The 99,580-nt window shown below is 59.3% G+C and carries 92 protein-coding genes, 2 tRNA genes, 2 rRNA genes and 1 pseudogene (2 of these 97 cut by a window edge); 55 read left to right on the top strand and 42 right to left on the bottom strand.

What is annotated here, in order from left to right; genetic code table 11:
* The 8 genes from FFH90_RS26125 to FFH90_RS26090 form a co-directional block, all read left to right on the top strand.
* Positions 1–18: transfer RNA gene (locus FFH90_RS26125), tRNA-Ile, on the top strand; it begins 59 nt to the left of the window's first position.
* A gap of 29 nt (positions 19–47) precedes the next feature.
* A tRNA-Ala gene (locus FFH90_RS26120) sits at positions 48–123 on the top strand.
* A 246-nt stretch (positions 124–369) separates the two neighbouring features.
* Positions 370–3,261, top strand: a 23S ribosomal RNA gene (locus FFH90_RS26115).
* 155 nt (positions 3,262–3,416) lie between these two features.
* A 5S ribosomal RNA gene (gene rrf, locus FFH90_RS26110) occupies positions 3,417–3,532 on the top strand.
* A gap of 149 nt (positions 3,533–3,681) precedes the next feature.
* Positions 3,682–4,341 (top strand): paraquat-inducible protein A, encoded by a 660-nt coding sequence (locus FFH90_RS26105; RefSeq protein ID WP_019581179.1) that lies wholly within the window; start codon positions 3,682–3,684, stop codon positions 4,339–4,341.
* Complete coding sequence (locus FFH90_RS26100; protein ID WP_007941211.1) at positions 4,328–4,951, top strand: paraquat-inducible protein A; 624 nt, start codon at positions 4,328–4,330, stop codon at positions 4,949–4,951. Before FFH90_RS26105 ends, FFH90_RS26100 begins: the two co-directional genes overlap by 14 nt.
* Positions 4,944–7,247, top strand: a complete 2,304-nt coding sequence (locus FFH90_RS26095) for an intermembrane transport protein PqiB (protein WP_064620337.1) — start codon at positions 4,944–4,946, stop codon at positions 7,245–7,247. Before FFH90_RS26100 ends, FFH90_RS26095 begins: the two co-directional genes overlap by 8 nt.
* A 129-nt stretch (positions 7,248–7,376) precedes the next feature.
* Positions 7,377–8,318: an AEC family transporter gene (locus tag FFH90_RS26090; protein ID WP_018927222.1), complete on the top strand. Its 942-nt coding sequence runs from the start codon at positions 7,377–7,379 to the stop codon at positions 8,316–8,318.
* A 30-nt stretch (positions 8,319–8,348) separates the two neighbouring features.
* Here the strand turns inward: FFH90_RS26090 and FFH90_RS26085 are convergent, their stop codons facing one another.
* From FFH90_RS26085 to gatC, 6 genes are all read right to left on the bottom strand, one after another.
* Positions 8,349–8,729 (bottom strand): carboxymuconolactone decarboxylase family protein, encoded by a 381-nt coding sequence (locus tag FFH90_RS26085; protein WP_007941215.1) that lies wholly within the window; start codon positions 8,727–8,729, stop codon positions 8,349–8,351.
* Complete coding sequence (locus FFH90_RS26080) at positions 8,726–9,787, bottom strand: calcium/sodium antiporter (protein ID WP_138866310.1); 1,062 nt, start codon at positions 9,785–9,787, stop codon at positions 8,726–8,728. The genes FFH90_RS26085 and FFH90_RS26080 overlap by 4 nt, the downstream gene beginning before the upstream one ends.
* A 50-nt stretch (positions 9,788–9,837) precedes the next feature.
* Complete coding sequence (locus tag FFH90_RS26075; RefSeq protein WP_064620325.1) at positions 9,838–10,212, bottom strand: septal ring lytic transglycosylase RlpA family protein; 375 nt, start codon at positions 10,210–10,212, stop codon at positions 9,838–9,840.
* A 191-nt stretch (positions 10,213–10,403) separates the two neighbouring features.
* The gene (gene gatB, locus FFH90_RS26070) at positions 10,404–11,849 is read right to left on the bottom strand and encodes an Asp-tRNA(Asn)/Glu-tRNA(Gln) amidotransferase subunit GatB (protein ID WP_018927219.1); all 1,446 of its coding nucleotides are present in this window, start codon (positions 11,847–11,849) and stop codon (positions 10,404–10,406) included.
* Between the two features lie 10 nt (positions 11,850–11,859).
* Positions 11,860–13,311, bottom strand: coding sequence for an Asp-tRNA(Asn)/Glu-tRNA(Gln) amidotransferase subunit GatA (gatA, locus tag FFH90_RS26065; RefSeq protein WP_018927218.1), 1,452 nt, complete (start codon positions 13,309–13,311; stop codon positions 11,860–11,862).
* Positions 13,312–13,327: 16 nt separating this feature from the next.
* Positions 13,328–13,615 (bottom strand): Asp-tRNA(Asn)/Glu-tRNA(Gln) amidotransferase subunit GatC, encoded by a 288-nt coding sequence (gatC, locus tag FFH90_RS26060; protein WP_007901429.1) that lies wholly within the window; start codon positions 13,613–13,615, stop codon positions 13,328–13,330.
* Positions 13,616–13,825: 210 nt separating this feature from the next.
* On the opposite strand from gatC, the gene mreB reads away from it, so the two are divergent.
* The 8 genes from mreB (at position 13,826) to tldD (ending at position 25,123) form a co-directional block, all read left to right on the top strand.
* Positions 13,826–14,863: a rod shape-determining protein MreB gene (gene mreB / locus FFH90_RS26055; protein ID WP_002555108.1), complete on the top strand. Its 1,038-nt coding sequence runs from the start codon at positions 13,826–13,828 to the stop codon at positions 14,861–14,863.
* A gap of 143 nt (positions 14,864–15,006) precedes the next feature.
* The gene (mreC, locus tag FFH90_RS26050) at positions 15,007–16,134 is read left to right on the top strand and encodes a rod shape-determining protein MreC (RefSeq protein WP_081626525.1); all 1,128 of its coding nucleotides are present in this window, start codon (positions 15,007–15,009) and stop codon (positions 16,132–16,134) included.
* Entirely contained in the window at positions 16,134–16,625 is a 492-nt protein-coding gene (gene mreD, locus FFH90_RS26045) for a rod shape-determining protein MreD (protein ID WP_086944700.1), read from the top strand. The genes mreC and mreD overlap by 1 nt, the downstream gene beginning before the upstream one ends.
* Positions 16,626–16,716: 91 nt before the next feature.
* Complete coding sequence (locus tag FFH90_RS26040) at positions 16,717–17,313, top strand: nucleoside triphosphate pyrophosphatase (protein WP_138866309.1); 597 nt, start codon at positions 16,717–16,719, stop codon at positions 17,311–17,313.
* A gap of 57 nt (positions 17,314–17,370) precedes the next feature.
* Positions 17,371–18,828, top strand: a complete 1,458-nt coding sequence (rng, locus tag FFH90_RS26035; RefSeq protein ID WP_007941226.1) for a ribonuclease G — start codon at positions 17,371–17,373, stop codon at positions 18,826–18,828.
* Between the two features lie 75 nt (positions 18,829–18,903).
* Positions 18,904–22,707 carry a YhdP family protein gene (locus tag FFH90_RS26030; RefSeq protein ID WP_138866308.1) on the top strand — a complete coding sequence of 1,268 codons (3,804 nt, stop codon included), beginning with the start codon at positions 18,904–18,906 and terminating at the stop codon, positions 22,705–22,707.
* Between the two features lie 106 nt (positions 22,708–22,813).
* Entirely contained in the window at positions 22,814–23,668 is an 855-nt protein-coding gene (locus FFH90_RS26025) for a carbon-nitrogen hydrolase family protein (RefSeq protein ID WP_086944703.1), read from the top strand.
* A 12-nt stretch (positions 23,669–23,680) separates the two neighbouring features.
* Positions 23,681–25,123, top strand: a complete 1,443-nt coding sequence (gene tldD / locus FFH90_RS26020) for a metalloprotease TldD (protein WP_018927212.1) — start codon at positions 23,681–23,683, stop codon at positions 25,121–25,123.
* Between the two features lie 60 nt (positions 25,124–25,183).
* On the opposite strand, the gene yjgA is transcribed toward tldD, so the two are convergent.
* On the bottom strand, positions 25,184–25,708 hold the full coding sequence (yjgA, locus tag FFH90_RS26015; RefSeq protein WP_007941230.1) for a ribosome biogenesis factor YjgA: 525 nt from the start codon (positions 25,706–25,708) through the stop codon (positions 25,184–25,186).
* Positions 25,709–25,816: 108 nt separating this feature from the next.
* On the opposite strand from yjgA, the gene pmbA reads away from it, so the two are divergent.
* The gene (gene pmbA / locus FFH90_RS26010; RefSeq protein ID WP_018927211.1) at positions 25,817–27,163 is read left to right on the top strand and encodes a metalloprotease PmbA; all 1,347 of its coding nucleotides are present in this window, start codon (positions 25,817–25,819) and stop codon (positions 27,161–27,163) included.
* A 128-nt stretch (positions 27,164–27,291) separates the two neighbouring features.
* Here the strand turns inward: pmbA and FFH90_RS26005 are convergent, their stop codons facing one another.
* The 10 genes from FFH90_RS26005 to FFH90_RS25960 form a co-directional block, all read right to left on the bottom strand.
* The gene (locus FFH90_RS26005) at positions 27,292–27,564 is read right to left on the bottom strand and encodes an HPr family phosphocarrier protein (protein WP_138866307.1); all 273 of its coding nucleotides are present in this window, start codon (positions 27,562–27,564) and stop codon (positions 27,292–27,294) included.
* A gap of 15 nt (positions 27,565–27,579) precedes the next feature.
* Positions 27,580–28,437, bottom strand: a complete 858-nt coding sequence (gene rapZ, locus FFH90_RS26000; protein WP_018927209.1) for an RNase adapter RapZ — start codon at positions 28,435–28,437, stop codon at positions 27,580–27,582.
* A 2-nt stretch (positions 28,438–28,439) separates the two neighbouring features.
* Positions 28,440–28,904, bottom strand: a complete 465-nt coding sequence (ptsN, locus tag FFH90_RS25995) for a PTS IIA-like nitrogen regulatory protein PtsN (RefSeq protein ID WP_018927208.1) — start codon at positions 28,902–28,904, stop codon at positions 28,440–28,442.
* 12 nt (positions 28,905–28,916) lie between these two features.
* Complete coding sequence (gene hpf / locus FFH90_RS25990; protein WP_007941242.1) at positions 28,917–29,225, bottom strand: ribosome hibernation-promoting factor, HPF/YfiA family; 309 nt, start codon at positions 29,223–29,225, stop codon at positions 28,917–28,919.
* A gap of 74 nt (positions 29,226–29,299) precedes the next feature.
* Positions 29,300–30,793 (bottom strand): RNA polymerase factor sigma-54, encoded by a 1,494-nt coding sequence (locus FFH90_RS25985; protein ID WP_064620307.1) that lies wholly within the window; start codon positions 30,791–30,793, stop codon positions 29,300–29,302.
* Between the two features lie 184 nt (positions 30,794–30,977).
* Positions 30,978–31,703: an LPS export ABC transporter ATP-binding protein gene (lptB, locus tag FFH90_RS25980; protein WP_018927206.1), complete on the bottom strand. Its 726-nt coding sequence runs from the start codon at positions 31,701–31,703 to the stop codon at positions 30,978–30,980.
* The gene (gene lptA, locus FFH90_RS25975; protein WP_111454341.1) at positions 31,703–32,248 is read right to left on the bottom strand and encodes a lipopolysaccharide transport periplasmic protein LptA; all 546 of its coding nucleotides are present in this window, start codon (positions 32,246–32,248) and stop codon (positions 31,703–31,705) included. Before lptA ends, lptB begins: the two co-directional genes overlap by 1 nt.
* Positions 32,235–32,807 (bottom strand): LPS export ABC transporter periplasmic protein LptC, encoded by a 573-nt coding sequence (gene lptC / locus FFH90_RS25970; protein ID WP_019581167.1) that lies wholly within the window; start codon positions 32,805–32,807, stop codon positions 32,235–32,237. Before lptC ends, lptA begins: the two co-directional genes overlap by 14 nt.
* 7 nt (positions 32,808–32,814) lie before the next feature.
* A complete protein-coding gene (locus tag FFH90_RS25965; protein ID WP_064620298.1) occupies positions 32,815–33,339 on the bottom strand; it encodes an HAD family hydrolase in 525 nt (174 codons plus the stop codon).
* Positions 33,339–34,313 (bottom strand): KpsF/GutQ family sugar-phosphate isomerase, encoded by a 975-nt coding sequence (locus tag FFH90_RS25960; RefSeq protein WP_086944705.1) that lies wholly within the window; start codon positions 34,311–34,313, stop codon positions 33,339–33,341. Before FFH90_RS25960 ends, FFH90_RS25965 begins: the two co-directional genes overlap by 1 nt.
* Before the next feature lie 276 nt (positions 34,314–34,589).
* Between FFH90_RS25960 and FFH90_RS25955 the strand changes: the two genes are divergently transcribed.
* The 10 genes from FFH90_RS25955 to hisC all read left to right on the top strand — a co-directional run bounded on the left by FFH90_RS25955 (position 34,590) and on the right by hisC (position 42,540).
* Positions 34,590–35,399, top strand: coding sequence for an ATP-binding cassette domain-containing protein (locus FFH90_RS25955; protein ID WP_018927201.1), 810 nt, complete (start codon positions 34,590–34,592; stop codon positions 35,397–35,399).
* Entirely contained in the window at positions 35,399–36,196 is a 798-nt protein-coding gene (mlaE, locus tag FFH90_RS25950; protein WP_026286502.1) for a lipid asymmetry maintenance ABC transporter permease subunit MlaE, read from the top strand. Before FFH90_RS25955 ends, mlaE begins: the two co-directional genes overlap by 1 nt.
* On the top strand, positions 36,196–36,663 hold the full coding sequence (gene mlaD / locus FFH90_RS25945; protein ID WP_007941252.1) for an outer membrane lipid asymmetry maintenance protein MlaD: 468 nt from the start codon (positions 36,196–36,198) through the stop codon (positions 36,661–36,663). Before mlaE ends, mlaD begins: the two co-directional genes overlap by 1 nt.
* A gap of 11 nt (positions 36,664–36,674) precedes the next feature.
* Positions 36,675–37,328 (top strand): phospholipid-binding protein MlaC, encoded by a 654-nt coding sequence (locus FFH90_RS25940; RefSeq protein WP_018927198.1) that lies wholly within the window; start codon positions 36,675–36,677, stop codon positions 37,326–37,328.
* Positions 37,325–37,630, top strand: a complete 306-nt coding sequence (locus tag FFH90_RS25935) for a lipid asymmetry maintenance protein MlaB (RefSeq protein ID WP_018927197.1) — start codon at positions 37,325–37,327, stop codon at positions 37,628–37,630. Before FFH90_RS25940 ends, FFH90_RS25935 begins: the two co-directional genes overlap by 4 nt.
* 114 nt (positions 37,631–37,744) lie before the next feature.
* Positions 37,745–37,984: a BolA family protein gene (locus FFH90_RS25930; RefSeq protein ID WP_018927196.1), complete on the top strand. Its 240-nt coding sequence runs from the start codon at positions 37,745–37,747 to the stop codon at positions 37,982–37,984.
* Between the two features lie 22 nt (positions 37,985–38,006).
* Positions 38,007–39,272 carry a UDP-N-acetylglucosamine 1-carboxyvinyltransferase gene (murA, locus tag FFH90_RS25925; RefSeq protein WP_018927195.1) on the top strand — a complete coding sequence of 422 codons (1,266 nt, stop codon included), beginning with the start codon at positions 38,007–38,009 and terminating at the stop codon, positions 39,270–39,272.
* A 126-nt stretch (positions 39,273–39,398) separates the two neighbouring features.
* A complete protein-coding gene (gene hisG / locus FFH90_RS25920; protein ID WP_007941260.1) occupies positions 39,399–40,034 on the top strand; it encodes an ATP phosphoribosyltransferase in 636 nt (211 codons plus the stop codon).
* Positions 40,035–40,159: 125 nt separating this feature from the next.
* Positions 40,160–41,485 carry a histidinol dehydrogenase gene (hisD, locus tag FFH90_RS25915; RefSeq protein WP_018927194.1) on the top strand — a complete coding sequence of 442 codons (1,326 nt, stop codon included), beginning with the start codon at positions 40,160–40,162 and terminating at the stop codon, positions 41,483–41,485.
* A 2-nt stretch (positions 41,486–41,487) separates the two neighbouring features.
* Positions 41,488–42,540 carry a histidinol-phosphate transaminase gene (hisC, locus tag FFH90_RS25910; protein WP_138866306.1) on the top strand — a complete coding sequence of 351 codons (1,053 nt, stop codon included), beginning with the start codon at positions 41,488–41,490 and terminating at the stop codon, positions 42,538–42,540.
* 55 nt (positions 42,541–42,595) lie between these two features.
* Here the strand turns inward: hisC and algW are convergent, their stop codons facing one another.
* A complete protein-coding gene (gene algW / locus FFH90_RS25905) occupies positions 42,596–43,756 on the bottom strand; it encodes a Do family serine endopeptidase AlgW (RefSeq protein ID WP_018927192.1) in 1,161 nt (386 codons plus the stop codon).
* A 102-nt stretch (positions 43,757–43,858) separates the two neighbouring features.
* On the opposite strand from algW, the gene FFH90_RS25900 reads away from it, so the two are divergent.
* The 3 genes from FFH90_RS25900 (at position 43,859) to cysN (ending at position 47,589) form a co-directional block, all read left to right on the top strand.
* Positions 43,859–44,617 (top strand): Nif3-like dinuclear metal center hexameric protein, encoded by a 759-nt coding sequence (locus FFH90_RS25900; protein ID WP_018927191.1) that lies wholly within the window; start codon positions 43,859–43,861, stop codon positions 44,615–44,617.
* Positions 44,618–44,763: 146 nt separating this feature from the next.
* On the top strand, positions 44,764–45,681 hold the full coding sequence (gene cysD / locus FFH90_RS25895) for a sulfate adenylyltransferase subunit CysD (RefSeq protein ID WP_007941268.1): 918 nt from the start codon (positions 44,764–44,766) through the stop codon (positions 45,679–45,681).
* Positions 45,682–45,690: 9 nt separating this feature from the next.
* Positions 45,691–47,589, top strand: a complete 1,899-nt coding sequence (gene cysN, locus FFH90_RS25890; RefSeq protein WP_018927190.1) for a sulfate adenylyltransferase subunit CysN — start codon at positions 45,691–45,693, stop codon at positions 47,587–47,589.
* An 83-nt stretch (positions 47,590–47,672) separates the two neighbouring features.
* Here the strand turns inward: cysN and FFH90_RS25885 are convergent, their stop codons facing one another.
* Genes FFH90_RS25885 through FFH90_RS25875 form a run of 3 tightly spaced genes read right to left on the bottom strand, consistent with a single transcriptional unit; the run spans position 47,673 to position 51,077 of the window.
* On the bottom strand, positions 47,673–48,578 hold the full coding sequence (locus FFH90_RS25885; RefSeq protein ID WP_064620287.1) for an acyltransferase: 906 nt from the start codon (positions 48,576–48,578) through the stop codon (positions 47,673–47,675).
* Positions 48,579–50,678, bottom strand: a complete 2,100-nt coding sequence (gene pta / locus FFH90_RS25880; RefSeq protein WP_064620284.1) for a phosphate acetyltransferase — start codon at positions 50,676–50,678, stop codon at positions 48,579–48,581.
* Positions 50,679–50,738: 60 nt separating this feature from the next.
* On the bottom strand, positions 50,739–51,077 hold the full coding sequence (locus tag FFH90_RS25875) for a DUF3565 domain-containing protein (RefSeq protein ID WP_111454353.1): 339 nt from the start codon (positions 51,075–51,077) through the stop codon (positions 50,739–50,741).
* Here FFH90_RS25875 and FFH90_RS25870 point away from each other — a divergent pair.
* The 3 genes from FFH90_RS25870 to FFH90_RS25860 all read left to right on the top strand — a co-directional run bounded on the left by FFH90_RS25870 (position 51,046) and on the right by FFH90_RS25860 (position 53,431).
* A complete protein-coding gene (locus FFH90_RS25870; protein WP_007942189.1) occupies positions 51,046–51,531 on the top strand; it encodes a peptidylprolyl isomerase in 486 nt (161 codons plus the stop codon). The genes FFH90_RS25875 and FFH90_RS25870 overlap by 32 nt on opposite strands.
* 124 nt (positions 51,532–51,655) lie before the next feature.
* Positions 51,656–52,138, top strand: a complete 483-nt coding sequence (locus tag FFH90_RS25865; protein ID WP_064620279.1) for a glutathione peroxidase — start codon at positions 51,656–51,658, stop codon at positions 52,136–52,138.
* Between the two features lie 189 nt (positions 52,139–52,327).
* Entirely contained in the window at positions 52,328–53,431 is a 1,104-nt protein-coding gene (locus FFH90_RS25860) for an NADH:flavin oxidoreductase (protein WP_138866305.1), read from the top strand.
* Between the two features lie 68 nt (positions 53,432–53,499).
* On the opposite strand, the gene FFH90_RS25855 is transcribed toward FFH90_RS25860, so the two are convergent.
* Both FFH90_RS25855 and cysZ read right to left on the bottom strand, forming a co-directional pair.
* On the bottom strand, positions 53,500–54,699 hold the full coding sequence (locus FFH90_RS25855) for a glycosyltransferase family 1 protein (protein ID WP_111454338.1): 1,200 nt from the start codon (positions 54,697–54,699) through the stop codon (positions 53,500–53,502).
* 40 nt (positions 54,700–54,739) lie between these two features.
* On the bottom strand, positions 54,740–55,495 hold the full coding sequence (gene cysZ, locus FFH90_RS25850) for a sulfate transporter CysZ (protein WP_138866304.1): 756 nt from the start codon (positions 55,493–55,495) through the stop codon (positions 54,740–54,742).
* A 314-nt stretch (positions 55,496–55,809) separates the two neighbouring features.
* Between cysZ and trxB the strand changes: the two genes are divergently transcribed.
* Positions 55,810–56,772 carry a thioredoxin-disulfide reductase gene (trxB, locus tag FFH90_RS25840; RefSeq protein WP_018927182.1) on the top strand — a complete coding sequence of 321 codons (963 nt, stop codon included), beginning with the start codon at positions 55,810–55,812 and terminating at the stop codon, positions 56,770–56,772.
* Between the two features lie 60 nt (positions 56,773–56,832).
* On the opposite strand, the gene FFH90_RS25835 is transcribed toward trxB, so the two are convergent.
* The 7 genes from FFH90_RS25835 to FFH90_RS25805 all read right to left on the bottom strand — a co-directional run bounded on the left by FFH90_RS25835 (position 56,833) and on the right by FFH90_RS25805 (position 61,276).
* A complete protein-coding gene (locus FFH90_RS25835) occupies positions 56,833–58,083 on the bottom strand; it encodes an aspartate aminotransferase family protein (RefSeq protein ID WP_018927181.1) in 1,251 nt (416 codons plus the stop codon).
* Between the two features lie 171 nt (positions 58,084–58,254).
* Entirely contained in the window at positions 58,255–58,593 is a 339-nt protein-coding gene (locus FFH90_RS25830) for a HopJ type III effector protein (RefSeq protein ID WP_138866303.1), read from the bottom strand.
* A complete protein-coding gene (locus FFH90_RS25825) occupies positions 58,586–58,882 on the bottom strand; it encodes a DUF1244 domain-containing protein (protein WP_018927179.1) in 297 nt (98 codons plus the stop codon). Before FFH90_RS25825 ends, FFH90_RS25830 begins: the two co-directional genes overlap by 8 nt.
* 68 nt (positions 58,883–58,950) lie before the next feature.
* Complete coding sequence (gene folX, locus FFH90_RS25820; RefSeq protein WP_007942179.1) at positions 58,951–59,322, bottom strand: dihydroneopterin triphosphate 2'-epimerase; 372 nt, start codon at positions 59,320–59,322, stop codon at positions 58,951–58,953.
* 2 nt (positions 59,323–59,324) lie between these two features.
* On the bottom strand, positions 59,325–59,900 hold the full coding sequence (gene folE / locus FFH90_RS25815; protein WP_018927177.1) for a GTP cyclohydrolase I FolE: 576 nt from the start codon (positions 59,898–59,900) through the stop codon (positions 59,325–59,327).
* Positions 59,901–59,923: 23 nt separating this feature from the next.
* The gene (gene folM / locus FFH90_RS25810) at positions 59,924–60,634 is read right to left on the bottom strand and encodes a dihydromonapterin reductase (RefSeq protein WP_018927176.1); all 711 of its coding nucleotides are present in this window, start codon (positions 60,632–60,634) and stop codon (positions 59,924–59,926) included.
* Between the two features lie 72 nt (positions 60,635–60,706).
* Positions 60,707–61,276, bottom strand: a complete 570-nt coding sequence (locus FFH90_RS25805) for an antibiotic biosynthesis monooxygenase (protein ID WP_019647675.1) — start codon at positions 61,274–61,276, stop codon at positions 60,707–60,709.
* Positions 61,277–61,478: 202 nt separating this feature from the next.
* Between FFH90_RS25805 and FFH90_RS25800 the strand changes: the two genes are divergently transcribed.
* Positions 61,479–62,438, top strand: coding sequence for a MerR family transcriptional regulator (locus FFH90_RS25800; RefSeq protein WP_178114265.1), 960 nt, complete (start codon positions 61,479–61,481; stop codon positions 62,436–62,438).
* 3 nt (positions 62,439–62,441) lie between these two features.
* Here FFH90_RS25800 and FFH90_RS25795 read toward each other — a convergent pair whose 3' ends face one another.
* Together FFH90_RS25795 and FFH90_RS25790 are read right to left on the bottom strand one after the other, a co-directional pair.
* Positions 62,442–63,047, bottom strand: coding sequence for a hypothetical protein (locus tag FFH90_RS25795; RefSeq protein WP_007942172.1), 606 nt, complete (start codon positions 63,045–63,047; stop codon positions 62,442–62,444).
* Positions 63,048–63,101: 54 nt separating this feature from the next.
* Positions 63,102–63,578 carry a PAS domain-containing protein gene (locus FFH90_RS25790; protein WP_096479557.1) on the bottom strand — a complete coding sequence of 159 codons (477 nt, stop codon included), beginning with the start codon at positions 63,576–63,578 and terminating at the stop codon, positions 63,102–63,104.
* Positions 63,579–63,681: 103 nt separating this feature from the next.
* On the opposite strand from FFH90_RS25790, the gene FFH90_RS25785 reads away from it, so the two are divergent.
* The 8 genes from FFH90_RS25785 (at position 63,682) to FFH90_RS25750 (ending at position 77,086) form a co-directional block, all read left to right on the top strand.
* Entirely contained in the window at positions 63,682–64,137 is a 456-nt protein-coding gene (locus FFH90_RS25785) for a flavodoxin (protein ID WP_064620259.1), read from the top strand.
* Positions 64,138–64,309: 172 nt separating this feature from the next.
* The gene (locus FFH90_RS25780; protein ID WP_018927170.1) at positions 64,310–65,092 is read left to right on the top strand and encodes a class II aldolase/adducin family protein; all 783 of its coding nucleotides are present in this window, start codon (positions 64,310–64,312) and stop codon (positions 65,090–65,092) included.
* Positions 65,093–65,995, top strand: coding sequence for an alpha/beta fold hydrolase (locus tag FFH90_RS25775; protein WP_018927169.1), 903 nt, complete (start codon positions 65,093–65,095; stop codon positions 65,993–65,995).
* A gap of 109 nt (positions 65,996–66,104) precedes the next feature.
* Entirely contained in the window at positions 66,105–67,016 is a 912-nt protein-coding gene (locus FFH90_RS25770; RefSeq protein ID WP_138866301.1) for an SDR family oxidoreductase, read from the top strand.
* Positions 67,017–67,602: 586 nt separating this feature from the next.
* The gene (locus FFH90_RS25765) at positions 67,603–69,396 is read left to right on the top strand and encodes a DUF1302 domain-containing protein (protein ID WP_111454332.1); all 1,794 of its coding nucleotides are present in this window, start codon (positions 67,603–67,605) and stop codon (positions 69,394–69,396) included.
* Between the two features lie 23 nt (positions 69,397–69,419).
* A complete protein-coding gene (locus tag FFH90_RS25760; protein WP_018927165.1) occupies positions 69,420–70,787 on the top strand; it encodes a DUF1329 domain-containing protein in 1,368 nt (455 codons plus the stop codon).
* A gap of 140 nt (positions 70,788–70,927) precedes the next feature.
* Entirely contained in the window at positions 70,928–73,480 is a 2,553-nt protein-coding gene (locus FFH90_RS25755) for a LuxR C-terminal-related transcriptional regulator (RefSeq protein ID WP_138866300.1), read from the top strand.
* A gap of 162 nt (positions 73,481–73,642) precedes the next feature.
* Positions 73,643–77,086, top strand: coding sequence for a dermonecrotic toxin domain-containing protein (locus FFH90_RS25750; RefSeq protein WP_138866299.1), 3,444 nt, complete (start codon positions 73,643–73,645; stop codon positions 77,084–77,086).
* 52 nt (positions 77,087–77,138) lie between these two features.
* Here FFH90_RS25750 and FFH90_RS25745 read toward each other — a convergent pair whose 3' ends face one another.
* Positions 77,139–77,921, bottom strand: coding sequence for an IclR family transcriptional regulator (locus FFH90_RS25745; protein ID WP_111454329.1), 783 nt, complete (start codon positions 77,919–77,921; stop codon positions 77,139–77,141).
* A gap of 118 nt (positions 77,922–78,039) precedes the next feature.
* Here FFH90_RS25745 and hmgA point away from each other — a divergent pair, with 118 nt between their 5' ends.
* From hmgA to maiA, 3 genes are read left to right on the top strand one after another with little or no spacing between them, the layout of a single operon-like run.
* Positions 78,040–79,344 (top strand): homogentisate 1,2-dioxygenase, encoded by a 1,305-nt coding sequence (gene hmgA / locus FFH90_RS25740; RefSeq protein ID WP_138866298.1) that lies wholly within the window; start codon positions 78,040–78,042, stop codon positions 79,342–79,344.
* A gap of 3 nt (positions 79,345–79,347) precedes the next feature.
* Positions 79,348–80,655 (top strand): fumarylacetoacetase, encoded by a 1,308-nt coding sequence (gene fahA, locus FFH90_RS25735; RefSeq protein WP_018927160.1) that lies wholly within the window; start codon positions 79,348–79,350, stop codon positions 80,653–80,655.
* Between the two features lie 12 nt (positions 80,656–80,667).
* Positions 80,668–81,303 carry a maleylacetoacetate isomerase gene (gene maiA, locus FFH90_RS25730; RefSeq protein ID WP_138866297.1) on the top strand — a complete coding sequence of 212 codons (636 nt, stop codon included), beginning with the start codon at positions 80,668–80,670 and terminating at the stop codon, positions 81,301–81,303.
* A 25-nt stretch (positions 81,304–81,328) separates the two neighbouring features.
* Here maiA and FFH90_RS25725 read toward each other — a convergent pair whose 3' ends face one another.
* The gene (locus FFH90_RS25725) at positions 81,329–82,132 is read right to left on the bottom strand and encodes a SirB1 family protein (protein WP_138866296.1); all 804 of its coding nucleotides are present in this window, start codon (positions 82,130–82,132) and stop codon (positions 81,329–81,331) included.
* A 183-nt stretch (positions 82,133–82,315) separates the two neighbouring features.
* Here FFH90_RS25725 and FFH90_RS25720 point away from each other — a divergent pair, with 183 nt between their 5' ends.
* The 4 genes from FFH90_RS25720 to FFH90_RS25705 all read left to right on the top strand — a co-directional run bounded on the left by FFH90_RS25720 (position 82,316) and on the right by FFH90_RS25705 (position 86,675).
* Positions 82,316–83,335 carry a Glu/Leu/Phe/Val dehydrogenase dimerization domain-containing protein gene (locus FFH90_RS25720; RefSeq protein ID WP_018927157.1) on the top strand — a complete coding sequence of 340 codons (1,020 nt, stop codon included), beginning with the start codon at positions 82,316–82,318 and terminating at the stop codon, positions 83,333–83,335.
* Between the two features lie 116 nt (positions 83,336–83,451).
* Complete coding sequence (gene pdhA, locus FFH90_RS25715) at positions 83,452–84,546, top strand: pyruvate dehydrogenase (acetyl-transferring) E1 component subunit alpha (protein ID WP_111454325.1); 1,095 nt, start codon at positions 83,452–83,454, stop codon at positions 84,544–84,546.
* Positions 84,539–85,525 carry an alpha-ketoacid dehydrogenase subunit beta gene (locus FFH90_RS25710; RefSeq protein WP_086944719.1) on the top strand — a complete coding sequence of 329 codons (987 nt, stop codon included), beginning with the start codon at positions 84,539–84,541 and terminating at the stop codon, positions 85,523–85,525. Before pdhA ends, FFH90_RS25710 begins: the two co-directional genes overlap by 8 nt.
* 40 nt (positions 85,526–85,565) lie before the next feature.
* Entirely contained in the window at positions 85,566–86,675 is a 1,110-nt protein-coding gene (locus FFH90_RS25705; RefSeq protein WP_018927154.1) for a dihydrolipoamide acetyltransferase family protein, read from the top strand.
* Between the two features lie 173 nt (positions 86,676–86,848).
* Here FFH90_RS25705 and FFH90_RS25700 read toward each other — a convergent pair.
* Positions 86,849–87,088 (bottom strand): annotated as a pseudogene (locus tag FFH90_RS25700) (YebG family protein); the annotation flags it as partial.
* 316 nt (positions 87,089–87,404) lie between these two features.
* Between FFH90_RS25700 and FFH90_RS25695 the strand changes: the two are divergent.
* Complete coding sequence (locus FFH90_RS25695; RefSeq protein WP_018927152.1) at positions 87,405–87,905, top strand: phosphate-starvation-inducible protein PsiE; 501 nt, start codon at positions 87,405–87,407, stop codon at positions 87,903–87,905.
* On the opposite strand, the gene FFH90_RS25690 is transcribed toward FFH90_RS25695, so the two are convergent.
* The 3 genes from FFH90_RS25690 to FFH90_RS25680 form a co-directional block, all read right to left on the bottom strand.
* A complete protein-coding gene (locus tag FFH90_RS25690; protein WP_018927151.1) occupies positions 87,902–88,219 on the bottom strand; it encodes a DUF3509 domain-containing protein in 318 nt (105 codons plus the stop codon). The genes FFH90_RS25695 and FFH90_RS25690 overlap by 4 nt on opposite strands.
* A gap of 210 nt (positions 88,220–88,429) precedes the next feature.
* On the bottom strand, positions 88,430–89,731 hold the full coding sequence (locus FFH90_RS25685) for a serine/threonine transporter (protein WP_138866295.1): 1,302 nt from the start codon (positions 89,729–89,731) through the stop codon (positions 88,430–88,432).
* 63 nt (positions 89,732–89,794) lie between these two features.
* On the bottom strand, positions 89,795–91,171 hold the full coding sequence (locus FFH90_RS25680; RefSeq protein WP_138866294.1) for an L-serine ammonia-lyase: 1,377 nt from the start codon (positions 91,169–91,171) through the stop codon (positions 89,795–89,797).
* 135 nt (positions 91,172–91,306) lie between these two features.
* Here FFH90_RS25680 and FFH90_RS25675 point away from each other — a divergent pair, with 135 nt between their 5' ends.
* Together FFH90_RS25675 and FFH90_RS25670 are read left to right on the top strand one after the other, a co-directional pair.
* Complete coding sequence (locus FFH90_RS25675; RefSeq protein WP_018927148.1) at positions 91,307–92,269, top strand: LysR substrate-binding domain-containing protein; 963 nt, start codon at positions 91,307–91,309, stop codon at positions 92,267–92,269.
* Positions 92,270–92,468: 199 nt separating this feature from the next.
* Entirely contained in the window at positions 92,469–92,879 is a 411-nt protein-coding gene (locus FFH90_RS25670; protein ID WP_064620217.1) for an HPF/RaiA family ribosome-associated protein, read from the top strand.
* 107 nt (positions 92,880–92,986) lie between these two features.
* On the opposite strand, the gene FFH90_RS25665 is transcribed toward FFH90_RS25670, so the two are convergent.
* On the bottom strand, positions 92,987–93,862 hold the full coding sequence (locus tag FFH90_RS25665; protein WP_138866293.1) for an AraC family transcriptional regulator: 876 nt from the start codon (positions 93,860–93,862) through the stop codon (positions 92,987–92,989).
* 138 nt (positions 93,863–94,000) lie between these two features.
* Here FFH90_RS25665 and FFH90_RS25660 point away from each other — a divergent pair, with 138 nt between their 5' ends.
* On the top strand, positions 94,001–94,903 hold the full coding sequence (locus FFH90_RS25660; protein ID WP_018927145.1) for a DMT family transporter: 903 nt from the start codon (positions 94,001–94,003) through the stop codon (positions 94,901–94,903).
* A gap of 124 nt (positions 94,904–95,027) precedes the next feature.
* On the opposite strand, the gene FFH90_RS25655 is transcribed toward FFH90_RS25660, so the two are convergent.
* The 3 genes from FFH90_RS25655 to FFH90_RS25645 form a co-directional block, all read right to left on the bottom strand.
* Positions 95,028–96,002 (bottom strand): D-glycerate dehydrogenase, encoded by a 975-nt coding sequence (locus tag FFH90_RS25655; protein WP_018927144.1) that lies wholly within the window; start codon positions 96,000–96,002, stop codon positions 95,028–95,030.
* 229 nt (positions 96,003–96,231) lie between these two features.
* The gene (locus FFH90_RS25650; RefSeq protein WP_138866292.1) at positions 96,232–96,606 is read right to left on the bottom strand and encodes a DUF6124 family protein; all 375 of its coding nucleotides are present in this window, start codon (positions 96,604–96,606) and stop codon (positions 96,232–96,234) included.
* Between the two features lie 319 nt (positions 96,607–96,925).
* The gene (locus FFH90_RS25645; protein ID WP_018927142.1) at positions 96,926–97,894 is read right to left on the bottom strand and encodes a LysR family transcriptional regulator; all 969 of its coding nucleotides are present in this window, start codon (positions 97,892–97,894) and stop codon (positions 96,926–96,928) included.
* A 272-nt stretch (positions 97,895–98,166) separates the two neighbouring features.
* On the opposite strand from FFH90_RS25645, the gene FFH90_RS25640 reads away from it, so the two are divergent.
* Positions 98,167–99,580, top strand: the 5' portion of a protein-coding gene (locus tag FFH90_RS25640; RefSeq protein ID WP_138866291.1) for an efflux transporter outer membrane subunit. The gene runs 86 nt beyond the window's last position; the window shows 1,414 of its 1,500 coding nt (coding positions 1–1,414); its start codon is at positions 98,167–98,169; the stop codon falls past the right edge of the window.

Below are 99,580 nucleotides of genomic sequence, written 5' to 3'. Positions count from 1 at the left end.
ATCTGCCCAGACCCACCAATTTTGTGTGGGAATACCTGTAGAAATACGGGGCCATAGCTCAGCTGGGAGAGCGCCTGCCTTGCACGCAGGAGGTCAACGGTTCGATCCCGTTTGGCTCCACCACTACTGCTTCTGTTGTTGAAAGCTTAGAAATGAGCATTCCATCGTGATGATGGTGAATGTTGATTTCTAGTCTTTGGCTAGATCGTTCTTTAAAAATTTGGGTATGTGATAGAAAGATAGACTGAACGTTACTTTCACTGGTAACGGATCAGGCTAAGGTAAAATTTGTGAGTTGCTCTTAATTGAGCATGCGAATTTTCGGCGAATGTCGTCTTCACAGTATAACCAGATTGCTTGGGGTTATATGGTCAAGTGAAGAAGCGCATACGGTGGATGCCTTGGCAGTCAGAGGCGATGAAAGACGTGGTAGCCTGCGAAAAGCTTCGGGGAGTCGGCAAACAGACTTTGATCCGGAGATGTCTGAATGGGGGAACCCAGCCATCATAAGATGGTTATCTTGTACTGAATACATAGGTGCAAGAGGCGAACCAGGGGAACTGAAACATCTAAGTACCCTGAGGAAAAGAAATCAACCGAGATTCCCTTAGTAGTGGCGAGCGAACGGGGACTAGCCCTTAAGTTGATTTGAGATTAGCGGAACGCTCTGGAAAGTGCGGCCATAGTGGGTGATAGCCCTGTACGCGAAAATCTCTTGTCAATGAAATCGAGTAGGACGGAGCACGAGAAACTTTGTCTGAATATGGGGGGACCATCCTCCAAGGCTAAATACTACTGACTGACCGATAGTGAACTAGTACCGTGAGGGAAAGGCGAAAAGAACCCCGGAGAGGGGAGTGAAATAGATCCTGAAACCGTATGCGTACAAGCAGTGGGAGCCCACTTTGTTGGGTGACTGCGTACCTTTTGTATAATGGGTCAGCGACTTATTTTCAGTGGCGAGCTTAACCGAATAGGGGAGGCGTAGCGAAAGCGAGTCTTAATAGGGCGTCTAGTCGCTGGGAATAGACCCGAAACCGGGCGATCTATCCATGGGCAGGTTGAAGGTTAGGTAACACTGACTGGAGGACCGAACCGACTACCGTTGAAAAGTTAGCGGATGACCTGTGGATCGGAGTGAAAGGCTAATCAAGCTCGGAGATAGCTGGTTCTCCTCGAAAGCTATTTAGGTAGCGCCTCATGTATCACTGTAGGGGGTAGAGCACTGTTTCGGCTAGGGGGTCATCCCGACTTACCAAACCGATGCAAACTCCGAATACCTACAAGTGCCGAGCATGGGAGACACACGGCGGGTGCTAACGTCCGTCGTGAAAAGGGAAACAACCCAGACCGTCAGCTAAGGTCCCAAAGTTATGGTTAAGTGGGAAACGATGTGGGAAGGCTTAGACAGCTAGGAGGTTGGCTTAGAAGCAGCCACCCTTTAAAGAAAGCGTAATAGCTCACTAGTCGAGTCGGCCTGCGCGGAAGATGTAACGGGGCTCAAACCATACACCGAAGCTACGGGTATCACTTAGGTGATGCGGTAGAGGAGCGTTCTGTAAGCCTGTGAAGGTGAGTTGAGAAGCTTGCTGGAGGTATCAGAAGTGCGAATGCTGACATGAGTAACGACAATGGGTGTGAAAAACACCCACGCCGAAAGACCAAGGTTTCCTGCGCAACGTTAATCGACGCAGGGTTAGTCGGTCCCTAAGGCGAGGCTGAAAAGCGTAGTCGATGGAAAACAGGTTAATATTCCTGTACTTCTGGTTATTGCGATGGAGGGACGGAGAAGGCTAGGCCAGCTTGGCGTTGGTTGTCCAAGTTTAAGGTGGTAGGCTGGAATCTTAGGTAAATCCGGGATTCTAAGGCCGAGAGCTGATGACGAGTGTTCTTTTAGAACACGAAGTGGTTGATGCCATGCTTCCAAGAAAAGCTTCTAAGCTTCAGGTAACCAGGAACCGTACCCCAAACCGACACAGGTGGTTGGGTAGAGAATACCAAGGCGCTTGAGAGAACTCGGGTGAAGGAACTAGGCAAAATGGCACCGTAACTTCGGGAGAAGGTGCGCCGGTGAGGGTGAAGCACTTGCTGCGTAAGCCCACGCCGGTCGAAGATACCAGGCCGCTGCGACTGTTTATTAAAAACACAGCACTCTGCAAACACGAAAGTGGACGTATAGGGTGTGACGCCTGCCCGGTGCCGGAAGGTTAATTGATGGGGTTAGCTAACGCGAAGCTCTTGATCGAAGCCCCGGTAAACGGCGGCCGTAACTATAACGGTCCTAAGGTAGCGAAATTCCTTGTCGGGTAAGTTCCGACCTGCACGAATGGCGTAACGATGGCGGCGCTGTCTCCACCCGAGACTCAGTGAAATTGAAATCGCTGTGAAGATGCAGTGTATCCGCGGCTAGACGGAAAGACCCCGTGAACCTTTACTATAGCTTTGCACTGGACTTTGAATTTGCTTGTGTAGGATAGGTGGGAGGCTTTGAAGCGTGGACGCCAGTTCGCGTGGAGCCATCCTTGAAATACCACCCTGGCAACTTTGAGGTTCTAACTCAGGTCCGTTATCCGGATCGAGGACAGTGTATGGTGGGTAGTTTGACTGGGGCGGTCTCCTCCTAAAGAGTAACGGAGGAGTACGAAGGTGCGCTCAGACCGGTCGGAAATCGGTCGTAGAGTATAAAGGCAAAAGCGCGCTTGACTGCGAGACAGACACGTCGAGCAGGTACGAAAGTAGGTCTTAGTGATCCGGTGGTTCTGTATGGAAGGGCCATCGCTCAACGGATAAAAGGTACTCCGGGGATAACAGGCTGATACCGCCCAAGAGTTCATATCGACGGCGGTGTTTGGCACCTCGATGTCGGCTCATCACATCCTGGGGCTGAAGCCGGTCCCAAGGGTATGGCTGTTCGCCATTTAAAGTGGTACGCGAGCTGGGTTTAGAACGTCGTGAGACAGTTCGGTCCCTATCTGCCGTGGACGTTTGAGATTTGAGAGGGGCTGCTCCTAGTACGAGAGGACCGGAGTGGACGAACCTCTGGTGTTCCGGTTGTCACGCCAGTGGCATTGCCGGGTAGCTATGTTCGGAATAGATAACCGCTGAAAGCATCTAAGCGGGAAACTAGCCTCAAGATGAGATCTCACTGGGACCTTGAGTCCCCTGAAGGGCCGTCGAAGACTACGACGTTGATAGGTTGGGTGTGTAAGCGCTGTGAGGCGTTGAGCTAACCAATACTAATTGCCCGTGAGGCTTGACCATATAACACCCAAGCAATTTGCTGATCCGAAAGGACACCAGATTGCGGTGTGTGAAGACGCAATGAACCGAAAGTTCGCAAGCATTCACAAAAACCGTACAAACTATCGCATACCCAATTTGCTGAAGCGTCGAAAGACGGTTCGGTACCCGAATTTCTTGACGACCATAGAGCATTGGAACCACCTGATCCCATCCCGAACTCAGAAGTGAAACGATGCATCGCCGATGGTAGTGTGGGGTTTCCCCATGTGAGAGTAGGTCATCGTCAAGATTAAATTCCGAAACCCCTATCTGCGTATGCAGGTAGGGGTTTTGTTTTGCCCGCAGAAAAAGTCTACTTCTCTGGCAACACAAAAATGCACAGTTATTTTCGAGTCAGGACACTAGAATAGGTCCAACATTTTTGGAGCCAGAGCCTTTATGCCAGATCCGGTTGACGCCCCTGGGCTGTCAGATTTACCACTGGACGGTTTGGTGGCGTGTCATGAGTGCGACTTGCTGATGCGCAAGCCTGAACTCGCCCATGGTGAGAAGGCCATTTGTCCACGCTGCGGTTATGAGCTGTATGCCCATCGGCACAATGTCGTGCAGCGCAGTCTCGCCTTGGTCATTGCCGCACTGTTGTTGTATATCCCCGCGAACTTTTTACCCATCATGCAGCTCCATCTACTCGGGCAGTCATCGAATGACACTGTCTGGAGCGGTGTTCTCGGTTTGTTCGATACCGGTATGCAGGGCGTAGCAGCAGTCGTATTTCTCTGCAGCATGGGGATTCCGCTGCTCAAGCTGCTCTGCCAATTGGTGGTGCTGCTGAGTATCCGATTCAATATCGGACGCAGCTACGGTTTGCTGCTCTACCGCATTTATCACCATCTTCGGGATTGGGGGATGCTTGAGGTTTACCTCATGGGCGTGCTGGTCGCGATCGTCAAATTGGCCGATATGGCGGCGATTACCGTAGGTCTTGGTTTGGCGTGCTTCATCAGTTTGTTGTTGGTCCAGGTCTGGCTGGAAGTGGTGATGTCGCCGCACCAGATCTGGCAGGCATTATCAGGAGAAGATGCCCATGCGGGCGATTGATGCGGGCATTCTGATTTGTGCCGAATGCCACGAGTTGAACAAGCAGGAAGCTGGCACCGACGAGCAGGTCTGCACCCGCTGTGGTGCGTTGGTTCATGCGCGCCGACCGAACAGCCTGATGCGTACCTGGGCGCTGCTGGTCACCGCTGCGATTATTTACATCCCGGCCAATGTGCTGCCGATCATGACCGTCAGTTCCCTGGGGCAGGGTGATCCGAGCACCATCATGTCCGGCGTGATCCAGCTGGTTCAGCACGGCATGATTCCAATCGCTGCTGTGGTTTTTATCGCCAGTATTCTGGTTCCTACGTTCAAACTGGTGGGCATCGGGTTGCTGCTGTTTTCGGTGCAGCGCCGCCAGCCACTCTCCGCACGCCAACGTATATGGATGTACCGCTTTATCGAGTTCATCGGCCGCTGGTCGATGCTCGATATTTTTGTGATCGCTATCCTAGTGGCGGTTGTGAATTTCGGACGGCTAGCCAGCGTCGAAGCCAACCTTGGCGCCATCGCCTTCGCCAGTGTGGTGATTCTGACGATGCTTGCCGCGGTAACTTTCGATCCCCGACTGATTTGGGATAACACGGAGTCGGACGACGACCATGACTGATTTGCCTACAGCGAAAACCCGACCGGCCTCTAACTGGTCTGCCATTTGGGTATTGCCCCTGATCGCCTTGCTCATTGGCGGTTGGCTCGCCTGGCGTGCCTATAGCGAGACAGGCATTGAGATCCATGTGCGCTTCGAAAGCGGCGAAGGTATTCAGGCCAACAAGACCGAAGTCGTTTACAAAGGTATGTCGGTCGGTAAGGTGAAAGCCCTCACACTCGATGACGAAGGCAGCTCCAAAGGCGTGATCGCCACCATCGAGATGAATAAGGACGTGGAGCAATACCTCAGAACCAGCACGCGTTTCTGGCTGGTCAAGCCGAGCGTAACCCTGGCCGGTATCACGGGCCTGGAGACGCTGGTCTCGGGTAACTATGTGGCTGTCAGTCCGGGAGAGGGCGAACCGACCCGCAAGTTCAAGGCCCTGGCCGAAGAGCCGCCGCTGTCGGACGCCAAGCCTGGTCTGCACCTGACCATCAAGGCTGATCGTCTCGGTTCGCTGAATCGCGGCAGCCCGGTGTTCTACAAGCAGATCCAGGTCGGTCAGATCAAAAGCTATTTGCTGTCCGCGGACCAGAACACCGTTGAACTCAAAGTCTTCATCGAACCGACCTACGCCAGCCTGGTACGCAAACACACGCGTTTCTGGAATGCCAGCGGTATCAGCATCGATGCCAACCTGTCCGGTGTGAAAGTGCGTAGCGAGTCCCTCGCCAGCATCGTCGCTGGTGGTATTGCGTTTGCTACACCGGAAAACCGCAAGGACAGCCCGCCCACCGATCCAAGCCTGCCGTTCCGTCTCTACGAAGACTTCGATGCAGCCGCCGCCGGTATTCGGGTCAAGGTCAAACTCAGCGATTTCGAAGGCCTGCAGGCCGGTCGTACACCGGTGATGTACAAAGGCATTCAGGTCGGCAATCTGAAAGCGCTCAAGATTGACCCGGACCTCTCCAGCGCAACCGCCGAGCTGACGCTCGACCCATTGGCTGAGGATTACCTGGTCACCGGCACACAGTTCTGGGTGGTCAAACCATCAATTTCGCTTGCCGGTATCACCGGTCTGGAAGCATTGGTCAAAGGTAACTACATCGCCGTGCGCCCTGGCGACAAGGGTGGCGCACCGCAGCGCGAGTTCGAAGCACGGGCCAAGGCTCCGCCGCTGGATCTGCGTTCGCCGGGCCTGCATCTGGTGCTGTTCACCGAAAACCTCGGCTCACTGGAAGTCGGCAGTCCGATTCTCTACAAGCAGGTCAAGGTGGGTTCGGTGCAGAGCTACCAGTTCTCTCGCACTAAAAAACAGCTGATGATCGGTGTGCACATCGAGAAGGAATACGAGGGGCTGGTCAACGCCTCGACGCGCTTCTGGAATGCCAGCGGTATTACGCTGACGGGTGGACTGACCGGCGGCATCCAGGTCAAAAGTGAGTCTTTGCAAAGCCTGATGGCCGGCGGCATTGCTTTCGAAACCCCGGAAGCCAAAGCGCCGTTGCAGAAGCGCATTCCACGTTTCCGTCTGTTCGCCAGTCATGAAGAGGCAAACCAGAAAGGCGCCGTGGTGACCATCAAGGTCGATCGCGCCGATGGTCTGCGCACGGGCACGCCGATCCGGTTCAAAGGCCTCGACGTCGGCAAGGTCGAAGACGTCGACCTCAGCGACGACCTGCAATCGGTGCTGCTGACTGCGCGAATCACGGAAGTGCCGGAGCGTATCGCTCGAGTGGGCAGTCAGTTCTGGGTGGTCAAACCTGAATTAGGTCTGATCAAGACGTCCAACCTTGAGACTCTGGTGACCGGGCAGTACATCGAAGTGCAACCGGCGCCGAAGAATCTCGGTCCGCAAAAGGACTTCGTAGCGCTGACCAATCCTCCGGAAACCGCCAAGGAAGAGGCCGGTTTGAGCCTGGTATTGAGTGCTGCTCGTCGAGGCTCGCTGAAGACCGGTGTGCCCGTCACCTATCGCGAAATCACGGTGGGCAAGGTGACTGGCTATGAGCTGGGCCAGACGGCGGATCGAGTATTGGTACACATCCTGATCGAGCCGAAGTACGCGCCATTGGTGCGCAGTGGCACGCGGTTCTGGAACACCAGTGGTTTTGGTTTTGACTACGGCTTGTTCAAAGGCGCAACCATACGCACCGAATCGCTGGAGACGCTGATCCAGGGCGGTATCGCCTTTGCCACACCGGATGGCGACCGCATGGGTGTCCCGGCGCGGCCCGAGCAAACGTTTCCGCTGTTCGACAAGTTTGAAGATGAATGGCTGACTTGGGCGCCGAAGATTTCTATCGGTAAGTAACCTGAGGTTAATTTGGCGTTTATCAGGACGTCTTCGCGGGCAAGCCTGCGAAGACGGTCTACCAGACGCCGACGTCTCCGGTGGCTTATCATTAGCCCCCTAACGACGCCCACCCAAGGTTCCCCCGGCATGCTGGCTATTTTCCTCGAAACCCTGAACATCACTGCGCCGGTGTTTGCCATGCTGTTTCTGGGTGTGCTGCTCAAGCGCATCGACTGGATCAACGACAACTTCATCCATACTGCGTCGGCCCTGGTGTTCAATGTCACCATGCCGGCGTTGCTGTTTCTGGGCATCTTGCATGCCGACCTGCACGCTGCGTTGCAACCGGCGCTGCTGATCTACTTCTCGGTCGCGACCCTGATGTGCTTTGCAATTGCCTGGGGTTGGGCGATCTGGAAATGCCCGCGGGAAGATCGGGGCATTTACACCCAAGGCGCGTTTCGCGGCAATAACGGGGTAATCGGCCTGGCCCTGGCGGCGAGCATGTACGGCGACTATGGCATTTCCCTTGGGGCGATTCTCGCGGCGCTGGTGATCCTGTTTTACAACACGCTCTCAACCATTGTGCTGGCGGTCTATAGCCCGGTGATCAAGTCTGATCCGTGGAGTATCTGCAAAAGTGTGATGGCCAATCCGCTGGTCATCAGTGTGATTGCGGCCGCACCATTTGCCTGGTTCCAGATCGGCTTGCCGGGATGGCTGGAGAGGTCCGGTCAATATTTGGCGCAAACCACCTTGCCATTGGCATTGATCTGCATCGGTGGCACGTTGTCGCTGGCGGCAATGCGTAAAAGCGGCACGATGGCGCTGAGTTCAAGTCTGGTGAAGATGATCGGCCTGCCGGTGCTGGCGACACTCGGCGCCTGGCTCTGGGGCTTTCGTGGGGCGGAGTTGGGGATTCTGTTTCTGTACTTCGGCAGCCCGACCGCCGCGGCCAGTTTCGTCATGGCCCGGCAGGCCAATGGCAATCATGAACTGGCGGCGGCGATCATCGTGATTACTACACTGATGGCGGCGGTCACCACCAACATCGGGATCTTTCTGTTGCAGTGGGGTGGGTGGATCTAACCTCGGGATTTGCGGTGTTCTTCAGGTCGCCTACTCCGGCTTCTGATAGGTGTCGATCACTTCCTGCGCCGCCCGAAATGCATCGATCGCCGCCGGCACACCGGCATACACCGCGCAATGCAGCAGCGCTTCGCGAATCTCTTCCACCGTGCAACCGTTGTTCAACGCACCGCGCACATGGCCTTTCAGTTCTTGCGGGCACTTCAACGCGGTCAGCGCAGCGAGAGTGATCAGGCTGCGGGTTTTCAGCGGCAAACCTTCACGGTTCCACACGCCGCCCCAGGCGTGCTCATTGACGAAGTCCTGCAGCGGCTGGGTGAATTCGGTGGCGTTGCCCAGGGCGCGGTCGACGAACGCGTCGCCCATCACTTGGCGGCGGATTTCAACCCCAGGCTTCTTATCAGTGCTCATGGCATTTCCCTCTTGTGGTGTTGGCGACGCCAGGCGCGAAGCGAGGTGAACAGCAAAAACGCCACCAGCACTGGCAGGACGAAAAACAGCATCAGGTGTTCAAGCTTGCCGGCCAGTGGCATGCCCGTGGTGAACGACACCACGTGCAGCCCATAGGCGAGGTACAAGCCCAAAAACAGCAGGCCTTCGGCGCGGGTCACCCGGTAGCCGGAATAGAACACCGGCAGGCACAGCACCGCGACTCCAAGCATCACCGGCAAATCGAAATCCAGCGCGTTGGGCGAGACCGACAGTGGTGATGGCGCGATCAATGCGGTTAGCCCGAGCACGCCCAAGAGGTTGAACAGGTTGCTGCCGATCACGTTGCCCACCGCGATGTCCCGCTGACCGCGCAGCGCGGCGATCAACGAAGTGGCCAGTTCCGGCAGGGAGGTGCTGACGGCGACGATGGTCAGGCCGATGATCCGCTCCGACAACCCCAGGTCGGTCGCGACCGCCACCGCGGCGCCGAGCAACAAGTGCCCGGCGAACACCAGCATCGCCAGCCCGGCGACAATCATCAGCAGGCTGCTGAACCACGGTGCCTGCGACGCTTCATGAGCCCCTGATGGCGGACGGGTCGAGTGCCGCGACTGGCGCAGCAGCAAGCCCAGGTACAGCGCCAGCGCGGCCAGCAGCATCATGCCGTCGACCCGATTCAGTTCTTTGTTCCACGCCAGTACGAACACCAGCAGGCTGGCGCCGATCATCAGTGGAATATCCAGACGCACCAATTGTCGCGAAACCCGCAATGGAGTAATCAGCGCCGAGAGCCCGAGGGTGACGAGGATGTTGAAGATGCTGCTGCCGATCACGCTACCGACGGCGATGTCGGCGTTTTGCGCCAGGGTGGCTTGCAAGCTGACTGCCATCTGCGGTGCGCTGCTGCCGAGGGCCACGATGGTCAGGCCGATGATCAGCGGCCGCACATGCAGGCGCGCGGCCAGGCGTACCGCGGCGCGCACCATCAGTTCGGCGCCGGCGATCAATAAAAACAGACCGCAGAGCAATTCAATCACGCTGATCAGGGGTAAATCGGCCAGTCCGAAAATAGTCAGCGCTCCATCTATCAGTCGTCGAGGGCTTGCACCCGAACCTTCGCGGTGCCACTGCGCAGCATGCCCAACTGTTCGGCCGCTTCACGGGACACGTCGATCAGGCGCCCGCGAGAATACGGTCCACGGTCGTTGATGCGTACCACGCAGGATCTGTCGTTATTCAGGTTGGTAATCTTCACCCGGGTGCCGAATGGCAACTGGCGATGGGCAGCGGTCAGGCCATGCTGGTTGAAACGCTCACCGCTGGCGGTGTTTTTGCCATGGTGCTTGGCACCGTAATACGAAGCCGTGCCGGTCTTGTCGTAGCCGTGTGGATCGATGGTGTCGGTACTGGCACAACCGGCCAGCAGAGAGAGTAAGGCGCACGCGCTGAGCAGACGTTTCATTTGGACGGCTCCCAAAATAAATGTGGCGAGGGCGCTTGCTCCCGCTCGACCAAGAAACGGTCGCAAAATCGGCTGATGCATTCTCGCTGAAAGAGTGCGGTTGCCGATTTGGGCCTGCTTCGCAGACCAGCGGGGGCAAGCTCCCTCGCCACAAGGAATGGAGCCAATATTGAAAGTTGGCTCCATTCTCATCAGCCTTCGAGCTTGCTTTTAAGCAGTTCGTTGACCTGTTGCGGGTTGGCCTTGCCTTTGGAGGCTTTCATGGCCTGGCCGACGAAGAAGCCGAACATCTTGCCGCGTTTGGCTTCGTCTGCCGCGCGGTATTGTTCGACCTGTTCAGCGTTGGCCGCGAGCATTTCGTCCAGTACCGCCGAGATCGCGCCGGTGTCGGTCACTTGCTTGAGGCCGCGTTTGTCGATGATTTCGTCCGCGCTGCCTTCGCCGTTGGCCATGGCTTCAAACACCACTTTGGCGATCTTGCCGGAGATAGTGTTGTCCTTGATGCGCAACAGCATGCCGCCCAGTTGCTCGGCCGAAACCGGCGACTGGTCGATGTCCAGGCCTTGCTTGTTCAGCAGGCTGCCCAGTTCAACCATGACCCAGTTGGCCGCCAGTTTGGCGTCGCCACTGATGCTCACGACTTTCTCGAAGTAATCGGCTTGTTCACGGCTGGTAGCCAGGACGCTGGCGTCATACACCGACAAACCGAACTGCTGCTGGAAACGCTCGCGTTTCTGCGGCGGCAGTTCCGGCAGGGTGGCGCGCACCTCGTTGAGGAACGAGTCCTCGATGACTACCGGCAGCAGGTCAGGGTCGGGGAAGTAACGGTAGTCGTTGGCTTCCTCTTTGCTGCGCATTGGACGGGTTTCGTCCTTGTTCGGATCGTACAGGCGAGTCTGCTGGATCACCTTGCCGCCGTCTTCGATCAGCTCGATCTGGCGCTGTACTTCGCTGTTGATTGCCTTCTCGATGAAACGGAACGAGTTAACGTTCTTGATCTCGCAGCGAGTACCGAACTCGGCCTGGCCTTTCGGACGGATCGACACGTTGCAGTCGCAACGCAGCGAGCCTTCGGCCATGTTGCCGTCGCAGATGCCCAGGTAGCGTACCAGCGCGTGGATCGCCTTGACGTAAGCTACGGCTTCCTTGGCGCTGCGCATGTCTGGTTCGGAAACGATTTCCAGCAGCGGCGTGCCAGCACGGTTCAGGTCGATGCCAGTGGCGCCGCTGAATTCTTCGTGCAGGCTTTTACCGGCGTCTTCTTCCAGGTGCGCGCGAGTGATGCCGACGCGTTTGACCGTGCCGTCTTCGAGGGCGATGTCCAGGTGGCCCTTGCCGACGATCGGCAATTCCATCTGGCTGATCTGGTAGCCCTTGGGCAGGTCCGGGTAGAAGTAGTTTTTGCGGGCGAACACGTTGTGCTGACCGATCTCGGCATCGATGGCCAGGCCGAACATCACCGCCATGCGCACTGCTTCCTGGTTCAGCACCGGCAATACGCCGGGCATGCCGAGGTCAACCAGGCTGGCCTGGGTGTTCGGCTCGGAACCGAAGGTGGTGGAACTACCGGAAAAGATTTTCGACCGGGTGGTGAGCTGGGTATGAATCTCCAGCCCGATCACGACTTCCCATTGCATGTGTTTCTCCTCAGAAGCCGGTTGGGGTGCGGGTGTGCCAGTCAGTGTTTTGCTGATACTGATGGGCAACGTTCAACAGGCGACCTTCCTGGAAATACGGGGCGAGCAGTTGCACGCCGACCGGCAGGCCATCGACAAAACCTGCAGGCATGGACAAGCCCGGCAGACCGGCGAGGTTGGCGGTGATGGTGTAGACGTCTTCCAGATACGCGGCGACCGGGTCGTTGTTCTTGGCGCCGAGCTTCCAGGCCGGGTTCGGCGTGGTTGGGCCGAGGATGATGTCGACCTCATTGAAGGCGGCCATGAAGTCGTTCTTGATCAAGCGACGGATCTTCTGCGCCTTGAGGTAGTAGGCGTCGTAGTAACCGGCCGACAGTGCATAGGCACCGACCATGATCCGGCGCTGCACTTCCGGGCCGAAACCTTCGCCACGGGAGCGCTTGTACAGGTCTTCCAGGTTTTTCGGGTCTTCGCAGCGATAGCCGAAACGTACGCCATCGAAGCGCGACAGGTTGGAGGACGCTTCCGCCGGGGCGATCACGTAGTACGCAGGAATCGCGTGCTGCATGTTCGGCAGGCTGATTTCCTTGATCACGGCGCCGAGCTTTTTCAGCTCTTCAACGCTGGCCATGATCAGGTCGGCGATGCGCGGGTCCAGGCCTGCGCTGAAGTATTCCTTCGGCACGCCGATGCGCAGGCCTTGCAGCGAACCGTTGAGGCCGGCGCTGTAATCAGGCACGGGCTCGTCGATGCTGGTGGAGTCCTGCGGGTCGAAGCCGGCCATGCCTTGCAGCAGGATCGCGCAGTCTTCGGCGGTACGGGCCAGCGGGCCGCCCTGATCGAGGCTGGATGCGTAGGCGATCATGCCCCAGCGCGAAACACGACCGTACGTCGGTTTCAGGCCGGTTAGGTTGGTCAGCGCAGCGGGCTGACGAATGGAGCCGCCGGTGTCGGTGCCCGTTGCCGCCGGCAACAGACGAGCGGCCACCGCCGCCGCGGAACCGCCGGACGAACCGCCCGGAACATATTCCAGGTTCCACGGGTTTTTCACCGCGCCGTAGTAGCTCGACTCGTTGGCCGACCCCATGGCGAATTCGTCCATGTTGGTCTTGCCCAGAGTCACGGCCCCGGCAGCGGCCAGTTTGGCGACCACGGTGGCGTCGTACGGCGCCTTGAAGTTGTCGAGCATCTTCGAGCCGCAGCTGGTGCGGATGCCCTGGGTGCAGAACAGATCTTTGTGGGCGATCGGCGCACCGAGCAGGGCGCCGCTCTCACCGTTGGCCCGACGTGCGTCAGCGGCTTTCGCCTGCTGCAGTGCCAGGTCTTCGGTGAGGCTGATGAAACTGTTGAGCTGCGGGTCGAGCTGGGCGATGCGCGCCAGCAGGACTTTGGTCAGCTCTTCGGAGGAAAACTTTTTATCGGCGAGTCCGCGGGCGATCTCGGCCAGAGTCAATTGATGCATTGCAGGCTCTTTCCCTTTAGTCGATGACTTTCGGAACCAGGTACAGGCCGTTTTCGACCGCTGGTGCGATGGACTGATAGGCCTCGCGATGATTGGTCTCGGTCACGACGTCTGCACGCAGGCGCTGGCTGGCTTCCAGTGGGTGGGCCAGCGGCTCGATACCGTCGGTATTGACCGCTTGCATTTCGTCGACCAGCCCGAGAATGCTGTTCAGGGCCGAAGTGATGTGTGGAAGATCGGCATCATTGAGGCCAAGGCAGGCCAGATGAGCGATTTTTTCCACGTCGGAGCGTTCAAGCGCCATGGGAATCTCCAGTGGAAAACAAAACGGACCGCGTCCGTGTGTTAGATTGTCGGAACACTACCGCATATCTACGGTCTCAAGGCCGCGATTGTGGTGCTTGGTGCACAGAAAAGCAGCCAATTTAACATATTGGCGCCTTGCCCAAAATCCCTGTCGTTGTTAGAGTTTGCCGCACTTTTTTACCCACGCGTTGCCTAGGGTCCCTTTCCCATGTTCAAGAAACTGCGTGGCATGTTTTCCAGCGATCTTTCCATTGACCTGGGCACTGCCAACACCCTTATTTACGTGCGCGAGCGCGGTATCGTCCTGAATGAGCCATCGGTTGTGGCTATTCGGACACACGGTAACCAGAAAAGTGTCGTTGCTGTCGGCACCGAGGCCAAGCGCATGCTCGGTCGTACGCCGGGCAATATTGCAGCCATTCGTCCGATGAAGGACGGCGTGATCGCCGACTTCAGCGTTTGCGAAAAAATGCTGCAGTACTTTATCAACAAGGTTCACGAAAACAGCTTTTTGCAGCCTAGCCCTCGTGTGCTGATCTGCGTTCCATGCAAATCCACCCAGGTTGAGCGTCGTGCCATCCGTGAGTCGGCCCTCGGTGCCGGCGCCCGTGAAGTGTTCCTGATTGAAGAGCCAATGGCTGCTGCGATCGGTGCCGGCCTGCCGGTTGAAGAAGCTCGCGGTTCGATGGTTGTCGATATCGGTGGCGGTACCACTGAAATCGCGCTGATCTCCCTCAACGGTGTGGTCTATGCCGAATCCGTACGGGTTGGCGGCGACCGCTTCGACGAAGCGATCATCACCTACGTGCGTCGCAACTACGGCAGCCTGATCGGCGAATCCACCGCCGAGCGCATCAAACAGGAAATCGGTACGGCCTACCCGGGCGGCGAAGTTCGTGAAGTCGACGTTCGTGGCCGTAACCTGGCCGAAGGCGTTCCACGCGCATTCACCCTGAACTCCAACGAAGTGCTGGAAGCTCTGCAAGAGTCGCTGGCCACTATCGTTCAGGCAGTGAAAAGTGCGCTGGAGCAATCGCCTCCGGAACTGGCTTCCGATATCGCCGAGCGTGGTCTGGTACTGACCGGTGGTGGCGCTTTGCTGCGCGACCTCGACAAGTTGCTGGCCCAGGAAACCGGTCTGCCGGTGATCGTCGCCGAAGACCCGCTGACCTGCGTTGCTCGCGGCGGTGGCCGTGCATTGGAAATGATGGATAAACACACCATGGACCTGCTGTCGAGCGAGTGATCTCGCCCGATGCATCTATGCTGGTGAGCCCGCAGGCAGCACTTTGCAGTGCTGCCTGTTGGCGTTTATCTTCTGTCAGTCTGCATCCAGGCCGGTTTGATGCCGTATGAATAAAGAGAACATTTGCCTGGGAGGAGCGGCTTATTAAACCGCTTTTCACCAAAGGCCCCTCACTGGGCGTGCGCTTGTTGGTGCTGGTCGTGCTATCGGTCGCGCTGATGGTGGTCGATGCCCGCTTCACACTGCTCAAGCCAGTGCGTAGCCAAATGTCGCTGGTGCTGATGCAGTCTTACTGGATCACCGACCTGCCACAGCGGCTATGGCAAGGTGTGGCCAGCCAATTCGGCAGCCGGACCGAGCTGGTCGCCGAAAACGAAAAACTCAAAACCGAAAACCTGCTGTTGCAGGGCCGCATGCAAAAGCTTGCCGCCCTCACCGAGCAGAACGTTCGGCTGCGCGAGTTGCTCAACTCTTCCGCGCTGGTCAACGAGAAGGTCGAAGTGGCCGAGTTGATCGGCATGGACCCCAACCCCTTTACCCATCGCATCATCATCAATAAAGGTGAGCGCGACGGTGTGATCCTCGGCCAGCCGGTGCTCGATGCCCGCGGCCTGATGGGGCAGGTGGTCGAGTTGATGCCGTACACCTCTCGGGTACTGTTGCTGACCGACACCACCCACAGCATTCCGGTGCAGGTGAACCGTAACGGTCTGCGGGCGATTGCCAGCGGCACCGGCAACCCGGAACGCCTTGAGCTGCGTCATGTGGCCGATACTGCCGATATTAAGGAAGGCGATCTGCTGGTCAGCTCCGGCCTCGGTCAGCGTTTCCCGGCGGGTTACCCGGTAGCGACGGTCAAGGAAGTGATCCACGATTCCGGTCAACCGTTTGCCATTGTGCGTGCGGTGCCGACTGCCGCGCTGAACCGCAGTCGTTATTTGCTGTTGGTGTTCAGTGATGGTCGCACAGCCGAGGAGCGCGCCAACGAAGCCGCCCAGGCTCAAGAGGCTCTGGACCGGCAAGGTGGCGGGCCGATCATTCCTGCAACCGTGCCGAAACCGGCCGCGTCGGTGGTACCGGCTGCCGCTGCAACTCCGGCTGCCGCACCTGCCGCACCTGCCGCCGCGACCCCAGTCAAACCTGCCGCGTCCCATCCTGCTGCCGCCAAGCCACCCGCGACGGCGACGGCCGCCAAACCCAAACCCGCGGCCGTGAAGCCTGCTGCCAAACCGCCTGTCGCCGCGCCGGCCACTACTGGGGGAACAGAATAATGGGCGGTGCAACTTCCTCCCGAAACGGCTGGATGGTCTGGCTGACGTTCGCCATCGGCATGTTGCTCAGCGTTTCACCGCTGCCGCAATTCATGGAAATTCTGCGTCCTTTGTGGCTGGCCTTGTTGTTGGCCTTCTGGGCGTTGGCCATGCCGCAGAAAGTCGGCATGGTGACGGCCTGGTGCCTGGGGTTGGCCGAAGACGTGCTGTATGGCACGTTGCTGGGCCAGAACGCATTGATCCTCACGCTCATTACATTCCTGGTGCTGTCGCTGCAACAGCGCCTGCGCATGTTCCCGATGTGGCAGCAGAGCCTGGTGATCCTGGTGATCTTCGGCCTCGCCCAACTGGTTCAGTTGTGGCTGAGCGCCCTGACCGGTAATCGTCAGCCGACCCTGGCGCTGGTGTTGCCAGCGCTGGTCAGTGCGTTGCTCTGGCCTTGGATCAGCTTCGGTTTGCGCGGTTTGCGTCGACGCTACAAAATCAATTAATTCGGTCAGGCATGTGCTCGCACCCGGTGCCCTGTCTCGCCAAAAAGGAACAGTATTCGTGAGACAGGGCACTAGACAGGGAGATGTCTTGATGAAACAGCTGTACCTCGCCTCAGGCTCGCCGCGTCGGCGTGAACTGCTCGCTCAGATCGGCGTGCCGTTCACCACCATCAGCGCGGACATCGACGAAACCCCTTTCCCTGAAGAATCCCCATCGGCCTATGTCGAGCGTCTGGCGCGCGGCAAGGCCGAGGTCGGGCGCGGGGCGATCGTGTCCGACGCGGATTTCTGCGTGCTGGGCGCCGACACTGCCGTGGTGCTGGACGGGAAAATTCTCGGCAAGCCGGTGGATGAAGCCGAAGCGTGCGCCATGCTTATGCTGTTGTCCGGGTGTGAGCATGAAGTGCTGACGGCGATTGCGGTGCACGATGGTGAACGTTGCGAGTCTCTGGTGGTGCGCAGTCTGGTGTGTTTTCGCACCATCGGCCGCGATGAAGCGGCGGCCTATTGGGCCAGCGGCGAACCCCGGGACAAGGCGGGCGGCTACGGGATTCAAGGGCTGGGCGCGGTGTTCGTTACCGGGCTCAATGGCAGCTACTCGGCGGTGGTCGGTTTGCCGCTGTGCGAAACCGCAGAACTGCTCGGCCATTTCGGCATACCCTGTTGGCAAACCCTTAACGCGCACTGAGCGTCGTACTGACAAGATGCGGCCATTATCGTGAACATGCCTGAACGAGACCCTGCCATGAGTGAAGAGATCCTGATCAACATCACGCCGATGGAATCACGCGTGGCGGTGGTCGAAAACGGTGTTCTGCAAGAGGTCCATGTCGAACGCACGCAAAAACGCGGGATCGTCGGCAACATCTACAAAGGCAAGGTCGTTCGGGTATTGCCGGGCATGCAGGCCGCCTTCGTCGATATCGGGCTAGACCGCGCCGCATTCATTCACGCCTCGGAAATTTCCCTGCGCGAAGGCCCGGCGGTGGAGAGCATCAGCTCGCTGGTTCACGAAGGCCAAAGCCTGGTGGTGCAAGTCACCAAGGACCCGATCGGCTCCAAAGGCGCACGCCTGACCACGCAACTGTCGATCCCGTCGCGCTATCTGGTGTACATGCCGCGCACTGCCCACGTCGGTATTTCCCTGAAGATCGAAGACGAAGCCGAGCGCGAACGCCTCAAGCAAGTGGTCACCGACTGCGTGGAGAAAGAAGGTATCAAGGAAGCCGGCGGTTTCATTCTGCGTACCGCTGCCGAAGGGGCCGGAGCCGATGAAATCCTCATGGATATCCGCTACCTGCGCAGGCTTTGGGACCAGATCAACGCCCAGATCAAAACCATCAGCGCGCCGAGTGTGATCTACGAAGACCTCGGCCTGGCGTTGCGCACCTTGCGCGACCTGGTGAGCCCGAAGATCGAAAAGATCCGCATCGACTCCCGGGAAACCTTCCAGAAAACCACACAGTTCGTCGCCGAACTGATGCCGGAAATCGCTGACCGTCTGGAGCATTATCCGGGCGAGCGGCCGATTTTCGACCTGTATGGCGTCGAAGACGAAATCCAGAAAGCCCTGGAGCGCAAAGTGCCGCTCAAGTCCGGCGGCTATCTGGTGGTCGACCCGGCGGAAGCCATGAGCACCATCGACGTCAACACCGGAGCCTTCGTCGGTCATCGTAATCTCGAAGAAACCATCTTCAAGACCAACCTCGAAGCCGCCACCGCCATTGCACGTCAACTGCGTCTGCGCAACCTGGGTGGGATCATCATCATCGACTTCATCGACATGGAAGATGAAGAGCATCAGCGTCAGGTGTTGCGCACCCTCGAGAAGCAACTGGAGCGCGATCACGCCAAGACCAACATCATCGGCATCACCGAGCTGGGCCTGGTGCAGATGACCCGCAAGCGCACCCGCGAAAGTCTCGAGCAAGTGCTGTGCGAACCGTGCAGCAGCTGCCAGGGGCGCGGCAAGCTCAAGACCCCGGAAACCGTCTGCTACGAGATCTTCCGCGAAATCCTGCGTGAGGCCCGTGCCTATCAGGCCGAAGGCTATCGCGTGCTGGCGAACCAGAAAGTGGTCGACCGCTTGCTCGATGAAGAGTCGGGCAATGTCGCTGAGCTCGAAGGGTTTATCGGGCGCACCATTCGGTTTCAGGTAGAAACCATGTATTCCCAGGAACAATACGACGTGGTGCTGCTCTGAAGCGTTGTATTTCAATTCCACTAGAACGGCTGGCCTCAGCTTTTTGCAGTATTTTTGCCATGGGAGCCAACTGACATGGACCGTCTGACACGCATTTTGGCCGCACTGACCCGCTGGGGTCTGGGCCTGTGTGCGTTGGTTTTGGTGTTGATGGCGCTGTTTGTCAGCCTCGGCCGGGAGCTGACACCGCTGGTAGCCGAATACCGTGCCGATGTCGAAACCAAAGCCAGCACCGCCGTGGGCATGCCGCTGCACATCGGCGAACTGGAGGGCAACTGGAGCGGCTTCGCCCCGGTTCTGCTGGCTCATGACGTGATGGTTGGCGAAGGCTCCAATGCCTTGCGCCTGGACCAGGTGCGCGCGGTGCCGGATCTGTGGGCCAGCCTGCTGGCGCGCGAAATACGCATTGCACATCTGGAGCTCAACGGCTTGAAGATCAGCCTCAAGGAAGGCGAGGACGGTCATTGGGCGCTGGAAGGATTGCCGGTGCGGCAGGATCAGCCGCTGGACCCGGAGCAGTTGTTCAATAGTATGCAGATGGTCCAGCAATTGTCGGTGCTCGACAGTCAGGTGACCTTGCAGCCACTGGATCAGCCGCCGCTGACCCTGACCTACGTTGGCCTCAATCTGAGAACCGGTGTGTCGCGTCAGCGTCTCGACGCCCGTTTGACCCTGCCCGACGGCCAGCCGGTTGCGATGAGCCTGCGTACCCGTATCCGCGCCAGCCAGTGGCAGGACGGCGAGGTTGAGGCTTACTTGAGCCTGCCGCAAAGCGATTGGTCGAAATGGTTGCCCGAGCGCCTGACCCAACAATGGAATTTCTCCGAGATAAAGGCCGGTGGCGAGCTCTGGGTGAACTGGAGCGAGGGCGCCCTGCAAAGCGCCGCGATCCGTTTGAACGCACCGCAACTCAAGGGCGCCTACGCCGAGCGCAAGCCAATCCAGATCAACAATCTGGCGCTTAACGGCTATTTCCAGCGCAGCTCCACGGGTGTGCTGGTGACCCTGGATTCCCTGGCGATGAGCCTGGGTGAAACTCGCTGGGAATCGAAACTGCAATTTCAACAAACCGCGGCGACCGACGAGACGCCAGAGCTTTTGCATCTGCAAGCCGACCGCATCGACCTCACGCCGCTCACCCCGTTACTGAACGCTTTGGGGCCGCTTCCGGAAGGTGTCGCTACGGCCGTCGAGCGGCTCAAGGTCACCGGGGTATTGCGCAACGTGCTGATCGACTTGCGCCCCGCGGCTACCGATGACAGCAAGTTCAGCTTTGCCGCCAATCTGGAGCGGGTCGGCTTCGACGCCTATCACGGCGCACCGGCGGCGCGAAACGTCAGTGGCAGCATCAGCGGCGATCTCGGGCAGGGTGAGTTGCGCATGGACAGCAAGGATTTCTCCCTGCACCTGGACCCGATTTTCGCCAAGCCATGGCAGTACATTCAGGCCAATGCGCGGTTGAACTGGAAGCTCGATAAAGAAGGTTTCACCCTGATCGCGCCGTACCTGAAGGTGCTGGGCGAAGAGGGCAAGATTGCCGGCGACTTCCTGATTCGTCTGCATTTCGATCACACCCAGGAAGACTACATGGACCTGCGGGTCGGCCTGGTCGACGGCGACGGTCGCTACACCGCCAAGTACCTGCCGGCCGTGTTGAGCCCGGCGCTGGACGAGTGGCTGCGTACGGCGATTCTCAAAGGTGCGGTGGATGAAGGTTTCTTCCAGTACCAGGGATCGCTGAACCATGGCGCCCCGGAAACGGCTCGCAGCATCAGCCTGTTTTTCAAGGTTCACGATGCCGAGCTGGCGTTTCAGCCGGGTTGGCCGCATGTCAGCAAGGTCAGCGGCGATGTATTCATTGAAGACAGCGGTGTGCGGATTCTCGCGAACAAGGGGCGATTGCTCGACACCCAGGTCAACGACGTCTACGTCAATATTCCCCATGTGCCTGCCGGACAGAATCCTCACCTGTTCCTCGATGGCGCGTTCGCCGGCGGGTTGGGCGATGGCCTGAAGATTCTGCAGGAAGCACCGATCGGCACCGCCGATACGTTCGCCGGCTGGGAGGGCGAGGGCGATCTGCAAGGCAAACTCAACCTGGATATACCGCTGGTCAAAGGTGAGCAACCGAAAATCCTCGTCGACTTCAAGACCGACAAGGCCCGCTTGAAACTTCGCGAGCCCATCCTGGAACTGACACAACTCAAGGGCGACTTCCGCTTCGACAGCGCCAAGGGGTTGAGCGGACAGAAGATCACCGCGCGAGCGTTCGACAAGCCCGTGACCGCGCAGATTTTTGCCGATGGCAGTGCGGGCAAGCTCAACACTCGGGTCACCGCAGCGGGTCAGGTCGAGGTCAAGAAACTCACCGAGTGGCTAAACGTCACTCAGCCGCTACCGGTGTCTGGTGTGGTCCCTTATCAGCTGCAACTGAACCTTGATGGCGCCGACAGCCAATTGATAGTCAGCTCCGATCTCAAAGGCGTGGCGGTGGATTTGCCGGCGCCGTTCGGCGTGGCGGCGGATGTCGGCCGCGACACCGTGTTCCGCATGACCCTGCAAGGACCGGAGCGGCGTTACTGGGTCAACTACGGTGAGCTGGCGAACTTCACGTTTGCGGCCCCGGCTGGCAACTTCGTCGACGGTCGCGGTGAGTTGTTTCTCGGCGGTGGTGATGCTGTGCTGCCCGGCAACAAAGGCCTGCGCATACGCGGTGTACTGTCCGAGCTGGATGTGTCTCCCTGGCAGGATCTTGTCAGCAAGTATGCTGGCCAGGATCCAGGCGGCAGCGCCAAGCAATTGCTCAGCGGCGCGGATTTCAAGGTTGGCAAGCTCAGCGGTTTCGGCACCACCCTTGATGAGGCGTCGGTGCAGTTGACGCGCAAGCCGGCCGCCTGGGCGCTGCAACTCGACAGTCAGCAGGCCAAGGGTACCGTCGGTATTCCCGATGCCAAAGCCACACCGATTGCGGTCAATCTGCAGTACGTACGTTTGCCGGCCCCAGACCCGACGGTGCTGGCCGACGAGAATTCGCCGGATCCGCTGGCCACCGTGGACCCGACGAAAATCCCGGCGCTGGATATCACCATCAATCAACTGTTCCAGGGCCAGGACCTGGTGGGCGCCTGGCTATTGAAAGTTCGCCCGACCGGCAAGGGCATCGCCCTCAACTCCCTGGATATGGGCCTCAAGGGCATCTTCCTGCAGGGCAGCGGCGGTTGGGAAGGCGCGCCCGGCAATTCCAGCAGTTGGTACAAGGGCCGGGTCAGTGGCAAGAACCTCGCCGACGTGCTCAAGGGCTGGGGCTTTGCGCCGAGCGTCACCAGTGAAGAGTTTCACATGGATGTCGACGGTCGCTGGCCTGGCTCACCGGCGTGGCTGGCCACCAAGCGCTTCTCCGGCAGCCTCGATGCGTCGCTCAATAAAGGTCAGTTTGTTGAAGTCGAGGGCAGCGCCCAGGCTCTACGGGTATTTGGCCTGCTCAACTTCAACTCCATTGGCCGCCGCTTGCGCCTGGACTTTTCCGACCTGTTCGGCAAAGGATTGAGCTATGACCGGGTCAAAGGGCTGTTGGTCGCGAGCAACGGGGTCTACGTGACCCGTGAGCCGATCCGGCTGACCGGCCCGTCGAGCAACCTGGAACTCAACGGCACCCTGGACCTGGTGGCTGATCAGGTCGATGCCAAGTTGCTGGTGACCTTGCCGGTGACCAACAATCTGCCGATTGCCGCGCTGATCGTCGGTGCGCCAGCCGTCGGTGGGGCGCTGTTCCTGATCGATAAGCTGATCGGTGACCGCGTGGCGCGCTTTGCCAGCGTCAGATACACGGTCAAAGGTCCGTGGAAAGAGCCGAAAATCACCTTCGACAAGCCTTTTTGAAAAGCCACTTTCCAAGCCTATGGAGTAGCATGGCCGTAAGTCCCCTGCAGGAGCTGCCGCAGGCGGCTCCTACAGGTATGTGTTGATTCCAGATAAGGAAATGGCCATGTCTGTAGCAGTCATTCAAATGGTCAGCCAGAGCGACGTGCTGGCCAACCTGTCCCAGGCCCGTCGTCTGCTTGAGCAGGCGGCGTCCGGTGGCGCGCGGCTTGCCGTGCTGCCGGAAAACTTCGCTGCCATGGGCCGTCGCGACATTGCCGACATTGGCCGCGCCGAAGCGCTGGGCGAAGGCCCGATCCTGCCGTGGTTGAAACAGACCGCCCGCGACCTCAAGTTATGGATAGTGGCCGGCACGTTGCCGTTGCCGCCGGCGGATGAACCGATGGCCAAAGCGCATGCGTGCTCGTTGCTGGTGGATGACCAGGGCGAGACCGTGGCGCGGTACGACAAGCTGCACCTGTTCGACGTGGACGTGGCGGACAATCGCGGGCGTTATCGCGAATCCGATGACTATGCTTATGGCAGTGGCGTGGTGGTTGCCGATACGCCAGTCGGTCGAGTCGGCCTGACGGTGTGTTACGACTTGCGCTTCCCGGAGCTGTACAGCGAATTGCGTGCTGCCGGCGCGGAATTGATTACCGCCCCGTCGGCCTTTACCGCGGTGACCGGCGCGGCCCATTGGGACGTGCTGATTCGCGCGCGGGCCATCGAGACTCAATGTTACGTGCTCGCGGCCGCCCAGGGTGGCACTCATCCGGGACCGCGAGAAACCTTTGGTCATGCCGCGATAATCGATCCATGGGGGCGCGTGCTGGCACAACAGGATCAGGGCGAGGCCGTGCTGCTGGCCGAACGCGACAGCAGCGAACAGGCGGCCATCAGGGCGCGGATGCCGGTGTCCACTCACCGGCGCTTTTTCTCGCAGGGCGCTCAGCGACCTGCATCAGAACGACGAATTTAAGGCGTAAAGCATATGAGCGAGTTGTTGTCCTCTGTCAGTGAACACCTCCTGGCGCCCGGCGGCGTAACGATCGAGAGCCTGCAAGGTGTGCTCGGCGATCTGGCCGGCCCGGGCATCGATGCCGCCGACCTGTATTTCCAGGGGCAGATTTCCGAGTCCTGGGCGCTGGAAGACGGGATCGTCAAGGAAGGCAGCTTCAACCTCGACCAGGGTGTCGGCGTGCGTGCGCAATCGGGTGAAAAAACCGGTTTCGCCTACAGCAATGCGATCACCCTCGAAGCGCTGGGCGCGGCGGCCCGCGCGGCCCGTTCGATCTCCCGGGCCGGGCAGAATGGCACCGTGCAGGCGTTCACCACCCAGGATGTCGCTCAGTTGTACGGGCCGGACAACCCGCTGGAAGTAATGACCCGCGCCGAGAAAGTCGAGCTGCTCAAGCGCATCGACGTGGCGACCCGCGCCCTCGACCCGCGTATCCAGCAAGTCACCGTGAGCATGGCCGGGGTCTGGGAGCGGATTCTGATCGCCTCCACCGATGGCGGCCTGGCGGCAGATGTGCGGCCGCTGGTGCGTTTCAACGTCAGCGTGATCGTCGAGCAGAACGGTCGTCGTGAGCGCGGCGGCCATGGCGGTGGCGGTCGTACCGACTACCGCTATTTCCTCAGTGAAGACCGCGCCATGGGTTATGCCCGTGAAGCGTTGCGTCAGGCACTGGTGAATCTGGAAGCCATCCCGGCGCCGGCCGGTACGTTGCCGGTGGTGTTGGGTTCGGGTTGGTCCGGCGTGTTGTTGCACGAAGCCGTCGGGCACGGTCTGGAAGGGGATTTCAACCGCAAGGGCAGTTCGGCCTACAGCGGGCGCATGGGCGAGATGGTTGCATCGAAGCTTTGCACCATCGTCGATGACGGCACCCTCGCCGGCCGCCGAGGTTCACTGAGCGTCGACGACGAAGGCACGCCGACCGAGTGCACCACGCTGATCGAAAACGGCGTGCTCAAGGGTTATATGCAGGACAAGCTCAACGCGCGCCTGATGGGCGTGGCCCGCACCGGCAACGGTCGTCGCGAATCCTACGCGCACCTGCCGATGCCGCGCATGACCAACACTTACATGCTCGGTGGCGAAAGCGACCCGGCGGAAATCATCGCCTCGGTGAAAAAAGGCATCTACTGCGCCAACCTCGGCGGCGGTCAGGTGGACATCACCAGTGGCAAGTTCGTGTTCTCCACCAGCGAGGCGTACCTGATCGAAGACGGCAAGATTACTGCACCGGTCAAAGGCGCGACGTTGATCGGCAACGGGCCGGAAGCCATGAGCCGGGTGTCGATGGTTGGTAATGATCTGGCGCTGGACAGCGGTGTGGGAACGTGTGGCAAGGATGGGCAGTCGGTGCCGGTGGGTGTCGGCCAGCCAACGCTGAAAATCGATGCGATCACCGTGGGTGGCACAGGATCGTAAGGGGCTCTTGAAAACGTGAAGCTTCGGGTGAGTTGCGAGGCAACTCACCCGATTCGGGACTTAACGCAAACCGCGTTGAGTCTCGTCCAGCTCACGGATGTACTTGAAGATTTTACGGCTCGAAGCCGGTGGCTTGTTGGTCGCCAGTTCGTGCTGGGCCTGACGGATCAGGGAGCGCAATTGTTGACGATCGGCCTCCGGGTAATCGACGACGAACTTCTCCAGGACGGCGTCGTCGCCTGCGATCAAGCGATCGCGCCAGCGTTCCAGGCCGTGGAAACGTTCGTTGTACTGCCGGGTGGAGGCATCGAGTTGATCGAGCAGGGTGAGAATGGCGCCAGTGTCCTGATCGCGCATCAGCTTGCCGATAAACTGAAGGTGCCGTTTACGCGCGATGTTCGCGGTGTGCTTGGGCGCATCGGCCAGAGCCCGGCGCAAAGCGTCGGTCAACGGCAGTTTTGCCAGCAGGTCAGGCTTGAGTGTTGTAAGGCGCTCGCCGAGGTCAACCAGAGCATGCAGCTCGCGTTTGACCTGGGATTTGCTTTTTTCTCCCGTATCGAGGGAGTCGTCGTAAGAATCAACCATGGTGGCCGTCCGCAAAGAAACGCCGCCATGATAACCAGTCGGGGGCCGCTTGTCCGGCCCGGTCGCTCGATGACCGTTACCGAAAGCAGAATTTGAGTGGAGAACAGCATGAGTGCAGTTGAAAGCGTCGGCCCACAAGCGTTGCCGGCACTGCAAGAGCAAGTCGAGCAGATCATTGCTGAAGCCAAGCGCCAAGGCGCCAGTGCCTGTGAAGTGGCGGTGTCGCTGGAGCAGGGCCTGTCGACCACGGTGCGTCAGCGGGAAGTCGAAACCGTTGAGTTCAACCGCGACCAGGGCTTTGGCATCACCTTGTATGTAGGGCAGCGCAAAGGCTCGGCCAGCACCTCGGCCAGCGGTTCGGAAGCGATTCGCGAAACCGTCGCTGCTGCGCTGGCGATTGCCAAGCACACGTCCGAAGACGAAGCCGCAGGCTTGGCGGATGCCGCGCTGATGGCCAAGGAACTGCAGGATTTCGACCTGTTCCACCAATGGAGTATCACACCGGAGCGAGCCATCGAGCAGGCCCTGGCCTGTGAAGCGGCGGCGTTTGCCGCCGACAGTCGGATCAAGAACGCTGACGGCACCACCCTCAGCACTCATCAGGGTTGCCGTGTGTACGGCAACAGCCACGGTTTTATCGGCGGTTACGCCTCGACCCGTCACAGCCTCAGCTGCGTGATGATCGCCGAAGCCGATGGCCAGATGCAGCGTGATTACTGGTACGACGTGAACCGGCAGGGCAATTTGTTGGCCAGCCCGGAGAGCATCGGCCAGCGTGCCGCGCAACGGGCGGCGAGCCGCTTGGGCGCACGCCCGGTACCGACCTGCGAAGTGCCGGTGCTGTTTTCTGCGGAACTGGCTGGCGGTTTGTTCGGCAGTTTCCTCTCGGCGATTTCTGGCGGCAGTCTGTATCGCAAATCTTCGTTCCTCGAAGGCACGCTGGGGCAGAAACTGTTCCCGCAATGGCTGACCATCGATGAACGTCCGCACTTGATGCGCGCTTTGGGCAGCTCTGCCTTCGACGGCGATGGCCTGGCGACCTACGCCAAGCCGTTCGTGGAAAACGGCGAGCTGGTGTCCTACGTGCTTGGCACCTATTCCGGCCGCAAGCTGGGCATGCCGAGCACCGCGAATGCGGGCGGCGTGCACAACCTGTTCGTCACCCATGGCGACGAAGATCAGGCGGCCCTGTTGCGCCGCATGGGTCGTGGCCTGCTGGTCACTGAATTGATGGGGCAGGGCCTGAACATGGTCACCGGCGATTACTCCCGTGGCGCAGCGGGTTTCTGGGTCGAGAACGGCGAAATCCAGTTCGCGGTCCAGGAAGTGACTATTGCCGGCAACATGCGCGACATGTTCAAGCAGATCATTGCGGTCGGTAATGACCTGGAATTGCGCAGCAACATTCGCACAGGTTCGGTGTTGATCGAGCGGATGACGGTGGCAGGTAGTTAAGCTGCGGTTGCTGCACAAAAAAATGCGCCACCCGATTGGGTGGCGCTTTTTTTTTGGATCAAAATATCGCAGCTTCGTCAGCGCCTACGCATCTGTGGGCGCAACCGAAAGCCGAAATCCATTGATCTTTATTCGCCTTCGTCGAAGAAGTTGTTGATCAGCGCCACCAGTGCATCCATAGCTTCCTGCTCTTGTTCACCTTCGGTTTTCAGGTGGATTTTGGTGCCCTTGCCGGCTGCGAGCATCATCATGGCCATGATGCTTTTGCCATCGACCATCGTTTCCGGTGTACGGCCAGCCCTGATCTGACAAGGGTACTGCCCGGCGACGCCAACGAATTTTGCAGACGCGCGGGCATGCAGGCCCAGCTTGTTGATGATTTCGATTTCCAGAGCAGGCATCGCGATGTGAATCCTTTAGCTGAGGTCGCGGTGGCGAACCTGGACGTTCTTCAGGGATTGTTGCAGGACCTGGCCCAGACGTTCGGTCAGGTAGACAGAGCGGTGATGCCCGCCGGTGCAGCCAATGGCAATGGTGACATAGGCGCGGTTGCTGGCGGCAAAGCGGGGCAGCCACTTGAGCAGGTAGGAGGAAATGTCCTGGAACATCTCTTCGACATCCGGCTGCGCCGCCAGGTAGTCGGCCACCGGTTGATCGAGCCCGGACTGTGCCCGCAGCTCCGGTTTCCAGTAAGGGTTAGGCAGGCAGCGCACGTCGAACACCAGATCGGCGTCCACCGGCATGCCACGCTTGAACCCGAAAGACTCCACCAGAAACGCAGTACCGGGCTCCGGCTGATTCAGCAGGCGCAGCTTGATGGTATCGCGCAGCTGATACAGGTTCAGATTGGTGGTGTTGACCTTGAGGTCGGCCAGATCGGCGATCGGCCCCAGCAGATTGGTTTCGTCCTCTATCGCCTCCGCCAGCGAGCGATTGGCACTGCTCAGCGGGTGACGGCGGCGGGTTTCCGAAAATCGTTTGAGCAGGGTCTCTTCATCGGCGTCCAGATACAGCACATCGCACTGGATATGCCGGCTGCGGACTTCTTCCAGCAATTCGGGAAACCGTGACAGGTGGCTCGGCAAGTTGCGTGCATCGATGGACACGGCCACCAGAGGTTGTGCCAGTTCGGTGTGAATCAGTGCGCGTTCGGCCAGTTCCGGCAACAGACCGGCCGGCAGGTTGTCGATGCAGTAGTAGCCGTTGTCCTCGAGAACATCGAGGGCAGTGCTTTTACCTGAGCCGGAGCGGCCGCTGACGATGATCAGGCGCATGATTAGTGACCGTTTTGCTCGTCCAGGACAACCTGATACAAGGCTTCGTTGCTCGGGGCGCTGCGCAGTTTTTCACGCACTTCCTTGCGATCAAGCATGCTGGCGATCTGGCGCAGCAACTCCAGGTGCGCATCGGTGGCGGCTTCGGGGACCAGCAGTACAAACAGCAGGTCAACCGGGGCACCGTCGATGGCGTCGAAATCGATGGGTGCATCCAGGTGCATCAAGGCACTGATGGGCGATCCGCAGCCCTTGAGACGGCAGTGGGGGATGGCGATACCGTTGCCAAAGCCGGTGGAACCGAGTTTTTCACGGGCGACCAGACTCTCGAAGACATCCTGCATGGCCAGATCCGGCACTTCGCGATGGATGAGGTTGGCAATTTGCTCGAGGGCTTTCTTTTTACTGCCGCCCGGCACGTTCACCAGGGAACGGCCGGGGGTCAGGATGCTTTCAAGTCGGATCATGGGTTGGGAGTGTTAACGACCGGTCGCGCCCTGGAGGAGGCTCTGGGTCTTTTCCTTATGCTTTTTGAGTTGTTTATCCAGCTTGTCGGTCAGTGCGTCGATCGCTGCGTACATATCGGTATGTTCCGCGTTAGCGACCACCTCATTGCCGGGAATATGCAGCGTGGCTTCGATTTTCTGCTTGAGCTTCTCGACCGTCATCGTGACCTGCACGTTGGTGATCTTGTCGAAATGCCTCTCTAATCGTTCGAGTTTTTCGCCGATGTAGGTGCGAAGAGGTTCGGTCACTTCCAGTTGGTGTCCACTGATGTTGACTTGCATACAGCTTCTCCTTCGTTGCCAGTGCATAAAGCGGTAGATCCGATGATCTACCACTGGAACGCTGTGGCGTGGCTCTACATCAACCGCTTGCGTTCGCTCGAAGGCGCGATTCCCAGGGATTCGCGGTACTTGGCGACGGTGCGGCGAGCCACCTGAATGCCTTGTGCCTCCAGTAAACCAGCGATCTTGCTGTCACTCAACGGCTTTTTCTGATTTTCCGCGGCAACCAGTTTTTTGATGATCGCGCGGATCGCCGTAGACGAGCATTCACCGCCTTCGGAGGTGCTGACGTGGCTGGAAAAAAAGTATTTCAGTTCATAGATGCCCCGTGGGGTATGCATGAATTTTTGCGTGGTCACCCGTGAAATCGTCGATTCGTGCATGCCCACCGCTTCGGCGATGTCATGCAGCACCAACGGTTTCATGGCCTCGTCGCCGTACTCCAGGAAGCCGCGTTGATGCTCGACGATCTGGGTGGCCACTTTCATCAGGGTTTCGTTGCGGCTTTGCAGGCTCTTGATGAACCAGCGAGCCTCCTGCAGTTGATTACGCATGAAGGTGTTGTCAGCGCTGGTATCGGCGCGGCGTACGAAGCCGGCGTATTGGGCGTTGACCCGCAGGCGCGGCACCGACTCCTGGTTCAGTTCCACCAGCCAGCGCTCGTTGTCCTTGCGCACGATCACGTCGGGAACGACGTATTCGGCTTCGGTGGACTCGATTTGCGAACCCGGGCGCGGGTTGAGGCTCTGGACCAGTTCGATCACCTGGCGCAGTTCATCTTCCTTGAGCTTCATGCGGCGCATCAGCTGGCTGTAGTCGCGGCTGCCGAGCAAGTCGATGTAATCGGTGACCAGGCGCTTGGCCTCGGTCAGCCAAGGGGTCTTGGCGGGCAGTTGGCGCAGTTGCAGCAGCAGGCATTCACCGAGGTTGCGGGCGCCGATACCGGCGGGCTCGAATTGCTGGATGCGGTGCAGGACGGCTTCGATTTCGTCCAGTTCGATGTCCAGTTCCGGATCGAAGGCCTCGAGGATTTCCTCGAGGGTTTCGTCCAGATAGCCCTGATTGTTGATGCAGTCGATCAGGGTCACGGCGATCAGGCGATCGGTGTCGGACATCGGTGCCAGGTTCAGTTGCCAGAGCAAATGGCTTTGCAGGCTTTCACCGGCCGAAGTACGGGTGGTGAAATCCCACTCGTCGTCATCGTTGCTCGGCAGGCTGCTGGCGCTGGTCTGGTAGACGTCTTCCCAGGCGGTATCGACAGGTAATTCGTTGGGAATGCGCTCGTTCCAGTCGCCTTCCTCAAGGTTATCCACCGTCGGGGCGGTTTCCTGGTAGGAGGGTTCCTGAATGTCGGTGTTGGGTTGCTGTTCGGCTTTGTCGGCCAAGGGGTCTGCGTTATCGAAGTCGTCGCCTTCTTCCTGGCGTTCGAGCATCGGATTGGACTCCAGGGCCTCCTGGATTTCCTGTTGCAGGTCCAGGGTCGACAATTGGAGCAGGCGGATGGCCTGTTGCAGCTGCGGTGTCATCGTCAGCTGCTGGCCCATTCTCAAGACTAGCGATGGTTTCATGGCAGGGGCTTAACACCTTATTCGCCGGCGCACATGCGCCATCCACTACAGGGCGCCGAAGCGCCAAACATAAGCAAATTATATGCCTGAAACTGAAGTGTTTGCCTAGAGCGCTGTAACAATAAAAAACTATTGATTTTTTATTGATATGAGCACCAAGGCGACTGGCCAGGCACCTCAGCGCTTACAGGCGGAACTCATGGCCCAGATACACTTCCTTGACCAGTTCGTTGGCCAGGATGGTGGCGGAGTCGCCTTCAGCGATCAGCTGGCCATCGTTGACGATGTAGGCGGTTTCGCAGATGTCCAGGGTTTCACGGACGTTGTGGTCAGTGATCAGCACGCCAATGCCTTTGGCCTTGAGGTGGTGGATGATCTGCTTGATGTCGCCCACCGAGATCGGGTCCACGCCGGCGAAGGGTTCGTCGAGGAGGATGAATTTCGGGTTGGTGGCCAGTGCCCGGGCGATTTCCACCCGACGGCGTTCACCACCGGACAGGCTCATGCCAAGGCTGTCACGAATGTGGTGGATGTGAAATTCCTGCAGCAGGCTTTCCAGCTCTTTGCGGCGACCGGCCTTGTCGAGCTCCTTGCGGGTCTCGAGGATGGCCATGATATTGTCGGTCACCGACAGCTTGCGGAAGATCGACGCTTCTTGCGGAAGATAGCCGATACCGGCCTTCGCGCGACCGTGCATCGGCTGGTGGCTGACGTCCAGGTCATCGATCAGTACGCGACCCTGATCGGCCTGTACCAGACCCACGATCATGTAAAAACAGGTGGTTTTGCCGGCGCCGTTGGGGCCAAGCAGGCCGACGATCTGGCCGCTGTCGATGGACAGGCTGACGTCACGCACGACCTGACGGCTCTTGTAGCTCTTGGCCAGATGCTGAGCTTTCAGAGTTGCCATTACTGGGTTTTCTCGTCGGTTTTCTTCTTCGGCTGGATCACCATGTCGATACGCGGACGTGTCTCGGTGACCTTGCTGCCCGTGGCGCGACCGGCGCTGGCGAGTTTCTTGACCGTGTCATAGACGATTTTTTCGCCCTGGGTGACGTTGTTGTCCTTGTCGACAACTTTGGCCTTGTCGATCAGTACGACGCGGTTTTGCGCTGCGTGGTACTGGATGGTTACGCCCCAGCCCTGAACAGGCTTGGTGTCGCCAGCGGTCTGCAGTTGCTCGAAGTAGGCGAGGTTGCCCACCGAGGTCACCACATCGATCTCGCCTGTTGGCGTGCGGGTGATGGTCACGGTGTTGCCCTTAACGATCATCGAGCCCTGAGTGATGATCACATCACCTTTATAGGTGGCAACACCGTTCTTGTCGTCCAGTTGGGCGTCGTCGGCCTGGATGCGGATAGGCTGCGCTTGATCGGTCGGCAGAGCCCAGGCGCTCACGCTTCCCAGTGCTGCGCTCAGACTGAGCAAAATAGGGAGGGTTTTAACGAGCCTCATACTGTCCTCTTACGTTCGATAGCAGGTGTATCCTGCTTTCTTTCAAGTACGCTTTCATTCCGTTGCCTGTCGATACACCGCCGGCGCCGTCGATTCTAACGGGTTGATCGGTCTGCGCATATTGCTGCTGCGGGAACACTGTCATACGGGTGGTGGTAATCAGGGTTTTACGGTTTTTTTCGTCGAAACGCGTGATACGTACCGAGTCGATCAGCTCGACCTGGGTGCCGTCCGGGTTGACTTCGCCGCGTTCGCTCTGGACGTGCCAAGGGAATTCGGTGCCACGAAACATGTTCAGGTCAGGGTTGGACAGCAACGTCACTTCTGTCGCCTTCAGGTGTTCGACCTTGTCGGACGTCATTTCATACTGCAGTTTGCCGTCCGGCAGGTACTGCACGCTGTGGGCGTTGGTTGCGTAATAGTCGATCATGGCTTCATCGACATGCGCCACTGGCTTGTCGAGGAAGCGTTCCGGGCTGATGTTCCAATAGCCGACCGCAGCGAATAGCGCCGCGATGCAACCGAATATCAGGATGTTGCGAATCTTTTTGCTCAGCATGATGGGCTCACAGGTACGCGGCGTTGGCCGCATCGAGGCGGCCCTGGGCGCGCAGGATCAATTCGCAGAATTCGCGCGCGGCACCCTCGCCGCCACGGGCCTGGGTGATGCCGTGGGCGTGTTCGCGCACGAAGCTGGCGGCGTTGGCCACGGCCATGCCCAGACCGACGCGGCGAATCACCGGCAGGTCCGGCAGGTCGTCGCCGAGGTAGGCCACTTGTTCATAGTTCAGGTTGAGTTGGGCAAGGAGCTCGTCGAGCACCACCAGTTTGTCTTCGCGACCCTGGTACAGGTGTGGAATGCCGAGGTTCCTGGCTCGTCGTTCGACCACCGGGGTCTTGCGTCCGCTGATGATAGCGGTCTGCACGCCGGCTGCCATCAACATCTTGATGCCTTGGCCGTCGAGGGTGTTGAAAGTCTTGAATTCGCTGCCGTCTTCGAGGAAGTACAGGCGCCCGTCGGTCAGCACGCCGTCGACGTCGAATACCGCCAGTTTGATCTGTTTGCCGCGTTGCAGCAGGTCCGTGCTCATTACATTACTCCAGCGCGCAGCAAATCGTGCATGTTCAGGGCGCCGACCGGGCGGTCTTCGCTGTCGACAACGACCAGTGCATTGATCTTGTGGTCTTCCATGATTTTCAACGCCTCGGCAGCCAGCATCTCGGCACGTGCGGTCTTGCCGTGGGCGGTCATCACCTGCTCGATGGTGGCGCTGTGGATGTCGATGCTGCGGTCCAGGGTGCGACGCAGATCGCCGTCGGTGAAGATCCCGGCAAGTTTACCGTTGGCTTCCAGAATCACGGTCATGCCCAGGCCCTTGCGGGTCATTTCCATCAATGCGTCCTTGAGCAGGGTGCCGCGCTTAACCTGCGGCAGCTCTTGCCCGGCGTGCATGACGTTTTCCACTTTCAACAGCAGGCGTCGACCAAGTGCGCCGCCTGGGTGGGAAAAGGCGAAATCTTCAGCGGTAAAACCGCGGGCTTCCAGCAGCGCCACCGCCAGGGCATCGCCCATCACCAGAGCGGCGGTGGTCGATGAGGTTGGCGCCAGGTTCAGCGGGCAGGCTTCGTGCTCGACGTGAACGTTGAGGTTGACCTCGGCAGCCTTGGCCAGTGCCGAGTCGGGATTGCCGGTGACGCTGATCAATTTGATGCCCAGGCGCTTGATCAGTGGCAGCAGGGTAACGATTTCATTGGTGGAACCGGAGTTCGACAGTGCCAGGATGATGTCGTCACGCGTGATCATACCCATGTCGCCGTGGCTGGCTTCGGCTGGATGCACGAAGAACGCCGTGGTGCCGGTGCTGGCCAGGGTGGCGGCAATCTTGTTGCCGATGTGCCCCGATTTGCCCATGCCGACTACGACTACGCGGCCTTTGCTGGCCAGAATCATCTCGCAAGCGCGTACGAAATCCGCGTCGATATGGGGTAACAAGCCTTGCACGGCTTCCAGTTCGAGACGGATGGTGCGTTGTGCAGATTGAATCAGGTCGCTGGATTGGCTCATGTCAGAAATCGTATAGCCTGATGAAAAGGCGGCGATTATAACGGTAATGATCAAAACCCTCACGCAAGTTCGTCGCGGTTTGTCATTCCTTGTTACCGAGACCCTCTAAATAGATGATTTCAGGTGGTCATGTTGCTGAACGTGCCCGGCTTGGGCCTTGGGCGCTTGGCATTTGCAGTGATATAGTTCGCCGCCAGTTCGGCCTGCCCGGGAAGGTATGTGCTTTCGTCAGAAAGCCAGGCGTCCGAGTGAGAGGCTGCATCGCAAGGAGTTTAGATGAGTGCCGATAACGCCTACGCGGTCGAGCTGAAGGGACTGACCTTCAAGCGCGGTGCGCGCAGCATTTTCAATAACATCGATATCCGCATACCACGCGGCAAAGTCACCGGCATCATGGGGCCTTCCGGGTGTGGCAAGACCACGCTGTTGCGGTTGATGGGGGCCCAATTGCGCCCCACCAGCGGCGAAGTCTGGGTCAATGGCCAGAACCTGCCGACGTTGTCGCGCAGCGATTTGTTCGATGCGCGCAAGCACATGGGCGTGCTGTTTCAGAGCGGCGCGCTGTTTACCGATCTCGATGTATTCGAGAACGTCGCCTTTCCGCTGCGTGTTCATACCACACTGCCGGAAGAGATGATTCGCGATATTGTCCTGCTCAAATTGCAGGCCGTGGGCTTGCGTGGCGCCATTGACCTGATGCCTGACGAATTGTCCGGCGGTATGAAGCGTCGAGTCGCGCTGGCCCGGGCGATTGCCCTCGATCCGCAAATTCTCATGTACGACGAGCCTTTTGTCGGCCAGGACCCGATCGCCATGGGCGTGCTGGTGCGCCTGATCCGCCTGCTCAACGATGCGCTGGGCATCACCAGCATCGTGGTCTCCCACGATCTGGCCGAGACCGCGAGCATCGCCGACTACATCATTGTGGTGGGTGACGGGCAAGTGTTGGGGCAGGGCACACCCAAGGAATTGATGACTTCGCAGGAACCACGGATTCGCCAGTTCATGACTGGCGAACCCGACGGCCCGGTCGCATACCACTTTCCAGCGACGGATTACCGCGCAGATCTTCTGGGGAAGCGCTGATGCGCAAGATTTCATTAATAGAAAGAGTGCGCCGTTTCGGCCACGCCGGCATCGATGTGCTGGCGGTATTCGGGCGTTCGGCGCTGTTCCTGTTTCATGCCTTGCTCGGTCGCGGTGGCATCGGCGGCAGTTTTGGCCTGCTGGTCAAGCAACTGCATTCGGTTGGCGTGATGTCCCTGGTGATCATCGTGGTCTCCGGGGTGTTCATCGGTATGGTGCTGGCGCTGCAGGGCTTCAATATCCTGTCCAGCTATGGCTCGGAGCAGGCTGTCGGGCAGATGGTTGCGCTGACACTGCTGCGTGAACTGGGGCCGGTCGTCACGGCCTTGCTGTTCGCCGGGCGTGCGGGTTCGGCGCTGACCGCCGAAATCGGCAACATGAAATCCACCGAGCAACTGTCCAGTCTGGAAATGATCGGGGTTGACCCGCTCAAGTACATTATTGCTCCGCGCCTGTGGGCCGGCTTCATTTCCCTGCCGGTGCTGGCAATGATTTTCAGCGTGGTGGGTATCTGGGGCGGTTCGTGGGTGGCCGTCGACTGGCTGGGTGTCTATGAAGGCTCCTACTGGTCGAACATGCAAAACAGCGTGACGTTTGTCGACGATGTGCTCAACGGCATTATCAAAAGCATCGTTTTTGCCTTCGTCGTGACCTGGATCGCCGTATTCCAAGGCTATGACTGCGAGCCCACTTCCGAGGGGATCAGTCGTGCCACTACCAAGACCGTGGTGTACGCCTCTTTGGCGGTACTCGGCCTGGACTTTATTCTGACCGCCTTGATGTTTGGAGATTTCTGATGCAAAACCGCACCCTGGAAATCGGTGTCGGCCTTTTCTTGCTGGCTGGCATCCTGGCTTTGCTGTTGCTTGCGTTGCGGGTCAGTGGCCTGTCCCCGAGCCCGAGCACCGATACTTATAAACTTTATGCATATTTCGATAATATCGCCGGTTTGACTGTCAGAGCTAAAGTGACCATGGCCGGTGTGACCATTGGCAAGGTCACTGCGATCGATCTGGATCGCGACAGCTTCACCGGTCGGGTGACCATGCAACTGGAAAAGCGCGTAGATAACCTGCCGACTGACTCCACTGCATCTATCCTGACCGCTGGCCTGTTGGGTGAGAAATACATCGGTATCAGTGTGGGTGGGGAACAAGCCCTGCTCAAGGATGGTGGAACCATCCACGACACGCAGTCGTCGCTGGTGCTCGAGGACCTGATCGGTAAATTTCTGCTCAATACCGTTAGCAAAGACGCCAAATGAGGAGCTTTTCAATGATCTCTATCTTGCGACGTGGCCTGTTGATATTGCTCGCAGCCTTGCCGTTGATGGCTAACGCCATGGCGGCGCAGTCGGCGCACGATCTGGTTCAGGACACCACGACCCGGATGCTCGCCGACCTGTCGGCCAATAAAGAGAAGTACAAGCAGGATCCACAAGACTTTTATACGGCGTTGAACACCATCGTCGGTCCTGTGGTGGATGCCGAGGGCATTTCCAAAAGCATCATGACCGTCAAATACTCGCGCAAAGCAACGCCCGAGCAAATGAAGACGTTTGAAGAAAACTTCAAAAAAGGTCTGTTCCAGTTTTATGGCAACGCATTGCTCGAATACAACAACCAGGGCATTACTGTTGAGCCTGCCAAGGATGAATCGGGAGACCGTACCAGCGTTGGCATGACGGTCAAAGGCAGCAGCGGCGCGATCTATCCCGTGTCTTACACACTCGAAAAGATCAACGGCGAATGGAAGCTGCGTAACGTCATCATCAACGGCATCAATATCGGCAAGCTATTCCGCGATCAGTTCGCTGATGCGATGCAGCGCAATGGCAACGACCTGGACAAGACCATCAATGGTTGGGCCGGGGAAGTCGCCAAAGCCAAGGAAAACACCGAAAAAGCTGTCGAGAAGAAAGCCCAATGAGTGAGTCGGCCATTCGCATGAGCGAAACCGGCGAGCTGCTGCTCAGCGGTGTGCTGGATTACCGGACCGGCCCGAACTTGCGCAAGCAGGGGCAGGTACTGATCAAGTCCAGCAAGGCGCCTGCGCTGGTGGTCGATTGCTCCGCAGTGGAGAAGTCCAGCAGTGTCGGCTTGTCGCTGCTGCTGTGCTTCATGCGCGATGCCCAGGTGGCCGGTAAGGCCGTGAGCATTCGCGCGATGCCCGAAGACATGCGCAAAATCGCTCAGGTCAGCGAATTGACCGAGCTGTTGGCGCACCCCTGAACCGCATCTATAAAGAAGCCCCCCGTCAGAGTCCTGCTTCGCGGGGTTCGCAGGCGCGGGGCTTTTTTGTATGATGTCCGACCCGCGCGCACAGGGCGCCGATTGAGGTTGAGCATGCAGGCCGTAGAAGTGAAGAGCTTCCTTGAAGGAAAGCTGCCAAACACGAAGGTGGAAGTTGAAGGCGAAGGCTGCAATTTCCAACTTAACGTGATTAGCGATGAACTGGCGGCGTTGAGCCCGGTGAAGCGTCAGCAGCAGGTCTATGCCCATTTGAACCCGTGGATTGTCGATGGCAGCATCCATGCGGTCACTATGAAATTTTTCAGCAGCGCGGCCTGGGCCGAGCGCACCTGAGCCCAAGGGCGTCGAGATTCTTATGGATAAATTGATTATTACTGGTGGCGCTCGTCTTGATGGCGAGATCCGCATCTCCGGGGCAAAGAACTCGGCCTTGCCGATCCTGGCTGCCACCTTGCTGTGCGATGGCCCGGTGACCGTGGCCAACCTGCCGCACCTGCACGACATCACCACCATGATCGAGCTGTTCGGTCGCATGGGCATTGAGCCGGTGATCGACGAGAAGCTCAGCGTCGAAATCGACCCACGCACCATCAAGACCCTGATCGCGCCGTACGAACTGGTTAAAACCATGCGCGCCTCGATCCTGGTGCTGGGCCCGATGGTTGCCCGTTTCGGTGAAGCCGAAGTTGCACTGCCTGGCGGTTGCGCCATCGGTTCGCGTCCGGTTGACCTGCACATCCGTGGTCTTGAAGCCATGGGCGCGGTCATCGATGTCGAAGGCGGCTACATCAAGGCCAAGGCCCCTGAAGGCGGCCTGCGCGGTGCGCACTTCTTCTTCGACACCGTCAGCGTGACCGGTACCGAGAACATCATGATGGCGGCCGCTCTGGCCAAGGGCCGCAGCGTTCTGGCCAACGCCGCTCGCGAGCCTGAAGTCGTCGACCTGGCGAACTTCCTGAACGCCATGGGCGCGAAGGTTTCCGGCGCCGGCACCGACACCATCACCATCGATGGCGTCGAGCGTCTGCACACGACCACTTACAAAGTGATGCCTGACCGTATCGAGACCGGCACCTATCTGGTGGCGGCAGCGGTCACCGGCGGGCGTGTGAAGGTCAAGGACACCGATCCGACCATACTCGAAGCCGTTCTGGAAAAACTTCGTGAATCCGGCGCCGAAATCACCACCGGTGAAGACTGGATCGAGCTGAACATGCACGGCAAGCGGCCGAAAGCCGTCAACGTGCGGACCGCTCCATACCCGGCGTTCCCGACCGACATGCAAGCGCAATTCATCTCCCTCAACGCCATTGCCGAAGGCACTGGTGCTGTGATCGAGACGATCTTCGAAAACCGTTTCATGCACGTTTACGAACTGCACCGCATGGGCGCGCACATTCAGGTTGAAGGCAACACCGCCATCGTCACCGGCATCGAAAAGCTCAAGGGCGCGCCAGTCATGGCCACCGACCTGCGTGCTTCGGCCAGCCTGGTGATCTCGGCGCTGATCGCCGAAGGCGATACCCTGATCGATCGCATCTACCACATTGACCGTGGTTATGAGTGCATCGAAGAGAAGCTGCAGATGCTCGGCGCCAAGATCCGCCGCGTACCGGGCTAGTTCCTGCTGCATGGGCGCAGGGACGCGTCCGTTGATTTGTTGAAGTCGAGCCGGTTTCCGGCTCGATGTGTGTCCGGCGCCGTTTGCGACCGGGCATGAGTACCTTGATAAGGACTGACGTTTCCCATGTTGACTATCGCACTGTCCAAGGGCCGCATCCTTGACGACACCCTGCCGCTTCTGGCTGAAGCGGGCATCGTGCCGACCGAGAATCCGGACAAGAGCCGCAAGCTGATCATCCCCACGACCCAGGCCGATGTGCGCTTGCTGATCGTGCGTGCCACCGATGTGCCGACCTATGTCGAGCATGGTGCCGCCGATCTGGGCGTCGCCGGTAAAGACGTGCTGATGGAATACGGCGGCCAGGGTCTGTACGAACCGCTGGACCTGCAAATCGCCCAGTGCAAACTGATGACGGCCGGTAAAGTCGGCGCAGTCGAGCCCAAGGGCCGTCTGCGCATTGCCACCAAGTTCGTCAACGTCGCCAAGCGCTACTATGCCGAACAGGGTCGTCAGGTCGACATCATCAAGCTCTACGGCTCGATGGAACTGGCGCCGCTGATCGGCCTGGCGGACAAGATCATCGACGTGGTCGACACCGGTAACACGCTGCGGGCCAATGGCCTGGAGCCACAGGATTTCATCGCTGCCATCAGCTCACGTCTGATCGTCAACAAGGCGTCGATGAAAATGCAGCATGCCCGTATCCAGGCGTTGATCGACACCCTGCGCAAGGCAGTGGAGTCTCGACACCGCGGCTGATTCACCTGCGCGACCTTGAGTCGCGCCCGTCTATCCGCCTCATAGCCAGAATTCTCGGGTGCCCAAGCGGATCAACGGCTAGCTTAGGGCGCCCGAGTTTTTGCCAATCCTATGAGGCTCTCGCTATGACCGCACCGACTGCAATTCGCCGACTCAACGCTGCTGACCCGGATTTCGCACATCATCTGGATCATCTGCTGAGCTGGGAAAGTGTGTCTGACGACTCGGTCAATCAGCGGGTGCTGGACATCATCAAGGCCGTGCGCGAGCGTGGCGATGCGGCGGTGGTCGAGTTCACCCAGAAGTTCGATGGCCTGCAAGTGGCGTCCATGGCGGACTTGATCCTGCCGCGCGAACGCCTGGAACTGGCATTGACCCGCATCACCGTGCCTCAGCGCGAAGCCCTGGAAAAAGCCGCGACCCGTGTGCGCAGCTACCACGAAAAGCAGAAACAGGACTCCTGGAGCTACACCGAAGCCGATGGCACGGTGCTGGGCCAGAAGGTCACGCCACTGGATCGCGCCGGTCTGTACGTGCCGGGCGGCAAGGCGTCCTACCCGTCCTCGGTGCTGATGAACGCGATTCCGGCCAAGGTGGCGGGCGTGACCGAAGTGGTCATGGTCGTGCCGACCCCGCGCGGTGAAGTCAACGAACTGGTGCTGGCCGCAGCCTGCATCGCCGGCGTCGACCGGGTGTTCACCATCGGCGGCGCGCAGGCAGTTGCGGCGCTGGCTTACGGCACCGAAAGCGTGCCGAAGGTCGACAAAGTGGTTGGCCCGGGCAACATCTATGTCGCCACCGCCAAGCGCCACGTGTTCGGCCAGGTTGGCATCGACATGATCGCTGGTCCGTCGGAGATTCTGGTGGTGTGCGACGGCCAGACCGATCCGGACTGGATCGCCATGGACCTGTTCTCCCAGGCCGAGCACGACGAAGACGCCCAGGCGATTCTGGTCAGCCCGGACGCCGAGTTCCTCGACAAGGTCGCGGCAAGCATCGCCAAACTGCTGCCAACCATGGAACGCGCCGAGATCATCGAAACCTCGATCAATGGCCGTGGTGCGCTGATCAAGGTTCGCGACATGGAACAGGCCATCGAAGTGGCCAACCGCATTGCCCCAGAGCACCTGGAGCTGTCGGTCGCCGATCCACAGGCCTGGCTGCCGCAGATCCGTCACGCCGGCGCGATCTTCATGGGCCGCCACACTTCCGAAGCCCTGGGCGACTACTGCGCAGGTCCGAACCACGTATTGCCGACCTCCGGCACTGCGCGCTTCTCTTCGCCGCTGGGTGTTTACGACTTCCAGAAACGTTCGTCGATCATCTTCTGCTCCGAGCAGGGTGCCTCCGAACTGGGCAAGACCGCCTCCGTACTGGCCCGTGGCGAATCGCTGAGCGCTCACGCCCGCAGTGCTGAATACCGCATTCTTGATGACAAGCAGGGGAACTGAACATGAGTAAATTCTGGAGCCCGTTCGTCAAGAATCTGGTGCCTTATGTGCCGGGCGAGCAGCCGAAACTGGCCAAACTGGTGAAGCTCAACACCAACGAAAACCCGTACGGTCCATCGCCAAAAGCCCTGGCGGCGATGCAAACCGAACTGAACGACAACCTGCGTCTGTACCCGGACCCGAACAGCGACCTGCTCAAGCAAGCCGTTGCCAAGTACTACGGCGTGCAGGGCAATCAGGTGTTCCTCGGTAACGGTTCCGATGAAGTCCTGGCGCACATCTTTCATGGTTTGTTGCAACACGATAAGCCGCTGCTGTTCCCGGACATCAGCTACAGCTTCTACCCGGTTTACTGCGGGTTGTATGGCATCAAGTTCGATGCGGTTGCGCTGGACGAGCAGTTCCAGATCAACCCGGCGGACTATGCCAAGCCGAACGGCGGGATCATCTTCCCGAACCCGAATGCGCCGACCGGTTGCCTGTTGGCGCTGGACGCTGTTGAGCAAATCCTCAAGGCCAGCCCGGATTCGGTGGTCGTGGTGGATGAGGCTTACGTCGACTTCGGCGGTGAAACGGCGATCACGCTGGTGGACCGTTATCCGAACCTGTTGGTGACGCAGACCCTGTCCAAGTCCCGTTCCCTGGCCGGCCTGCGGGTTGGTCTGGCCGTGGGGCACCCGGATCTGATCGAGGCACTGGAGCGGATCAAGAACAGCTTCAACTCCTACCCGCTGGATCGTCTGGCGATTGTGGGGGCTGCGGCGGCGTTCGAAGATCGCGAGTATTTCGACAAGACTTGCCGGTTGGTCATCGAGAGTCGGGAGCAAGTGGTCGCGCAACTGGAAGCGAAAGGGTTTGAAGTGTTGCCGTCGGCGGCGAACTTCATTTTCGCCCGTCATCCGAAGCACGATGCTGCGGGGCTGGCGGCGAAGTTGCGCGAACAGGGCGTGATTGTTCGGCACTTCAAGCAAGAGCGGATTGCCCAGTTCCTGCGGATTTCGATTGGCGCGCCGGAGCAGAATCAGGCACTGATCGACGGCCTCGGCGACCTCTAGACCAAAACTGTTCCTGTGGGAGCGAGCGGTGCGGCTCGTTCCCACAGGGCCCCGCTTACTCTTCTTCTTTTTCCTGGATCGGTGCCGGCGGCGGACGCAGACCGATTTCTGCGGTGAGCTTGAGTTCTTTACCGTTGCGCATCACTTGAATCGTGACCTTGTCGGTCGGTTTGATGCGCGCCACCTGGTTCATTGACTTGCGACCATCGCCAGCCGGTTCACCGTCGATGCTGAGGATCACGTCGCCCAATTGCAGGCCGGCCTTTTGCGCCGGGCCGTCACGGAAAATCCCCGCGACCACAATTCCCGGGCGTCCCGACAGGCCAAACGATTCCGCCAGTTCCTGACTCAACGGTTGCACTTCGATGCCGAGCCAGCCGCGAATCACCTGGCCGTGCTCGATGATCGACTTCATCACTTCCATCGCCAGTTTGACCGGGATCGCGAAGCCGATGCCTTGCGAGCCACCGGACTTGGAGAAGATCGCCGTGTTGATGCCGGTCAGGTTACCGTTGGCGTCCACCAGTGCACCGCCGGAGTTGCCGGGGTTGATCGCGGCATCGGTCTGGATGAAGTCTTCGTAGTTGTTCAGGCCCAACTGATTGCGCCCGGTGGCACTGATGATCCCCATGGTCACGGTCTGGCCGACGCCGAACGGGTTGCCGATGGCCAGGGCCACGTCACCGATGCGCAGGTTGTCAGAACGGCCGACGGTGATCGACGGCAGGTTTTTCAGGTCAATCTTCAATACCGCGAGGTCGGTTTCCGGGTCGCTGCCGATGACCCGGGCCAGGGTTTCACGACCATCCTTGAGGGCCACCACGATCTGGTCGGCACCGCTGGTCACGTGGTTGTTGGTCAGCAGGTAACCTTCCGGGCTCATGATCACGCCCGAACCGAGGCTCGACTCCATGCGCTTCTGCTTGGGCGAGTTGTCGCCGAAGAAGCGGCGGAACTGCGGGTCTTCAAACAGCGGATGGCTGGGTTTGTTGACCACTTTGGTGGTGTAAAGGTTGACCACCGACGGCGCAGCCGTGGTCACCGCATCGGCATAGGACACCGGGCCCTGCTGCACACCAAGGGTTTGCGGGGCTTGTTGCAGATTGACGTCGAGGCTTGGCAGCCCGACCCACTGCGGGTAACGCTGAATAATCAGTAGAGCGACAAGCACGCCGGCCAACAGCGGCCAGCCGGAAAAACGCAGCGCCTTGAGCATTAAGCACGTCCTGAGAGGTTGCAGGCGGTATGAGACCGCCCATAATGTCGCGCATTATACGAGGCCGCGCGCGCCTCTGAACGGGATATTTAGGAGTCTTTTATGGCCGTCGCCCTGAGCACCCTGGTCGAAGAAGCCGACCGTTACCTGGCAAGTGCGAAGATTGCCGATTACTGCCCCAACGGCTTGCAGGTCGAAGGCCGGCCGCAAGTAATGCGCATCGTCAGCGGTGTCACCGCGAGCCAGGCGTTGCTGGACGCCGCGGTGGAGGCCCAGGCCGATCTGGTGCTGGTGCATCACGGCTATTTCTGGAAAGGCGAGAACCCGTGCATCACCGGCATGAAGCAGCGCCGGTTGAAAACCCTGCTCAAGCACGACATCAGCCTGCTGTCCTATCACTTGCCGCTGGACCTGCACCCGGAAGTCGGCAACAACGTGCAGCTTGCCCGGCAATTGGACATTACCGTCGAAGGCCCGCTGGATCCGGACAACTTGAAAATCGTCGGCCTGGTCGGCTCGTTGAGCGAACCGATGACCCCCCGCGATTTCGCCCGTCGGGTACAGGAAGTCATGGGGCGCGAGCCGTTACTGATCGAAGGCAGCGAGATGATTCGTCGGGTCGGCTGGTGCACCGGTGGTGGCCAGGGTTACATTGACCAGGCGGTGTTAGCCGGTGTCGATCTGTACCTCAGCGGCGAGGCCTCCGAGCAGACGTTCCACAGCGCCCGGGAAAACGACATCAGTTTCATCGCCGCCGGCCACCATGCCACCGAGCGTTACGGTGTACAGGCTTTGGGTGATTACCTGGCGCGACGTTTCGCCCTCGAGCACATCTTCATCGATTGCCCGAACCCGATTTGACTACAGGGCTGGAGCCCAAACGAGGGGGTATATTCATATACCCTTTCGATCTAGCCGCCGTCCTGATTAGAAGAGGGCGCTGTGCTAGGATTCCCCGCTCGAACACGGCCCGCAGGCCGTCCATAAGATCGTTTTCGTGAGTAGCCATGGTCGACAAACTGACGCATCTGAAACAGCTGGAGGCCGAAAGCATCCACATCATCCGCGAGGTCGCCGCCGAGTTCGATAACCCGGTGATGCTGTACTCCGTCGGTAAAGACTCCGCCGTGATGCTGCACCTTGCGCGCAAGGCATTCTTCCCGGGCAAACTTCCGTTTCCGGTGATGCACGTCGACACCCAGTGGAAGTTCAAGGAAATGTACGCGTTCCGCGACCGCATGGTCGAAGAGCTCGGCCTGGACCTGCTGGTACACGTCAACCCCGAGGGTGTTGCGCAGGGTATCAACCCGCTGACCCACGGCAGTGCCAAGCACACCGACATCATGAAGACCGAAGGCCTCAAGCAGGCCCTCGACAAGTATGGCTTCGACGCCGCATTCGGTGGCGCCCGTCGCGACGAAGAGAAGTCCCGTGCCAAAGAGCGCGTGTATTCCTTCCGTGACAGCAAGCACCGCTGGGACCCGAAAAACCAGCGCCCGGAGCTGTGGAACGTCTACAACGGCAAGGTCAACAAGGGTGAATCGATCCGCGTATTCCCGTTGTCGAACTGGACCGAACTGGACATCTGGCAGTACATCTACCTGGAAGGCATCCCGATCGTGCCGCTGTATTTCGCAGCCGAGCGTGATGTCATCGAGATGAACGGCACCTGGATCATGATCGACGACGAACGCCTGCTCAATCACCTGAGCGACGAAGACAAGGCGCGCATCGTCAAGAAGAAGGTCCGTTTCCGTACACTGGGCGACTACCCGTTGACCGGTGCTGTCGAGTCCGAGGCCACCAGCCTGACCGACATCATTCAGGAAATGCTCCTGACGCGAACTTCCGAACGCCAGGGCCGAGTCATCGATCACGATGGCGCCGGTTCCATGGAAGAAAAGAAACGTCAGGGTTATTTCTAAGGGGTTGTCATGTCGCACGCATCTGATTTGATCAGCGAGGACATCCTCGCCTACCTGGGCCAGCATGAACGCAAGGAAATGCTGCGCTTTCTGACTTGTGGCAACGTCGACGACGGCAAGAGCACCTTGATCGGGCGCCTGCTGCACGACTCCAAAATGATCTACGAAGATCATCTGGAAGCCATTACACGCGACTCGAAAAAAGTCGGCACCACCGGCGAAGACATCGACCTGGCGTTGCTGGTCGACGGCTTGCAGGCCGAGCGTGAGCAGGGCATCACCATCGATGTCGCCTACCGCTATTTCTCTACCGCCAAGCGCAAATTCATCATCGCCGATACCCCCGGCCATGAGCAGTACACCCGCAACATGGCCACCGGTGCATCCACCTGTGACCTGGCGATCATCCTGGTCGACGCCCGTTACGGCGTGCAGACCCAGACCCGTCGCCACAGCTTTATCGCCTCGTTGCTGGGCATCAAGCACATCGTGGTCGCCATCAACAAGATGGACCTCAACGGCTTCGACGAAAGCGTATTTGAGTCGATCAAGGCCGATTACCTGAAGTTCGCCGAAGGCATCGCGTTCAAGCCGAGCACCATGGCATTCGTGCCGATGTCCGCGCTCAAGGGCGACAACGTGGTGAACAAGTCCGAGCGCTCGCCGTGGTACACCGGCCAGTCGCTGATGGAAATCCTCGAAACCGTCGAAATCGCCAGCGACCGCAACTACACCGACCTGCGTTTCCCGGTGCAGTACGTCAACCGTCCGAACCTGAACTTCCGTGGTTTCGCCGGCACCCTGGCCAGCGGCATCGTGCACAAGGGCGACGAAGTCGTCGTGTTGCCGTCGGGCAAGAGCAGCCGCGTGAAATCCATTGTCACCTTCGAAGGTGAGCTGGAGCATGCAGGCCCTGGTCAAGCGGTGACGCTGACCATGGAAGACGAGATCGACATTTCCCGTGGCGACTTGCTGGTGCACGCCGATAACCAGCCGCAAGTGACCGACGCCTTCGACGCCATGCTGGTGTGGATGGCCGAAGAGCCGATGCTGCCGGGCAAGAAGTACGACATCAAGCGCGCCACGACTTACGTGCCGGGCTCGATCACCAGCATCGTCAATCGCGTGGACGTGAACACCTTGGCCGAAGGCCCTGCCAGCTCGTTGCAGCTGAACGAGATCGGTCGGGTCAAGATCAGCCTCGACGCGGCCATTGCGCTGGACGGTTACGACAGCAACCGCACCACGGGTTCGTTCATCGTCATCGACCGTTTGACCAACGGCACGGTCGCGGCCGGCATGATCATCGCTCAGCCGCTGGCGCATGGCAGCAGCTCCCACCACGGCAAACTGGCCCATGTAGCCACCGAAGAACGTGCCCAGCGCTTCGGTCAGCAACCGGCCACCGTGTTGTTCAGCGGCCTGTCGGGCGCTGGCAAAAGCACCCTGGCGTATGCGGTTGAACGCAAGCTGTTCGACATGGGTCGCGCGGTGTTTGTACTCGATGGCCAGAACCTGCGTCATGACCTGAACAAAGGTCTGCCGCAGGATCGCGCCGGGCGCACCGAGAATTGGCGTCGTGCGGCGCACGTTGCGCGTCAGTTCAACGAAGCCGGCCTGCTGACACTGGCGGCGTTCGTTGCCCCGAGTGCCGAAGGTCGTGAGCAGGCCAAGGACCTGATCGGCAAGGAGCGTCTGCTGACGGTCTACGTCCAGGCCTCGCCGACGGTCTGCGCTGAGCGTGATCCGCAAGGTCTGTACGCGGCGGGTGGCGACAACATCCCGGGCGAATCCTTCCCGTACGACGTGCCGCTGGATGCCGATCTGGTGATCGACACCCAGTCGCTGTCGCTGGAAGAAAGCGTCAAGCAAGTGCTGGATCTGCTGCGCAAGCGTGGCGCGATCTAAGCATTAGCTGAAAACAAAAAGCCCGCAGATGAGTGATCATCTGCGGGCTTTTTTGTGTCCGGGAGGACACCTTCGCGGGCACCTCAAGAATTCACTGGATACTCCCGGTGCATTTGTCCCAACAGCGCATCCTTGTCATTCCACAACTGATTGATCCAGCCCTGAAACTCCAGGCGATACACCCCGTCCTGGTCGTAGTTCTTGCCAACGAACTGTGGTGGAATCTTCAGCTCCTGAAAGTGCACCACTACATCCTTCACATTGCCGCAGAGCAAATCCCAATAGCCTGGACGCCCGGCCGGGTAGTGGATGGTCACGTTGACGATGGCTTCCAGCTGGTCGCCCATGGCATCCAGCACAAAGGCAATGCCGCCCGCTTTCGGCTTCAGCAGATAGCGGAACGGTGAACTCTGCTGGGCGTGTTTGCCCTCGGTAAAGCGTGTGCCTTCGACGAAGTTGAAAATCCCCACCGGGTTATTGCGGAACTTGTCGCAGGTCTTGCGGGTGGTCTCCAGGTCTTTGCCCTTCTTCTGCGGATGCTTTTCCAGATAGGCCTTGGAGTAACGCTTCATGAACGGAAAACCCAACGCCCACCACGCCAGGCCAATCACCGGTACCCAGATCAGTTCCTGTTTGAGGAAGAACTTCAGCGGGCGGATGCGACGGTTGAGCACGTACTGCAACACCATGATGTCGACCCAGCTCTGGTGGTTGCTGGTGATCAGATAGGAGTGCCGATAGTCCAGGTCTTGCAAGCCGCTGAGGTGCCAGCGTGTGCGGCAAACCAGATTCATCCAGCCCTTGTTGTTACTGATCCACGCTTCGTGGGTATGACTCATCAGCCAGCGCGCGAAACGTTGGGTGAGGGCGAACGGCAACACTTTGAACAGCGCCACACAGAACAGAAACGAGCAGAGCAGAATCGTATTCAGCGCCAACAGCAGCGAGGCGATCACGCCGCGCACGGGTGCAGGTAGAAAATCCAGCATTTAAATATCCATAGGTCGGTTGGCCGCTTGAATCGCGGTCAGCGCGATGGTGTACACGATGTCGTCGACTTGCGCGCCACGCGGCAGGTCGTTCACCGGTTTGCGCAGGCCTTGCAGCATTGGCCCGAGGCTGACGCAGTCGGCGCTGCGTTGCACGGCTTTGTGGGTGGTATTGCCGGTGTTCAGGTCGGGGAACACGAACACCGTGGCACGACCGGCCACCTGACTGTTCGGCGCCAGTTGCCGGGCCACGGTTTCGTTGGCAGCGGCATCGTATTGCAACGGGCCGTCGATCAGCAGTGAGTGTTGCTGTTCGTGGGCGAGCAAGGTGGCCTCGCGAACCTTCTCGACTTCTTCGCCGCTGGCCGATTCACCGCTGGAGTAGCTGATCATCGCCACTCGCGGAGTGATGCCGAACGCCGCTGCCGAGTCGGCGCTTTGCAAGGCGATCTCGGCCAGTTCGCTGGCGCTCGGGTGCGGGTTCATCACGCAGTCGCCGTAGATCAGCACTTCTTCGGGGAACAGCATGAAGAACACCGACGACACCAGGGTGCAACCCGGCGCGGTCTTGATCAGTTGCAGGGCTGGGCGGATGGTGTTGGCGGTGGAGTGAATGACCCCGGACACCAGCCCGTCGACTTCATCCAGCGCCAGCATCATGGTGCCGATCACCACGGTGTCTTCCAGTTGCTGCTCGGCCATCGGCGCGTTGAGGCTTTTGGTCTTGCGCAGCGCAACCATCGGCTCGACATAACGCTCGCGAATCAGGTCCGGGTCGAGGATTTCCAGCCCCGGTGGCAACTCGATGCCTTGGGCGCGGGCGACTGCCTCGACGTCTGCCGGTTTGGCCAGCAATACACAACGGGCAATGCCCCGGGCCTGGCAGATCGCGGCGGCCTGCACGGTCAACGGCTCGCTGCCCTCGGGCAACACGATGCGCTTGTTGGCGGCCTGGGCGCGCTGGATCAGTTGATAGCGGAACACCGCGGGCGACAGGCGCATTTCCCGCGGCGTGCCGCAGCGTTGGTGCAGCCAGTTGGCGTCGAGGTGGCTGGCGACGAAATCGGTGATGATCTCCGCGCGCTCGCGGTCGTCGATCGGGATTTCCTTGTTCAAACCGTTCAACTGGTTGGCGGTGTCGTAGGAACCGGTACTCACCGACAACACCGGCAGGCCGGCCTGCAAGGCGCCTCGGCACAGCTCCATGATGCGTGGGTCGGGCAGGGTGTCGCTGGTCAGCAGCAGGCCGGCCAGGGGCACGCCGTTCATCGCCGCGAGGCTGACCGCGAGGATGATGTCGTCGCGATCGCCGGGGGTCACCACCAGCACGCCGGGCTTGAGCAGCTCCACGGTGTTGCGCACGGTGCGGGCGCAAATGATGATTTTGGTCATGCGCCGGGTTTCGTAGTCACCGGCATTGAGCACCTGAGCGCCCATCAGCTCGGCCACGTCACGGGTGCGCGGCGCGTTCAGCTCCGGTTGAAACGGGATGCAGCCGAGCAGACGGAAGTCGCCACTGCGCAGCAACGGCGAGTGCTCTCTCAGGCGCGAGGCGAAGACGTCCATGCTTTCGTCGGTCTTGACCTTGTTGAGGATCACGCCCAGCACTTTCGGGTCTTTCGGCCCGCCGAACAATTGCGCCTGCAACTCCACCCGGCCGGACAATTCGGTCAGCACTTCGTTTTCCGGCGCCGAAACCAGAATCACGTCGGCGTCGAGGCTCTTGGCCAAGTGCAGGTTGACCCGCGCGGCGTAGCTGGCGCTGCGGGTCGGGACCATGCCTTCGACAATCAGCACGTCCTTGCCGATAGCGGCTTGCTGGTAAAGGGTGATGATTTCTTCGAGCAATTCGTCCAGCTGACCGTCGCCGAGCATCCGCTCGACATGGGCCAGGCCCAGCGGCTGAGGCGGTTTCAAGCCGTGGGTGCGGGCCACCAGTTCGGTGGAGCGTTCAGGGCCGGTGTCGCCCGGGTGCGGTTGGGCAATCGGTTTGAAAAAGCCGACTTTGAGGCCGGCCCGCTCAAGGGTACGCACCAGCCCGAGGCTGATGGAGGTCAGACCCACACCAAAATCGGTGGGCGCGATAAAAAAAGTTTGCATGCGGATTCTCTAAGGGTGCATGGCAATGGTGAACGCCTATGGCTGGCGTTCTACCGATATTCAGTGGTCAAGGTTATCGCTAACCGAGCCTTGTGCGCACCAACCGCAATCAAAGGGCTGGCCTATTTTTTCATTGCGTAGCGCAGGGTCCAGCACCCAGGCCCGGGATTGCCACGGCGGCTGGTGCCGCAGGTGTTGGGTATGGCCGCAGGACAGCTCGGCCACCCAGTGCCCGTCCTCGTCCTGATGGAAGCCTGTAATGGTCGAGGGTTTCATCGCACCCCGTTTGTCCGGGTTGTGTTCGCTTTCGGGCGATTGCTTCGCTAAACTTGGACATTCATCATTCTTATGCAAAAGGTCTCGCCCCATGCTGATCGCCGCCAATAAGGCTGTCTCCATCGACTATACCCTGACCAACGACGCTGGTGAGGTCATCGACAGCTCCGCCGGCGGCGCGCCGCTGGTCTACCTGCAAGGCGCAGGTAACATCATCCCGGGCCTGGAAAAGGCACTGGAAGGCAAAGCAGTCGGTGACGAACTGACTGTTGCCGTAGAACCTGAAGATGCCTACGGCGAATACGCAGCCGAACTGGTCAGCACCCTGAGCCGCAGCATGTTCGAAGGCGTCGACGAACTGGAAGTGGGCATGCAGTTCCACGCTTCCGCTCCGGACGGCCAGATGCAGATCGTCACCATTCGCGATCTGGACGGCGACGATGTCACCGTCGACGGCAACCACCCGCTGGCCGGTCAGCGCCTGAATTTCCAGGTCAAGATCGTTGCCATCCGTGATGCCAGCCAGGAAGAAATCGCTCATGGTCACGTCCATGGCGAAGGTGGCCATCACCACTGATTTTCTGCGCTAAGCTTTCGAGAACTGGAGAGGCGCCCGAGGGCGCCTTTTTAGTCCGCGGCTGTCCTTGGCGACATGACCAAGTGGCTGTTTCGAGAAGAACACGGGAAATTTGGAGTCCGTCATGAGTGCTTTTCACGACCTTACATTGAAAGCTTTGGATGGCCAGGAGTTACCTCTGGCGCCCTTCAAAGGGCACGTCGTGCTGGTGGTCAACGTCGCCTCCAAATGTGGCTTGACCCCACAGTACGCTGCTCTGGAAAACCTCTACCAGCAATATAAGGGCAAGGGTTTCAGCGTGCTGGGTTTGCCGTGCAACCAGTTTGCCGGGCAGGAACCGGGCACAGAGCAGGAAATCCAGGCGTTCTGCAGCCTCAACTATGGCGTGACCTTTCCGTTGTCCAGCAAGCTGGAAGTCAACGGTCACGAACGTCATCAGCTGTACCGCCTGCTGGCGGGCGAGGGTGCGGAGTTTCCGGGCGACATCACCTGGAACTTCGAAAAATTCCTGTTGGGCAAGGACGGTCGCGTATTGGCGCGGTTCTCGCCGCGTACGGCGCCGGATGATCCTTCTGTTATCCAGGCGATTGAAAAAGCTCTGAGTTAAAAGCGCAGATCAAGATCAAAAGATCGCAGCCTTCGGCAGCTACAGGTATTCACATTCCTCTGTAGAAGCTGCCGAAGGCTGCGATCTTTTCGTTTCTAATCCTTAATCACTCAAATCAATAGTGCTGTTCAAGGCAGGGCGCCCTCCATATTATCGCCGTCATAAAGCCTATGTCCCGTGGAGCGTCCAATGCCTGTCAAAGCCCTGTTCAAGCCTTTTCACCTCGGCGCTCTCGAACTGCCGACCCGCGTCGTCATGGCACCGATGACCCGCTCGTTTTCGCCGGGCGGCGTGCCCAACTCCAAAGTGATTGAATACTACCGTCGCCGCGCTGCCGCCGGAGTTGGCCTGATCATCACCGAAGGCACCACGGTCGGTCACAAGGCCTCCAACGGTTACCCGAACGTGCCGCACTTCTACGGTGAAGCCGCACTGGCCGGCTGGAAAAAAGTCGTCGATGCAGTGCATGCCGAAGGCGGCAAGATCGTTCCGCAGCTGTGGCATGTGGGCAGCGTGCGCCGTATCGGCACCGAGCCGGATGCCAGCGTGCCGGGTTACGGTCCGTCGGAAAAACTGAAAGACGGACAGGTCGTGGTTCACGGCATGACCCAGCAGGATATCCGGGAGGTGATCGCTGCGTTCGCCCAAGCCGCCAAAGACGCCCAGAGCATCGGCATGGACGGCGTGGAAATCCACGGTGCCCATGGTTATCTGGTGGACCAGTTCTTCTGGGAAGGCAGCAACCAGCGCACCGACGAATACGGTGGCAGCCTGGCCAACCGTTCGCGCTTCGCCATCGAATTGATTCAGGCGGTGCGTGCAGCAGTCGGCGAGGGATTCCCGATCATCTTCCGTTTCTCCCAGTGGAAGCAGCAGGACTACACCGCGCGTCTGGTGCAGACGCCAGAGGCGTTGGGCGAATTTCTCAAGCCGTTGTCCGATGCCGGCGTGGATATTTTCCACTGCTCGACACGCCGTTTCTGGGAGCCGGAGTTCGACGGCTCCGAACTGAACCTGGCCGGCTGGACACGCAAGCTCACCGGCAAGCCGACCATCACCGTTGGCAGCGTCGGCCTGGATGGCGAGTTCCTGCAATTCATGGTCAACACCGACAAGATCGCACAGCCGGCCAGCCTGGAAAAACTGCTGGAGCGGTTGAATAACGATGAGTTCGACCTGGTGGCGGTGGGTCGTGCGCTGTTGGTGGACCCGGACTGGGCGCAGAAAGTGCGTGACGGTCGTGAGCAGGACATCCTGCCGTTCAGCCGTGATGCGTTAATGACGCTGGTTTAAGCGGCGTCAGGAAAGGCCTATATCGCGGGCAAGCCTCGCTCCAAGGGCGAGGCTTGCCCGCGAAGCTTTTAAGGTAACAACGCCGCATCGGATAGAACTTGTTCCTGCGCGCAAGCCCCCCGCAACTGCCCCTCGAACTGCTCGATAATCGCCGCCCAGCCCTGACGGCTTGCATGCTGGCGGGCATTGAGCCGCATGCAGCGCAAGGTTTCGCGCTCCTCCAGCAGCCAACGTGCCGCATCGCAGAACGCCTGTTCATCCCCGGGCATGGCCAATACGCCGTTGTAGCCATGGCGAATATGCTGAGCCGCCGCAGCCTGATCGTACGCCACCACCCCCAGCCCTGAGGCCAATGCCTCAAGTACCACATTGCCGAAGGTTTCGGTCAGGCTCGGAAACAGAAACACATCCCCCGAGGCATAGTGACTGGCCAGCGCTTCGCCGCGTTGTGAGCCGCAAAAAATCGCCTCGGGCAATTCCTTTTCCAGCGCCGATCGTTGCGGACCGTCACCGACCACAATCAATTTCATGTTGCGCTGTGGATAAGTGGTTTTCAGCGCGTCGAAACTGCGCTTGAGCAGGCCAAGATTCTTCTCCTGGGCCAGGCGTCCTACGTGGATGAAGGCGATGTCATCCTCGGCCAGTCCCCATTGCTCACGCAGCGGTTTCAGTCGTTTGACCGGATGAAACAACTGGCTGTCGACGCCTCGAGAGAGTAACGCCAGACGCTCGAAACTGCGCCGCTCCAGCTCCAGTCGCTGGCTGGCGCTGGGCACCAGGGTCAGGGTCGAGCGATTGTGAAACCAGCGCAGGTAGTGGGTCAGCAAGCGCGTCAGCAACCCGAGCCCATACTGGCTGGAATACTGCTGAAAATTGGTATGGAAGCCGCTGACCACCGAAATCCCCAAACGCCGTGCCGCGCGTAACGCCGACAACCCCAGCGGTCCTTCGGTGGCGATGTACAACACGTCCGGGCGATGGCGCTTCCAGCGCCGCAGCAGCTTGTGCATCGACGACTGGCCCCATTGCAGGCCGGGATAACCCGGCAGCGGCCAGCCCCGACACAGCAGCAACTCATCATTGCTGCCCGTCAGCGGGTCGCCGCCCTGACGTGGCCGCACCAACTCGACCTGATGCCCGCGCGCGCGCAAACCGTCGAACAAGCGACCAAGGGTATTGGCCACGCCGTTGATTTCCGGGGGGAAGGTTTCGGTGATCAGAGTGATATGCAGAGCTGTCGTCATGACCTCAGTGTCGGCTGAGGCCATGTCGTCATTGTGACGGTGGGATGATGGATATATGACGCGATTAACTGCGTTCCGCCACCAGATTCTCCGCGCCACGCTCACGCACCCAGAACAGCGTCGCGCCAGCCACGGCCGCCGGCATCATCAAAATGTTCACCACCGGAATCAGCAATGCCAGATAAACGATCCCGCCAAAACTCATGCTCTGCCAGCGCTTCTTGCGCAGCCAGGCGAGCATCTCGTTCCAGCCCAGCTTGTGGTTGTCCGCCGGGTAGTCGATGTACTGGATCGCCATCATCCACACCCCGAACAGCAGCCACAGCGGTGCGGCAATGATGTTCACCACGGGGATGAAGGAGAGGATGAACAGCCCGATGGCCCTTGGCAGGAAGTAGCCGAGCTTGCGCATTTCCCGGGTCAGGGTACGGGGGATCATGGCGATCAGTTCGCCCCAGCTGAAGGTCGGGAAATCGTCGGTGCCGCGCACCACCACTTCGACTTTCTCCGCGAGGAAGCCGTTGAACGGTGCGGCAATAACGTTGGCGAGCATTGTGAAGGTGAAGAACACCATCAACACCACCAACACCACGAATATCGGCCAGAGGATATAGCTGAGGAAGCTCAGCCAATCGGGCAGGGACGGCATCAGCGTATCGACCCATAGGCTGAACTGATGACCGGCCAGATAGATCAATCCGACGAACAGCACCAGGTTGATCGCCAGCGGCAGCAACACGAACAGACGCAGACTTGGGCTCAGGACCAGATTGAGGCCTTCGCGCAGGTATTGCGGGCCGGACAGAACGGGGGCGGGCATAACGTGCTCCGAACAAGAGGGAAACGCGCCGACCTTACCGGCTTTGCCTGAGGTGCGAAAGCGCGGTAGCGGCATCGACATTAACTGTAACAAAGGCGTCTATACATTCACTGCAACGGAATAGAGACCGCCTATGAGCTGGATTGTTAAACCGTATTTCCTTAATCTTCGCCCCCTCGATACGCTGCACCCATTCTTTTACAGGACTGTCGAGCCCAAGCCTTCCCCAAGTGCTTTCAACGGTCCTTTTTTATTCCCGCCGGCAATCCGGCGTTCCGCGCCCAGTGTTTCGGGCCGGTCAACAGGAGCAGGTCATGTCTGAAGTTCGTCATTCGCGAGTGATTATTCTCGGTTCCGGCCCTGCCGGTTACAGCGCCGCTGTCTATGCGGCCCGTGCCAACCTCAAGCCACTGCTGATCACCGGCATGCAAGCCGGCGGTCAACTGACCACCACCACCGAAGTCGACAACTGGCCGGGCGACGTCCACGGCCTGACCGGCCCGGCGCTGATGGAACGGATGAAAGAGCACGCCGAGCGCTTTGAAACCGAGATCGTGTTTGATCACATCAATGCCGTGGACTTCGCTGCCAAGCCGTACACCCTGATTGGCGACAGCGCGACTTACACCTGCGACGCCCTGATCATCGCTACCGGTGCCAGCGCTCGTTACCTGGGCCTGCCGTCGGAAGAAACGTTCATGGGCAAAGGCGTTTCGGCCTGCGCGACCTGTGACGGTTTCTTCTATCGCAACAAGCCAGTGGCTGTGGTCGGTGGCGGTAATACCGCTGTCGAAGAAGCGCTCTACCTGGCCAACATCGCCAGCACCGTGACCCTGATTCACCGTCGCGAAACGTTCCGCGCCGAGAAGATCCTGATCGACAAGCTCAATGCCCGGGTTGCCGAAGGCAAGATCATCCTGAAGCTGAACGCGACCCTGGACGAAGTGTTGGGCGACAACATGGGCGTGACCGGTGCTCGCCTGAAGAACAACGATGGCAGCTTCGACGAAATCAAAGTCGACGGCGTGTTCATCGCCATTGGCCACACCCCGAACACGTCGTTGTTCGAAGGTCAGCTGACGTTGAAAGACGGCTACCTGGTTGTACAGGGCGGCCGTGACGGCAACGCCACTGCCACCAGCGTCGAAGGTATCTTTGCTGCCGGTGACGTGGCCGACCACGTTTATCGTCAAGCCATCACCTCGGCCGGCGCCGGCTGCATGGCGGCACTGGACACAGAGCGTTACCTCGACGGCCTGCAGAACGTTTCGTTCTGATTCCGTAGAAAACAAAAAAACCGGCCTTGGCCGGTTTTTTTGTGGGCAGACGATTCTGCCTCAGGACAATTTCGCCAGGCACGCCTCAAGAATATCCAGCCCTTCTTCCAGCACGGCGGCCTCAGTGGTCAATGGCGCGAGCAGCCGAATGATGTGGCGCGACTTGCCGCTGGGCATCAGCAGCAAGCCCGAGTCTCGGGCCAGCGCCAGCAGTTGTGTCAATTGCGCCGAAGCCGGTGTGCCGTCGGCATTGATCAGTTCGATGCCGCGCATCGCACCCACGCCGGTCAAACGGCCCAGATACGGTGACAGTCCGCGTGCCCGCCAGGCTTCGTAGCGGCTGACAATCGCTTCTTCCTGCTGCGTGCCCCAGGCATGCAGATGTGCATCACTCATTTCGTCCAGGGTCGCCAGCGCGGCGGCGCAGGCGATGGGATTGCCTGAGTAGGTGCCGCCCAATCCGCCCTTGGGCAAGTTGTCGACTAGCGACTTGCGCCCGACAACCGCACCCAGCGGCACGCCACCGGCAATGCTTTTACCCAGCAGGATCAGGTCCGGCTCAATGCCCAGTCGCGAAAACGCAAACCGCTGGCCGGTGCGGCCGAAGCCGGACTGGATTTCATCGGCAATCAGCAAAATGCCTTTGTCATCACAGAAACGCCGCAGCGCCTGGGCGAATTCCACATCCATCGCCAGAAACCCGCCTTCGCCCTGTACCGGTTCGACGATAAAACAGGCCACGTCATTCACGTCGATCTCGACGCTGAACAGCCGATCCATCGCCTTCAGGGCCTCGGCGCAGGTCACGTCATTGTCTTTGCTGGGGAAGGGCAGGTGGTACACCGGCCCCGGCAGCACGCCGACTTTCTGCTTGTAAGGCGCGACCTTGCCGTTGAGGTTGAGAGTGGCCAGCGTGCGGCCGTGGAAGGCGCCGTCAAAGGCAATGATCGCGGTGCGGCCGGTGGCGCCACGGACGATCTTCAGGGCGTTTTCCGCCGCTTCCGCGCCGCTGTTGGTGAGCATGCCGCTGACCGGGTAATCCACTGGAATAAACGCGGCCAGGCGATCCATGAGTTCGATGTAAGGCACATGGGGAGCCGCGTTGAACGCGTAGTGGGTCAGGCGGGTGGCTTGTTCACGAATGGCCTCGACGATGCGTGGATGGCAATGGCCGAGGTTCAGTACGCCGATTCCCCCGACAAAGTCGATGTAGCGCTTGCCATCGGTGTCCCAGACTTCGGCATTTTTTCCGTGGCTGAGACTGATGGGGTGAACAATGGAAATCGACTGACTGATGGTTTCGCTGCGCATGAATGGCTGACTCTGAAGAAGGGATGCTTCTTTTTATCTAAGCCGCGAGCAGAGGTGTCCGGCAAACGAAATAAAGTTGCCGGGTCAATCTTAAAAGTCGGGATGTGCCCTGATACCGATCGATGGCGACGCATAATCTGTGGCGAGGGAGCAAGCTCCCTCGCCACAGGTTTAGCGACGAGTCAGTGGCTGCTGAGCGAACTTCACACCCGCCAAGCCATGGGCAATCAACGCCCGGATATTGCCGTGGTCGCTGCCTTCGGGCGTAGCTACCACCGAGCGATAATGCTCGCCAAACGCCAACAGCGCTTCTTCATCGCTCAGACCTTCCAGCAGCGCCAGGCCCAGGGTCTTGCACGAGCCTTCGTTCTGCCCGGCTGCGTTTTCCACGCCACCGTTGTTGAAAGCCTGGGGCTGGTAGTCATAACCGGAGGCAATGAACGCCAGGGTGTCGGCGAAAACGTGTTCGCCACTCTTGAGGCTGGCGCGCAGGGTGTTCAAATCACTCATTGGGTTTTCCTTTGGCGAACGCCGCTTGTTGGTCGGCGCTGGCTTCTTTCTGGTATTGGGCTTTCCACTCGGCGTACGGCATGCCGTAAACCACTTCGCGGGCTTCATCGAGGCTGACGTCGATCTGGCGTTCGTCAGCGGCGGCCTTGTACCACTTGGACAGGCAGTTGCGGCAGAAACCCGAGAGGTTCATCAGGTCGATGTTCTGCACGTCCTTGCGGCTGTCCAGGTGGGCAACCAGCCGGCGAAAGGCGGCGGCTTCAAGTTCCAGGCGTTGTTGATCGTTCATGATGGGCTCTGTGCAATCAAATCGTGGCGCGGATGATAAAAGCCTGGCGAGCGATGCGCCAGACGCGGTCAGCGGCTTGCGGCCAGGGTAATCGACACCGACTCGGCGAAGCGCAGGGCGTGGGGCTTGTCGACTTCGACTTCGGCATACAGTACCGACTCGTTGGCCATGATCAGGTCCAGCAGCTCCTGGGTCAGGCGCTCGAGCAGGGCAAAGCGATTGCCTTCCACGTGGGCAATGATCGCCTTGGTGATGGTGCGGTAGTTCAGCGCGTGATCGATGTCGTTGTCACGCACGGCGTCCTGGGCGGCATACAGGATGGTCAGGTTGATCAGCACATCCTGCTTGTTGAGGATTTCGTCCTCGTTGATCCCGATGAAAGTTCGCAAACACAGGTCCTTGACCCGGATGCGTGCCATTCCTGGTTGAAGTTGTGGCATTGCTACTTGCTCCGTCCAATCAATTGCAGGAACTCCTGGCGGGTGTTGCTCGACTCGCGGAAGGCACCGAGCATCACCGAGGTGTTCATGGTCGAATTCTGTTTCTCGACGCCGCGCATCATCATGCACATGTGCTGGGCTTCGATGACCACCGCGACACCGGCGGCATCGGTCACTTGCTGCACGGCCTCGGCGATTTGCCGGGTGAGGTTCTCCTGGATTTGCAGGCGGCGGGCGAACATATCCACAAGCCGTGCAATCTTCGACAGGCCCAGCACCTTGCCCGTTGGAATATAAGCCACATGCGCCTTGCCGATGAAGGGCAACATGTGATGTTCACACAGCGAGTACAACTCGATGTTGTCGACAATGATCATTTCATCGTTGTCGGAGGCGAACAGTGCGCCGTTGACGATCTCTTCGACGCTCTGTTCGTAACCGTGACACAGGTATTGCATGGCCTTGGCGGCGCGCAACGGGGTGTCTTGCAGCCCTTCGCGGTCGGGGTTTTCACCCAGGCCGATAAGGATCTCGCGATAGCTCTGGGACAGGGCGCTGTGGGGCAGGGATAACGTCATGGGGACATCCTCGCGGGGGCGGCTTATTTGACGTGCCGTCCGCCATTGACGGTCAGGGTCGTGCCGGTGACATAAGGGTTGTCGAGCAAATAGCGCAGGCTCTGGTAGATCACTTCGCTGCCGGGCTCGATGCCCAGTGCGGATTTGGCCAGGACCCTGGCGCGGTACGCCGCGTCGTCGTCGGGATTGAACAGTAGCAGGGCTGGCGCGATACCGTTGACCTTGATATCTGGCGCGTACTTGGCGGCAAAGGACAGGGTCAGGCTGTCGAGCCCGGCTTTGCTGGCGCAGTAGCCGATGTGCTTGCTGCTGCCCTTTCGGGTCACGTCATCGCTGATGTGCACGATGTCGGCGGGGCTTGAGCGTCTGAGTAAATCGGCACAGTGCAGGTTGATCAGGTAGGGCGCCAGCATGTGCACGCTGAACATGCGGGTGAAGGCATTGGCTTCGGCGCCCGGGGTTTCGGCCAGCCATTCGGAGGCGTTGTGGACTATCGCCCGCAGGCTGTCGGTGTGGTTCTTCAATTCACCGATGAACGCGAGAATCCCGGCCTCGCTGGAAAAGTCCGCGAACACCGCTGTTGCTCCCAGATCGCGCAGGGTCTTTACGCCGGGGCGTTCGCTGCGGTAGCTGAAAATGACCGGATGGCCGTCTTCGAGCAAACGCTGCGCACAGTGCAGGCCGACACGCTGGCCGGCACCGGTGATGAGGATGGGGGCTGCGGAAGAGGTCATGAACGGCTCGCGTCGCGGTTAGAGCAAAACTATACCAGCGACGGGAGTCGTGCACCTACGCTCCTGCAAGAGTTACTGATTTTGGGTAGTAGGCGTTGCGGGCAACGGTTGTTGCGGTGCGGTGTTCAGCCAGCCGGCCAACAGATGGGTCGACAATGGAATGAAGAAATAAACCATCAGTGGTGTCAGGCACAGGGTGCTGACGAACACCCGGGCCAGCAATCCCGTTTCAGCCAATAACGGTCCCAGCACAAAGTTGAACAGCAGGGACACCGGAAAGAACGCCAGCCAGATCGCCACGGCCTGCTTCCAGCGTGGCGGGCGTTGCCCTACCGCACCGAACCAGCCATCGATGCCACTGACCCGATGCTCCGAAGGATGGGCAAACAGATTGCTGCCGCGTCCCAGCCAAGCGGTACGCGACGCGGAATGCTCCCAGGCGTGCAGGGTCTGCTCGTCGGCGAAGCGGAAAATAATCTGGAATTCGTCATCCTCGGGCGGCGGAGCGAGCACGCCAGAACCGAGATAGCCGGGGAAGTCGGTGGCCAGTTGCTCGCCTTCGCGCAACCAGGCCATCAGGTCCTGATAACGCCCATCGGCGACACGACGCGCAACCATCAACGTGACGGGTGAAGTAGACATTGTGTATCTCCGTAAGGCAAACGCGTCGCTCCGGATAGGAGTTTCGCCAGGCACAGCGCCGGGGTAGTGGGCTGCGTCTTGGGACAAGCAAGGATTATTCCTGATTGTGTCTGGAACTTTCGTTCCAATTAGTTCAACGACGTGTTGAATATCACTGGGGTATGAGAGTAAAAATGTATCAAAATACTAATATGGATCCAAAATCCCTGTGCTGACCGACATTGCGCCTGGCTTGCCCCCCATTACCTCCCTGATTCGAGAGGAGCTGTTCCCGATTCGTGAGGTCGCGCGGATGACAGGGGTCAACCCGGTCACGCTCCGAGCCTGGGAGCGACGCTACGGGCTGATACAGCCCACCCGCACCGAAAGCGGGCACCGCTTGTATTCGATGACCGATATCGAGCGTGTCCGCAGCATCCTCGGCTGGATCGAGCGCGGTGTCGCGGTAAGCAAGGTTGGCAAGATACTGGCCAAGACCGAACCGCTCCAGGTGCTGGAGCGGATCATTCCCGACGAGCTCGTTCAAGCCGACTACAGCCAATGGCAGCAGCAGGTCAAGGCGGCAGTGAGTGTTTTTGACGAAGTTCAGCTGGAACACGTCTACGGTCAGATCTTTTCCAGTTATCCGCTGACAGTTGTGTTCCAGGACATCCTGATTCCGATCTGGAAGCTATTGCTACAACGCCAAGATGCGTTCGGTCAGACCAGCGAGTGGCTTTTTCTGGATGGCTTTCTGCGGTCTCGAGTATTGCAACGCCTGCTGCTGGTGCGTGTCATGCAGCCGCGACGAGTGATTGTCTGCGCCTTGGCCGACCAATGTCGTGAGCTCGAAGTATTGGTCACGGCGCTCTATCTGAGCAGCATCGATTCGGCTATTCAGTTGTTGGCGATCGGGCAGCCCTTTGATGAGTTGATCCTGGTCTGTGAGAAGATCAAGCCAAGGGCGCTGGTGCTGATTTCCAATCACGCGCCGGCTGCCGAACTGCCTCGACGTTTGAACCGTCTGGCCATGGGCCTGGATTGTCAGCTGTTTCTGGCCGGGGATGCGTCCGACCTGGCGCAAGAAAGTCTGGCCGGGTCGTCGGTGGGTTGCCTTGGAAACGAGGGAGGGGTGATGCGCCAGCGTCTGAAACAGTTCCTGGCGGGAAACCTGGATACCTGAGATTCAAATATGCAAAGCAGGATGGGTCAGGCGATGTTGCTGAAGGATGTACTGACGCAGACGCTCGGTTTCGTCCTTGTCACTCTGGCTCAACTCGTAGGCGTAGAAACCTTGCTCGGTCTCACGCTCCAGGGTGCCGCGCAACGCAATCCGCTCATAGCCTGACGGGCTGAACCACAACGCGAAGTGCTTTGGTGCTTTGGTCTTGTTGCGAACTTCCAGCAAAACCCCTTTGAACGATATTTCGTGCACCCACATCGTGCCGGGTTGCCCCTTGGCATTTTCCAGCGCCACTGGCTCTTCGAGCGGCAGGCGCCATGGCCGAATCATTGGCCCGTCTTCATAAATGCTGGGGACACCGAGGCGTAGATGCATTGCGTGAAACTCATCTTCCACCAGGTGCAGCGGGAAGGTCATTTGCTGATTTTCGAAAGTGGCCTGGATGGTGACTTGCTCATGAGCGGCCAGGCGTGTGAGCAAATCACGGATCTGCGAGCCGCCATTGACCAGCAAACTCGACGTCGCATCCCGCACATTGAGTTGCGGGTTGTGTTGCATGGTCTGGATAAAGTCCAGCTCATCCTGGGTCAGGAGTGCGTCGCGCTGCATGATTTGCTCGAAAGAAATAATTACAAAGTCATCGGTGATTGTAGTAAATGACCACTAATTCGCAGATTGGTTTGATCCGTTCGTCGACTTGAGATCAGCAAGTTCTGCCTGTACCTCGGCCAATTGCGCTTCCAGCTGTGCAACTCGCTGCTGTGCCTTGACCTGAACCGTGACGTCTTTCTGCACCCCGACAAAATAGGTTTGTCCGTCGTGCGGGTTTTTTACCGTGGAAAGCGACAGTTCGTTCCAGAACGGGGTGCCGTCCTTGCGGTAATTCCTGAGAATTTCCCGGCAGGAACCGCCATTGCCCAACGCCTGGCGAATCAATGCGAGGGCGGGCTGATCCCGGTCTCCTGCCTGCAAAAAGCGGCAATCCTGGTAGAGGATTTCTTCGCTGGTATAGCCCGTCAGGCGTTCGAACGCCGGGTTTACGTAAATCAGGATATTGTCCTGTTCGCCTTCCTTTTCGGCAATCACGATGCCGTCGTTCGACGCCTCGATTACCATTTGCAGCAGTGAGGCATTGATCATCGCAGAGTCCTTTGCGTATTGATGGGTACGCTGCATTCTAAAAGATCAATGAGGGCTGTGCTGTTAATATCTCGGCCTTTTACTCAGCTTCAGGATCAGATTGATGAAAGTCGCCATCCTTTCCGGCTCGGTGTACGGCACGGCTGAAGAAGTCGCCCGCCACGCCGCAAGTCTATTGAACGCCGCCGGTTTTGAAACCTGGCACAACCCGCGCGCGACACTTGCCGATGTTCAGGCCTTTGGCCCGGAAGCCTTTCTGGCGGTGACTTCGACCACCGGCATGGGTGAGTTGCCGGACAACCTGCAACCATTGTATTCGATGATCCGCGATCAATTGCCCGCCGCCTGGCGTGGCTTGCCGGGTGCCGTTATCGGGTTGGGCGACTCGAGTTACGGCGATACGTTCTGCGGTGGCGGTGAGCAAATGCGTGAGTTGTTCGGCGAACTGGGCGTGCATGAAGTGCTGCCGATGTTGCGTCTGGACGCCAGTGAAACGGTAACGCCGGAAACCGACGCCGAGCCTTGGCTGGCGGACCTGGTCAGCGCTCTGCGGGGCTGACCGGCTTTTATTGGCGGCAGTGTTCTGACATGGATCCAGGCTCCCCCACGCACTGACTCGCTCGGCCACCAAGCTGGCTGCCAATGCAACTAGCCGATCTCCGGGGGCTGACTAGACTGCTGTAACGTCAGTGAACATTAAGAACCCAGAACAATAAAAAGAGATCCTTGCCGTGAGCGTAACCCCCATCCAGTCGCCACACAGTCTCCAGGATAAAGTCAGTGCCGCCGAGTGGCAGACCCGCGTCGACCTGGCGGCCTGTTATCGTCTGGTCGCCCTCCACGGCTGGGACGATCTGATCTTCACGCACATTTCAGCCAAGGTGCCAGGCACTGAAGACTTCCTGATCAACCCGTTCGGGATGATGTTCCATGAAATCACCGCGTCGAGCCTGGTCAAGGTCGATCAGGCCGGCAACAAATTGATGGACAGCCCCTACGAGATCAACCCGGCGGGTTACACCATCCACAGCGCGGTGCATGAAGTCCGGCATGACGTCGTGTGTGTACTGCATACCCACACGGCGGCCGGCGTGGCGGTATCGGCGCAGAAACAGGGCATTTTGCCGATCAGTCAGCAGTCATTGTTCGTGCTGTCCAGCCTGGCTTATCACGCCTACGAAGGCGTGGCACTGAACCATGAAGAGAAGGCGCGGCTGCAAGCCGACCTGGGTGAAAACAATTTTCTGATGCTGCACAACCACGGTCTGCTGACCTGTGGTGGCACCATCGCCGACACGTTCCTGATGATGTTTACCTTTCAGCGCGCCTGCGAGATTCAGGTGCTGGCGCAGAACGGTGGCGCGGAGCTGATTGCCATCGAACCGCAGATTCTGGCGGGCGCCAAGGCGATGATCGCCGGCGTCACCAAAAGTGCTCAAGGGATGGGTGGCGCGCTGGCCTGGCCGGCGCTGCTGCGCAAACTCGATAAACAAGACCCGGGTTATAAACTCTAAATGGCACTCGCCGAAATTCCTCTGTGTGTCTGGCGTAAACGCGGCCAGACGTTCGTCTTCCGCGGTCAGACCATCCGCTATTGGGCAGCGGGGCAGGGCGAGCCGCTGTTGTTGATCCATGGCTTCCCGACCGCCAGTTGGGACTGGCATTACCTGTGGCAGCCGCTGGCGCAGCGCTATCGGGTGATTGCCTGCGACATGCTTGGCTTCGGCGATTCGGCCAAACCGGTGAACCACAACTACAGCCTGCTGGAGCAGGCCGATCTGCAACAAGCGTTATTGGCGCACTTGAACGTCGAGCAACCCGTTCACGTGTTGGCACACGATTATGGCGACAGCGTGGCCCAGGAGCTCTTGGCCCGGCACTACGAAGCACGTGCTCATATCGCCAGTTGCGTGTTCCTCAATGGCGGGTTGTTTCCCGAAACCCATCGCCCGGTGTTGATGCAAAAACTCCTGCTAAGCCCCTTGGGCTGGATGATCGGGCTAGCTTTTACCCGTGACGCTCTGGTGAAGAGTTTCAAGCAGATTTTCGGTCCGCAGACCCGGCCCACCGAAAGCGAGTTGGATGATTTCTGGAGCCTGGTCGATAGCAATCACGGGCAGCGGATCATGCATAAATTGATCGGTTATATTCCGCAGCGGCGGGTCCAGCGTGAGCGTTGGGTCAGCGCCATGCAGCGCGGCGAGGTGCCGCTGCGCGTTATCGATGGTGAGGTCGATCCGGTTTCCGGTGCGCACATGGTGGCGCGCTATCGGCAACTGATTCCCACCCCGGACACTGTCCTGCTGTCCGAGATCGGCCATTACCCACAGATCGAAGCGCCGGCGCAGGTGCTCAAGCACTATCTGGAATTTCGCGATCAGTTGATTTCACCGCCGCTCAAGTTGGCGTGTTCCTGACTATCCCGCTGCCTTATCGCGCACCATTCAGCCGCCCCCGTGTTCATTGTGACCGGCAGCCCCGTGCCCGACACTCGCACTAATAGTCCCTGGCCTGCTGGAGTTCCCCATGAATGAGTCTGTGCGCTTCGAAGATAAAGTCGTGATTGTCACCGGTGCGGGCGGCGGCTTGGGGCGAGCGCATGCATTGCTGTTCGCCAAACAGGGTGCCAGAGTGCTGGTCAATGATCTCGGCGGCTCGGCTCAGGGTGAAGGCGCCAATGCATCGGCGGCTGATCGGGTGGTGGCGGAAATTCGTGAAGCGGGTGGCATCGCCGAGGCTAATCATGACTCTGTCACCGACGGAGACAAAATCGTCCAGCACGCCCTTGATACGTTCGGTCGTATCGATGTCGTGGTGAACAACGCCGGCATCCTGCGCGACAAGACCTTTCACAAAATGGACGACAGCGACTGGGACCTGGTTTACCGCGTTCACGTCGAAGGCGCCTACAAGGTCACTCGCGCCGCCTGGCCACACATGCGTGAGCAAAACTATGGCCGCGTGATCTTCACCGCGTCGACCTCGGGCATCTATGGCAACTTCGGGCAGTCAAACTATGGCATGGCCAAACTCGGCCTCTACGGCCTGACCCGCACACTGGCTATCGAGGGCCGCAAGAACAATATCCTGGTCAATGCCATCGCCCCCACGGGTGGCACCCGCATGACCGAAGGCCTGATCCCGCCGCAAGTATTCGAGCAACTCAAACCGGAACTGGTCAGCCCATTGGTGGTGTACCTGGCCAGCGCGCAATGCCAGGAAACGTCGGGGCTGTTCGAGGTCGGTGGCGGCTGGATGGGCAAGGTGCGCTGGGAGCGCAGCCTGGGCGCCGGGTTCGATCCGCGGGTCGGTTTCTCGCCGGGGGATGTGGCGGCGCATTGGCAGCAGATCTGCGATTTCGAAGGTGCGGCGCATCCGAAGGACAACATTGAGGCGCTGAAGGAAATGATGGAGAACTTGCAGAAGTATTCCCTCTGACGCTGATTGCGCGACATCTGGCGGGGCTTGCCTGAGCCCCGTCATCCCCTCCCGACTACTCCCTGCCTGAAAACCTTTCGCCCATAAAAAAGGCCGCTGCAAACGCAGCGGCCAAAGTAAGACGTGGATCCAGGAGCTACAAATCAACGTCAGTGAACACAGGGCGATGAGTCGAAAAAATACGCTTCGAATCATCTGGATTCTGTCGCCAATGGGGTGGTCTATCGTCCCCGTTCTTTGTGCTTTCGGGCCGTTTTCCGTGAAAGCCAGGCAAGAATAAGGTATTGATCACAAAGGAAAAATAGCGATTTCTGACATGCACTGTTACAGTCTTGGCAACAGTCTTCGGCTGACCTTTTGTAACAGCTGCCGCTAGCTGCGCCAGCTGTTACACATCCAACTTCAACCATGTCCCATGCACTGCACTGATAACCCTCCATCCAGCCCATCCATACCCCGCGCAAAACCCCGTCCCATGCGGGCCTTCATCCTTTGGAGGTACATCGCGAATACCTCCTTGGTGCGCTTATCGCTCCCGGCGAGCGGCAGTAGGGTGGGGGCTTCTGTCACTCACCGGGGAAGACGCATGACAAAAACAACAATGCGCGCCATCTTCAAACCGCAAGCGCTGGCCGCTGCGGTGGCCTTGGGCTGCTGTGCCCAGGCGCAGGCTGTTTCATTCAACATCGGCGAAATCGAGGGGCAGTTCGATTCCTCGTTGTCCGTCGGCGCGAGCTGGGGCATGCGCGATGCCGACAAGTCGCTGGTGGGTACCGTCAATGGCGGGACAGGCCAGTCTTCGACCGGTGATGACGGACGCCTGAACTTCAAGAAAGGCGAAACCTTCTCCAAGATCTTCAAGGGCATCCACGACCTCGAATTGAAGTACGGCGACACCGGCGTGTTCGTCCGTGGCAAGTACTGGTACGACTTCGAGCTCAAAGACGAAGACCGCGAGTTCAAGCAGATCAGCGACAGCGGTCGCAAGGAAGGCGCCAAGTCTTCCGGGGCGGAGCTTCTCGATGCCTTCGTTTATCACAACTATTCCATCGCCGATCTGCCGGGCACCGTGCGTGCCGGTAAACAGGTGGTCAGCTGGGGTGAAAGCACCTTCATCGGTAACTCGATCAACAGCATCAACCCGGTCGACGTTTCGGCGTTCCGGCGTCCCGGCGCTGAGATCAAGGAAGGCCTGATTCCGGTCAACATGTTGTTCGCTTCCCAGGGCTTGACCGATCAACTCACGGTGGAAGGTTTCTACCAACTGGAGTGGGACCAGACCGTCGTAGACAACTGCGGCACCTTCTTTGGTAACGACGTGGTGGCGGACGGTTGCAACAACAACTACACCGTCGGCAGCCCGGCGATTGCACCGCTTGCACCACTGGCGGCAGCCTTTGGCCAACCTATCCAGGTCACCCGTGAGGGCGTGATCGTGCCCCGTGGCGGTGACCGCGATGCACGGGATTCGGGGCAGTGGGGCGCGGCTTTGCGCTGGCTCGGTGACGACACCGAATACGGCCTCTACTTCATGAACTACCACAGTCGCACACCGACCGTCGGCACCACCACCGCCGGGCTGTCCACATTGGCCAGCCTGCCGGGCATGGTCAGCACTGCCAACCGTCTGGCCCCGGGCAGCGGTTCGGGCCTGGCGCAAAGCGTAATGCTCGGGCGCGGCCAGTACTACCTCGAATACCCGGAAGACATTCGCCTGTACGGTGCGAGTTTCTCCACCACGTTGCCCACCGGCACTGCCTGGACCGGCGAAATCAGCTACCGGCCTAACGCTCCGGTGCAGGTCAACACCAACGACCTGACCCTGGCGTTGCTCAACCCGATCGCCGGCGGCGCGGCATCGCCTGTTGCGACCCGGCCTGGCGCCGACAATACCGGTTACCGCCGCAAGGAAGTGACCCAGGTGCAAAGCACCCTGACGCACTTCTTCGATCAAGTGCTGGGCGCCCAACGGCTGACCCTGGTCGGTGAAGCGGCGATGGTCCATGTCGGTGGTCTTGAGCCGCGGAGCAAGCTGCGTTACGGCCGTGATTCGGTCTACGGCCAGTACGGTTTCGGTGGCGATACCGACGGCTTCGTCACCTCGACCTCCTGGGGCTATCGCGCCCGGGCGATCCTCGATTACGCCAACGTGATTGGCGGGATCAACCTCAAACCCAACCTGTCCTGGTCCCATGACGTCGCCGGCTACGGCCCCAACGGGCTGTTCAATGAAGGCGCCAAGGCGGTCAGCGTTGGTGTCGATGCCGACTACCGCAACACCTATACCGCAAGCTTGAGTTACACCGACTTTTTCGGCGGGAATTACAACACCCTGACCGACCGCGACTTCCTGGCGCTGAGCTTCGGCGTGAACTTCTGATCTGGCTGAGAAGGATGATGTTAATGCGCAAGATGATTCTGCAATGCGGCGCCCTGGCACTGAGTCTGTTGGCCGCCAACGTGATGGCTGCGGTCTCGCCGGAAGAGGCCAATAAGCTCGGCACCACCCTCACGCCGCTGGGCGCCGAGAAGGCCGGCAACGCCGATGGGTCGATCCCGGCCTGGACCGGTGGCATCCCGAAAAACGCTGGCGCGGTCGACAGCAAAGGCTTCCTGGCTGACCCGTTCGCCAGTGAAAAGCCGCTGTTCACCATCACCGCCGCAACGGTCGACAAGTACAAGGACAAGCTTTCGGACGGTCAGGTGGCGATGTTCAAGCGCTACCCGGAAACCTACAAGATTCCGGTCTACCCAACCCATCGCACCGTGGCCGTGCCGCCGGAAATCTACGAGTCGGCCAAGCGCAGCGCGCTGAACGTAACCAGCATCAACGACGGTAACGGCCTGGCCAATTTCACCGGCAATCGCTATTACGCGTTCCCGATTCCGAAGAATGGCGTCGAAGTGCTGTGGAACCACATCACCCGTTACCACGGCGGTAATCTGCGACGGATCATCACCCAGGTGACCCCGCAGACCAACGGCAGCTACACGCCGATTCGCTTCGAGGAAGAGATCGCCGTACCGCAACTGATGAAGGACCTGGACCCGGACAAAGCCGCCAATGTGCTGACCTTCTTCAAACAGTCGGTAACCGCGCCGGCGCGGCTGGCGGGTAACGTATTGCTGGTGCATGAAACCCTCGACCAGGTGAAAGAGCCGCGACTGGCGTGGATCTACAACGCCGGTCAACGTCGAGTGCGCCGTGCACCGCAAGTGGCCTACGACGGACCAGGCACCGCCGCTGACGGCCTGCGGACTTCGGATAACTTCGATATGTTCTCCGGTGCGCCAGATCGCTACGACTGGAAACTGATCGGCAAAAAGGAAATGTACATTCCCTACAACAGCTACAAACTCGATTCGCCGAGCCTCAAGTACGATGACGTGGTGAAAGCCGGGCACATCAACCAGGACCTGACCCGCTACGAGTTGCACCGGGTCTGGGAAGTGGTCGGCACGGTCAAGCCGAGTGAGCGGCACATCTACGCCAAACGCCACATGTACCTCGACGAAGACAGCTGGCAAGTGGCGCTGGTGGACCACTACGACGGTCGCGGCCAACTGTGGCGAGTGGCCGAAGGTCACGCCCAGTACTACTACGATCACCAGACTCCGGCCTACACCCTCGAGGCGCTCTACGACATCATCGCTGGCCGATACATTGCCCTGGGAATGAAGAACGAAGAGAAGCACAGTTTCATATTTGGCTTTGACGCCAAGGCTGCCGACTACACACCGTCGGCTCTGCGCGCCGAGGGCGTTCGGTAAGGGTTTTGATACATTGGCATCACAAAAGGCGACCGCTGGGTCGCCTTTTTTATGGGCGCCAATCAGCGCGCTGAATACCTCTCAACAAGCGGGTTGGAGAGGGTTAGGGTTGTCGGACAATTATAAAAAGGCACGCTGCAATGACCGCCATGACCCCGTGTCTGGACCGTTCTGGATTCCTGCCCCGCCTGTCCTCTCATCACCTGTCGCGGGCTCGCTTGACCGAGCCGCTACTGACCTCAACGGCCCGGGTGAAATTACTCTGCGCCCCCGCCGGCAGCGGCAAGAGTGCGCTGCTCGCCGAGTGCCTGTTGCGGGCGCCATCCCAGTGCCGGGTGCATTGGCTGCCCTTGTCTGGCGTGGTGTCGAGCGCGGCCGATTTTCGTCATCGTCTGGCTGAGGTGCTGGGGTTGGCCTCGTCGGGTGAAAACGAATTGCTGAGCAATCTGGCGCGATTGCAGACGCCGACCTGGCTGTTCCTCGATGACTACTGCCGTCTGCCGAACCCGGAGCTGGACTCGTTGCTGGATCGCATGTTGGCGATCGGCAGCCCGATGCTGACCTGGTGGCTCGGCACTCGCCGCCGGCCGCAATGCAACTGGCCACGGCTGTTGCTTGATGATGAATTGTACGAGTGCGAGAGCGCTTCGCTGGCTTTTACTTCAGGTGAAGTGGAGCAGCTGTTGCGTCCCTGGGTGCCGGATCAGGCCAACAAGGTGGCCAGTCGGGTCATCCAGCGCACCGGCGGCTGGTGTGCCGGTGTGCGGATCGCACTGTTGCAGAAGTGCGACTGGTCGCGTCAGGACACTCCCCAGGGACGGGCGGACACCTTGCTCGATTATCTGGAGCACGAGTTGTTCAGCTCGCTGACGCCTGAGTTGAGCGAGGTCTGGCGCGTGCTGGCCCACTTGCCACGCTTCAATGCCCGACTGTGCGATCACCTGTTTGGGGCCGGGGAGGGCGCGCAGTACTTGAGGACTTTGCAAGCACTGGGTTGTTTTATCGAACCCTGGCGCGACTCCACCGACTGGCTGCAGGTTTTCACCCCGTTCACCCAATTGCTGCGCGATGAGCAATGGCCGGCCGGACGCTCCTGGCATCGGCGGGCCTGCCAGTGGTTCTGCGCCGAGCAGGACTGGAAATCAGCCTTCGAACAGGCATTGCTCGCCGAGGAATACGAAGTGGCGGTCAGCCTGTTGCAGCACTTCAGTTTCGAGCATCTGTTCGAGGAGCAGACAGTGGTGCTGTTGTTGCGTCTGCATGAGCAACAAGGCGAGGAGCTGATGCTCGGCTCGCCGCAACTGATCGGGCTGATCACGGCGGCATCGCTGTTTGCGGGGCGGTTTGAGCAAGCCGGAGCCTGTATCGAGCAGTTGTCACGATTCGTCCCGCAGCCGTCGGCGATTCTGCAACGGCAACTGATCGCACGGTGGCAGGCCCAGCAGGGGTGGCTGTTGCATCTGCAGGGGCGGATGGAGGGCTCGCGTGCGCATTTTCTCGATGCGCTGAAGGACCTTGGTCCCGAACTCTGGACTGTACGTGTGATGTGCTTGTCGGGGCTGACCCAGCAAGCATTGCTGCGTGGGGAGCTGGAAGTCGCCCAGGCAATGAATCGTGAAGCGTTGTGCCTGGCGCGTGCGCAAGGTTCACTGGTTTTCGAAGGACTGCTGGAACTGGACCATGCGCAATTGCTGGAGCAGCGTGGTGCTCTCCAACGTGCCGAGGACTTGCTTGCCAATGTTCACGCCATGTTCACCAGGCAGCAACGCGATGCCGAACCTTTGCTCGGACGACTGGCGTTGCAGCGTGGCCGTTTGAATCTGTCCCTGGGACGCGATGCACAGGCGAGCGAGTTGTTTGAAAGTGGCTTGCGGATCTGCCTGCGCAATCACGACAAGCGGGTGCTGTACGGTTTTCTGGGGCTTGCGCAATTGGCGGCCAATCAACGTGACTATGACTTGGCATTTGCTCATCTGCGCGATGCTGAACGGTTGATGCAGCAGCGGCAGAGTCCTGACACCGTTTATCGTGGCGTACTGCTGCAAGTCAGCAGCCATTTCTGGCTGCAGCAGGGCCGGCCAGAACTCGCCTGTGAGGCGCTGAGTCGCGTCTTGCGCCACTATCTGGGCCAGGCGCGGCAAGCACCTCCGGCAACTTTGCTGCTGATTGCCCGGATTGAGTACCTGCTGGTGTTGGCCCAAGTCTATTTGCGCCGGAGCGAGGCCCCATTGAACATCCTCGCTCGCCTGCTTGATCAGTCGAAGCGCTCCGCTCAGTTGACGCTGGAGGTGGAACTGTTGTTCGCCAGGGCCGAAGTCGCCTGGTTGAATAGTGACCTGGTCAGTGCCAACGAGTTTTTACGCAGTGGATTAAATCTGGTGGAGCGATGTGGTTTGCGGCAGGCGCTGTGCGAACTTCAATTACGCCAGCCTGACCTGCTGTCGGCACTGGGAATGACGGAGCCGAACATTGAAGGCGTGGCATATACAGGAGGTAATAATCCGCTTAGTCAGCGCGAGGTCGAAGTACTAAAGTTGATTGCGTTGGGTAATTCGAATCAACAGATTGCCGAGCAATTATTCATCTCGTTACATACGGTCAAAACGCACGCTCGACGCATTCACGGTAAGTTGGGCGTTGAGCGCAGAACTCACGCAGTTGCCCAGGCGCGACTGCTTGGGCTGTTGGCGTGATGTAACAATTGATCGGCTGTTTGTGGCGCGGCGTTATTGTTGCTGCAACATAAGTCGAAAAGAAATCCGACTGTATTGTTGGTTATCTTTGATTTAGTTTCGCTGGAAGTTGGTGTGTGCAAGTGCACCGCTTTTAATTGGCTAAGTCAGGATTATGTATTTATGGAAAGTAATAAGCTCGAATCGGTTTTAAATAAATTCACCGGCGTAAACGAGGCCGTTGAACAGTTGTCCGGGCAATTGAAGTTTATCCCGTCATTTGCGTCTTTGCTACAAGATTGCCTGGCGGAGGACATGTGGCGTTTGGTGCCGGAACTCTATATTTCCAAGGTGTTTATCAATTATCGCGGTGTTGCGACTGCCCAAGAGCCGACAGGTTCACTGAATGATGTATTGATGGAGTGTCTGCTGCGCGGAAGTGCACCGAATTATAATCCAGACCAATATGGTGTGTACGACTGGCTGAACGATACGGACGAAAGCGCCCGATACGCTGATCTGGATGTTGGGACAGTGAGTCAATTTATCGCCGAATTGCTCCGGACGTTGCCTGCAAAGTTTGTCGTGGCGCTGGATCAGTACTGGGCACGTAATACGGGCAACAACGTGATGCGTAAAGGCCTTCTGCGAAGTTATGCTGTCAAACTCTTCTGGCAGGAATTGAATAACGTAACGCAAGAGGGCGGTGTCGCACCGGAAGACGAAAAAAAGATTCACGCGTTGACCAGTCCTCTGGTTCCCAGCGCATTTTATGGCGTTGCTGTCCAACTGCACGATGGCGTCTTCAAAACATTGGCTTCGGCTTTTGTCATGCGTCTGGATGGTCAGTCGTCAGGGGCAATTGTTCCTGCGGCGGACAGCGCCATGATTTTATATACGGCGAACGCAGGGGTGGAAAAGTTCGCTACGTCGGCAGCGCTGCATCAAGAAGTCCGGAAACGCCTGAGTACGCCAGCGAGTCGTGACGAATTGCTGAAGGACTTGGCAGTTGAAGACGCGCTGAAGGTCGAGGCTGATCCAGAGATTCGTTATCCACGAATTGATACGGATGTATTCGGTGTTGGCACAGACGCGCTGTTGGCAAAACAACGTGCTGACATCAGTCGTCAACTCAAGGGGTTGAGTGGCTCGCGCACGGACAAGGAGAATGTGATCCGAGAAGTTAACGCCCTCCTGCCCTTGAAGGAGCTGCTTGAGAATGCGAAACATCGCACAGCCGCGCTGATCAAGTTGATCAGTAAAAATGCGTGGCCTGAATGGTTGAAGCGCAGTAGCGAAAGGGACCAGAAGATTTATGTCGATCTGGAGCGCACCCTGCTTCAAAGTGAAGTAGATCTGCATCGACGAGTGGGTCATGTCGCGTCGCTGAAAGCCTATACACGAAACAGTGTTCAAGACTTTATTTTTCGGCGTGCTGCACTGCATGTCGATCCTGATTTTGTCCTCGTGACCTTGAACTACAATTTCCGTATGGGCGTGAAGGAAATCAGGCATCAAGAAACGAAAACGTTAACCGAACTTTTTATGTACGGTTTGCATGATAAAGCCGCCCGCTATCAGCTCAAGATCAACGGCGAACATGCGCGGGATTTGACCCCTTCATTCATCGAGTCAGCCATCGAAACGCTCGATGTGCGGATGAAGTACGCAGCGCTGCGGAACGCTGCCTATAAAGAGCCCGAAGTACAAGACGCTATCCATGAAAACCTGGCAAGAGTGACGGCCTTGTCGGTATTCGCCGCCGGGCTGCAAGGTCATTTGAAGGCGCAAAGTCTGGATATGGTGAAACGTTGCAATCTTGGCGATACATCATTAATTACTCATGGTCTTTCCTTTCGTGATGATTATCAGGCATTCAAGGAACTCACCGTTTATACGTCTAAAAGCAATGGTGCGCTTGTTCCTTGTGTGCTATATGCGCCAGGCGCGCCGGAAGGTAAAGACTGGTTTGAATTCGATAATGTTTGGTTGCTTAAGGAACACGTTGCGAAATGGGTGCTTGTTCCAGGCGGTAAGGATTACTTGATCGATCAATGCCACTTGAAGGATCGCAGCAAGCTGGATGACGAAATAAATAAATCTGGAGCAGCGGCCATAGCTGGTCAAGGGTCAAGAATCAATAGCGTTACATGGCTGTCTCTTCCCCAAAGACGCTTTGAAGACAGTGTCAGGCAGTTACTGGCATGGGCGGAGTACGAGGTCGAATTTGTTACGCCTGGTTGGTTCAGGCAAGCGAAGCTGTCTGAACGGCAATGCTTGGCTCGACTGACTACTGAACAAAGCGCCATTTATGGACTGGCGAAAGATAAGGTGAATGTACAGCCGTTTCAGGTGTTTGCTCGGGAATTGGTGAAAAAGCGAGTTAATGACTATTTACTTCGCTCGGGGCCACACCCGGAAATCGATCCGGACCAGGTTGAGATCACAATTGCAGGTCATCAGCCAATGACCCTGACTCAGTTGTTTATTAATTGGGAAATCTGGCGCAGCGACACCAGTTCTTTTGTGAAGGCTCTTGCGTGGTTTGACACGGTGGTCAAAAGTCTGGTCAATGTTCATGATCTATTGAGAACGGCTACGTTCAGGTCAAGAGACGGCACTTCGGTGGGAAGGCTGAGTGCAGCAGTGATCAACGACTTGATTGGAGTGTTGCCAGGGGATCAATACATCGATTATTTGAAGCGCACTTTCCTCAATCCCGGGGGCGGAGATCTGTCAACAAGACCTGAGGTGTATGGCAAGCTCAAGCAAAACAAACTCCAGTTCGATGCTCTGACTCAGAGAATGCAAGGCAATTTGAGCGTGGAGCAATATACCTGGCTGAATGCGGTGCTGGAAGAGTTGCACATTACTGCAAATACTGCCAATGGCGAAGTCTACAGGTTTGTCGTTAACGGCAAGCGAGTTGAAGGTGGATATGTCTTTGCTCGCAAAGGCACAACTGAAAAAATTATTTATCTGCCAGCGGCTTACGATGGCAAAAATTTTGTTTCACTGGAATCTTATGCCGCGGAACTGAAGATGCATGCGCGATGGGATATTGTTAAAAGTGTCCGGAGTAGAGATCAAGAGGTTGTGCGCAATTATTTGTTCGAAGTTCTGAAGGGATATCACGATTTCACGCTAACACTCGGACGGCCTATCCGCTTCTCGGATGACTACGCGCCGATGATCGAGCTTTTCATCGCCGAGACGGATGACCAGACGACCAGTCTTTCCGAAGCATTCTGGCGCGACACGCTGATTGTTGCCGAATTTGCGGTGGACATTGTTTCGCTCTTAATTCCACCGGTCGGGGTCGCAGCCACGTTATTGAAGGCAACGCGATCAATTGTGCTGGGGGTAATCGCTCACCACAACGGGTATGAAAAACAGGCAAGCGGGCATTTTTCAGCTGCATGGGTCGGGTTGATTTCTCTCTATGTGGGTACCGTTGCGGGCATTGGCGGTGCAAATGCCGGCTTGAGTCACCTTTCCAGAATCAACGATTTTGCCGGAATTGTTTCAACCGTTACCGGTGTTGAGGTCGGCGTAAATTATCTGACCTATGTGGCGGGTCGGTCTCTCGCGAATACAACCGGTTCGGTAACAACCTCTATTCGCTGAGCAGGGAAAAGAGTGGATTAATAGCGGGCGGTGATATTTCCGCTTTATTACGTCACGGTTCAACCTGGTAACCCATCCGCCAACTCACGGCCCGCGTCGCTGCCAGCAAACGCTGCGCCGCCGGGCCGTTTTCGTCAGCGTGAAACAGTGAGGTCGGACCGACGATGGTCATGACCGCCGCTACATTCCCTGCTGCGTTGAATACCGGTGCCGACAACGCATCCACTCCCGGCATCAGCAACCCATGCACATGATGCAGGCCGCGTACGCGGATCTGTTCGCATAAGGCCGCATAGGTCTGATCGTCCGCCAAGATGTGGTCAGTGGCGTTGTGAAGTTCCTGATCGCGCAAGTCCACGGTTTCCCGCTTTGGTAGGTAAGCGCCAAATACCAGGCCAGTGGATGAACTAAGCAACGGCAATACCGAGCCCAATTGCGTGACCACCGTCACCGACCGCACCGCCGGCTCGATGTGCACGACCGTCGCGCCCTGATTACCCCATACCGCCAAAAAACAGGTTTCGTTCAGATCGTCGCGCAGTTCGGCCAAGGGCAGGGCGGCGACTTTCAGCACGTCCATACTGTTCAGGGCAGCCAGGCCGACTCGCAGCGCTTCACGGCCCAGGCCGTAATGGTTGGTGGCGGGGTTCTGCTCGGCAAAACCGCTGGCGATCAATGCCTGTAGATAACGGTGAACCTTGCTCGCCGGCATCTGCACGTGTTCGGCCAAGCGCGACAACGAGGTCGAGGGCGACAGCTCGGCGAGGGCCTTGAGGATATCGGTGCCGACTTCGGCCGAGCGGACTTTCTGTTTACCGTTGCTTTCGCTGGTCATGGAGGCGGTGTGATCCCGGGACGAATGGGCGTCTTTATAGCTTGACGGTCAATACCAATCAAATTACGTTATGCGTAATTGAATTACGATAAAAATAACTTCCCGTTCAGGAGGCTCCATGAACCTCGATTCAACGGCGCCAGCGCTGGCTTATCAGTCAGGCTTTGGCAACGAATTCAGCAGCGAAGCATTGCCCGGCGCACTGCCTGTCGGCCAGAACTCCCCGCAAAAAGCCCCTTACGGCCTGTACACCGAACTGTTCTCCGGCACCGCGTTCACCATGGCCCGCAGCGAAGCACGCCGGACCTGGATGTACCGCATTCAGCCGTCGGCCAATCACCCGGCATTCGTCAAACTGGATCGGCAACTGGCCGGTGGTCCGTTGGGTGAAGTGACCCCCAATCGCCTGCGCTGGAACCCCTTGGACATTCCGACCGAGCCCACCGATTTCATCGACGGGCTGGTGAGCATGGCCGCCAATTCGGGCGCGGATAAACCGGCCGGGATCAGCATCTACAACTACCGCGCCAACCGGTCCATGGAGCGGGTGTTCTTCAACGCCGACGGCGAACTGCTGTTGGTACCGGAACTGGGCCGCCTGCGCATCGCCACCGAACTGGGCGTGCTGGAACTGGAGCCGCTGGAAATCGCCGTGCTGCCTCGCGGGCTGAAATTCCGCATCGAACTGCTCGATCCGCAAGCGCGGGGCTACGTGGCCGAAAACCACGGCGCGCCACTGCGCCTGCCGGACCTGGGGCCGATCGGCAGCAACGGTCTGGCCAACCCTCGCGACTTCCTGACTCCGGTGGCGCATTACGAAAACCTCAAGCAACCGACCACCCTGGTGCAGAAATTCCTCGGCCAGTTGTGGGGCTGCGAGCTCGATCATTCGCCGCTGAACGTGGTCGCCTGGCACGGCAATAACGTGCCCTACAAATATGACCTGCGTCGCTTCAACACCATTGGCACGGTGAGTTTCGATCACCCGGATCCGTCGATTTTCACCGTCCTGACCTCGCCGACCAGCGTGCACGGTCTGGCCAACCTCGACTTCGTGATCTTCCCGCCACGCTGGATGGTGGCCGAGAAAACCTTCCGTCCGCCGTGGTTCCACCGCAACCTGATGAACGAATACATGGGCCTGATCAAGGGCGAGTACGATGCCAAAGCCGAAGGTTTCGTGCCGGGCGGCGGCTCATTGCACAGCTGCATGAGTGCTCACGGCCCCGATGGCGAGACCTGCACCAAGGCGATCAACGCGGAACTGGCGCCGGCTAAAATCGACAACACCATGGCTTTCATGTTTGAGACCAGCCAGGTGCTGCGCCCGAGCCGGTTCGCCCTGGGTTGCCCACAGCTGCAAAACGATTACGACGCCTGCTGGGCCTCGTTGCCCGCCACTTTCGACCCGACCCGGAGATAATCCATGACTCAGACTTCCATCACTCGTAGCTGGGTTGCCTCCGCCAACGGCCACGCGGATTTCCCGCTGCAAAACCTGCCGTTGGGTGTGTTCAGCGTGAAGGGCGGAGCGCCGCGCAGTGGCGTGGCGATCGGCGACCATATCTTTGATCTGGGAGCGGCACTCGATGCCGGGCTGTTCGACGACGGTGCCGCGCGGACCGCCGTCGAAGCCACCCGTGGCGGCCAGTTGAATGCATTTTTCGAGCTGGGTCGCGAGGCTCGCGTCGCCCTGCGTGAACGCTTGATCGAGTTGTTCAAGGAAGGCAGCACCCTGCACGGCAAGATCGAAGCCCAAGGCGCAAAACTGCTGCCGCTGGCGGCGGATTGCCAGATGCACCTGCCGGCGAAGATCAACGACTACACCGACTTCTACGTCGGCATCGAGCACGCGCAGAATGTCGGCAAACTGTTTCGCCCGGATAACCCGTTGCTGCCGAACTACAAGTACGTGCCGATCGGTTATCACGGCCGCGCCTCGACCATTCGCCCGTCCGGCACCGACGTGCGGCGTCCGAAAGGCCAGACCCTGCCGGCCGGTCAGACCGAGCCGACGTTTGGCCCGTGCGCACGCCTGGATTACGAACTGGAACTGGGTATCTGGATCGGTCCGGGCAATGCCATGGGTGACTCGATCGCCATCGGTGACGCCGCCGATCACATCGCCGGTTTCTGCCTGCTCAACGACTGGTCGGCGCGGGATATCCAGGCCTGGGAATACCAGCCGCTGGGGCCGTTCCTGTCCAAGAGTTTCATCACCAGCATTTCGCCGTGGGTGGTGACGGCCGAAGCGCTGGAACCGTTCCGTCGTGCGCAGCCGGCGCGCCCGGAAGGCGACCCGCAGCCGCTGCCTTACCTGTTCGACAAACGTGATCAGGCGGCCGGTGCCTTCGACATCGAACTCGAAGTGCTGCTGCTGACCGAATCGATGCGCGAACAGAATCTGCCGGCCCATCGCCTGACCCTCAGCAACACCCAACACATGTACTGGACCGTTGCGCAGATGGTGGCGCATCACAGCGTCAACGGCTGCCAGTTGCAGGCCGGCGACCTGTTCGGTTCGGGCACGTTGTCCGGCCCTGAAAGCGGTCAGTTCGGCAGCCTGCTGGAAATCACCGAGGGCGGTAAAAAGCCGATCGAACTGGCCTCGGGCGAGGTGCGTAAATTCCTCGAGGATGGCGACGAAATCATCCTGCGGGGACGTTGCAGCCGTGAGGGTTTTGCTTCCATCGGTTTCGGCGAATGCCGCGGCAAAGTGCTGCCGGCGCGCTAAGAGGATCGGCCCATGGAACTCTATACCTATTACCGTTCGACCTCGTCTTTCCGGGTGCGCATTGCGCTGGCGTTGAAGGGGCTGGATTACCAGGCACTGCCGATCAACCTGATCGCGCCGCAGGGGGGCGAACATCGCCAGCCGGCATATCTGGGCATCAACCCGCAAGGCCGGGTGCCGGCCTTGCGCACCGACGAAGGTGAATTGCTGATTCAGTCACCGGCGATCATCGAGTACCTGGAGGAACGTTATCCACAGGTGCCGCTGCTGTCCAAAGACCTCGCCGCCCGCGCCCACGAGCGTGGCGTGGCGGCGGTGATCGGCTGCGACGTTCACCCGCTGCATAACGTCAGCGTGCTCAATAAGCTGCGGCAGTTGGGGCACGATGAGCCGCAGGTGGTCGAGTGGATCGGTCACTGGATCAGCCAAGGGTTGGCGACGGTGGAGCAGTTGATCGGTGATGTCGGTTACTGCTTCGGCGATCGACCGGGGCTGGCGGACGTTTACCTGATCCCGCAGCTGTATGCGGCCGAGCGTTTCAATATTTCACTGGACGCCTACCCGCGTATTCGTCGAGTGGCAGCGTTGGCGGCGCAACATCCGGCGTTCATCAAGGCGCATCCGGCGAACCAGCCCGATACCCCTTGATGGCGTCACAGTGCCCCCTGTGGGATCAGTGGACGATGGCGTTGGGCGGCAAGTGCCCCAACCTTTCTGTCAGGCGAATCCGCTGGATCGGGTCGTCGCAGAGCAGCAGCGCGTGTTCCAGGTCAAAACGCTCGGCATTCGGGCAATCCAGCCGTTGATAGAGGCTGGCCCGGGCCAGGTAGTCGGAGGCGTTGGCGTTGCCCAGCTCCAGCACGCGCTCGGCGTCGATCAGGGCGTCGATGTAGTCATCGTTCGTGAGGTACAACTGGCGCAGGTTGCGTGACAGCCGTTGCAGCATCTGCGCAGGTTCGGCGGTCTGCAAATGCTCGGCGCTGAGCTGCATGTTCGGACCGTACTGGCGTTGCAGCAGTTCACGGCAATCGTTGGGGTACAGCCGGCGCCCGCCGCACGGGTCGAGCAGGTGATCGGCGCCTTGCACCCGCAGCAGGAAATGCCCGGGGAAGTTGACCCCGACCATGGGGATTTCCAGTCTTCTGGCCAGCTCCAGGGCAATCAGGCCCAGCGCCAACGGCTGACCGCGCCGGCGTTCCAGCACTTTATGGAGCAACGCCACTTGCGGGCGCAAGGGCGTGAAGTCGTCCTGGGCGAACCCCAGGTCATTCATGCGCCGCAACAACGGTTGCGCCAACTCATTTACTGGCAGCATCGGTAATCCGTAACTGACCCTCTGTTGCAGGTCCTTGAAGTCCGCCAGCACAGTTTCGGGATTCAGCTCTTTATCGTGTTCGGCGGCGATCCACAACGCCGCCTCGAACAGCGCGGGCGGTGATCGTTGCAGAAAGTCGAAAAAGCGTTGGCGCGGGGTCATCAAAATCTCCGGGGAATGCCTCGTTTTAGCCCCGTCGCAGGCTTTCGTCCAGTACTGAACACAGGCCGTAACAGGTTATGTCCGAAAACCTTTAAAGCCGCGCTGCTTATTCCTGTGCGCTTCTGCAATTTTTGTGCGCAAGCCTATACTGGCGACTACAAGAAGTGATTCGGGAGCCCTACGATGTTCGCTCTCATGCAAAGCACTCGCCTTGAATCGCTGCACCTGAGCGTCGATCCGGTCACCGGGTTGAAGGCGGTGATTGCCATCCATAACAGCCGCCTGGGACCTGCCTTGGGCGGGTGTCGTTACCTTGCCTACCCCAGCGATGAATCCGCGATCGAGGATGCTGTGCGCCTCGCCCAAGGCATGAGTTACAAGGCGGCCCTGGCTGGCCTGGCTCAGGGCGGTGGCGTTGCGGTGATTATTCGCCCGGCCCATGTGGAAAACCGCGCCGCTGTATTCGAAGCGTTCGGGCGCTGGATCAATCAGCTCGACGGTCGCTACATCACTGCCATCGACGCCGGCACCTCGGTGGCGGACATGGACTGCATCGCCCAACATACGCAATTCGTCACCAGCACCACCGCTGCGGGGGACCCAGCACCGCATGCCGCCATGGGCGTATTCGCCGGCATCCGCAGCACCGCCATGGCCCGCTTGGGCAGCGATAATCTGGAAGGGCTGCGCATTGCCGTTCAAGGCCTGGGCAATGTTGGTTATGCCCTGGCCGAGCAGCTGCACGCTGCCGGCGCCGAGCTGCTGGTCAGCGACATCGATCACGGCAAAGTACAACTGGCCATGGAGCAGTTGGGCGCTCATCCGATCGCCAACGAAGCGCTGCTCAGCACCCCTTGCGACATTCTCGCGCCTTGTGGCTTGGGCGGTGTGCTTAACAGGACCAGCGTGACGCAGCTGCGCTGCTCGGCGGTCGCAGGTTCGGCAAACAATCAACTGACCCATCTGGAAGTCGCCGATCAGCTGGAACGCCGGGGCATTCTGTATGCGCCGGATTACGTGATCAACGCCGGCGGGCTGATCTACGTGTCGCTCAAACACCGTGGGGAAGAGCTGACGACCATCACCGCGCACCTGTCGAAAATCAGTTCACGGCTGACCGAAGTCTTTGCCCATGCCCAGGCGGAAAAACGTTCTCCGGCCAGGGTAGCGGATGAGTTGGCAGAGAAAGTGCTGTACCGGTAAACGTTTGAATCGATAAAGGAGTGAGTGCCTATCCGGCCAACTTGCTCCCCAAGCCCTGCGCCACAAACGTCGGGCCTGACAATCGCACGCCGACCCCGCGTGCCAGGAGCCCTGTGATGCTTCACAAGGTTGAGCTGCCCTACACCCGTTTTTTATCCCCTGACGGCCAGGTGCTCTGCGATCTCCCTCCCTGGGCCGACGACTTCAATCTGTTGACGCGCTTGTATCGGCAGATGGTCCTGACCCGCCTTTTTGACCAGAAAGCGGTCGCCCTGCAACGCACCGGGCGCATCGGTACCTACGCGCCGACCCTGGGCCAGGAAGCCATTGGCGTTGCGGTCGGCAGCCTGATGCACGCCGAAGACGTGCTGATCCCGTATTACCGCGACACCGCCGTGCAACTGATGCGTGGCGTGCGCATGGAAGAAATCCTGTTGTATTGGGGCGGCGATGAGCGTGGCAGCGACTTTGTCGACCCGGCGGTGGCGCAGGATTTCCCGATCTGTGTGCCGATTGCCACCCAGGCCCTGCATGCCTGCGGCGTCGCCAGCGCATTCAAGATCCGTGGCGAGCATCGGGTTGCCGTCACCACCTGCGGCGATGGCGGCACCAGCAAAGGTGATTTTCTCGAGGCCCTCAATGTCGCTGGCGCCTGGCAGTTGCCGGTGGTGTTCATGATCAACAACAACCAATGGGCGATTTCGGTACCGCGACGCATTCAGTGCGGTGCTCCCACGTTGGCGCAGAAAGCCATTGGCGCCGGGTTCCACGGCGAGCAAGTCGACGGCAATGACATACTCGCCGTGTATGACCGCGTGCAAGCGGCCCTCGAACGGGCGCGCCACGGCAAAGGCCCGGTGTTGCTCGAATGCCTGAGTTATCGCCTCGGCGATCACACCACGGCCGACGATGCCACACGCTACCGGTCGGCGGACGAAGTCAAGCAAGCCTGGCTCGAAGAACCGATCAAACGTCTGCAGCGTTTCATGGTCGGGCAGGGCGTGTGGGATGAAAGTCGCGAGCAGGCGCTGATCAGCGAATGCCAGGGGTTGGTGCAGGTTGCTGTGGATAACTTCGAAGCGGCGGGCCTGCAGGCGCCGGCATCAGTGATCGATCATGTCTACGCCCAGTGGCCACAAGCCCTGGCCGAGCAGCGTGAAGACTTCCTCGAACGAGTGGCGCGCCGGACGGGAGGTTCGGGCCATGAGTAACGGTAAGGTAACGCTGCTGGAGGCGGTGAATCTGGCGTTGCATCGGGCCATGCGCGAGGACGAGAACGTTATCGTCCTCGGTGAAGACGTCGGGGTGAACGGTGGCGTGTTTCGCGCCACGCTGGGCCTGCGCGACAGCTTTGGTTTCAAGCGGGTAATCGATTCGCCGCTGGCCGAAACCATGATCGGCGGGCTGGCAGTGGGCATGGCGGCCCAAGGCTTGAAACCGGTGGTGGAAATCCAGTTCATGGGGTTTATCTACGCCACCATGGAGCACCTGGTGTCCCACGCCAGTCGCATGCGCAACCGCACGCGCGGGCGGCTCACCTGCCCGATGGTGCTGCGCTCGCCGATGGGCGCAGGGATTCGTGCGCCGGAACATCACAGCGAAAGCACCGAAGCACTGTTCGCGCACATTCCGGGGTTGCGGGTGGTGATCCCGTCCTCGCCGGCTCGGGCCTATGGTTTGTTGCTCGCGGCCATCGACGACCCGGACCCGGTGATCTTTCTCGAACCGACCCGACTCTATCGCATGAACCCGCAACCGTTGTTGGATGACGGCAAACGCCTGCCGCTGGACAGCTGTTTCACCCTGCGCGAAGGCAGCGACATCACCTTGATCAGTTGGGGCGCCAGTGTGATGGAAACCCTGCAAGCCGCCACGGCGTTGGCCGAGCAGGGCATCTCGGCGGAAGTGATCGATGTCGCCAGCATCAAACCGTTGGACCTCGACACGATGGAGGCCTCGGTTCGCAAGACCGGTCGCTGCGTGATCGTGCATGAGGCGCCGCGCTCCTGCGGGGTCGGCGCGGAAATCGCCGCCAGTCTCTACGAACGGGTGTTTCTGCAGTTGCAGGCACCGATCCAGCGAGTCACCGCGCCGGACATCCCGCCACCGCTGTATCGACTGGAATCGCTGTACATGCCTGGCGTCGAGGACATTCTTCACGCCTGTGACACCGTGTTGCGCCACGCCTGAAGAAGCTCTTGAAGAAACGCCAGAGGCCGAGGAGATTGCGATGAAATATTTCAAACTGCCGGATCTGGGCGAAGGCTTGCAGGAGGCGGAAATCGTCCGCTGGCACGTCAAGGTCGGCGATACCGTCAAGGCTGACCAATTGCTGGTGTCGGTGGAAACCGCCAAGGCGCTGGTGGACATTCCCGCGCCTTACGACGGCGTGGTGGCGAAAACCTTCGGCGGCGAGGGCGACATCCTGCATGTGGGGGAGCCGTTGCTCGGTTACGAAGGCGAAGCGGATGCGGGCACCGTGGTCGGACGGCTTGAGGGCGGCGGCACGAATCAGGAGGATGCCTTTTTTATCGGCACCGCGCCTTCGACCCGCGAATACCTGGCGAACCGCGCCACGCCAGCAGTGCGTCAATTGGCGCGACAACTGGGCGTTGAACTGAGCGCCTTGGTCGGCTCCGGCCAGGACGGTCAGATCACCCGCAGCGATGTGGAAAATGCGGCCCAGACGGAACGCGAGCGTTTCGGCGGTGAGAAGCTGCGCGGTGTGCGGCGCAGCATGGCGCTGAACATGGCCAGGTCCCATGCCGAAGTGGTGCCGGTGACGATTTTCGGCGATGCCGATCTGCATCGCTGGGGGCAGGCGCGAGAACCACTGATTCGTCTGGCCAAAGCCATGGCGGCGGCCTGCGCGGTGGAGCCAGTGCTCAATAGCGGCTTCGATGGCAAAACCCTGTCGCTCAAACAACACGAACGGCTCGACCTGGGCATTGCCGTGGATACACCGGACGGTTTGTTCGTGCCGGTGCTGCGCGATGTCGGCAATCGCACGTCGGCGGATTTGAAAGAAGGTGTGATGCGCCTGCGCGCCGATGTGCAGGCGCGTTCGATTCCGCCCAAGGAAATGATGGGTGCGACCCTGACTCTGTCGAATTTCGGCACCTTGTTCGGTCGCTACGCCAACCCGGTGGTGGTGCCGCCACAAGTGGCGATCCTCGCCGCCGGGGCGATCCGCGATGAACCGGTGGCGGTCGAGGGGGCGGTGGCGGTGCATCCGATCCTGCCGCTGTCCCTGACCTTCGATCACCGCGTGGTCACCGGCGGCGAGGCGGCGCGGTTCTTCAAGGCGTTGGTCGACGCACTGGAGCAGCCTGACGCCTGATTTTCTGCGAGCATGAAAAAGGCCCTGAGCCATTGGACTCAGGGCCTATTCAATTCGGGCATTGCTTACTTCGGCGTCTTGGCGGCTTTGGCTGGCTTGGTCGGCTCAGCTTGCTCCACTTCAACAGGTGCAGCCACTTCAACAGGTTTAGCGACTTCAGCCGGCACGTTGAGCAATTCGGACAGTGCGTCCGGCTGGCTCTTGAACGCCTTGGCGAACACGTCGCGGTTCTTCGCCATGTAGATCCCGGCTTCTTCCACTTGCTGCTCGGTCAGGGACGGAACGGCTTTTTGCAACACTTCAGCCAGCAATTCGGCCAGTTCGAGCATTTTGTCATGACGGTCAGCTTCGGCTTTATCCATGAACAAGCGCTCCAGATCTCGGCTGCTGCGGTATACCACTTCGACGGCCATTCACCACCTCACATGCCTTCACATTTAGTTGTCTTTGCGACTACTGTATCTATATACAGCGAAAAGGATAAGCGAATCCCTGAGCTTTGGGTAGTGGCTTTTTAATGTAGACCGGATTCGGGGTTTGTCAGGTGAACGGTGGCGCTCCATTCGCGGCTACAGGTTTGGTGTTGACCTGCGACCAAACGCCACGGAGCGTGTTTTAAAGCACCTCGCCATCATGTGGCAGGCAACCCCTGGCCTTTTTTCTGCATGCAGAACAACCGTCACGTCCAACCCGCATCATCCGCTCGAACCGAGCTAAGGAACAATCATCGTGAAAATCAACTGGGCCGAGAACCTGCGGCAGAACGTGCACCAACTGGCCGAGTCCCTGGGCAACCTGTTCGTCGAGACCTTCCACTACCTGGCGCTGTTCGCCATCGGTGCGGTGACTGCCTGGGCGGCGGTCATGGAGTTCATCGGGATGCTGGAGCAGGGGCACATCAAGATCGATGACATCCTGTTGCTGTTCATCTACCTGGAACTGGGGGCGATGGTCGGGATTTACTTCAAGACCAATCACATGCCGGTGCGGTTCCTGATCTACGTGGCGATCACCGCGCTGACACGGCTGCTGATCTCCAACGTCTCGCACCACAATCCGCCGGACCTGGGGATCATCTACCTGTGCGGCGGGATCCTGCTGCTGGCGTTTTCGATTCTGGTGGTGCGTTATGCCTCGTCGCAATTTCCTTCGGTGAAGATCGAACACCCGCAACGCAAGATCGGTGCGGGTTCCGGTGAACATCCCGAAGTGGAGAAGGGCGAACTTTAATACCCGATTTCAGGTCGGGGCCGGGCTTTGGCCTGTGGCGGCGGCAGCTTACGGTTGTCGCCGTCGGTCATGGCTTCGAGGATGGCCACGGCGCATTGACCCTGTTCGATGGCGATGCCGAATTGAATGCTTTGCACCAGGCGTTTGAGGCGCTTGGGGTCATTGCGTTGTTCGGCGCTGATCATCCGTTTAGCCACCACGCGGCCAGCGTTGGAGAGGGTCAGCATGATGCTGCCGTCCAGGCCCTGGATGCTCAGGTTGATTTGATAATCCGCTGCAAAAGCATCGGTAATGAGCTGAAAAGGGTTGTCCATAATGCGTCACCGCCTGATTGAACGTGCAGTTGTTGACGGCTGTGATCGGGATTAGTTCGCAATACCAGACCACCGGCCTTCCATGTTCATGCGCTTTCTTCCGTGCCGCACAAGGGAGATAGCAAGGGGCATGCCGGAAAAACTGTCGGACAATGTTTACGGCAAAAAAACGGCGGGCACTCTGGCCCGCCTTCTTTTTGCCTGCCCGTTTCAGGGCATAAATGAATAGATGATCGCAGACAGTGCAATCAGACCGACCAACACCACGAACACGTTCGAGGCCTGGCCCGAGTACTGGCGCAAGGCCGGCACGCGGCGGATGGCGTACATCGGCATCAGGAACAACAGGCAGGCGATGATCGGCCCGCCGAGGGTTTCGATCATGCCCAGGATGCTCGGGTTGAAGGTCGCCACGGCCCAGCAACTGAGGATCATGAACAGCGCAGTGAGGCGGTTCAGCCAGCCGGCGGAGACGACTCGACCACGGCCACGCAGGCTTTTCACGATCAGGCCCTGAAAGCCTTCGCTGGCGCCGATGTAATGGCCCAGGAAGGATTTGGTGATTGCCACCAGTGCAATCAGCGGCGCGGCGTAAGCGATGACCGGCGTCTGGAAGTGGTTGGCCAGGTACGACAGGATCGAAATGTTCTGCGCCTTCGCTGCGGCCAAATCAGCCGGGGACAACGCCAGCACGCAGCTGAAGCAAAAGAACATCACCGTGACGACCATCATGGCGTGAGCAATCGCCAGAATGCCGCTGCTTTTGCGTTCGGCTTGCTTGCCGTAACGCTGCTTCTGATCGACGGCGAAGGCGGAAATGATCGGCGAATGGTTGAACGAGAACACCATCACCGGGATCGCCAGCCACAAGGTCTTGAAGAACAGCGGCAGCGGCATGCCTTCACTGGCGGTGGCGAAGAACGCGCCGTTCCAGTTCGGGATCAGGCTGATGCCCAGTAGCAGCAATGCCGCGACGAACGGGTAAACCAGCACACTCATGCATTTGACGATGACGCCCTGACCACAACGGACGATGGCCATCAGGCCGAGAATCAGCCCCAGTGACAGGATCGCCCGAGGCGGTGGCGTCATGTGCAACTGGTGTTCCATGAGGCTGCTCAGGGTATTGGTCAGCGCTACGCTGTACACCAGCAAAATCGGGAAAATCGCGAAGAAATACAGCAGCGTGATCAGCTTGCCGGCACCGATGCCGAAGTGTTCTTCCACCACTTCAGTGATGTCCCCGGAACGGCCGGACAACACGAAACGAGTCAGACCGCGGTGTGCAAAGAATGTCATCGGAAACGCCAGCACTGCCAGGATCAGCAGCGGCCAGAAACCACCCACGCCGGCGTTGATCGGCAAAAACAGCGTGCCGGCGCCAATCGCTGTGCCATAGAGGCCAAGCATCCAGGTGGTGTCGTGTTTACTCCAGCCTTTGTGGGTTATTTCGCTACTGCGTGTGAGGTCTACAGCGGGATTATCGGCAGCTGGTGTACGTGTTTCGGTCATCGTTATCGCCTCGTTATTGTTTTTGCTCGGGCTCACGTGTTGCGAACGGTCAGGAAATGCTCCTCAGCACTCCACCCAGCTAACCGCCAGGCCGCCCCGTGAAGTTTCTTTGTATTTGTCGTGCATGTCGGCGCCGGTATCGCGCATGGTGCGGATCACCCGGTCCAGGGAAATGAAGTGTTTGCCGTCACCGCGCAGGGCCATTTGCGTGGCGTTGATCGCCTTCACCGCGGCAATCGCGTTGCGCTCGATGCACGGCACTTGCACCAGACCGCCGACCGGATCGCAGGTCAGGCCGAGGTTGTGTTCCAGGCCGATTTCAGCGGCGTTTTCCAGTTGTTCCGGGGTGGCGCCGAGCACGTCGGCCAAACCGGCGGCGGCCATGGCACAGGCCGAGCCGACCTCACCCTGGCAGCCGACTTCGGCACCGGAGATCGAAGCGTTTTTCTTACAGAGAATGCCTACGGCGGCCGCGCCCAAAAAGAACGCCACGACGTCATCGTCCGACGCGTCCGGGTTGAATTTCATGTAGTAGTGCAGCACGGCCGGAATGATCCCCGCCGCCCCGTTTGTAGGTGCGGTGACCATCCGTCCGCCCGCGGCGTTTTCTTCGTTCACGGCGAGGGCGAACAGGTTCACCCACTCCATGGCCGACAGGGTGGAGCTGATGACGTTCGGTTTGCCGATTTCCAACAGGCTGCGATGCAATTTCGCGGCGCGGCGGGGAACATTCAGACCGCCGGGAAGGATGCCTTCGTGACGCAAGCCTTGCTCGACGCACTCGCGCATTACCGACCAGATGTGCAACAGGCCCTGACGGACTTCGGCTTCGCTGCGCCAGGCCAATTCATTGGCCATCATCAATTCGGACACCCGTAGACCGTTCTGTTTGCAGAGCTTGAGCAATTCGGCGGCGCTGGAGAAATCGTACGGCAGCACAACGTCGCTGGCCGGCGCAATGCCGGACTCGGCTTCGGCCGCGTCGATGATGAAACCGCCGCCCACCGAGTAGTACGTCTGCTCGAACAGCTCACCGGTTTCGCCGAAGGCTGTCAGGGACATGGCGTTAGGGTGGTAGGGCAGGCTCTCGTCGAGCAGCAGGAGATCGTGCTGCCAGTTGAAGGCGATGGTCGCTTTGCCGGCCAGGGACAGCTTGCCGGTTTCCCGCAGGTGCTGGATACGCGAATCGATGGTGGTCGGGTCGATGCTATCCGGCCATTCGCCCATCAGGCCCATGACACAGGCGCGGTCGGTGGCATGGCCGACGCCGGTGGCTGAAAGCGAACCGTAAAGCCGGATTTCGACCCGACGGACGGCGGCCAGCAAATTCTGCTCAATCAGTGCTTGGGCAAAGGTCGCTGCAGCGCGCATCGGGCCGACGGTGTGGGAACTGGACGGACCGATGCCGACTTTGAAGAGATCGAAAACACTGATAGCCATGCTAAAGCCTATACAAGCAATGGAAGAGAAATCGCCGCCATTTTTGTAGGCCAAGCGCAATGTCGGCGATACTGCCTACCTGGGTCCTACGTGACCAACGAAACTTCCTAAGACAGCCTTTAGCAGGACTAAACGATGAGTCGTCAATTGCACGCCCAGACTTATGTCTGGCTGCACGTGTTTTCCTGTGCCGCGCGGCACCTGTCGTTCACCCGTTGCGCCGAAGAACTGCACATCACGCCGGGTGCGGTCAGTCAGCAAATTCGGCAACTGGAAGAGCGGCTGGGTTTTCGCCTGTTCCACCGTCGCGCCCGTGGCGTGGAATTGAGTGCGCAAGGCCAGCGCCTGGCCATTACGGTCAACGAGGCTTACGGCAGCATCGACGCAGAATTGCGACGACTGGATGCGGGAATGATCAGCGGGATTTTGCGGGTGCGTTCGATTCCCTCGTTCCTGAGCAAATGGCTGACCCCGCGTTTGCCGCGTTTGCAGCAGCGTTTTCCGGACATTCAATTGCGTCTGGTGGCGGAGGACAGCAGCGTGCCGTTGCACGAGGGAGATTTCGATCTGGCGATCGATCTGAATGACGGCAGCTATCCCGGATTGTTATCCACAGCCTTGCTCGACGAGCAGATATTTCCGGTGTGCGCCCCGAGCCTGTTGCGAGGGCGGCCGCCGCTGCACGGCCCGGCAGACTTGATGCACTTCCCGTTGTTGCATGACATCACCGCGTGGCGCGGTAGCTACGAGTACGCGGAATGGGAGTTTTACCTCAATGCCATCGGTTTCGAAGGCGCGGACGTGCGGCGCGGGCACACCTTCAACCGCAATCACCTGACCATCGAAGCGGCGATTGCCGGGATGGGCGTGGCGATTGCGCGGCGAACGCTGCTTAACGATGAGCTGGAACGGGGCACGTTGATCGTGCCGTTTGGCCTGGCGGTGCCTAATCACAAGCGCTACGTGCTGCTCTACGCGCCGGGTGCGCTGAGCCATCCGGGCGTGCGCGCGGTGCATGACTGGCTGGTGGAAGAGGCGGGGATTTTTCGTGACCTGCATCCGTTGGGGGGAGCGGCAGATGTGACCATTTGTGACTGAAGACAGGGCCGACCCAACTCCCGACATTAACAGCGCTTTTGCTCGTTGTCCGGCTTTTTTTGCGTATGAATATTTATCTTTTTTTAGGGCTTGAAATGTTCCGCGCACACACCGATTGTGTAACCAAGAGGTTGCGGTGATGACGCCCAAGGGCCAGCCGATGCGCCTCTTGCGAGCTAGCTGAAATAAGGGAAGAACTATGCAAATCCAAGTCAATAGCGATAACCATATTCAAAGCAGTAAACGACTGGAGGAGTGGGTACGTACTACCATTGAGAGCACGCTCGAACGTTATGAAGAGGACCTGACCCGCGTCGAGGTCCATCTGCGGGACGAGAACGGCGACAAGCCTGGTCCCCATGACATGCGCTGCCAGCTGGAAGCGCGGCCAAAAGGCCATCAACCGATTTCCGTCACCCATAAAGCTGACTCCCTGGAACTGGCGATCGACGGGGCAGCCGAAAAACTTGAACATGCGCTGGAGCATATGTTTGGCAAATTACGCGGCAAACCACGCGCCGCTGTGGTGCCGTTCGATAGGGGCGCTCATGCCGATGCGCTGCTTGAGGATGAGTTTCTCGAGAACGAACAGGCTGCGCTCAATGGCTGAGGCCTGATTCACCTTTTACCTTCCTGATTAAAACGGGCCTGCGATTGCAGGCCCGTTTTGTTTCTGGCGCGAGAGCTGCCGAAGGCTGTGATCTTTTACTCTTTGTTCTAGCGTAAAAACGCCTGCCGATACTCCCCAGGCGTCCCCCCCAACGCCTGTCGAAACCGGTTGGTGAAATGGCTCGCACTGGCAAACCCGCACGCCAGCGCAATCTCCCCCAACGGCTGCGACGATGCGCGCAACAACTCCCGCGCGCGCCTCAGACGCCGCGCCAACACATACTGATGCGGCGGCAAGCCGAAGCTCACACGAAACATCCGCGCAAAGTGATATTCCGACAGCGCGCACAAGCTCGCCAATTGTCCAAGGCTGATCGCCTCCGCCAACTGACTGTCGATGAACTCCGCCAACTGCCGCCGCTGATGCGCCGCCAATCCACCCTTGAGGCGCAAGCCCTGACGCACACCAACCTGGCTGAGCAAGGCGTGGCTGAGCATCTCGTGGGCCAGGCTGCTGGTGAGCAGGCGTTCGCCGGGTTCGTCCCAGTTGAGGCTGATCAACTGCCGAAAGTGCCGTACTTGCTGCGGGTCTTCGAGGAACGTGCGCTCGCGCAACTGCAATTCCCGTGGCTCGCGATCCAGCAACGTGACGCAACCAAGGGCAAATTGTTCGGGGCTGAAATACAGGTGGGCCAGGCGAATGTCGCCGTTGATCACCCAGCCTGACTGATGGTCGGCCGGCAGAATGCACAGCTTGTCCGGGCCGCCCTTGGTGCCGGGCTGGTCGCGGCGAAAGGTGCCGGTGCCGCCGGCGATGTAGCACGACAAAGTGTGATGGCTCGGCGCTTCGTAGTCCTGGGCGTCATGGTGGTTGCTCCACAAAGCCGCAGCCATGCCGTCACCGAGCTCGGCGCTGTGCTCCAGGCGAGCATTGGGCGAGCGGTTGAGGGCTTGAAAGACTTGCAACGTTTCCAGTGCGGCCATGATCGGTTCTCTCCAACGCCTTGCATCCTACTCCGTAGACGCTGGCCTGCCAGCCTGCGGGCCGACAAAAGCGCAAGTTTATGCAAGTGAAAAAGGGGGGCGCGCCGGACACTGAAGGCCTATTCAGGAGTCTTCACCATGAACCTCTCGCTATACCTGCTGACCGTATTGATCTGGGGCACCACCTGGATTGCCTTGAAATGGCAATTGGGCGTGGTGGCGATTCCGGTGTCGATCGTCTATCGCTTCGGCCTCGCCGCGCTGGTGCTGTTCGTGATGTTGTTGCTTAGCCGGCGTCTGCAAGTGATGAACCGTCGCGGGCATCTGATTTGCCTGGCGCAGGGGCTGTGCCTGTTCTGTATCAATTTCATGTGCTTCCTCACCGCCAGCCAGTGGATCCCCAGTGGTCTGGTCGCCGTGGTGTTTTCCACCGCCACGTTGTGGAACGCCTTCAATGCGCGGGTGTTCTTTGGCCAGAAAATCGCTCGAAACGTGTTGATGGGCGGTGCGTTGGGCTTGCTCGGCTTGGGCCTGTTGTTCTGGCCGGAGCTGGCCGGTCATACCGCCAGCCCGGAAACCTTGCTCGGGTTGGCCCTGGCGTTGCTCGGAACCTTGTGCTTCTCGGCGGGCAACATGCTGTCGAGTCTGCAGCAGAGGGCCGGCCTGAAACCCCTGACCACCAATGCATGGGGCATGGCTTATGGCGCAGCGATGTTGTCGGTGTGGTGCCTGGTCAAAGGTATCCCGTTCGACATGGAATGGAACGCCCGTTACATCGGCTCGTTGCTGTACCTGGTGATTCCGGGCTCGGTGATCGGCTTCACCGCCTACCTGACGCTGGTCGGGCGCATGGGGCCGGAGCGGGCGGCGTATTGCACCGTGTTATTCCCGGTGGTGGCGCTGAATGTGTCGGCGTTTGCCGAGGGCTATCAATGGACGGCGCCGGCATTGGTGGGGTTGGTGCTGGTGATGTTGGGCAATGTGCTGGTGTTTCGTAAGCCCAAGGCACCGATGGTGCAGGGAAGCGGCAAATTGGCCTGATGCTTTGACCGAGCGCTGAACAACTCAGCGCTCGATTCTGATAGCGATATAAATCAGCAACGGCAATATGAAGTCGACAATATGCCGAGAGCAGGCAGGTGTTTAAAACACCCGCCCTTTTTGATCAGCCTTTCCACACTTGTGGGTTCACCAGATCCTGCGGTCTTTCACCCAACAAGGCACTGCGCAAGTTAGCCAACGCACGGTTGGCCATGGCTTCGCGGGTTTCGTGCGTGGCCGAGCCGATATGCGGCAGGGTCACGGCGTTTTTCAGTTGGAACAGCGGTGATTCAGCCAGTGGTTCTTTCTCGTAGACGTCCAGCCCGGCGCCACGAATCCGGTTGTTTTGCAGCGCTTCGACCAGCGCCGGCTCGTCTACCACCGGGCCACGGGCGATGTTCACCAGAATGGCGCTCGGTTTCATCAACGCCAGTTCGCGGTGGCTGATCAGGTGCCTGGTTTTTTCGCTAAGCGGCACCACCAGGCAGACGAAATCGGCTTCGGCCAGCAGTTGATCCAGGCTACGGAACTGTGCGCCGAGTTCCTGTTCCAGTGCGGTCTTGCGGCTGTTGCCGCTGTAGATAACCGGCATGTTGAAGCCCAGTCGACCACGACGGGCGATGGCCGCGCCGATGTTGCCCATGCCGACGATGCCTAAGGTTTTGCCATGCACATCGCTGCCGAACAACGGTGCACCGACGGTGGCTTGCCATTGGCCTGCCTTGGTCCAGGCGTCCAGCTCGGCGACGCGGCGGGCACTGCTCATGAGCAGGGCGAAGGCCAGGTCGGCGGTGCTTTCGGTGAGCACGTCGGGGGTGTTGGTGAGCATGATCCCGCGTTCGTTGAAGTAGGCGAGGTCATAGTTGTCGTAGCCGACGGAGACGCTGGACACCACTTCCAGTTTGCTGGCGTTTTCCAGTTGCGCCCGGCCGAGTTTGCGACCAACGCCGATCAGGCCATGGGCGTGGGGCAGGGCTTCGTTGAACTGGGCGGCGATGTCGCCGTTTTTCGGGTTCGGCACGATCACATCGAAATCCTGTTGCAGGCGTTCGATCATGGGCGGGGTGATGCGGCTGAAGGCGAGGACGGTTTTTTTCATTGGAGAGGGGCTCGTCGGGCGTGGAGATTGCCAAGCAAGCTAACATTCTTCGCGGACATTATGCGAGGGTGTACGCCATCCAAAACTGTAGGAACGACCTGTGGCGAGGGGGCTTGCCCCCGTTTGAGTGCGTAGCACTCACAATATCTTTGGACCACCAGAGATTTTGGGGCTGCTTCGCAGCCCAACGGGGGCAAGCCCCCTCGCCACAGGTCGTTCCTACAATGCGTCAGCTATGTGGCGCGGGTTTCGGTATGTCGACGTTATCCAGCACCCGGTTCACCGCCAGTTCGGCCAGCATGATGACTTGCTGGATCGCCAGGAGCGTGTGCCGCTGCGGGGCGTCGACATAGGCGGCGATGTCGCTGGTCATGACGCTGGCCGAGGCCAGTGATTCGCAGACATGGGCCAGCAGGCTTTCGTTGTCCATGTCCGGGGCGACCTGAAACATCCTGCTTGGTTTGCGGCCTTCGGGTTGTTTGGGTGGAGGCTTGAGGTAGTGGTCGAGCGCGCGTTCGGCGGCTTCGTTGAGTTTCTTGGAATCGAGGGATTCGTAGGGGGAAGTGTCGTCCGCCTGAGGCGGATTCGGTGTGGCTTTAAACATGGCAAAGATCCTTAAAGTTGAGGAGCTGCCACTTTTTCGTTTTCCAGACAAAGGGTGGCAGCTGTACGCGGACTGGAAAAACCGGTAAAGGATCAAACCCGGCAGACCCGAAGGTCTCCCACGCACAGCCGCCATAACTGTGGAGCTACAAAAGCGCCGCATTATGTCATTTGCTGTGATCCTATACTTCGGGTTTTCCAGGCCCGATCGCTGAATTGCCAGCGACCCACAAAGCCTACCCACTTCGCTTCCGACGCAACAACCGCCAAAACTTGTCGGAAACCTCCCCAAAAACCACCGTGTCTGTAGGACCGTGAAATCAGTTCGCCAGCCGAGCCCCACCCAAGCTGCCGCTCAATTCATACGCCGCCAACTCCGCCTGATGCGCCGCCAGAATCTCCGGCAACGATCCACGCAAGTATTCGACCCAGGTCTTGATCTTCGCGTCCAGATACTGCCGCGACGGGTAAATCGCATACAGATTCAATTCCTGCGAGCGGTACTTTGGCATCACCCGCACCAGCGTACCGTTGCGCAGCCCTTCAATCGCCGCATACACCGGCAACACCCCAACCCCCATGCCGCTGGTGATCGCTGTCTTCATCGCGTCGGCGGAGTTCACCAAGAACGGTGAGCTGTTGATGGTGACCATTTCCTGGCCTTCGGGGCCATCGAAAGCCCACTTTTCCAGCGGGATCACCGGGCTCACCAGGCGCAAGCACATGTGATTGAGCAAGTCGCTGGGCTTCTGCGCGCAGCCGTTGGCTTTTACATAGGCGGGGGATGCGCAAACGATGCTGTAGGTGATGCCCAAACGCTGGGAGACGAAGCCCGAGTCGGGCAGTTCGCTGGCGAGCACGATGGACACGTCGTAGCCCTCGTCGAGCAAGTCCGGCACACGGTTGGCCATGGTCAGGTCGAAGGTCACGTCGGGGTGGGTCTTGCGGTAGCGAGCGATGGCGTCGATGACGAAGTGCTGACCGATGCCGGTCATGGTGTGCACCTTGAGTTGCCCGGCCGGGCGCGCGTGGGCGTCGCTGGCCTCGGCTTCGGCTTCTTCGACATAGGCCAGGATCTGCTCGCAGCGCAACAGATAGCGCTTGCCCGCTTCGGTCAAGGCAATGCGCCGGGTGGTGCGGTTGAGCAGGCGGGTTTGCAGGTGGGCCTCCAGGTTGGAGACCGCGCGCGAGACGTTGGCCGTGGTGGTGTCCAGTTGTACGGCGGCGGCGGTGAAGCTGCCGGCCTCGGCCACGTAACTGAAGGCGCGCATGTTTTGCAAAGTGTCCATGGGGTGCTCTCTTGGCGGATGGCAAATTGTGACACGAAGTTTCAGAGACTGAGACCCCGACCAAGGGATTATCTCGTTAACGGTAACAAAGATTCACAAGATTCCCGACTTATCGCCAACAAGGCCCACCCCTAGAATTGCGCCGACTGTAGGAGCCGGCTTGCTGGCGATGGCATCACTGCGGTCTTCAGATAGACCGCGGCGTTCCCATCGCCAGCAAGCCGGCTCCTACAGGATCTCGTGACTCTCCCCCCTTTCAGGAATTTGCAGCAGTGCCGCGTCGCATCAACAGAGCGCTCAAGACGCTCAGTGTTTTGGCTTTAACCCTGGCAATCAGCGGCTGCATCGGAACCGGCGGTATTGCCCCACAAGGCAAGGCACTGGAGGCCAATTCACTGGCCACCGACGAAGCCATCCAGAGCGCCGCCCGGGACGCTCACTGGCCCACCGCCCAATGGTGGCAGGCCTACGGCGACCCGCAACTGAACCGCTGGATCTCCCTCGCCCTGCAAGACAGTCCGAACATGGCCATGGCCGCCGCGCGGGTGCGTCAGGCCCGGTCCATGGCGGGTATTGCCGAGTCCGCCGAGTCGCTGCAGATCAATGGCCAGTCGACCCTCAAACGCCACAACTGGCCCACCGATCAGTTCTACGGCCCCGGTGAGTTGGCCAACACCACCACTTGGGACAACAACGCCGCGCTGGGCTTCAGCTATGCCCTCGACCTCTGGGGGCGCGAAAGCAACGCCACCGAGCGAGCGGTGGACATGGCGCACATGAGCGCTGCCGAAGCACGGCAGGCCCAGCTCGAATTGCAGAACAACATCGTGCGCGCCTATATCGAGCTCTCGTTGCATTACGCGCAACGGGACATCGTCGCGGCCACCTTGAAGCAGCAACAACAAATCCTCGACCTGGCGCAAAAACGCCTGGACGGTGGCATCGGCACGCACTTCGAAGTCAGCCAGGCCGAAACGCCGCTACCGGAAACCCATCGCCAACTTGATGCGCTGGATGAAGAAATCGCCCTCAGCCGTAACCAGCTCGCGGCCTTGGCCGGTAAGGGACCGGGGGAGGGCGCGCAGTTGCAACGGCCGACGTTGTCGTTGGGGGCGGCGCTGAAGTTACCGTCATCGTTGCCGGCGCAATTGCTCGGGCAACGCCCGGACGTGGTTGCAAGTCGCTGGCAAGTGGCGGCCCAGGCGCGGGGCATCGATGTCGCTCACGCAGGCTTCTACCCCAACGTCGATCTGGTCGGCAGCCTCGGTTACATGGCCACTGGCGGCGGTGCGCTGGAGTTCCTGACCGGCAAGAAGCTCAACTACAGCGTGGGGCCTGCGATCTCGCTGCCGATTTTCGATGGCGGCCGCTTGCGTTCCGAGCTGGGTGAAGCCTCGGCCGGTTATGACATTGCCGTGGCCAAATACAACCAGACGCTGGTCAATGCGCTGAAGAACATCTCCGACCAGTTGATCCGCCGCGAGTCGATGGACAAGCAGCAAACGTTCGCCGCCGAATCGGTGGCCACGGCGCAGAAGACCTACGACATCGCGATGATCGCCTATCAACGTGGGCTCACCGATTACCTCAACGTACTCAATGCGCAGACTTTGCTGTTCAAGCAACAGCAAGTGCAGCAGCAGGTTCAGGCTGCGCGGTTGAGTGCTCATGCTGAGCTGGTGACTG

The organism is Pseudomonas sp. ATCC 43928 (assembly GCF_005938665.2).
Classification (GTDB): Bacteria; Pseudomonadota; Gammaproteobacteria; order Pseudomonadales; family Pseudomonadaceae; genus Aquipseudomonas.
This window is presented reverse-complemented; position numbering and strand designations above follow the sequence as displayed.

Coding starts and splice junctions, on each gene's coding strand:
- FFH90_RS26105 (WP_019581179.1), top strand. CDS start 3,682: ATGCCAGATCCGGTTGACGCCCCTGGGCTGTCAGATTTACCACTGGAC.
- FFH90_RS26100 (WP_007941211.1), top strand. CDS start 4,328: ATGCGGGCGATTGATGCGGGCATTCTGATTTGTGCCGAATGCCACGAG.
- FFH90_RS26095 (WP_064620337.1), top strand. CDS start 4,944: ATGACTGATTTGCCTACAGCGAAAACCCGACCGGCCTCTAACTGGTCT.
- FFH90_RS26090 (WP_018927222.1), top strand. CDS start 7,377: ATGCTGGCTATTTTCCTCGAAACCCTGAACATCACTGCGCCGGTGTTT.
- FFH90_RS26085 (WP_007941215.1), bottom strand. CDS start 8,729: ATGAGCACTGATAAGAAGCCTGGGGTTGAAATCCGCCGCCAAGTGATG.
- FFH90_RS26075 (WP_064620325.1), bottom strand. CDS start 10,212: ATGAAACGTCTGCTCAGCGCGTGCGCCTTACTCTCTCTGCTGGCCGGT.
- gatB (WP_018927219.1), bottom strand. CDS start 11,849: ATGCAATGGGAAGTCGTGATCGGGCTGGAGATTCATACCCAGCTCACC.
- gatA (WP_018927218.1), bottom strand. CDS start 13,311: ATGCATCAATTGACTCTGGCCGAGATCGCCCGCGGACTCGCCGATAAA.
- gatC (WP_007901429.1), bottom strand. CDS start 13,615: ATGGCGCTTGAACGCTCCGACGTGGAAAAAATCGCTCATCTGGCCTGC.
- mreB (WP_002555108.1), top strand. CDS start 13,826: ATGTTCAAGAAACTGCGTGGCATGTTTTCCAGCGATCTTTCCATTGAC.
- mreD (WP_086944700.1), top strand. CDS start 16,134: ATGGGCGGTGCAACTTCCTCCCGAAACGGCTGGATGGTCTGGCTGACG.
- FFH90_RS26040 (WP_138866309.1), top strand. CDS start 16,717: ATGAAACAGCTGTACCTCGCCTCAGGCTCGCCGCGTCGGCGTGAACTG.
- rng (WP_007941226.1), top strand. CDS start 17,371: ATGAGTGAAGAGATCCTGATCAACATCACGCCGATGGAATCACGCGTG.
- FFH90_RS26030 (WP_138866308.1), top strand. CDS start 18,904: ATGGACCGTCTGACACGCATTTTGGCCGCACTGACCCGCTGGGGTCTG.
- FFH90_RS26025 (WP_086944703.1), top strand. CDS start 22,814: ATGTCTGTAGCAGTCATTCAAATGGTCAGCCAGAGCGACGTGCTGGCC.
- tldD (WP_018927212.1), top strand. CDS start 23,681: ATGAGCGAGTTGTTGTCCTCTGTCAGTGAACACCTCCTGGCGCCCGGC.
- yjgA (WP_007941230.1), bottom strand. CDS start 25,708: ATGGTTGATTCTTACGACGACTCCCTCGATACGGGAGAAAAAAGCAAA.
- pmbA (WP_018927211.1), top strand. CDS start 25,817: ATGAGTGCAGTTGAAAGCGTCGGCCCACAAGCGTTGCCGGCACTGCAA.
- FFH90_RS26005 (WP_138866307.1), bottom strand. CDS start 27,564: ATGCCTGCTCTGGAAATCGAAATCATCAACAAGCTGGGCCTGCATGCC.
- rapZ (WP_018927209.1), bottom strand. CDS start 28,437: ATGCGCCTGATCATCGTCAGCGGCCGCTCCGGCTCAGGTAAAAGCACT.
- ptsN (WP_018927208.1), bottom strand. CDS start 28,904: ATGATCCGACTTGAAAGCATCCTGACCCCCGGCCGTTCCCTGGTGAAC.
- hpf (WP_007941242.1), bottom strand. CDS start 29,225: ATGCAAGTCAACATCAGTGGACACCAACTGGAAGTGACCGAACCTCTT.
- FFH90_RS25985 (WP_064620307.1), bottom strand. CDS start 30,793: ATGAAACCATCGCTAGTCTTGAGAATGGGCCAGCAGCTGACGATGACA.
- lptB (WP_018927206.1), bottom strand. CDS start 31,703: ATGGCAACTCTGAAAGCTCAGCATCTGGCCAAGAGCTACAAGAGCCGT.
- lptA (WP_111454341.1), bottom strand. CDS start 32,248: ATGAGGCTCGTTAAAACCCTCCCTATTTTGCTCAGTCTGAGCGCAGCA.
- lptC (WP_019581167.1), bottom strand. CDS start 32,807: ATGCTGAGCAAAAAGATTCGCAACATCCTGATATTCGGTTGCATCGCG.
- FFH90_RS25965 (WP_064620298.1), bottom strand. CDS start 33,339: ATGAGCACGGACCTGCTGCAACGCGGCAAACAGATCAAACTGGCGGTA.
- FFH90_RS25960 (WP_086944705.1), bottom strand. CDS start 34,313: ATGAGCCAATCCAGCGACCTGATTCAATCTGCACAACGCACCATCCGT.
- FFH90_RS25955 (WP_018927201.1), top strand. CDS start 34,590: ATGAGTGCCGATAACGCCTACGCGGTCGAGCTGAAGGGACTGACCTTC.
- mlaE (WP_026286502.1), top strand. CDS start 35,399: ATGCGCAAGATTTCATTAATAGAAAGAGTGCGCCGTTTCGGCCACGCC.
- mlaD (WP_007941252.1), top strand. CDS start 36,196: ATGCAAAACCGCACCCTGGAAATCGGTGTCGGCCTTTTCTTGCTGGCT.
- FFH90_RS25940 (WP_018927198.1), top strand. CDS start 36,675: ATGATCTCTATCTTGCGACGTGGCCTGTTGATATTGCTCGCAGCCTTG.
- FFH90_RS25935 (WP_018927197.1), top strand. CDS start 37,325: ATGAGTGAGTCGGCCATTCGCATGAGCGAAACCGGCGAGCTGCTGCTC.
- FFH90_RS25930 (WP_018927196.1), top strand. CDS start 37,745: ATGCAGGCCGTAGAAGTGAAGAGCTTCCTTGAAGGAAAGCTGCCAAAC.
- murA (WP_018927195.1), top strand. CDS start 38,007: ATGGATAAATTGATTATTACTGGTGGCGCTCGTCTTGATGGCGAGATC.
- hisG (WP_007941260.1), top strand. CDS start 39,399: ATGTTGACTATCGCACTGTCCAAGGGCCGCATCCTTGACGACACCCTG.
- hisD (WP_018927194.1), top strand. CDS start 40,160: ATGACCGCACCGACTGCAATTCGCCGACTCAACGCTGCTGACCCGGAT.
- hisC (WP_138866306.1), top strand. CDS start 41,488: ATGAGTAAATTCTGGAGCCCGTTCGTCAAGAATCTGGTGCCTTATGTG.
- algW (WP_018927192.1), bottom strand. CDS start 43,756: ATGCTCAAGGCGCTGCGTTTTTCCGGCTGGCCGCTGTTGGCCGGCGTG.
- FFH90_RS25900 (WP_018927191.1), top strand. CDS start 43,859: ATGGCCGTCGCCCTGAGCACCCTGGTCGAAGAAGCCGACCGTTACCTG.
- cysD (WP_007941268.1), top strand. CDS start 44,764: ATGGTCGACAAACTGACGCATCTGAAACAGCTGGAGGCCGAAAGCATC.
- cysN (WP_018927190.1), top strand. CDS start 45,691: ATGTCGCACGCATCTGATTTGATCAGCGAGGACATCCTCGCCTACCTG.
- FFH90_RS25885 (WP_064620287.1), bottom strand. CDS start 48,578: ATGCTGGATTTTCTACCTGCACCCGTGCGCGGCGTGATCGCCTCGCTG.
- pta (WP_064620284.1), bottom strand. CDS start 50,678: ATGCAAACTTTTTTTATCGCGCCCACCGATTTTGGTGTGGGTCTGACC.
- FFH90_RS25870 (WP_007942189.1), top strand. CDS start 51,046: ATGCTGATCGCCGCCAATAAGGCTGTCTCCATCGACTATACCCTGACC.
- FFH90_RS25875 (WP_111454353.1), bottom strand. CDS start 51,077: ATGGAGACAGCCTTATTGGCGGCGATCAGCATGGGGCGAGACCTTTTG.
- FFH90_RS25865 (WP_064620279.1), top strand. CDS start 51,656: ATGAGTGCTTTTCACGACCTTACATTGAAAGCTTTGGATGGCCAGGAG.
- FFH90_RS25860 (WP_138866305.1), top strand. CDS start 52,328: ATGCCTGTCAAAGCCCTGTTCAAGCCTTTTCACCTCGGCGCTCTCGAA.
- FFH90_RS25855 (WP_111454338.1), bottom strand. CDS start 54,699: ATGGCCTCAGCCGACACTGAGGTCATGACGACAGCTCTGCATATCACT.
- cysZ (WP_138866304.1), bottom strand. CDS start 55,495: ATGCCCGCCCCCGTTCTGTCCGGCCCGCAATACCTGCGCGAAGGCCTC.
- trxB (WP_018927182.1), top strand. CDS start 55,810: ATGTCTGAAGTTCGTCATTCGCGAGTGATTATTCTCGGTTCCGGCCCT.
- FFH90_RS25835 (WP_018927181.1), bottom strand. CDS start 58,083: ATGCGCAGCGAAACCATCAGTCAGTCGATTTCCATTGTTCACCCCATC.
- FFH90_RS25830 (WP_138866303.1), bottom strand. CDS start 58,593: ATGAGTGATTTGAACACCCTGCGCGCCAGCCTCAAGAGTGGCGAACAC.
- FFH90_RS25825 (WP_018927179.1), bottom strand. CDS start 58,882: ATGAACGATCAACAACGCCTGGAACTTGAAGCCGCCGCCTTTCGCCGG.
- folX (WP_007942179.1), bottom strand. CDS start 59,322: ATGCCACAACTTCAACCAGGAATGGCACGCATCCGGGTCAAGGACCTG.
- folE (WP_018927177.1), bottom strand. CDS start 59,900: ATGACGTTATCCCTGCCCCACAGCGCCCTGTCCCAGAGCTATCGCGAG.
- folM (WP_018927176.1), bottom strand. CDS start 60,634: ATGACCTCTTCCGCAGCCCCCATCCTCATCACCGGTGCCGGCCAGCGT.
- FFH90_RS25805 (WP_019647675.1), bottom strand. CDS start 61,276: ATGTCTACTTCACCCGTCACGTTGATGGTTGCGCGTCGTGTCGCCGAT.
- FFH90_RS25795 (WP_007942172.1), bottom strand. CDS start 63,047: ATGCAGCGCGACGCACTCCTGACCCAGGATGAGCTGGACTTTATCCAG.
- FFH90_RS25790 (WP_096479557.1), bottom strand. CDS start 63,578: ATGATCAATGCCTCACTGCTGCAAATGGTAATCGAGGCGTCGAACGAC.
- FFH90_RS25785 (WP_064620259.1), top strand. CDS start 63,682: ATGAAAGTCGCCATCCTTTCCGGCTCGGTGTACGGCACGGCTGAAGAA.
- FFH90_RS25775 (WP_018927169.1), top strand. CDS start 65,093: ATGGCACTCGCCGAAATTCCTCTGTGTGTCTGGCGTAAACGCGGCCAG.
- FFH90_RS25770 (WP_138866301.1), top strand. CDS start 66,105: ATGAATGAGTCTGTGCGCTTCGAAGATAAAGTCGTGATTGTCACCGGT.
- FFH90_RS25765 (WP_111454332.1), top strand. CDS start 67,603: ATGACAAAAACAACAATGCGCGCCATCTTCAAACCGCAAGCGCTGGCC.
- FFH90_RS25760 (WP_018927165.1), top strand. CDS start 69,420: ATGCGCAAGATGATTCTGCAATGCGGCGCCCTGGCACTGAGTCTGTTG.
- FFH90_RS25755 (WP_138866300.1), top strand. CDS start 70,928: ATGACCGCCATGACCCCGTGTCTGGACCGTTCTGGATTCCTGCCCCGC.
- FFH90_RS25750 (WP_138866299.1), top strand. CDS start 73,643: ATGGAAAGTAATAAGCTCGAATCGGTTTTAAATAAATTCACCGGCGTA.
- FFH90_RS25745 (WP_111454329.1), bottom strand. CDS start 77,921: ATGACCAGCGAAAGCAACGGTAAACAGAAAGTCCGCTCGGCCGAAGTC.
- hmgA (WP_138866298.1), top strand. CDS start 78,040: ATGAACCTCGATTCAACGGCGCCAGCGCTGGCTTATCAGTCAGGCTTT.
- fahA (WP_018927160.1), top strand. CDS start 79,348: ATGACTCAGACTTCCATCACTCGTAGCTGGGTTGCCTCCGCCAACGGC.
- maiA (WP_138866297.1), top strand. CDS start 80,668: ATGGAACTCTATACCTATTACCGTTCGACCTCGTCTTTCCGGGTGCGC.
- FFH90_RS25725 (WP_138866296.1), bottom strand. CDS start 82,132: ATGACCCCGCGCCAACGCTTTTTCGACTTTCTGCAACGATCACCGCCC.
- FFH90_RS25720 (WP_018927157.1), top strand. CDS start 82,316: ATGTTCGCTCTCATGCAAAGCACTCGCCTTGAATCGCTGCACCTGAGC.
- pdhA (WP_111454325.1), top strand. CDS start 83,452: ATGCTTCACAAGGTTGAGCTGCCCTACACCCGTTTTTTATCCCCTGAC.
- FFH90_RS25710 (WP_086944719.1), top strand. CDS start 84,539: ATGAGTAACGGTAAGGTAACGCTGCTGGAGGCGGTGAATCTGGCGTTG.
- FFH90_RS25705 (WP_018927154.1), top strand. CDS start 85,566: ATGAAATATTTCAAACTGCCGGATCTGGGCGAAGGCTTGCAGGAGGCG.
- FFH90_RS25690 (WP_018927151.1), bottom strand. CDS start 88,219: ATGGACAACCCTTTTCAGCTCATTACCGATGCTTTTGCAGCGGATTAT.
- FFH90_RS25685 (WP_138866295.1), bottom strand. CDS start 89,731: ATGACCGAAACACGTACACCAGCTGCCGATAATCCCGCTGTAGACCTC.
- FFH90_RS25680 (WP_138866294.1), bottom strand. CDS start 91,171: ATGGCTATCAGTGTTTTCGATCTCTTCAAAGTCGGCATCGGTCCGTCC.
- FFH90_RS25675 (WP_018927148.1), top strand. CDS start 91,307: ATGAGTCGTCAATTGCACGCCCAGACTTATGTCTGGCTGCACGTGTTT.
- FFH90_RS25670 (WP_064620217.1), top strand. CDS start 92,469: ATGCAAATCCAAGTCAATAGCGATAACCATATTCAAAGCAGTAAACGA.
- FFH90_RS25665 (WP_138866293.1), bottom strand. CDS start 93,862: ATGGCCGCACTGGAAACGTTGCAAGTCTTTCAAGCCCTCAACCGCTCG.
- FFH90_RS25660 (WP_018927145.1), top strand. CDS start 94,001: ATGAACCTCTCGCTATACCTGCTGACCGTATTGATCTGGGGCACCACC.
- FFH90_RS25655 (WP_018927144.1), bottom strand. CDS start 96,002: ATGAAAAAAACCGTCCTCGCCTTCAGCCGCATCACCCCGCCCATGATC.
- FFH90_RS25650 (WP_138866292.1), bottom strand. CDS start 96,606: ATGTTTAAAGCCACACCGAATCCGCCTCAGGCGGACGACACTTCCCCC.
- FFH90_RS25645 (WP_018927142.1), bottom strand. CDS start 97,894: ATGGACACTTTGCAAAACATGCGCGCCTTCAGTTACGTGGCCGAGGCC.